The organism is Streptomyces sp. NPDC005866 (genome assembly GCF_040629895.1).
In the GTDB taxonomy this organism is placed as follows: domain Bacteria; phylum Actinomycetota; class Actinomycetes; order Streptomycetales; family Streptomycetaceae; genus Streptomyces.
In genome coordinates this window covers 1-102,882 of record NZ_JBEXWP010000033.1, presented here as the reverse complement: position 1 = coordinate 102,882, position 102,882 = coordinate 1, and the positions used below count along the sequence as shown (strand labels likewise).

The following is a 102,882-nucleotide window of genomic DNA, read 5'->3' as shown; positions in this document are numbered from 1 at the left end:
CCTCGGCGAGCAGCTTGCCCGGGTGCCGCGAGGCCACCGCGCCGAACTTGTCGAACGTGGCGAAGAAGTGGTCCGCTACTCGGACTTGATCGCCGCCAGCATGTTCAGCCGCGCCGCGCGCCGGGCCGGCCACAGGGCCGCCAGGACGCCGACCCCGCCGGCCAGCAGCAGGAAGAACGCCATCCTGGCCCACGGCAGGACCAGTTCGTACGTCGGCATCTGAGAGCCCACCAGCCGGCCGGCCGCCCAGCCGAAGAACACGCCCAGGCCGAGGCCGAGCACCCCGCCGAAGAGCGAGATGACCAGGGACTCCAGACGGACCATCCGCTTGACCGCCTTGCGGTCCAGGCCGATCGCGCGGAGCATGCCGATCTCCTGCTGCCGTTCGAACACCGACATGGCCAGGGTGTTGACGACACCGAGGACCGCGACGATCACCGCCATCGCGAGCAGGCCGTAGACCATGTTCAGGATCAGCGTGAACGCCTGTGCGATGGAGTCGGAGAGGTCCTGCTTGTCCTGGACCTTGATCGCCGGGTTGGAGCCGAGGACCTTCTCCAGCTTGTCCTTGGCCGCGACCGACGCGCCGTCCGCGGTCTTGACCATGACCTGCATGTCGGCGGGGTCGGTCTCGTGCGGGGTGAGGGTGGCGTTGTCGAGCATGATCCCGCGGATCATCTCGTTGCCCTGGTAGACCCCGGCGACCGTCAGCTTCTGCGCCTTGCCGTCCGCGTAGTGGACGGTGAAGCCCGAACCCGCCTTCCAGCCGTGCGACTTGGCCGTGTCGTCGTCCACGACCGCGTCCGGGCCGCCGACCTTGAACGAGCCGCTGTCGACCGTGAGGTCGGTCAGCTGGCCGATCGCCGAGCCGTCGACGCCGGTGATGACCTCGGTGTCGCCGTCGATCCGGGAGACCGCGTTGCGCAGCGGGCTGCTGGCGGTCACCCCGTCGGCGGTCGCGAGCTTCTTCGCCACGTCGGGGGAGAGCGGGTTGCCGTTGGCCATCGAGACGACGTAGTCCGCGCGGATCGCCGCGCTCGCCATCTTGTCGATCGACTTCTGCAGGCTGCCCGCCATCACCGTCATGCCGGTGATCAGGGTCAGGCCGATCATCAGCGCCGAGGCGGTGGCGGCGGTACGGCGCGGGTTGCGCACCGAGTTCTGCCGGGCGAGCTTCCCGGAGACGCCGAACCCGCGCAGCAGCGGGGCGGCGGCCGCGATCAGCGGACGGGACAGCAGCGGGGTCAGGACGAACACGCCGATGATGAGGAGTACGGCGCCCAGGCCCATCGGCGCCTGGCCGTCGGAGCCCTTCATCGTCGTCGCCGCCAGGATCACCGCCACGCCCGCCGCCGAGAACAGGGCACCGATCGTGTTGCGCAGCACCAGCGACTTGGTGGTCGGGGCCGAGTGGAGCGCGCTCATCGCGGCGACCGGCGGGATCTTCGCGGCCCGGCGGCCGGGCAGCCAGGCGGCCAGCATGGTGATGACGACGCCGACGGCGAGCGCGGCGGCCACCGTGCCGGGGCTGACGACCAGCGGGCCGTCCGGGACGCTCGCGCCGAACGAGCCCAGCAGCACCCGCAGTCCGGCGCCGATACCGATGCCGGCGACCAGACCGGCGACACCGGCCACCGCGCCGACCACCAACGCCTCGATCAGCACCGAGCGGGTCACCTGGCGGCGGGAGGCGCCCACCGCGCGCAGCAGCGCCAGCTCCTTGGTGCGCTGGGCGACCAGCATGGTGAAGGTGTTGGCGATGATGAAGGTGCCCACGAACAGGGCGATGCCGGCGAAGACCAGCAGGCCCTGACGCAGTCCGCTCATGCCGTCGGCGATGGCCTTCGCCTGGTCGTCGGCGAGCTTCTGGCCGGTGGTGGTCTCCACGAGCTTCTTCGGCAGCGCCCGGTCCAGCTGGGACTTGAGGGCGGCCTGACCGGCGCCGGACTTCGCGGTCACGTCGATCTCGTCGTACGTGCCCTTCTTGCCGAACAGCTGCTGTGCGGTCGCCGTGTCGAACAGGGCGAGGCTGCCGCCGGCCGCGACATTGCCGTCGTCCGTGGTGAAGATTCCGGCGACGGTCGGCGTGAGGACGGGGCCGTCGACCGAGATGCGCACGGTGTCGCCGACCTTGTAGCCGGCCCGCTCGGCGGTCTTGGAGTCGATCAGCACCTCGTTCGCGCCGCTCGGCGCGTGGCCGCCGACCAGCGGGTAGCGGGCGTCCTTGGTGCCCCAGTAGTTGCCGCCCTCGGACTGCCAGCCGCCGCCGATCAGCTTGCCGTCCTTGTCGGCGATCGCGGTGAAGCCGGAGACGACGCCCGTGGCGGAGGCGGCCCCGGGGACCTTCGCCGCCTTGTCGAGCAGGGCCTGGGTCAGGTCGGGCGTCTTGCCGACCTTGTCGCCCTTGGAATCCTGGTACTTGGCCTGGATGGCCACGTCGACGCCGGCGAAGCCCTTGGCGGAGCTGTTCTGGTAGGCGTCCGAGATGGTGTTGGTGAAGACGAGGGTGCCGGAGACGAACGCGACGCCGAGCATCACGGCGAGCACGGTCATCAGCAGCCGGGCCTTGTGCGCGAGTACGTTGCGCAGGGCGGTGCGGAACATCAGCTGGTGCGGCCCTTCGCGTCGAACTGCTTCATGAAGTCGAGGACGCCGTCGGCCGTGGGCCGGTACATCTCGTCGACGATCCGGCCGTCGGCGAGGAACACCACCCGGTCGGCGTAGGCCGCGGCGACCGGGTCGTGGGTCACCATGACCACCGTCTGGCCCAGTTCGCGCACCGAGTTGCGCAGGAAGCCCAGCACCTCGGCGCCGGAGCGGGAGTCCAGGTTCCCGGTCGGCTCGTCACCGAAGATGATGTCCGGCCGGGAGGCGAGCGCGCGGGCGACGGCGACACGCTGCTGCTGGCCGCCGGAGAGCTGCGAGGGCCGGTGGCTCAGCCGGTCCTTCAGCCCGACCATCCCGATGACGCTGTCGAGCCACTGCTTGTCCGGTTTCCGCCCCGCGATGTCCATCGGGAGGGTGATGTTCTCCAGGGCCGTCAGCGTCGGCAGCAGGTTGAACGCCTGGAAGATGAACCCGATCTTGTCCCGGCGCAGCTTGGTCAGCTGCTTGTCCTTCAGGGATCCCAGTTCGGTGTCGCCGATCCGCACCGAACCGGAGGAGAAGCTGTCGAGGCCGGCCACACAGTGCATCAGCGTGGACTTGCCGGAGCCGGACGGCCCCATGATCGCGGTGAACTCGGCCTGCCGGAACTCGACGGTGACGCGGTCCAGGGCGACCACCTGGGTCTCGCCCTGGCCATAGATCTTGGACAGCTCCGTGGCGCGAGCGGCCACGGAGGTGGTCCGCCGGTCGGCGATGGGTGTGGTGGGCACGGAAGGGCGCTCCTGTCGGGACGACGGCTTTCATGGGGACGTCACCATCGTCCCGGCCGTACGGGCCCGTGTAGTCAGCCGCAGTTCTGGTTCCGGGGGGCGACCAAGGGGGGACCGGAGAGCGCGGTGTCATACCTGGGGATGACGGCGGACCCTTAGGCCGACCGGATCGCCGGCCCCGGAGCCGGTCGCTCCCACCCGTCGAGAACAGGTGGAGCCACCTTGTTCGGACGGTGAAATTCCGTCATTCCCCGTACGCGTGCCCCCACCGCGCGTAACGCTATTGGCAAGTGCGGATGGCTCGTTCCGGCGGCTGATGCACCCTCAGACGTCAATAAAATAAGACAACATCGGGTCGTCCGCCCGCTGTTCGGGGGACGCCTCCCGATAGGCTCAGAATCTCGTAGCGGAGCCCATGGCCTGCCCGGATGGTGGAATGCAGACACGGCGAGCTTAAACCTCGCTGCCCCTCGCGGGCGTACCGGTTCAAGTCCGGTTCCGGGCACTTCCCGCGCCCTCTCGTGGGCGGCTTCGGCTCGCCCCTCGGAGCGACGGCTCATCCCTCACGGACCGTCAGGACCGCTCCGTCGACCTCGACGCGGCGGCCCGTGCGCATCCCGTTGCGGCGCAGAGCGTGCGGGCATTCCTCGAAGAGGGCGAGTTCGCCGGCGTCCAGGATGGCGGCCGGCGGGTCCAGGAGTTCGGTGACCGACGCGTCGGTGAGGACCTCGGGCACTTCCCCGGAGAGCAGGACCACGGGCACCGTCGGCTCGACGAGCTGACCTGCTCCACCCTGCCGGCCGCCGACCCGCGCACGCGGGCCGACGGGTGCGCCGCCGAGGTCGGCACCGTCCTGCACGGCGCGGTCGCCAACGCCCCGAAGGGCGACCAGCGGACCGGCGCCACCCTGCACCGCCACCTGGACGGCCGGCGGGGCCCGATGACCCCGGCCCCGCCGACCCCCGCACCGGCCGCCCGGCCCGCGCCACCGCCTTCTGCGGGCCGGGCGGCCGGCCGCGCGCGCCGAGGGACCCCGGGTAGGGCCATTGACAGGGGGTAAGCCCGGACGGAGACTCGGGAAATCAGGTGAAGGAAGTTTCACCATGCGAACCCCGTAGTCTCCGAACCGGGCAACGGCGCCCCGTCCATGGAAGGAACGACCGATGCGCACCACCGTCGGCATCATCGGAGCCGGACCCGCCGGGCTCCTGCTCGCCCGGCTGCTGCACAACGCCGGCATCGACTCGGTCGTCCTGGAGAGCCGCGACCGGTCCTACGTCGAGCACCGCCAGCGCGCCGGGATCCTGGAGCAGGGCACGGTGGACGTGCTGCGCGCGGCCGGCGCCGGGGAGCGCATGGACCGCGAGGGCCTGCGTCACGACGGCATCGAGCTGCGGTTCGCGAAACAGCGCCACCGCGTGGACTTCCCCGGGCTCACCGGCGGGCGGTCCGTGACGGTCTACGCCCAGACCGAGGTCTGCAAGGACCTCATCGCCCTCCAGCTCAAGGAGGGCGGCCCGCTGCTCTTCGAAGCGGAGGCGCTGGCGGTGGAGGGCGCCGAGAGCGAGCGGCCGCGGGTGCGGTTCCGGCACCAGGGGCGGGAGGACGTGCTGGAGTGCCAGTACGTCGTCGGCTGCGACGGCTTCTGGGGGGTGGCCCGCACCGCGTTCCCCGAGTCCCTCTCCCGGGTCTTCGAGCGCACGTACCCCTACGCGTGGCTGGGCATCCTCGCCGATGTCGCCCCCTCCCACGACGAGCTGGTCTACGCCCGCCACGAGCGCGGCTTCGCCCTCCTGTCGATGCGCTCCCTGTCCGTCTCCCGCCTCTACCTCCAGGTGCCGGCCGGCACCGACGCCGAGGAGTGGAGCGACGACGCCATCTGGGACGAACTGGAGCGGCGCTTCGAGACCGGCGACGACTGGCGGCTGGAGCGCGGGCCGATCACCCAGAAGTCGGTCACACCCATGCGGTCGTACGTCCATGAGCCCATGCGGCACGGCCGGGTCTTCCTCGCCGGGGACGCCGCCCACATCGTGCCGCCGACCGGCGCCAAGGGGCTGAACCTCGCCGTCGGTGACGTCGTCACCCTCGCCCGCGCCCTCGGCCACGACAAGGAGACCGGCTCGCCCGAGCTCCTCGAGACCTACTCGGCGACCTGTCTGCGCCGCGTCTGGCAGGCCGAGCGGTTCTCGTACGACATGACGACCCTGCTCCACCGCGGCCCCGAGGACACCCCCTTCGACGCCCGGCTCCAGTTGGCCCGGCTCGGCCGGCTCGCCTCCTGCCGGGCGGCCGAGACCGACCTGGCGGAGGCGTACACGGGCTTCCCCCTGGACGCCTGAGGCATCTCCGGCCGGTTCCGGTCATGTAGCGGCTTGGTCATGGAATGAAGCCCTCCATGGCCGGGAATCAGGGGTCCGCGTAGCGTGTTGCGCAGCACGGTGGGGGAAAGATCCTCCCCAGGTACTAGGGTCAGTCTTTTGCCAATCCATTACCCTTGATGCCAAGGCCACGCAGGGTGGCCATGGAGGAGTGAAATGAGGAGCAGTAACCCGGTCTTCTCGCGACGGGGGTTCAGCCGCGACAACGGCTACGCGGGCTTCAACACCGCGCCGCAGGCCGGGTACGCACAGGGCACCCCCTACGCCGGTGGCAACCCGTACGCCCAGGGCGGCACCCCGTACGCGCAGAACCCGTACGCGCACAACCCCTACGCCCAGCAGGACGTCCAGCAGGGCGCCCCGCCGCAGGCCCCGGCCTCCACCGGCCGGATGACGATGGACGACGTCGTCATGCGCTCGGGCATGACGCTCGGCACGGTCCTCGTCGGCGCGGTCCTCGCCTGGGCACTGCTGCCGGTCTCGAGCACCAGCTACGGCCTGGCCTTCGGCTCCGCGATCGTCGCGATGGTCCTGGCGCTGATCCAGAGCTTCAAGCGCACCCCGGTGCCCGCGCTGATCCTGGGATACGCCGCCTTCGAGGGCGTCTTCCTCGGCGTGATCAGCGAGATGTACAACAGCCAGTGGAGCGGCGCCCCGTTCCAGGCGGTCCTCGGCACCATGGCGGTCTCGGCCGCGACCCTGCTGGTCTACAAGGCCGGCTGGATCCGCGTCACCGCCCGCTACGCCCGCATCGGCATGGCCATCGCCATCGCCTTCGTGCTGGTGATGGCGGTCAACCTGCTGCTGGTCGCGTTCGGCGTCGCCGGCAACGGCGGGCTGCGCAGCTTCGGTCCGCTCGGTGCGATCGTCGGCATCATCGCGATCCTGCTCGGCGCGTTCTTCCTGACCCTCGACTTCAAGCAGATCGAGGACGGCATCGCGTACGGCGCCCCGAAGAAGGAGGCCTGGCTGGCCGCCTTCGGCCTCACCCTGACGCTGGTGTGGATCTACGTCGAGATGCTGCGCCTGGTGGCGATCTTCAGCAGTAACGACTAGCCGCCGCATACGAGCCGAGAAGGGCCCCGGGGCACCGCCCCGGGGCCCTTGGTCGTGTGTGCGCGCCTAGAGAAGTTTGCGCGCGGCCCTCCTCAGGTCGTACTCATGGATCAACGCCTTCGCGTGGCCGTACGCGAGATTGTGCTCGTGGCGGAGCCAGCTGACCTTCTCCTCGAAGCGGAAGAGGGACGGGCCTTCGGCGACGGTACGCAGCCAGTCGGACACTTCACGACCGGTGCAGTGGGGGATGCGGGCGAGCATGTTGCGATGGGTCTCCTCGGAGAAGACTTGGGACATCGGCGCCTCCGGTGCGCAAAGGGGGGTTGTAGCCGGTCCTTCACGTCACCGTGCCTGAGTGTTGGCGTGTTGGCAACAGTCGGGACAGGACAGCCGATGTCAGGCGTTACGCTCACGGCGTGGTTGATACGACGCCTCTTATCCGTGCCGTGGAGCACTTCGCCGACAAGTTGAGGGCGGCGCCGCAGAGTCGGCTGCAGAGGGGGGCGGCGGCCGAGGCACTGGCGCTGGCCAGGCAGTTGGCCAACTGGGCGCAGACCGTCGAGGAGCCGGGCGGCACGGCCAGGGAGATGCCGGACGCGGGGATGTTCGCCGTGGCCGACCAAATCACCGTGGCCGGGAACGACTTGGCGGTGGTGCTGGAGAGCGACGCCGAGGTGAGGGATGCGGTGCGCTTGGTGGAGGAGGCGCAGAAGAGGGCGGGGGTCTGAGGGCGGTGCGTTGCTGGGTGCGCGGGTGCGTGGGGGTTGCTCGCGCGGGTCCCCGCGCCCCTGAGGGGCGCGGGGCTGTCAATTTGCGGCTCCGCCGCGTGGGCGCGACCGCGACGAGCCACATCGCACCCGCACCCGACGAAGCACCTGTGAATCTCAAAGAGACGCTATGACCCTGTCCGCCAGGATGTAGACGTTCTCCTCGCCGCACGCGAACGTCAGGGTGTACGCACCCGAGATTCCCGAGCCGCCCAGCAGATACGGCGTCTCACCGGCACTCAGGGCGGCAGCCAGTCGTTCCGCCGTCTCCCGGTGCCCCGGCGTCATGCACAGCGTCGTGCCGTCGGCGAAGACGTAGACGTCCAGCGTGCCCAGCGGACCGGGGCGGACGTCGGAGAGTTCGACCTGGGACTCGGCCAGCTCCTCCAGCGTCGCGACCGTGCGCTCATGGTCGTTCACCACCGGCGACTGCACCGGTACGAAGTCCGGGTGGGACGGGTGGCGGCGGCGGGCCGCGGTCAGTTCCGGGGACTCGGAGGAGGTACCCCCGGGGAAGTCGTCGGCCTCCGTCGCCGGCTCGGCGACCGGCTCCAGGCCCACGAAGTCGCTATGCCGGGGCAGGAACGGCTCCCCGTCCGCCAGGCCCAGCAGCGAAGGCGTGTCGGAGGCGTCACGCGCCTCCTGCGCGGCCCAGAAGGCCCGCGCTTCGGCCAGCTCCCGCTCGCGCTCCTCGGCCAGGGCCTCGGCCACGGCGGCCCGTATCCGCTCGGCGTCCGCGTGGCTGCGGGCGGCCGGCAGCAGCGCGCGCATGGCGGCGGCCTGGTTCTCGGCAAGCTGGGTGTGCAGCTCGGCGACCTGACGGCGCAGTTTCAGAACAGTGCGCAGGACAGCGACGCCCACGGCGCCCGTGGCGGCCGTGGTGAGCAGCAAGGCGATTGGCATGGCGCTCACTGACGTACTCCCGGTTCAAAGTCGACCCCCGACTTCCTACATCAGCTTGAAGGGTGGACTATCAAGCTGTCAGTGCGTAACGTCACGAATTGGACAGGACTTTGACCCCCGGGTTTAGTTGTACGGCGGTGTTGACCTGCGGTGATATGCCCGCAGAGCGATATAGGTCACATCCTGGGGGAGATTGGATCACAAATCGGCCCGGTGTTCGGAGTTTTCTCGAACACCGGGCCGTGGCGTCACGGTGGGTCCCGTGACGGTCACTCAGGGATTACGCGGGACCGTACGGTGGCTCAGCTCAGGCGCTCGATGACCATCGCCATGCCTTGGCCGCCGCCGACGCACATCGTCTCCAGGCCGAACTGCTTGTCGTGGAACTGGAGGGAGTTGATCAGCGTGCCGGTGATCCGGGCGCCGGTCATGCCGAAGGGGTGGCCGACGGCGATGGCGCCGCCGTTCACGTTCAGCTTCTCCAGCGGGATGCCCAGGTCGCGGTAGGAGGGGATCACCTGGGCGGCGAACGCCTCGTTGATCTCGACCAGGTCGATGTCGTCGATGGTCAGGCCGGCGCGGCGCAGGGCCTGCTGCGAGGCCTCCACCGGGCCGAGGCCCATGATCTCGGGGGAGAGGCCGGAGACACCGGTCGACACGATCCGGGCGAGCGGGGTGAGGCCGAGCTCGCGGGCCTTGGTGTCGGACATGATGATCACGGCGGCCGCGCCGTCGTTCAGCGGGCAGCAGTTGCCGGCCGTGACCAGGCCGTCGGGGCGGAAGACCGGCTTCAGGCCCGCCACGCCCTCCATGGTGACGCCGGCGCGCGGGCCGTCGTCCTTGCTGACGACCGTGCCGTCGGGGAGGGTCACCGGGGTGATCTCGCGCTCCCAGAAGCCGTTCTTGATGGCTTGCTCGGCGAGGTTCTGGGAGCGGACGCCGAACTCGTCCATCTCCTGGCGGGTGACGCCCTTCCAGCGGGCAAGGTTCTCGGCGGTCTGGCCCATCGCGATGTACGGGTCGGGGACCAGGCCGTCCTCGCGCGGGTCGTGCCAGGCGGAGCCGGTGGACTCGGCGGTGGCCGCGGTACGGGCCTGCGCCTCGGCGAAGACCGGGTTGGTGGTGTCCGGGAGGCCGTCGGAACTGCCCTTGGCGAACCGGGAGACCATCTCGACACCGGCCGAGATGAACACGTCGCCCTCGCCGGCCTTGATCGCGTGCAGCGCCATGCGGCTGGTCTGGAGGGACGAGGAACAGTAACGGGTGATCGTGCAGCCGGGGAGGTGGTCCATGCCCATCTGCACGGCGACGATCCGGCCGAGGTTGTAGCCCTGCTCGCCGCCGGGGAGGCCGCAGCCGAGCATCAGGTCGTCGATGTCCTTCGGGTCCAGGCCGGGGACCTTGGCGAGGGCGGCCTGGATGATCGTCGCGGTGAGGTCGTCGGGGCGCAGGTCCTTCAGGGAGCCCTTGACGGCGCGGCCGATCGGGGAACGGGCGGTCGAGACGATGACGGCTTCGGGCATCTCACGGCTCCATTGGCGTACGGGACGGGCAGGGTAGTTGGGAAGTTACCCGTACGTATGTCATCGGTCACCGGTGCCGGAGTGTGACACTGACCGCAATTTCTAAGCGCTTGCTTGGTCTATTCGGCCGGGCCGGCCCCGAACCTCGTCTCTTCGGAGAGGGGCTCCGGTGAGAGGGCCGGCCCGTCGACGTGGTGACGGCGGCGGCGCTTCAGCAGAGCCCACGGTCCCCGGGGTCCCGTCGGCATGGCCGCCGTGACCTCCGTGCCGGGTTCGGCCGCCGCCTCCGCGGCAGCGCGGGCGACCGGGAGGAATCCCTCGCGGCGGGTGACGTCGGGGCGCTCCTCTTCCGCCGGCCAGAGGCCGAGGGCCGCGCAGACCGTGGGGAGCACCGCCATCGCCGCGGTGGCGTATCCCTCAGCCGAGGGATGGTAGTTGTCGGGGCCGAAGAGCTCGCGGGGGTTCGCGGCGAACTCGGGGCCCAGCAGGTCGCCCAGGGACACCGTGCGGCCGCCCTGCTCCACCGTGCCGATCGTCTGGGCCGCCGCCAGCTGGCGCGACGCCCGCCGGGCCAGCCAGCGCAGCGGCTGTCGTACCGGCTCGATCGTGCCCAGGTCGGGACAGGTGCCGACCACCACCTCCGCGCCCGCCGTGCGCAGCCGGCGGACCGCTGCCGAGAGGTGACGCACCGAGCGCGTCGGCGGCATGCGGCGCGTGACGTCGTTCGCGCCGATCATGATCACGCAGACATCGGGGACGGGCGAGGCCGGGCCCAGGACCAGCGCCACCTGGCGGTCCAGGTCGTCGGACTGGGCGCCGGGGAGGGCCACGTTGCTGAATTCCACCGGGCGTTCCGCGACCGCGGCGAGACCCGACGCCACTAGCGCGCCCGGAGTCTGCGCGGCCCGGTGCACGCCCTGGCCCGCCGCCGTGGAGTCGCCGAGCATCGTCAGGCGCAGCGGAGGCTCACTGGTGCCGTACGCGTCGCCGTAGCGGCCGTCCGCCGTCGGCACCCGGCCGCCGCTGTTGCCGTTGCCCACCCGGGTCCTGGCCATCCGCACCTCGGCCAGCACCAGCCCCACCGCGGCAGCACCGACCAGCCCGATCCCGCCGCCGCCGTACGCCGCACCGGCCGCGATGCGCCGGGCCACCCGCGCCCTCGACATGCTCGTCATACGTCGCCGCCACCTCCTCGTTGCCGTACATCCACTCCTTGCCCCGTACCGGCCGTCCGTCAATCTCAACGGGGAGTGAACCTCCGGAGGAGCCGTAGGCTGGCGACACCACTTGGACCACCTCTTTTGCAATCAACCGGAGACAACGGTGCGATTCCACGACTCGATGATCAGTCTCGTCGGCAACACCCCGCTACTGAGACTCAACAGCGTCACCCAGGGCATCCAGGCCACCGTGCTCGCCAAGGTCGAGTACTTCAACCCTGGCGGTTCCGTGAAGGACCGCATCGCGCTGCGGATGATCGAGGCCGCCGAGAAGAGCGGGGAGCTCCGGCCCGGCGGGACCATTGTCGAGCCGACCAGCGGAAACACCGGCGTGGGGCTGGCGATCGTGGCTCAGCAGAAGGGGTACAAGTGCATCTTCGTGTGCCCCGACAAGGTCAGCACCGACAAGATCAACGTGCTGCGGGCGTACGGGGCCGAGGTGGTCGTCTGCCCCACCGCCGTCGATCCCGAGCACCCGGACTCGTACTACAACGTCTCCGACCGGCTGGTCCGGGAGACCCCCGGCGCCTGGAAGCCGGACCAGTACTCCAACCCGAACAACCCCCTTTCGCACTATCACTCGACCGGCCCCGAGTTGTGGGAGCAGACGGAGGGGAAGATCACTCATTTCGTGGCGGGCGTGGGGACCGGCGGCACCATCTCCGGCACCGGCCGCTATCTGAAGGACGTCAGCGACGGCCGCGTCCAGGTGATCGGCGCCGACCCCGAGGGCTCCGTGTACTCCGGCGGTTCCGGGCGGCCGTACCTCGTCGAGGGCGTCGGTGAGGACTTCTGGCCCACGGCCTACGACCGGACCGTCGCCGACGAGATCGTCGCCGTGTCCGACAAGGACTCCTTCCAGATGACCCGCCGCCTGGCCAAGGAGGAGGGCCTCCTTGTCGGCGGCTCCTGCGGGATGGCCGTTGTGGCCGCGCTGCGGGTGGCCGAGCGGCTCGGCCCGGACGACGTCGTGGTCGTACTGCTGCCGGACAGCGGCCGTGGGTACCTCAGCAAGATCTTCAACGACGAGTGGATGGCCGACTACGGCTTCCTGGAGGACGAGGGCCCCAGCGCCCGCGTCGGCGACGTGCTCAGCGACAAGGCCGGCGGCTCCATCCCCTCCCTCGTCCATATGCACCCGGAGGAGACCGTCGGGCAGGCCATCGAGGTGCTGCGCGAGTACGGCGTCTCCCAGATGCCGGTCGTCAAGCCGGGCGCCGGGCACCCGGACGTGATGGCCGCCGAGGTCGTCGGCTCGGTCGTCGAACGGGAGCTGCTCGACGCGCTGTTCAGCAAGCGGGCCTCCCTGGAGGACCCGCTGGAGAAGCACATGTGCGCGCCGCTGCCGCAGGTCGGTTCCGGCGAGCCGGTCGGCGACCTGATGAAGGTGCTGGGCGCGGCGGACGCGGCGATCGTCCTCGTCGAGGGCAAGCCGAAGGGCGTCGTCAGCCGGCAGGACCTGCTGGCCTTTCTCGCCAAGGGCGGCAAGCAGTAGCGAACGTCCGGTGAACGGGCCGTGACCCCGGGGAACTTACTGTTTCCGGCCCGAGTGGTGGACTTCGCGGAAGTGGTACGAGCGTGTCACGTCCGCGCAGCACACGCTTAACACGGGTCCGGCACATTAGTGGGTGTCGGCAGGGCGGGAGCGGCTCCCCGCCTCGGCCGGCACCGAACGTCCAAGGACCTCCGGAGCGGCTCCCGGACCTCCATGGACGCCCGGACGCGCAAGCCCGGCCCTGACCCGGCTCGCGTCCCTCGCGGGGACCGCCGTCGTCCCGCCCCCCGGTAACGGGGGTGCGGCGGTCCCCGCGCACACTCTTTTTCCGGCTGAAGCGCCGCCGCTCTCGCGGATGTGGTTGCTCGCCTCGTGGTTCCTCAATCAGTGGCCGCGGTCGTGATCGTGGTCCCTTTCAACTTCCCAGCAGCGCAAGCCGCTCCGCAGTCCGGCGACCGGGTGCTGGATGCGCTTCACGCCGTACGCGCACTCCTTGAGGTCGTGGTCCGCCCACAGCCGGCGGAAGTCCGCGCTCCTCAGGGACAGTTCGCCGATCAGCGCGGCCATGCGGGGGTCGTCGGGGTGGTGGCCCGCGTCGACACGCAGGATCGCGACGGTCTGGGCGGCGACGGCAGCCGATCGACGAATGGCAGCGCATCATCGACACCATGTGACCGGTGTGCAGCGGGTGCTGCGGGCCTTACCGGGGATCTGATGGCGGCGGCCGCCCAGGGCCGTAGCGCCGATCTCGTCAACGTGTCGTCCACCGGCGCGCACGCCGTCTTCCCGACCTGCGCGGTGTACAGCGCCACCAAGGCCGCCGGCACCCAGCTCTCGCAGGTGCTGCGCGCCGAGTTCGGGCCGCGCCATGTGCGGGTCACCAATGTGGAGCCGGGGATGACACGGACCGAGCCGGCCGACCACATCGACTCGCACGAGCTGCGGGAGCAGATGGACGGCATGCCGGGTACGACGGGCTGGCCGGCCGCCGAGGACATCGCCGACCTGGTGGGCTATGTGACGAGCCCGCCCCGGCACGTCAACCTGCGGCAGGTCGTGGTGCTGCCGACCCGGCAGGTGTGACCGGTCCGGTCAGTCCTCTCCCCGGTCGCGCCGGCCGAACAGGCCGGGGTTGAGGCGGACGGCCTGGGCCACGTTGACGCCGACGATGCCGACCCAGGTGGCCACCAGCCCCGGCAGGTGCGCGATGCCGCCGCCGATCGCCGACAGCGGGATCGCCAGCACCAGCGACACGATCCCGAAGCCGAACCGCTCGCCCCAGGAGTCGCTGCCCTTGGCACCGCGCGCACCCCGGGCCACCTGCATCTGCTGCTCGGCCAGGGTCCTGCGCAGCCGGCGCTCCACCGCGCCGTCGATACGCCGGTCGATCTTCTCCACGAAGGAGTCGGCCAGCTCCGACTCGTACTCCGGCCCCAGCTCCCTGCGGGCGTGCAGGGTGGCGTCGAGTTCCTTCTTCAGGTCGGTGTCAGGCGCGTCCGTCATGGAGCCCACGGTAGGGAGCCGGGGGCGCTCGCCGCACTGGGGTAAGCCCCCGCATTCCCCGGGGGCCCGCCCTCAGGGCAGCAGCGACACCAGCCCGCTGTCCAGGTCGAACCGGGCCGCCACCACCGACGCCCCCGCGAACGCGGGGTCCGCCCGGATCGCGTCCCGCACCCATGCCGTGTGCGCCCGCATGGTGTGCTCGGCCCAGTCGCCGGGCAGCGTCCTGGTGCGGCGGGCGGCCGGGGTGATCTCCGCGACGAGGAGTTCCAGGTGGCCGGGGACGGGCGCGCCGGTACGCAGATGGCCGAGGGTGGCGGCGACGGCCCCGCAGCGCTCGTGGCCGAGCACCACGACCAGCGGGACGCGCAGCTCCTCCACGCCGTACTGGATCGAACCGAGCACGGCCTCGTCCAGCACCTGCCCGGCCGTCCTTATGCACAGCAGGTCGCCGAGACCCTGGTCGAAGACCAGCTCGGGGACGACCCGGGAGTCGATGCAGCCGAGGACGACGGCGAACGGGTGCTGTCCGCCGGCCGCACGCGCCGGCCGGCGCGTGCGGCCGGCCGCGTACCGCCGGTTGCCGGCGAGGAGTTCGTCCAGCGCGGCGGTGGCGGTGGCGGGAGCGGGGGAGTGCGGTCGGCCGGTGCCGGCCGTCGCCGGGGTGGGGACGACGGCCAGCGCGCCGGCGGCGGTGGCGGTGGCGGTCAGAAAGGCCCTGCGGTTCGAGGCCATGACGCTTCCTCAGAGTGAACAGAGTTCAGGGGTCGTGCTGTTGACACCTCCTCACCGTAAGCACACATCTGATCACTCACCGTGCCTGTTTAAGGACATTTGGTACTTCCGTCATCAGGTCATCGATCTTGCGATACACCTTCGTGATCAGGACAGCCCGTGCTGCGCGGCGTACGCGTCCGCCACGTCTTGCGGGTCCTTCTTGTCGTTGTCCACCCGGCTGTTGAGCTGGGTGAGCTGTTCGGTGGTGAGGAGGTTGCCGAGCCGGGCGAGGGCCTTGCGGACGGTGGAGTCGGCCTTGCGGTCGGCGATCAGCGGGACGATGTGCTGGCTGGGGATCAGGTTCTTCGGGTCGCTCAGCACCACCCAGTCGTCGGCCGCGATGTCGGTGTCGGTGGTGAAGAGGTTCGCCACGTCCACGTCGCCCTTCTTCAGCGCGCCCTTGACCAGCGGCCCGTCCGAGTCCAGCGACTTGAACTCCTTGAACTCGACGCCGTACACGTCCCGCAGTCCGATCGCGCCCACCCGCCGTTTCTTCACCTCGGGCGCGGCGCCGATGACCAGCCTGCCGTTCTGCTTGGCCAGGTCGGCGAGGGAGGTCAGGCCGTACTTCCGCGCCGTCGCCCGGGTGACGACGAAGCAGTCGGAGTCGGCCGCCTGCCCGTACGGCAGCACCTGGAGGCCGCTGGGCAGGGCGATCGCCAGCGCGTTCTGCATGGTGCCCGGATCCGCCGAGGTGTCCTTCGGTTCCAGGTAGTTGAGGAGGGCACCCTGGTACTCGGGCAGCAGGTCGATGTCGCCGGCCTTGAGCGCGGGGATCACGATCTCCCGGGTGCCGAGGTTCGGGCGGACCGTCACCTTCACGCCGGCGGCCTTGAGGGCGGCCGCGTAAAGGTAGCCGAGCACCTGGTTCTCGGTGAAGTTGGAGGTGCCGATGGTGATCCCGCCCTTGCTGGAGCCGCCGCCGGCGGCCGAACCGCTCTGCTCGTTCAGCGAGGTGATGCCGCTGGAGCAGGCGGAGAGGGCGGGGACGGAGGCCGCCGCGAGGAGGCCGCCGAGGACAGTACGTCGGTTCATCGAGGGGTCCCTAGGCAGTGCGGGTGGGAGTCCCCCCGCTCGAGCGAAGGTGAAATTCCCCTTCAGAACACACGCAGGGTGACTGCATGGAAGGGACGTTTCCGCAGCTCAGAGACGCATAGCCGTTATGCAGGTTCATGATCGCAAAGTTGCTGCGGATCGAGGCGTTCCGCTGCGCAGGGTGACCGGGAACCTTTGCTGAATGGTGACTGATCCGGAGACGACCCGAGTCGTCTCCGGGTCACGACCTCCCGTTGAAGAGCTGGCTGAGGCGGCGATCAGCGACCCGAGCGCGCAGCTCCGTCGGCCACGTCTTCATCGCCTCCCGGTCCTGATCACTCAGGCCGTCCGGATGCTGGGCGATCGACTCGCCCAGCCGTCGGTTCGAGCCCGTCAGTCGTCGGCGCCGCCACCGCTCGGCGGCCTCTTCATCGCTGAGTGCCGACGTGTCACCTCCCGCATGATCGCGTTCTTGCCTGTGCGCCGTCCTGCGGTTCGCCGGGCCCTGCATGTCGGTGACGTCGCGCGCCTGCGCCGCCCTGCGGAGCTCGCCGATCAGCCGCTGGATCTCTACTCGCGCCCCCGGCTGTCCGGGATCGGCGCGGAGTTCACGAAGCCGCCGCTTGATCGCCTTCGGATCGGTCGTCTTCGGGTCCGTCTTCGTCATCGTCGTCCACCTCCTCAAGGAGATCACCGAACTCGGCTTCGATCAGGTCGAGTTCATGAATGATCAGGGCCGGGTCTTCGTCGTCGGTGTCGGCCGAGGGAGCGGGCATCGGCACCGCCACGTCGGCTTGTGCCGCACTGTCAGCCTCGTGATGAGCATCCGTGCCGGGCAGGAGCACACGGCCGCTCACGACCCGCCTGGGAGGCTCCGGCGGCATGCCGACGTCGTCACCGGCCAGCCGTGCCATCTCGTACTGCGCGTACTGCATCCCGTACTGCTCGATCAGGTGCACGGGCATCGAGCGGTCGCCTTCGAGCGCACGGGCGGCGGCCGTGACGGACGCGACGATCACGGCCAGCATGCCCGAGGCGTTCTCGTCGAGCTGCGCCGTGATCTCCAGTTCGCTCTTCACGGGCGCGTCGGCGCCGCGCAGCTTGCGGCGCGACTCGTTGATCCGGCGGTCCGTCTCGATCGCCTTGAGCCGGTCGGCCGTCGACTTCGCGGTGTAGATCTCCCGCCAGGCGACCCGGTGGAGTGCTTCGAGCTCCGCCTCCCGGTGATCGGCGTACTCCTCGGCGACGGGACCGATGTGCGCGGCGACCTCGTCGGCGATGATCTCGTGCACGCGCGTCGGGCTCAGACCGACTTCGGCCGCGATCGCGCGTTCGGTCATGCCTGCGATCTTGAGCCGGTAGATCTTCGCGTCGCGCTCTGCGAGCGCCGCCGGGTTCGGGCGCTGCTGGGGAGGTGCGGCCATGATCATGCTCGCCCTTCTGTGCTCGGTCTTAATGATCTTGCTCCGCATGCGCGGAGCGATCTTGGTCAGTCGTCGGCGTTCCAGGACGCTGGCGCTCGTTCGGGTCCGGCGGTGAACTTGTCGCCCTGCCGGGTGATCCACCGCCGCATCACGGCCTCGTGGAGTGCCGCCTCGAACAGACGGCGGTGCAGAGGGAGAAGAGCCTCCGTCAGCTCTTCTCGTGACATCGGCTTCGCGCGGGCCGCCTTGTGCAGCGTGATGGCGAGAGCGGTGCCCGCGATCGGGTCGCGGAAGACAACCAGATAGTCCTCGATCCCGCCGTACTTGCCGACCGGCATGGTGAACGGCGCCGCTTCCCCGTTCTCCACCACGGGCGAGAGATGCGTCCCTCCGTCGGCTGTCTCGGTCTCCTTCCATGCGATCACGGCCGCTGCACTCTCGTCGGCGGTGTCCCGGTCCTCGTCGACGCTGACGAGAAACCAGCCTGGCTGTGCGGGAATGATCATGATTCCTTCTCTCTTATTGATCTTGTTCGTGTGGTGCTTCGAGGGCGGTTTGATCTTCTGATCCACCGCCCCACCCGCGTACAGGTGATTCAGGCGTCTGACCTGGTACTTCGGGTGCTGGTGGCGGGGTGGTGGTGGTGGTGCACCACTACGTGTTGCACCACCACCACTCACCCACCGCCCACCGGTGATTCAAACCACCGGTGAATCACCCTGAATCACTTGAATCACCCGCCTTCGAGCAGTCGGCCGGACGACCGCAGGGAGGGTCACAGACGAAGTGCCGGATCATCCGGTTGGGGCCGTGGGCGGTGTGGACCTCTCCGCTGCTCACAAGATCTTCGAGAGCTTTCCGGATCTTGTTGTCGGGCACCTCGGGAAGGCCCGCCAGGATCTTGTTCACGCCGAGTCCCGGGTTGCTCTTGATGAAGTCCCTGACCGGGTCGCGACCGGCGGTGACCCGGTGAAGCGCACGGCTCCCGCCGACGAGGGTGAGCGTCCGGGTCTCCGCACTGAACTCCAGCCGGGATTCCGGGACATGGACGTCACGCCCGTACGCAGAGAAGAACCGGGGGCCCTCCTCGATCTCGCGATCACGGCTGTCGCGGTCATACGTGATCCGCCATTCGGCGTCCGGCCAGTCCCGGAGCTGTGACGCTCCGCGCGGTCGCTCCGGGCCGTGCCCCATGTGGACGGCCAGCGCCGTGTTCGGCACGTCGGCCTCGCGGATCAGCGCGTTCACGGCTTGCAGGAAGACGTTCACGTCCTCGGGGCTCTCGCTCATGCCCAGCGCACCGAGGAACGGCCCGAGGCAGTCGAGCACGAGGTAGGACACCCCGCCGGGAAGATCCCGGAGCTGACTCACCCACCAGGCCCGGCAGGCGGGATCCATGATGTTGAACGACGCTGCCTGCCCCCTGAGCGGCCAGAGGCTGACCCGGTCGATGCGCTTGATCCCGAGATCCCGGTACCAGCGCTGGAGCTGGTCCTCGGACATCTCGTTGTCGATCACGACGATGGTGCCGGGCACGTCTGCGACCGCGTGGCAGCCCAGGAAGCCGTTCCCGAGGGCCGGGTCGAAGGGCTCTTCCCCGGCGTCCGCCAGTGACCGCACGAGGTTGCCGACGAAGGTCGTCTTGCCCGCCTTGCGTGCGGCGGCCAGGACAATCTTCCCGCCGGTCGGCTGGAGACCGGCTACGCGCTCGTGTGCGTCGTTCTCCGGGCGTGCCAGCAGGTCGGTGAGGGATACGACCTGCGGGAGGTCCGGCGCCGTCTGAGCGGCCTCGTGCGCGGCCAGGATGCGACGAGCCTGCCCGTCGGCCCACCGCCGGGCCAGCGCCGCATTCAGCGCCTGCCGGGCGAGCGCGTACATACTGCCCTTCACATCAGGCATGTCCGAGATCTCGGCCTGGTACCTGACGAGCAGCGCGTCGAACTCCTTCCGGGCCTCGGTCTCAGCGACCGGCGGCGTCGTGTCCGGCACAGCGGGCGCCGTCTTCTCGGCCTTGCCCGAGTTCACCCCCGCTTCGAGAGCAGCTCGGAACCTGGCCTCCTCCTCGGCGGTGGGAGCCACGCTGATCGAATACGGGTCCTCGGAGATCTCCAGCGGGTGGCCGCTCTCGATGTGAGTCGTGAGCGCCATCGCGCCGTAGGCGTGCAGGACGTGAGCGGTGATGCCCGCCTCGGTCAGCGTTGCTTCGAGCGCGCGGGCGCGGGTGCGGCTTCCCTCGTCGCGGTGCTGGAAGATCCCGACCTCACGGCCGCGAAGTGACTCCACGAAGCCGTTGGTCTCCCAGTCGCCGGGGATGACGGCGACGGCCCGCCCGGGGTCGGCGTTCGTCACCGCTTCGAGCTCGTATTCGTCGTGAACCAGCCAGATATCGGTGTTCACGATCTGCCCGGCTCCGTCGGCCGGACCGTTCAGGAAGTCGTCGGCAGCGCTCATGACGCACCCTCCAGCACCTCGGAGAGAATGGCGGTGATCATCGTCTCGGGGGCGACGCCCGCACTCCGGGCGGCCCTTTCGAGGCGCTGCCGGAGCGAGCCACAGATCCAGATCTCGAATTCGCCGCACGGCTGCACGTAGCCGTGGTCTTCGAAGAAGAACGGCCCCGCATTTACCGGTGTCGACTGGACGAAGTCCCATTCACGCGCGGTACCCTGGGAAGTGACGTTGGACGCGTCGTTCTCGGGAGAGCCGCCCTTGCCCAGGGGGCGGCTTTTCTCATGCTCGCTCACTGCGATCCGCCCCCGAACAGCCTGGCGAGCTCCTGCGCTGTCTCCGGCGGAAGCGGTGCGGTCCGGTTCGGGGTGTTGCGGACGATGACGCCCGCGAGCCGGTCGCGCTCTTCGAGTGAGAGGCTCTCGGCTGCCTCTTCGAGCTTCGTGATCAGGCGGCTCGGTGCATCGAGATGGGCGCGGGACTTGGCGGCGCCGTTGGCCAGACGAGCCCGGCCTTCAGGGCTCAGGTTGTACGGGCGACGTGACACAGGAGATCAGCCTTCTCGGGCTCCCCGCACGGTGGCGGGCGTTCTCTCCTGAACGAAGCCCGGCATATCCGATGCCGTCTGACTCAAATGTTAGTTGATAATTCCCGGCTTAGCGATCTCAAAAGATCAGCACTGAGGCCGGCCGTCACATAGTTTCGGCCCTTATCTCAAAGAATCTGAATTCCAGAGAAGCGAAAAGGCCGGGGGAGGTTGCCCGGCCTTTTCTTGGTGAAGATCAGTCACCCGAGTTCAGTGTACGCTCCTTTATAAAGCTCATCTGACGGGCAGTTAGATTTAATCGGGGCGAAGAAATGAATGAATTCATCACCGTCTATCAGGCGGCCTGGGCGCTGGGTGTCTCGAAGCCGACCGCGTACGGGCTGATACGAACCGGCACGCTCACCGCGTCCGCCGGGCCGCGCGGTCAGCTCGTGTCCCGCAGCGAGGTGCTCACCGTCGCGACGGCGCGCCGGGTGGAGGCCGTCCGCAGGCACCGCGACCTCACCGCCTTCGCCCGCTCGATCAGGGCGACGATCCAGCCGCCGGAGCCCGAGCCGGTCGTTCTCAGCGACGGCCGCGAGTGGCGCGACCCGGAGGACATGGCCCGGTACCTGACCACCCCGAGCGGCCGTGACGTCCTGTACCGGCTCGACCCGGACGCGGTCGCCGTCTTCGGACCGGCCGTCATCCACACGCTCGCGGATCTCAAGTCGCTGAAGGCCGCAGGGGCTTGCCCCTGGTGCTGGGCCCGTGATCTCGCGGCCGTGCGCGGCGGCGTCAGCCCGTCCGACAACGAGGCAACGCGCGTCCTGCTCGGTGAGCCCTGCTCGAAGGACCGCGCCGAGTGGAGCGGGAACCGTGATCAGATCCGGAAGCTGTGGACCGACGCGAAGGCCGACGATCTCAAGCGCCGCGACGCTGCCGCGAAGGACGCCCGGCGGCGGGAAGTCGAGGCTGCCCGCGCCGACGCCGACCGGGCGACTGCTCGACTGTCGCAGGCGATCACAGCCGGGGGTTTCAACCCCACGGCGGAGAGCACGCGCTTCCGGCGGCAGGCGAAGATCGAGCGGGAGCGCGGCCGGGAAGATCTCGCCCGGCATCTGGAGTCCCGCGCAGCGAAGTTCGAGCGGAGCGAGTCATGACCCCGGAGGAAGCCCTCGCCGCGCAGGCACGCGCCGGACTGATGGAACTCGCCGACCTGCACGCGCGGGCCGTGGCCGAGTACGTCTCCACGGTGAAGGAGCTGCACGGCATCGATCTCGCCGTGCCCTCGATGCTCATGGACTACGGCCGCGACGAGTGGCGCAGGATGATCACCCGGGCAGAGCACATGGTCGAGGCGGACAAGATTCTCCAGGGTGCCGAGTGGACCGCCGGTCACACCGTCGGCGATCACATCCGGCACATCCGCGAGTGGGACGACGGCGAAGAGATCACCAACCGGGTCGCCTTCCATCTCGCCGCCGCGCGGGGGTGGTGAGCATGAGGGTCTATCAGCGATCACGAGACGTAAGGTCCGACCGGAAGCAGCCGCTCGCCGCGAGGGTCGCGAAGTACCTGCGCGACCGCCGGGGTTCCGGCCTGGCGACCGGCGCGACGGTGGACATGATCGGCACCGCCCTCCGGGTGACCGACCGGCGGGCCATTCGCGAGGCCCTCGAACTGCTTGTGGCGAAGGGCCTCGCGAGCGTCGACCACGGCCCGCAGGGGCTCGCCGACCAGAGGCGGCCCGACACGTGGTCGTGGAAGTCATGAACGGCAGCCTCCGGCACGGCAACGCCGATCACATGCTGCACCAGACCCACCGCGCCCGGCTGCTCGCGCTGATCGCAGCGCAGCCCGGCCGGACACTCGAAGAGCACGAGACGTCGGCCGAGAAGGTGACTGATCGTCTCCTGATCCGGAACGGCCTGCCGACGCTGCTGAGCGGACGTCAGATCAGGCGCGACGAGGACGGCCGTCTCTGGCCGCTCGCATAGCTATGCGAGCACGCAGGGCCACGACCGGCAGATCTACCCGCACGTAGGGCGACGGAAGCCACCAGCGCTCGCCTGGCGGCCCCCCAGGGGCTCCCCGGTACTGGGGTGCTCCGAACGCCTGGGAGCCGTTTCCGCAGACCAGAGCTTGATCGTTACCAGCCGGCGAACGATCTTCGCCAGCCGACTGCATGACTGCATAGACAGCGGCGGACCCGCCGGATGAGAGCCGACGGGCCGCCTAGGAAATCGATCACGAAGGGATCGACTCCATGATCGGCACCATAGCGTTTCTGCTCGCGCTGGCCGCCCTCTTCGGCGGATGGCTCTACCTCCGCATGAAGTGGCGGATCTTCGTCAAGGAGCGTCAGTCCCGGCGGGCGATCATCGGGCACGCCAGGGCGAAGGCGAAGGACGAGAACGCCCGGACGATCTCCCAGCGGCTTCACGATCACCTGCCGGACCGGATCGTCCTCCGTCTGATGAGGCACCGCCCGCAGCGGCGCGGACGCCGGATCCGGATCGCCCGGCGCGGACTGTTCGTCGGCCGCGCAGTCCGGATCAATCCGGATCAGCACATCCTCGCCGTCGGCATGACCGGATCCGGGAAGTCGAGCACGATCCGGGTGCTCGCCGACTGGGCGAAGCGACGCCCCGACTGGGTGATCGAGATCTGGGACGGCAAGTTCGGCGCGACCGGCGCCCCGTACCTGGCGCACGCCCGGGTGTACGAGTCGCTGCCCGAGATCGAAGAGCGTCTCGCCGACCTTGTCGGCAGGGAGTTCCCGGCCCGCGCAAAGATGTCCGACCGGCCGCACCGCGCGATCGTGATCGACGAGTCCCGGATCTTCAACGAGCTGTCGGCGACCGGCATGCGGCACCTGATCACCGTCGTCCAGGAGGGGCGGGAACTCGGCGTCCACGTCTGGGCGGGGCTCCAGGACCCGAAGACGTCCAGCGTCCCCAGCGAGGTGCGTGATCAGTTCACCTGCCGACTGGTGCACATGCTCCAGACGGCGGAGGCCAACCAGGTCGCGCTCAAGGAGCTCGCCACCGCCGGGTACAGCGCCCACAAGCTCGACCGCGCCGGGCAGATGCTTGTGCACGAGAAGGGGCGCCAGCACCCGGCACGGCCCCTGTTCGCGCTGTGGCTGTCCCCGGCCGCGCTCGCGGCGACGCCGGGGCGTGTGTGCCTGACCAAGGTCCCCGCACGGCCGGGCGTTGCCGTTGCCCGGATCGGCTCCACGTCTTCTACCAGGGGGAACAGGCACGCAACGGCAACGGCAACACCCCCCGTCGACGACTTCGCGGAGGCGATCGAGCGCGCCCTCCTGGGCGGGGCTGCGGGCCCCCGGGCGCTGGCCCGCAGTCTCGACCGCAACCCCGGGAGCGTGCTGCGCAAGCTGACCCGGATGACCGAACAGGGCGTGATCACACGCACGCCTGAAGGCACGTACGCGATCACCGACGCACCGAAGGAGCAGGACCGATGAGGATCAAGACCGTCCGCACGACGGTGCCCACCGAAGTCACCCGGGACGGCGAGACGTTCACGGTCAACAAGCGCGTGGACCGTCAGGTGATCTCCGTGTTCGACGTGCACCGCGCCGTCCGGCGGGCGGTCACGGCCGCGACCGTGCTCGTGGTCGGCATCGCCCTGGTGTGGTCCGTGACGAGCATCGGCGCCCTGCTGGGGCTCGCCGCGCCGGTCTGGGTCGCCTACCTCGCGGCAGGTGCGTTCGATCTCTCCTGGGCGGTCATGATGGCCGCCGAGTGGACCATGCAGTACGACGACCGGGCGAAGATCCCCCGCACCGCCGGGTGGATCGCGCTGGCCGTCTCGATGACGGCGATCGCTACCGAGGGGCGGCTTCACGCCGGGCTCTGGATCGGGATCATCGGTGCCCTGATCAGCCTGCTCGCGAAGGGGCTGTGGACGGTCATGATGATGATCACGGCCCGCCCGCTGTCGGACGAGAGCTACCAGATCGTCCAGCAGAAGCGGAGCCGTGCGGGCGAAGAGCTCGCGCTCACTCAGGTCGACCGCGAGCTGATCCGGATCCGGCAGGAGACCGCCGCGCTGAGGGAATCCGGATCGCTCACGGCCGTCGCCTGGGACGCGGAGGGGATCACCCGCAAGGCGCTGGCCGAGACCCTCGCCGACGCGATCGACGAGGGGGCGGAATCCGGATCCGGATCACAGCGGCCGGATCGCTTCGCGCCGCAGGCGGATCAGTCCGGATCCGGATCCCGGGCGGATCCGGTCCGGTCCGTCGATCCGGATCGCTCCGCGCCGCAGGCGGATCGCTCCGCCCCGGCCGTCGAGCACTTCGTGCCGCGATCCGGATCGATCAAGGAGCTCGTGCAGAGCGTCATGGCGGACGGGATCACCGACCCGGCGGCCGTCGTCGACGAAGTCCGGGCCGACCGGCCGGACGCGAACCCGGAGACGATCAAGCGCATGGTCCGGCTGCACCGCGTCAACGGGAGCTCGTGAGCGCTCGTCTGGCGGCCTGTCAGCCGCCGGGCAGTGACTCGTGCCGGGAACCCACCCAGGGGCCGGGAGACATAGATCTCCCGGCCCCTCGGGCGTGCTGCGCCGACTGCGCGGGCTCCTCGAAGATGAGCGCATGACGACCGCTCGCGCCCTCACCGTCCGCCAGCCCTGGGCGGCGTTGATCGCCGCCGGACTGAAGCCGGTTGAGAACCGGTCATGGGCACTGCCCGCCTCCTTCGCTGGCCCGCTGCTGATCCACGCCGGGACGAAGAACGACGCCGACGGCTGGCGGGCACCCGGCGTCCGCGAAGCGCTCGAAGGCTGGCCGGTCACGTACGGCGCGATCGTCGCCGTCGTCGACAGGGTGACGTGCCACCTGGGCGAGGGGTGCTGTGCCGACCGGTGGGGCGAGCACGGCGCCTTTCACTGGGTGCTCGAAGACGTCCGGAGGCTCCCTGAGCCGATCAGGGCGACGGGACGACTGAGCCTCTGGCGGCCGGAGCCGGAAGCCGTGGTTGCGGCTCTGGCGGCTCCGCAGGGTGCCGGGCGATAACTCGTACCGGGGAGCGGGGGCGGTGCCGCCAGGCGCCAACGTGGCAGCGCCTCGCATGCATTGGGCGAGGGACGTCAGCCCCGGGTGCGATGCCACAAGGGAGATAGTTCCTCCGGTCGGAGGAACGGCCGGCACTAGATGCAGGGTCAGTCCCGAACCGGTTCGGGTCTAGGCGGGAGCGTGCTGCGCGAGCAGATCACGGACCTGGGGCACCTCGTCGAAGTCGGCCAGCCGGGCGAGCACGACGCGCCCCCGCTCGGAGGTGCGATCAGAGGCGACGTCCGCTGAGAGCTCGAACATGCGGGACGCCGTGTCGGCGGCCTCCTCGGGCTCGTTCGCGTCGGCGTAGGCCACGGCCAGCCACGAGAGGTACAGCGCCAACTCCCTTGCGTGGGTCGCGTCGTAGCGCTCCAGCACGCGGGACAGCAGGGGCACGGCCCGCAGCGGGCGCCGGAGCTCGGTGAAGACACGGGCGTCCATCACTTCGAGCTCCTCGCGGCTGACCCAGTACGCCCAGACGGGAGCCTCGCGGCCGTCTGCGGCGGTGAGCGCCTCGTGTGCTTCCCCCAGGGCGGTGATCGCGTCCTGTGCGTGGGCACGGCCCGCCTTGGCGTTCGCCCAGGCGACGCGATCGAAGAACAGCGCCCGCGTCGCCGGAGGCGCGTCCGGCCCGGCCTCGGTGAGTGCAGCCTTCGCGAGATCGAGCCCTTCCAACTCCCGTCCCGTGTTGCTGAGCTGATAGGCCAGCGACCCGGCGAGGTTCGCGACCAGGGTCGGATCACCGCCCTGCCGGGCGGCCGAGATCCCCAGCCGGTAGGCGTGCTCGGCTTCGTCGTGACGTCCGGCGTCGGAAGCGATCCACCCGGCGATCTGGGAGAGCTCCCCGATCTGCACGAGCAGACCCCGGCCGGTGGCGTCGTCGTACGACGCCTCGCGGTAGAGCGTGACCGCCTTCGTGAGCTCCCTGAAGGCGGGCGCGATCAGGTCGCCCCCGGCGAGGAGATCATCAGCCAGCCGCAGGCCGTGGACACGGCCCGCGAGCGAGGCGACCTGAGAGCTCCCGATCCGGCGGCCGTGAGCGTCCGTCAGGGGCGTGAGGGGATCACCGTCCGGCAGGAGGTCGGCGAGGGTCGCGAACGCGCCCGAGAGCTGGCCCCCGGCCTCGCCCCGGGCATAGGCGGCGGCACGCTCCAAGTCGTCGAGCGGGACACCGAGCACGGCCGACAGGGCTGCCAGCCAGGCGTCAGGGACGCGGCGCCCCTGCTCCCATCGGCCGACTTCGTTGCGGGTGACCGAGGCGACTCCCGAGAGGGCGCACAGCCGTGCGGCGAGCTCGCGCTGAGACAGGCCCGCGTCACGGCGCAGCCTGGCGAGATACGCGCCGAACGCCCGGCGCCGTCCGCTGATTGCTTCGCTGCCACTGCCTTGAGTTGCTGGCCCCCTCATGTGCTCATTCTGGCCCCCCTGCTGGCCCCCTGCCGGGCTCCTGCACAGATCCGCTCCGAAGGGTGTGCTGTGAGCGCAAGGACCCCGGCGAGGTGGTGAGACCTCCCGGGGCGTGGCCGACGCTTCGAGGGAGCGACGACATGGCAACTTCTACCACTGGCCAACCGGCCGAGACAGAGCAGGTTGAGGCACTCCCGCTGGACATCCCCACCATGCGCGCCACTGCGCGCCGGTTGCTGGCAGCGGACGCCGGAGAGCCCGCCGCCGACGAGGTGCCGGTACTGCTCAGCACCCTGCGCGGACACCTCGAACTGATCGTCCCGGTAGTGGAGCGGTGCGCCGCGTTCAAGCCGGACGACGACCAGCGATGGATGGCCCCGGTGAACTGCGCGATCATCGCCGCCGCCGACACGCGCCGGGCGATGAGTGCGGAGATCCACCCCGGCGCGGATGCGGCGGTGAGGCATGCGCGTCGTCTCGCCCGGCGCCTGAACGCGATGTGTGATCACTTCGAGACGCTGATCAGTGATCCTATCGGGCCGGACGATGGGTCGTCCCGATAGGGTCGCCTGCGCAGCACGAAGCCCCGGCCGCTTTCCTCGGCCGGGGCTTCGCTGTGTGTGCGGGTGCGTCAGTCGCGGGTGATGCTCGTGACCGTCAGCTCTGACTCTTGATCGGCCAGCCACTTCGTCACGCGCTGGTGTGCGCGCTGCTCGGACGGGGCCGTGACCTTGACCGTCTTCCCGTTGCTGAGGGTCGCGGTGAAGCTGATCATCCTCTGCGGCTGGTAGCGCATGATCACACCTCCGCCGGAGTCTCGGTCACGGCCCACTTGATCCTGTCGGCCGCGCAGCGGATGCGGTCGCTGGCCGACTCGGTGCCCCCGGCGCGGTTGATGCGCACCTCGCCCAGGGCGTCAGGGGCGAGCAGCAGGGCGGCGATCTTGCGCCGGACGTCGGCAGGCTTGGCCTTCCAGCGAGCGGCGACGTCGGGGCCGTAGTCGAAGAGCCCGGCCAGCTCGGACGGGCGCGGGGTCAGTTCGGTCTCGCGGGCTTCGAGTGCGGTGATCTCGCCCTCCAGCTTGTCGATCTTCTTCGCGATCATGCGCAGTTCAGCGGGCGTCTCGGGGTCCTCGTCCTCGAATGCCGCCAACTGCGCCCCCTTGACTGCGAGTTGGGCGCGCACCGCGTCGAGTTCGCCGCTGTCGCCGGGCGTGATCGCCTCGTACACCTCGGGGCGTGCCAGGTAGGTGGTGATCTCCGCGTTGAGGACGTCGTCCACGGGCGCCTTGGCGATCGAGACACAGCCCTTCAGGCGGCAGATGTACCGGGACTCGCGACTGTTCTCCGAGACGCGGAGCGGGCCGCCGCATTCCCCGCAGCGGATCGTCTGCGTGAAGGCGTGCTGGCCGGTGCCGGGGCGAGAGCTCACGCTCTTGCGGCTCCCGTCGGCGAGGATCACGCCGACCTCTGCGAAGAGCGCGACGAACTGGTCAGGCGTCATCGGGCTGTTCGTGAAGTCTGCGATCACGGGCCAGGACGCGGGCAGTTCGGTGATCACGTCGCCGACCTTGTGGATGCGGATGGCGACGTACGCCTTGCGGGTGCAGATCGAGCGCAGGTGCTGAGCGCTGTGCGTGCCGCCGGACTTGTTGAGGATGCCGCGCTCTGCCCAGTCGCGGGCGATCGACAGGAAGGAGTGACCGGCCTTGACGCGCTGGAAGAGTTCGATCACCAGCGGTGCCGTCTCGGGGTCCGGCTGCTGGCCGACCGGCCGCATGGCGGTCCTGCCGTTGACCTTCGTCATCGCGTACTCACGCTTGTAGCCGAAGGGGATCTGGCCTTGCGGCTTCGCGCCGCTGTCGTGGTTGAGGTTCGCGTTCAACGCCCTGATCACCCGCTTACTGGTCTCGGCTGAGGCCCTCATCGCCTTCACGGCCTCGTCGATGAGGTCTGCGTAGTCTCGCGGGTCGCGAGGGTCGAAGAGCGGGTTGCGGTGCTGGGTCGTGATGAAGATCTTCACGCCCCGGTCCCGGCACGCGTCGGCAACCTTGATCCACTCGCGCGGCTGGCGAGAGGCGCGGCTGTTCTCCCACATCACGAGCACGTCGGCGCCGAAGTCGCCCGACTCCAGGTCGGCGATGAGCTGGCCGAACCCGTCCCTGATCTTTTTCTTCGCGTAGTCGCTGGCACTGCCGACGTCCCGGTACGAGTCGCCGACGAGCGCGATGCCGTGGCGGGCGGTGGCTTCGGCGTTCTCGTCGTGCTGCTCTTCGTTCGAGCGCTCCTCACCGCTGTGGTCCTGCGACACACGCAGGATCTCGCGGCCGGTCAGCGTGTCGGTCATCGTCGTCATGATCAGTCCCTCCCCTGTCGAACTCACTCACTGCGAGTGTGCAGGAGGCGTGTTCTAAAGGGGAATTTCACGAAGCCGAGAGTGGGGGAGGAAGAGGAAGCGCTGGAGGCTGCTGAGGAGCAGGTCCAGGACGATGGCGACGACCGCGACCAGTACCGCGCCGCCGAGCACCTGGACGAGGTCGCGCTGGGCGAGTCCGTCGAAGACGTAGCGGCCGAGGCCGCCGAAGGAGACGTATGCGGCGATGGTCGCGGTGGCCACGACCTGGATGAGCGCCAGCCGCAGGCCCGTCATGATCAGGGGGAGCGCCAGCGGCAACTCGACCTGGAACAGCACCTGGTGGCCGCGCATGCCCTGGCCGCGGGCCGCGTCGCGGACGTCCGGGTCGACGGCCGTCATCCCGGCGTAGGTATTGGTGACGATCGCCGGGACCGCGAGGGCGACCAGCGCCACGTACACCGGCAGCATCGACAGACCGCCGGCCAGGAAGACCAGGACGACCAGGCCGACGGTGGGCAGCGCGCGGCCGAAGGACGCCAGGTTGATGGCGACGAACGCGCCCTTGCCGGTGTGGCCGATCAGCAGACCGATCGGGAGGCCGATCGCGGCGGCGATCAGGGTCGCCAGGAGCGAGTACTGGAGGTGCTCGGCGAGCCGGTGGGCGATACCGTCCGGGCCGGCCCACTGGGCTCCGCTGGTCAGCCAGGTGCCGAGGTTCTTGAACAGTTCGTACATCTCAGGCTCGCCTCCTGCGCCACGGGGTGAGGACGTACTGGAGGGCCACCAGCAGGGCGTCGGCGACCACAGCGAGCAGGATCGTGAGCACCACGCCCACGATCACCGGGGTCGGGAAGTCGCGCTGGAAGCCGTCGGTGAAGAGCTGGCCGAGGCCGCCGTCGCCGATGTAGGTGGCGACACTCACCAGCGAGATGGACATGACCGTGGCGATGCGGACGCCCGCCATGATCACGGGGAGGGCCAGCGGGAACTCGACCGTGAGGAGCGTGCGCAGCGGGCGGGTGCCCATCGCCTTGGCCGCCTCCTTGGTCTTCGCGGGGACCGAGTCCAGTCCCTCGACCGTGTTCCGCAGCAGCACGACGAGCGTGTAGACGGTCAGGCCGATGACCGTGGTGGTGCGGGTCAGGCCGCTGATCGGCAGCAGCAGGACGAAGATCGCGATCGACGGGATGGTGAAGAGCACGTTCGAGACGCCGAGCAGGAAGCCGCGCAGCGGGCGGACCCGGTGGGCGAGCACGGCGAGCGGGAGCGAGATCAGCAGCCCGAAGAGGACGGCGGTCGTCGCGGCCTGCAGGTGGGAGAGGGTGAGGCTGATGAGGTCGTCGGTGTGGTCGGCTGTCCACGACCAGTCGATGCTCATGCGGCCACCACCCGGGCCTCGGTGTGGGCCTGGCCGGCGTGCGCGTGGATGTCGTCGCGGGACGAGACGCCGGTGAGGACTCCTTGGGAGTCGACCCGGGCTATCAGCCCGCTCGGCGAGGCGATCGACTCGTTGAGGGCCGCCAGCAGGGAGTCGTCGTCCTTGAGCGGCCGCAGGGGGAGTTCGGCGTCCTTCGACGCCCAGTGCAGGGGCCTGTCCGCCGCGTCGCGTACGAGGGTCCAGGCTCCGCCCTCCGGGGGCGGCCCCTGCGGGACCTCGGCGAGGGTCTTCAGCGAGAGCAGCTTCAGCCCGCGCTCGGCGCCCAGGAAGTCGGCCACGAAGTCGTCGGCCGGACGGGCCAGGAGCTCTGCGGGCGGGGCGCACTGGACGAGATGGCCGCCGGTGCGGAAGACGGCGATACGGTCGCCGAGCCGGACCGCCTCGTCGATGTCGTGCGTGACGAAGACGATCGTCTTGCTCAACTCCTTCTGGAGTCTGAGCAGTTCGTCCTGGAGCTGGGCGCGGACGACCGGGTCGACCGCGCCGAACGGTTCGTCCATCAGCAGCACCGGCGGGTCGGCGGCGAGCGCGCGGGCCACGCCGACGCGCTGCTGCTGGCCGCCGGAGAGCTGGTGCGGGTAGCGCTTGCCGGAGTCGGCGGCGAGGCCCACGGTCTGAAGGAGTTCGGCGGCGCGGGCGCGGGCCTTCTTCCGGTTCCAGCCGAGCAGCAGCGGGACGGTGGCGATGTTGTCCAGCACCGTGCGGTGCGGGAAGAGTCCGGACTGCTGGATGACGTACCCGATGGAACGGCGCAGCTCGGCGGCGTCCTGCTCGAGGACGTCCTTGCCGCCGACCTTGATGGTGCCGGAGGTCGGGTCGACCATCCGGTTGATCATCCGCAGGGTGGTGGTCTTGCCGCAGCCGGAGGAGCCGACCAGGACGGTCACCCCGCCCTCCGGCATCCGCAGGGAGAGATCATGGACTGCTGTCGTGCCGTTGGGGAAGCGCTTGTGGACCGCGTCGAACTGGATCATGAGATGTCCCTTGCCCGGCTGTATAACGTCATGCAGAGTTCTTGGTAGGTGAATAGCTTGTCAACGGTCTGGCGTTAATCCGAGGTAACGGAGACCGCAACGCAAGATCGGGTGTCCCGATTGAGGGGAGTTTGCGCGTGTTGTCGTCTCGTATCGTGGACACACTCGGAATGACACATTCCGGCCTGGTGATCCTCGACGGCGTCGGAATGGGCGTCGAGGATGTCGTTCACCTCGCCGACGGCACCGCCAGGCCGGTCCCCGGCACGGACGCCATGCGGCGCGCGGAGGAGTCCTGGAACGCCGCCCGGCAGATCGCCGCGACCGGCCGCGTCTACGGCCGTTCGACCGGCGTCGGCGCCAACCGGAACGAGGACGTGCCCACCGAGGCGGCCGCCGGACACGGGCTGCGGCTGCTGCGCAGCCACGCCGGGGCGATCGGCGAGGAACTGCCCGCCCGGCAGGTGCGCGCGATGCTCGCGGTACGGGCGAACCAGCTGCTGGCGGGCGGCGCCGGACTGCGGCCCAGTGTGATCACCGCGCTGTGCGGGGCACTGGAGACGGGCGCCCATCCGGTCGTCAACGAGTTCGGCTCGGTCGGCACCGGCGACATCGCCGCGCTCGCGCAGATGGGGCTGGCGCTGGCCGGGGAACACCCCTGGCGGGGCGACAAGGCTCCGGATCCCCAGCCCCTCGACAACAACGACGCCCTCGCCCTGATCAGCAGCAACGCCCTCACCCTCGGTCAGTCGGCGCTCGCCCTGCACGAGTTGCGCGGGCTGATCGAGGCCACCCAGGTCGTGGCGGCCCTGTCGCTGCTCGCCGTCGACGGCTCGCACGAGGCCTACGCGGCCCCGGTGCACGCGGCCCGCCCGCACCGGGGCAGTGTCGAAGTCGCCCGCCGGATGCGGGAGCTGATCGGCGCCGCCGACCGGCCGACCCCGCCGCTCGGCCGTATCCAGGACCCGTACGGCTTCCGCTGCCTGCCGCAGATCCACGGCCCCGCGCTCGACGCCGCCGACGCGCTGGAGCAGGTTCTGGCCGTCGAGATCAACGCGGCCGCCGAGAACCCCCTCATCTCAGCCGAGGACCTCGCCGCCTACCACCACGGCGGCTTCTACCAGGCCCAACTCGCCCTTGCCCTCGACCACTTCAGGCTCGCCGTCACCCAGGTCGCCCGGCTGTCCACCTCCCGGCTGTCCTCCCTCAACGAGCCCGCCTTCACCCGGCTGCGGCCCTTCCTCGCCGACCAGGAGCCCGCCTCCTCCGGCGTGATGATCCTGGAGTACGCCGCCGGCGCCGCCCTGGGCGATCTGCGCGCGTTCTCCGCGCCCGCCTCCCTCGGGCACGCTGTACTCTCCCGAGGCGTCGAGGAGCAGGCCAGTTTCGCCTCGCTAGCCGCCCGTCAAACGCTGCGCGCCTGCCGTGCGTACCGTCTGGTGGCCGGCTGCGAACTCGTCGCCGCCGTACGGGCTTTGCGTCAGCGCGGGCTTCGGCCCGAACCCGGGCTCGGGGCCGGCAGGGCGCTGGAGTTCGCGGAGGCGGCGCTGGAGGCGGAGGCGGCCGACCGGCCGCTCACGGACGACGTCACGGCGGCGGCCGGGCTGCTCGACAGGTTCACGGACATCTGGAGGGGGAGCACGTCATGAACGTGACCGACAGCCCTGCGACTCGGTTGCAGGCGCTCTTCGAGGGGCACCGGCTCACACCGACCCAGCGGCGCATCGCGCACAGCATGGTGCGGCGCGCCGCCGACGTGCCCTTCCTGTCCAGCGTGGAGCTGGCCGAACTGGCCGGGGTCAGCCAGCCCTCCGTGACACGGTTCGCGGTCGCCCTCGGCTTCGACGGCTACCCGGCGCTGCGCAAGCACCTGCGCGAGGTGGTGCCCGCCGAACAGGCGGTCGGCAACGGGTCGTACAACGAGTACCAGCAGGCCGTCGAGGCCGAGATCGAGAACCTGCGGCACCTCGCCGAGGTGCTCGCCGACCCCCGCCCGGTGCAGCAGGCCGGCCGGGTGCTGGCCGCCTCCCGGCCGCTGCCGGTGCTCGGGCTGCGTGCCGCCGCCTCGCAGGCGTACGGCTTCGCCTACTTCGCCGCCAAGGTCCACCCGGACGTCCGGCTGCTCAACGAGGGCGGCACGATGATCCACGACCGCATCGACGCGGCCGTACGGGCGGGTGCCTCGGCGCTGCTGTGCTTCGCGCTGCCCCGGCACCCGCGCGAGGTCGTGGACACCCTGGGGTATGCGAAGGAGGCCGGGCTGACCGTCGTGACCGTCGCCGACTCCGCCTTCGCGCCCGTGGCCAAGGTCTCCGACCTGCTGCTGCCCGCCGCCGTCGGCACCGGGCTCGCCTTCGACACGGCGTGCGCGCCGATGCTGCTCGGGCGGGTGCTGCTGGAGGCGATGGCCGACGACCTGCCGGACGCGCAGGCCCGCCTGGAGGAGTTCGACGCCCGGGCGGCGGCCAGGGGGCTGTTCGTCGAATAGCCGGCTTTAAGACTCGTCTCACGTTCTCTGGTTAGCGTCCCGCCCTACGGACTGACTGGGCCGAGACCGGCGAGGAGGCTGCGGACAATGGCGCGTGCGGGACGAGGGGCACGAGGAGCACAGGGCTTGGCCCGGGTGGCCGTGGTCGTACGGGCCGGGGCCGCGCCGCTGTGGTGGTTCGGGGTGTTCGCGGCCGGGATCGGCGTGTGGCCCGAGGGGATCACCGGGCGCCGGATCGGCGTCATGGCCGGGGCCGCGCTGTTCATCGTCGGCGCCGCCGTCGTGGCACTCACCCGCCGCAAGCGCTACACAGCACTGCTGCGCGGTGCCGCCCGGGCCGGCAAGCACGATGTGCTCCAGGACCGGGCCGTGACCGTGCGGAACTGGCGCCGGGGGCACCGCTGGTGGCTGCTGCTGGCCTTCGCCGTCGCGCTCGGCAGCGCCTTCGCGGTGCCGGCGGCGGGCGGCATGCTGCTCGCCGGGACCGGCACCGGGCTGCGGCTGAAGGCGGCCTGGCTGGGCCGCCGGGAGAAGGCCGGCGAGCAGCTGGTGTGGGTGCGCGTCGACTGGCTCGACCAGCGCGGTGGCCGTCCGGTGGGCAAGGCCGTCAAGGCGTATCGCGCTACCGGTGTCGCGGCGGGCGACGCGGCCCCGGGCGGAGCGCGCCGCCGCACCGCCGCGCTGGTCTGAGGCTCGCTCAGACCTCCAAATTCTCCTCGATCTTCTTCAGCTGGTGCCGGGCCATCGCCAGGTTGGACCGGGAGATGTCAAGGACCAGGTAGAGGAAGAGGCCGTTGCCGCCCTGGCCCTTGAGCAGCCGGATCAGGTGGTACTGGTTCGAGAGCGTGATCAGGATGTCCTCGATCTCGCCCTTGAGCCCCAGGTGCTCCATGGTGCGCATCTTGGCGCGGATCACGTCCGTGTTGCCGGCGGCGGCCACGTTGAGGTCGAAGGTCTTGCTGCCGCCCATCGTGCCCAGCGCCATCCCGCTGGTGTAGTCGACGAGTGCGACGCCGGTGGCGCCCTCGATGGAGGTGAGGGCCTCTTTCAGCGCGGTTTCGGTGTTGGCCATGGTGGTTCTTCCTCTCAACTGTTCAACTGTCGGTTGCGGTGCGCGCGTCGGTGGTGGTGCCGGCGCGTGGCGTGCGCGTGGTTCTGGTCCGTGGGGCTGCTGTGGTGCGGGCCGGGCGCAGGGCCTTGGCGGCGGCCTCGGCGGCGTCGACGAGCTCTCCGATCCGGGCGGCGGCCCGGCGGCCCTCCAGGTGGAGCCGGCCGACGTTCACCCGGTCCTGGGCGAGCAGCGTGAGTACGGCGCTGCGGCCGGCCGCGTAGGTGGCGACACAGCCGTCCTCGCCGCGCACCAGCAGTTCCCTGAGCTCGCCCTTGCCGGTGGCGTCGGAAACCCGGACGGCGACGCCGAGTTCGGCCGCGGTGAGGGCGGCGAGGCCCTCCGGGTCGACGCCCGGGCAGTCGTGGGCGACGACCAGGCCGTCGACGCCGGCCGCGAGGGCACCGGTGAGCTGGGGCATCCGGGTGCGTAGCCGGCGCAGTTCGTCGAGGACGGCCTCTCTGCCGGAGCTGCCGGGTTCTGCCGCCATCAGCTGTCTCCTCTCGGCGGTGCGGTGCCGTTCAAAGGGCCTCCAGCGCATCCCTGAGCCTCTTCAGCAGCGCGATGTCGGGGTCGGTGACCGGTGGGAGCCGGGGTGCGGCGGCCGTCGTGTTTCCCGGGGCGAGGAGCCCGGCCGCCGCCAGCCGCCGTATGTCCACCAGCGTGTGGAATGCAGGCCGGCCCAGCTCCCGGGCGATCTCCGGGGCCGTGCGGACGCCGTCCACCCGGTCCAGGACCGCCCGCTGGCGTGGGGTGACCGGCGGTGGCGCGACCGGGTCGGCGCGGACCAGCGGGGCGCCGTCGATCGCCGGGTCGGGCCAGATCCGGTGCAGCAGCTCGCGGCGGCGCAGGGTCTCGCGCTCTACGGCGGTGACGGGGACGGCGGGCAGGGGGCCGACGGCGGCCGTGGCGCCGTAGCGGAAGCGGCCCGGGGTGCTGCTGGGGGCGAGCGCGAAGTACCCGGCGTCGTACAGCGCGCCGAGGCGGCACAGTTCCAGAGCACCCTTCGGCAGCAGGCCGGCGTCGAGCAGCCGGTGCGCGGCGGCGGGTATGTCGTCGGTCCAGGGCCAGACCGCCGCGTCGAGCGTGCCGTGGGCCGTGAGGAGCACGTCGAGGCCGGGTGCCAGCGGGCTCTCGGCGTGCACCACGCGGCCCTCGGCCAGGTGCAGGGTGCCGTGCTCGCGGACCAGGACACCGGTGGCCCGCTCCTCGGCGAGGCGTATCAGCATCGGCGAGAGCACGCCGGGCGCCCGGTCGTGTACGGCCGCACGGTCCCGTACCGGCAGCGGCGGAGGTGTTCTGACCACGGTCATCCCAGCACCAGCCGCTCGGCCATCTCGCCGAGCCGGATCCGGGCGAGGGCGAGATTGCCGTCCTCGCGGGCCAGCCACAGATGCAGGAACACGGTGGCGTCGAAGGACGTGACCACGAACCGCAGCAGGTGGTAGCTGTCCCGATTGGTGACGATCAGATCCTCCACCGCAGGGCCCACCTCGGTGTCGTCCTCCGTGCTGAACGCCCCGTGCTCGGCGGCCAGCCGGGCCAGTTCGGCGGCCTCCGCCGCGGTGGTCTCGTGGTCACCGCCGGGCGCCTCTCCGACCGTGCCCAGGGCCAGCCCGCTGGTCCAGTCGACCAACGCGGCGCCCCGGGCACCGGGCAGTCGCATCGCTTCCAGTAAGCACTCGTCGATTCCGGGCACCGTGGCTCCCCTCCGCCGCCTGGGACTCCGGTTGAGTGACGCCGACACTACGCAACGTGTGCGGGAGGAGTGATGCGTTTGGCATTTTCCAGTGGAACATGCGTCCGGCAGACTAGTGTTGGTCAACTGGCCTGCTTTTCAGGCCAGTTGATCCTTGTGTCCCAGGTGTCTCAACGGCTCCCGGTCGCGTGCAGGGTGGTGAGCGCGTCGACGTGCGCCCCACCGGATTCGGCCACGATCTCCGCGACCGTCTGCGGCTCCCGCACGACGGCGAACGCCACGCCTCCCTCGCCGTCCGGCGCGAAGCCGTAGACCCCGGGCCGGGCGAGGGAGTTGTAGGAGTAGTGGCTGCCGAAGTAGTACGCCCCGGTGTCCAGGGCCGCCGCGAGGTCCCCCTGCTCCAGCAACGGCAGCGACCGCCCCTCGGCGAGCAGGTCACCCGCGAAACAGGCCGGCCCCGCCACGTCCTGCACCACCGCCGGCCCCTCCTTCGGCCGCCCCTTGTCGTCGTACGCGGCGATCCTGAGCGGCCACGCCCCCGGCACGTACACCGTCCGCGGCGCCACCTGCACGCCTGCGTGCGTCACCGCGATCCGCCGCCCGCCGGAGCTCTTGGCGTACTCCACCCGGGCCACCACCGTGCCGTTCCGCGCCAGCAGCGACCGCCCGAACTCCGTCACCAGCCCGTACCGCCCGTCGAACAGCCCCGGCACCTCCTCCGCGAGCAACCGCGCGTACTGCGTGTACGTCGGCTCCGTCACCTCCGAAGCGAAGTTGACCGACAGCCCGCCGCCGATGTCCAGGGTGTCGATCTGCCGCCGCCCGAGGCGCGCGTTGATCTCCTCGGCCAGCGCATACGTCTCCGCCACACCCCGCGCCAGCAACGGCAGCGAGATCCCCTGCGACCCGGTGTGCGCGTGCAGCCGCGTCAGCCACGGCCGCTCCGCGAACGCCCGTACGACCCACTCCCGCGCCCCCTCGTCCCGCAGCCCCACCCCGAACTTCGAGGTCGCCGTCGCGGTGGAGGTGGCGCCGATGGTCCCGGCACCGATCTGCGGGTTCACCCGGATCCCGAGCGGCGAGCGGGTGCGGCCGCCGGCGGGTACCAGGGCGTCGATCCTGGCCAGTTCCTGCGGGTTGTCCGCGTTCACGGCGACGCCCAGTGCCAGCGCCTCGCGCAGCTCCGCCTCGGTCTTCGCGGGCGCGTCGAACACCGTCCCCTCCACCGGCACCCCGGCCGCCCGCGCCAGCGCCAGCTCGCCCGCACTGGCCACCTCGGCGCCGATGCCCTCGCCGGCCAGCAGCCGCACCACCGGCACCAGCGGGTTCGCCTTCACCGCGAAGGCGTGCAGTATCGCGGTGCCGGGCGCCGCGACCGCCTCGAACGCCTGGCGCAGCGCGGCCGCCGAGGCACGGATGCCGGTCACGTCCAGCAGGCCTACGATCGGCGCGTCGGGCCCCAGCAGCCCCTGCTCCACCGCCGCCCGCACGGCGTCGTCCCGCCGCACCACCCGCTCACCGTCATCCTCGCAACCGCCCTTGCTCGCTGCGCTGCTCGTTTCGTTGTCCGCCACGACGTCCCCCGAGATGTCGTCGTCCGCACCGTTAAGGCCCATAAGTCCAGCCAAACATCCGGACGGCGGCCGCGCTGGCGGACCGACGTATTGACTAGGTCTATTCAGCCAGCCAGGATGTGAATAACCGAATAACCGCAGGATCACTTCACTGGCCGTCATTCGCTAGGAGGCAGACCATGTCAGGACCCCGCCCCGTACGAGCTCCGCGCGGTACGGAACTGAGCGCCCTGGGATGGCAGCAGGAAGCCGCCCTGCGGATGCTGCAGAACAACCTCGACCCCGAGGTCGCCGAGCACCCCGACAAGCTCGTCGTCTACGGCGGCACCGGCAAGGCCGCCCGTGACTGGCGCTCCTTCGACGCGATGGTCCGCACGCTGCGGACCCTCAAGCAGGACGAGACCATGCTGGTCCAGTCCGGCCGCCCGGTCGGCGTGATGCAGACCCACGAATGGGCCCCGCGCGTCCTCATCGCCAACTCCAACCTGGTCGGCGACTGGGCCAACTGGGAGGAGTTCCGCCGCCTGGAGGCCCTCGGTCTGACCATGTACGGCCAGATGACCGCCGGCTCCTGGATCTACATCGGCACCCAGGGCATCCTCCAGGGCACCTACGAGACCTTCGCCGCCGTCGCCGCGAAGAAGTTCAACGACACCCTCGCCGGGACCATCACCCTCACCGCCGGTCTCGGCGGCATGGGCGGCGCCCAGCCCCTCGCCGTCACCATGAACGACGGCGTCGCCATCTGCGTCGACTGCGACCCGCGCGCCATCGAGCGCCGCATCGAGCACCGCTACCTCGACGTGAAGGCCGACTCGCTCGACCACGCGCTCCAGCTGGCGACCGAGGCCCGCGACGCCCGCCGCCCGCTGTCCATCGGCGTCCTCGGCAACGCGGCCGAGCTGGTGCCGCAGCTGCTCGCGATGGACGCGCCCATCGACATCGTCACCGACCAGACGTCGGCGCACGACCCGCTGGCGTACCTGCCGGTGGGCGTCGCCTTCGACGACATGGCGTCCTACGCGGCGAAGGACCCGGCGGGCTTCACGACCCGCGCCCGTGAGTCGATGGCGAAGCATGTCGAGGCGATGGTCGGCTTCATGGACGCCGGCGCCGAGGTCTTCGACTACGGCAACTCGATCCGCGGCGAGGCGAAACTGGCGGGCTATGAGCGGGCGTTCGCGTTCCCCGGCTTCGTCCCGGCGTACATCCGCCCGCTGTTCTGCGAGGGCAAGGGCCCCTTCCGGTGGGCGGCCCTGTCCGGTGAGGCCTCCGACATCGCGAAGACCGACAAGGCGATCCTGGAGCTGTTCCCGGAGAACGAGTCCCTCGCCCGCTGGATCAAGCTGGCCGGTGAGCGGGTCCACTTCCAGGGTCTGCCCGCGCGTATCTGCTGGCTCGGCTACGGCGAGCGGGACAAGGCCGGCGAGCGGTTCAACGACATGGTGGCGAGCGGCGAGCTGGCGGCGCCGCTGGCGATCGGCCGCGACCATCTCGACTGCGGCTCCGTGGCCTCCCCCTACCGTGAGACGGAGGCCATGCTGGACGGGTCCGACGCGATCGCCGACTGGCCGCTGCTGAACGCCATGGTGAACGTGGCGTCGGGTGCGTCCTGGGTCTCCATCCACCACGGCGGCGGGGTGGGCATGGGGCGGTCCATCCACGCGGGGCAGGTGACGGTGGCCGACGGCACCAAGCTCTCCGGGGAGAAGATCCGCCGGGTGCTGACGAACGACCCCGGGATGGGTGTCATCCGGCATGTCGACGCGGGGTACGACATCGCGGAGTCGGTGGCCGACGAGCGGGACGTGCGGGTGCCCATGCGTGAGGGTGACGACGCGTGAGCCAGCCGGCTGTTGAGCCGGGCGGCAGCTCCTTCCACTCCATGTGGCGTGAGCTGCTCCCCGTCGGCCGGCATCCCGGCTCCCACGGTTACCGGCGCTTCGCCTGGACCGGCGCCGACGCCGAGTGCCGGGACTGGTTCCGGGAGCAGGCCGAGGCGCGTGGGCTGGCGTACGAGGTCGACCGGAACGGGAACCAGTGGGCCTGGCTCGGGGATCCCGCCGCCGGGGACGCCGTCGTCACCGGGTCGCATCTGGACTCCGTGCCGGACGGCGGGGCCTTCGACGGGCCCCTGGGCGTCGTGTCCTCCTTCGCCGCGCTCGACGAACTCCGCGGGAGGGGAGCGGAGTTCACCAAGCCCCTCGCCATCGTCAACTTCGGTGACGAGGAGGGCGCCCGGTTCGGGCTCGCCTGTGTCGGGTCACGGCTCGCCGCGGGGCAGCTGACCGTCGAGCAGGCGCACCGGCTGACGGACGGGGACGGGATCACGCTGCCGCGGGCCATGGAGGCCGCCGGCTACGACCCCGACGCCATAGGCGCCGACCCCGAGCGGCTCGCCCGCATCGGTGCCTTCGTCGAGCTCCATGTCGAACAGGGGCGGGCGCTGGACCTGTCCGGCGACCGGGTCGGCATCGCCAGTGCCATCTGGCCGCACGGACGCTGGCGGTTCGACTTCCGCGGCGAGGCCAACCACGCCGGCACGACCCGGCTGGCCGACCGTCGCGACCCCATGCTGTCGTACGCCGAGACCGTGCTCGCCGCCCGCCGTGAGGCCGAACTCGCCCGTGCCGTCGCCACCTTCGGGAAGATCGCCGTCGAGCCGAACGGCGTCAACGCCATCCCCTCCCTGGTACGCGGCTGGCTCGACTCGCGCGCCGCCGACCAGGCCACCCTCGACACCGTCGTCGGCGGCGTCGAGAAGGCGGCCCGGGAGTACGCCGAGGCGCACGGCATCGCTCTCGACGTGGTCCGGGAGTCCTTCACGCCGGTCGTCGAGTTCGATCACGCCCTGCGGGACGAACTCGGGCGCATCCTCGGCCGGGACACCGGTCTCACCGCGCCCATCCTGGGTACCGGCGCGGGACACGACGCCGGGATCCTCTCCGGAAGCGTTCCGACCGCCATGCTGTTCGTACGCAACCCCACCGGCGTCTCGCACTCCCCGGCCGAGTTCGCGGCCGAGGACGACTGCGTGGCCGGGGTGAGCGCGCTCGCCGACGTACTGGAAGGGCTGGCCTGCGAGTGACGACACGGAAGACGTACTGGCTGGAATACGCCTGGCTGGACCCACATGTGGAGCCGGGTGTGGCCGTGGAGATGGCGGACGGGCGGATCACCGCCGTCCGCACGGACACCCCCACCCCGCCGCCGGGGGCCGAGATCCTGCGCGGTCTCACCCTTCCCGGCCTGGCGAACGCCCACTCGCACGCCTTCCACCGCGCCCTGCGCGGCACGGTCCAGGTCGGCTCCGGGACCTTCTGGACCTGGCGCGAGTTCATGTACTCCTTCGCCGACCGGCTGACCCCGGAGAACTACCACGCGCTCGCCCGCGCGGTGTACGCCGAGATGGCCCTGGCGGGCGTCGCCTGCGTCGGCGAGTTCCACTACGTCCACCACGCCCCCGGCGGCACCCCCTACGCCGACCCCAACGCCATGGGAGAGGCGCTGATCGCGGCCGCCGCCGACGCCGGTATCCGGATCACCCTCCTCGACACCGCCTATCTCTCCTCCGGCTTCGGCGAGCCGCCCAACGCCCAACAGCTGCGCTTCTCCGACGGCAGCGCGGAGGCCTGGGCCGAACGCTGTTCAGTTCTCAAGGAACGGGATCACGCGCGGATCGGGGCGGCCATCCACTCCGTACGGGCCGTGCCCGCCGATCAGATGGCGACCGTGGCCCGCTGGGCCGAGGAGCGGCGGGCCCCGCTCCATGTGCACCTGTCCGAGCAGACGGCGGAGAACGACGCCTGCCTGGCCGCCCACGGCTGCACACCCACCCGCCTGCTGGCCGACCACGGTGTCCTCGGGCGGCGCACGACCGGCGTGCACAACACCCACCTCACCGACGAGGACATCGAGCTGATCGGGGAGAGCGGGACCGGCACCTGTATGTGCCCGACGACCGAACGGGACCTGGCGGACGGGATCGGCCCCGCCGCCGACCTCCAGGGGCAGGGCTCGCCGCTCTCCCTCGGCTCCGACAGCCACGCCTTCATCGACCTGCTCGAAGAGGCGCGCGCGATGGAGCTGGACGAGCGGCTGCGCACCCGCACCCGGGGCCACTGGACGGCCGCCGCCCTGCTGCGCGCCGCCTCCGTCGACGGCCATGCCGCCCTCGGCTGGGACCACGCCGGCACCATCGAGCCCGGCATGCTCGCCGACCTGACGACGATCGCGCTCGACTCGGTCAGAACGGCGGGGACGCTGCCGCGACTCGGCGCCGAGACGGCCGTATTCGCCGCGACGGCTGCGGACGTACGGCACACGGTCGTCGCGGGCCGTCATGTCGTACGCGACGGTGCGCACACGCTCGTCCCCGATGTGCCGCAAGCCCTCGATCGGGCCGTGGCAGCCCTTCGCGCCTGACGACCCCCCACGAGGACACCATGAGCAGCAGCACCGCCATCACCAACATCGCCACACTGGTCACCAACGACCCCTCCCTCGGTGACGGCTCCCCTCTCGGTCTGATCCAGGACGCGGCCGTCGTCATCGACGGCGACCGTGTCGCGTGGACCGGTGAATCCAGCAAAGCACTCGCCACTGACAACCGGGTCGACGCGGGCGGCCGGGCGGTGCTGCCGGGGTTCGTGGACTCCCACTCCCACCTGGTCTTCGCGGGCGACCGCACCCAGGAGTTCAACGCCCGTATGTCCGGCCGGTCGTACACCGCGGGCGGCATCCGCACCACCGTCGCCGCCACCCGCGCCGCGACCGACGCGGAACTGGAGGCGAACCTCACGCACTACCTCGACGAGGCCCTCCGCCAGGGCACCACCACCTTCGAGACGAAGTCGGGGTACGGCCTGACGGTCGAGGACGAGGCGCGGGCCCTGCGCATCGCCGCCGCCCACACCGACGAGGTGACGTACCTCGGCGCCCACATCGTCTCCCCGGACTACGCAGACGACCCCGCCGCCTATGTCGCCCTGGTCACCGGCGAGATGCTCGACGCCTGTGCCCCGTACGCCCGTTGGGTCGACGTCTTCTGCGAGAAGGGCGCCTTCGACGGCGACCAGGCCCGCGCGATCCTCACGGCGGGCAAGGCCAAGGGCCTGACCCCGCGCATCCACGCCAACCAGCTCTCCTACGGTCCCGGCGTCCAACTGGCCGTCGAACTCGACGCGGCGAGCGCCGACCACTGCACCCACCTCACGGACGCGGACGTGGACGCTCTCGCGAACAGCCGGACGGTCGCCACGCTCCTCCCGGGCGCCGAGTTCTCCACCCGTGCCGCATGGCCGGACGCCCGCCGCCTCCTCGACGCGGGCGTGACCGTGGCCCTCTCCACGGACTGCAACCCGGGCTCCTCCTTCACTTCCTCCGTCCCCTTCTGCGTCGCCCTGGCCGTCCGGGACATGCGCATGACCCCCGACGAGGCGGTGTGGTCGGCGACGGCGGGCGGCGCGGCGGCGCTCAGAAGGGGCGACATCGGCCTGCTCACACCGGGTGCGTATGCCGACCTGACCCTGCTGGACGCCCCCAGCCATGTCCATCTGGCCTACCGGCCGGGGGTTCCGCTGGTCGCCGGGGTGTGGCGCAGGGGCGTCCGGGCCCTCGGCTGAGTCAGCCGGCCCCCGCCCGCCAGCGCCGGGCCGTGCCGTCGTTCACCGGGTCCAGGGAGAGCTGGTCGTCGCCGTTCGGGGTGAGGGCCGTCCCGGTGGCGACGGCCGGGCGGTTCTCCAGGAGGAGGGTGGGGTCCAGGGCGGCGGAGCGTTCGTCGTGCGACCACCCGGCGGCCAGGCGCACGGTCAGCAGGAGCAGATGGTGGCGGAGGGGGAGGCCGGCTCGGCGCCGCGTGCGATGTCACGGGCCGCGGTGGTGAAGGTCTGCGCGGTGAGCCGACGGGCCGCCGCGTCGCCGGTCGTGCAGAGCCGGGCGTAGCCGAGGACCGCGGGGTGGTGGCGGGCGCGTAGTTCCTGGAGGGCCGGGTACACGGTGGGCGGGCGCGCGCAGGAGTTCGGTGAGGCGAGCGTCCGAGGGCGGGTTGTCCTGGACCATGGTGCACCCCTTCGCGCCGGCCTCCCGTATGCCCGTCCTTGCTGACGTACCGGCCAGTTTGGGGTGTGGGTGGGGCGTGAGGGAGGCCTTTGGCGAAGAAGCGGCCGCGGGAGCTCTCCTGCGGGGGAGCGGGCCGTGTTCAGCAGGCGGCTGCCGAACACGGCCGTCGCTCCTGTCACTCCTCCAGCGTCAGCGCCTTCCGCAGCTTCACCAGCGTCCGGGACAGCAGCCGGGACACGTGCATCTGCGAGATGCCCAGTTCCTCGCCGATCTCCGACTGGGTCATGCCGGCGACGAAGCGCAGGGAGAGGATCTTCCGGTCCCTGGACGGGAGTTCGGCGATCAGCGGCTTCAGGGACTCGATGTACTCGATGCCCTCGAGGCCGTGGTCCTCGTAGCCGATGCGGTCCGCCAGGGCGCCTTCGGACTCGTCCTCGTCCGGCTGTGCGTCCAGGGAGGAGGCGGTGTAGGCGTTGGAGGCGGCCATGCCCTCGACGACCTCGTCGTTCGAGAGGCCGAGGCGTTCCGCGAGTTCCGCGACCGTGGGGGCGCGGTCAAGCTTCTGGGCCAGTTCGTCGCCCGCCTTGGCGAGGTCCAGACGGAGTTCCTGCAGGCGGCGCGGGACGCGTACCGACCACGACGTGTCGCGGAAGAAACGCTTGATCTCGCCGATGATTGTTGGCATCGCGAATGTGGGGAACTCGACACCGCGGGACAACTCGAAGCGGTCGATCGCCTTGATCAGGCCGATGGTGCCGACCTGGATGATGTCCTCCATCGGCTCGCTGCGGGAGCGGAAACGGGAGGCGGCGAACTTGACGAGCGCGAGGTTCAGTTCGACGAGCGTGTTGCGTACGTACGAATACGTGTGGGTGCCTTCCTCCAGCGACTCCAGTCGCTCGAAGAGGGTCTTGGACAGGGCTCGCGCGTCGACCGCGTCGACTTCGTCGTACGGGGGGATCTCGGGCAGATCGAGCCCCGCGATGAATCCCTCGATGGCATCCAGTTGTTCCGGTGGGGGTGTCGACGTCGTCGTCCGGGTATGCGAGGCGTCGAGCCGGGGTGACATGGTGTCCTCCATCGTTCTCGGCATAAGGGCTGCCGAAGCCGTGCGTGCACTGCGGTGTGCGGCGCCTCCAAAGCCGGCCGTGTCGGTTACGTGTCCCTACTAGCCCTACCCGGTTATCCAAGCCACTCGCAAGTCCGTTCTATTACCATTTGTCCTATTCTGAGAGGTTGTTCGGGTGTCGGAGTGCGTGGAGAAGGCGTAATGTTCGAGGGCGTCGACACGGCGTTCGGCGGACATCGGTGGGCATCGTCAGACATCGGTCAGACGGTGGCAAAAGCGGTCACGACCTCGGGAGAGACACGGCAATGGACCACGGGACGGTCGGCAGCGCACAGTCGGGCCGGCTGCTGGTGGAAGTTCGGGAAGAGGGCTCCAGCGCCGTCGTGATTCCGGCGGGTGAGCTCGATCACCACACCGCCGATCTGCTGCGCGAGCCGCTCGATGATCTTCTCGACAAGGGGTTCTCACGCCTTGTCGTCGACTGCTCACGCCTTGAGTTCTGCGACTCCACCGGGCTGAACGTGCTGCTCGGCGCCCGGCTTCGGGCCGAGGCCGCCGGAGGCGGGGTGCATCTCGCGGGGATGCTGCCCGTCGTCGCCCGGGTGTTCGAGATCACGGGAGCCGAGGCGGTCTTCACCGTCCATGACTCCGTCGAGGCGGCCCTGTCCGAGGAAGCCGGCGACGCCGACGAAGCCGGCGGCGAGGGCTGAGCCCTCGCCGGTGTTCGGAACCGGGGGGTGTCCCGGCGGATCGCCCGGGCAGGAGAGATTCTGGATCTGTCGCTGACCGATCCGGCCTCAGGCCGGGTAGGTCATGCCGACAGGCCCGTACGAACCGCAGCAAGTGAACTTTTGAATCATGAACCGGTGAAACGGTGAGGTGAAGCGCTGATGAGCACCACCCGGCCTTACCCGCCGGGCGACCGCGGCCCGGAGCCCAGCGGCGTTTCCGGGGTGTCCGAGGCGGCGGCGTCCGACGCTCCGTCCGCCTCGTCGGGGGGTCGTCAGGTCCGCAGGCTGCGCCTCGACGGGGAGAGCGGGGTCGTACCGCTCGCCCGCGACTTCACCCGCCAGGCGCTGTACGCGTGGGGCTGGCTGCCGGCCCCGTCCGCCGACCGCAGAGCCGCAGCCGAGGACGTGCTGCTCGTGGTCTCCGAGCTCGTCACCAACGCGTGCCTGCATGCCGAGGGGCCGGACGAGCTGTTCCTCGCCTGCGACAACAAGGTGATCCGGGTGGAGGTGTCCGACCGGGGGGCCGGGCAGCCGTCGCCGCGGACTCCGCACCGGGCGGGCCGGCCGGGGGGGCACGGGATGTTCATCGTGCAACGGCTGTGTCTTGACTGGGGGGTCCTACGGGCGGCCGGGGCGGCCGGGAAGACCGTCTGGGCGGAGTTGGGAGCGCCGGCGTAAGGGGGCGACGCCCGGTGCCGGCTCCCGGATGCGGGCCGGCGAGGGCTTGCCGCGCCCACGCTGCGGCAGCCGCATATCCCATACAGCCCCGCATATCCAATACAGCTCCGTGCCTCTGAGGGGCGCTTCAACTCACAGGCCGCTCAGGCATCCCCACACTTCCGCCACGCCCCTTTCTCTTCCCTCCTCATGAGCCCCGGCGTACCTTGACGGCCGAATCTGATACCTCGTCAGTTGCGAATGGGGTGGACCGACCGTGTCGCCGTACCAGAAACGCACCGCCGTGCTCGCGTCCGCCGCCGCCCTGGCCGGCTCGGCCGTGCTGCTCGACGCACGAGGGCCACCCCGTTCCGAAGAACGCGGTGGCCCTCTGTCGGCAGACGACGCTCAGTGCACGTCTCCCATAAGCTCCCGGACCTTCTTCCGGTACATCCACACAGCCGCACCGGCGAGAACCGCCAGCACCGCCTGCAACGCCACGATGCCCGTCTTGTTCAGGTCGACCCCGGCGATGGACAGCAGACCGGTCGTGGCGTCACCCGCGGTGACCGCCAGGAACCACACACCCATCATCTGGGACGCGTACTTCGCCGGAGCCATCTTGGTCGTCACGGACAGACCCACCGGAGACAGCAACAGCTCGCCCACGGTCTGCACGAAGTAGATGCCGACCAGCCACATCGCCGCGGCCTTGTGACCGCCCTCGGCGATCGACAGCGGCGCGAGGAACAGGAAGAACGACGCACCGATCAGCACCAGACCACCGGCGAACTTCACGGCCGTGCTCGGCTCCTTGCCTCGCCGGGCCGTCGCCAGCCACGCCCAGGCGAAGACCGGCGCGAGCGCCATGATCATGACCGGGTTGACGGACTGGTACCAGGAGACCGGGAACTCCCAGCCGAAGACGGTGTTCTTCGCGGAGGCATCCGCGAACAGGGAGACGGTGGAGCCACCCTGGTCGTAGATCATCCAGAACACGGCGGCGGCCACGAAGAACCAGATGTACGCGCTCATCTTGGACTGATCGGCGCGGTCCAGGTCCTTGTCGCGCTTTATGCGCGCGATGACGACGATAGGGATCAGCAGACCGGCGATCGTGATCGGGACCAGCAGCCAGTTCAGCGTGTAGACACCGGAGACACCCACGATGAGGTAGAAGACCACGGCGACGGCGGCCCACAGACCGGCCTTCGTCAGCGTCGCCTTCTTCTGCGCGGCGGACAGCGGCGTCGGGACGATGTCCGAGCGCGAGCTCAGGTGGCGCGTGCCGAGCAGGAACTGGGCGAGGCCCAGCGCCATGCCCAGCGCGGCCAGCGCGAAGCCGAGGTGCCAGTTGTAGTTCTCGCCGACCGTGCCGATGACCAGCGGCGCGGCGAAGGCGCCCAGGTTGATACCGATGTAGAAGAGCGTGAAGCCACCGTCACGGCGCGGGTCGTCCGGACCGCCGTACAGGTGACCGACCATCGTGGAGATGTTGGCCTTCAGCAGACCGGAGCCGATCGCGACCAGACCGAGGCCGGCGAAGAACGTACCGGCGCTGGGCAGCGCCAGCGTCAGGTGGCCGAGCATGATGATCACGCCGGCGACGGCGACCGTTTTGCGGGGGCCGAGGACACGGTCGGCGAACCAGCCGCCCGGCAGGGCGAGCAGGTACACGAGCGACAGGTACACCGAGTAGATGGCCGTCGCCGTGGCCGCGCTCATGTGCAGGCCGCCGGGAGCGACCAGATACAGCGGGAGCAGGGCCTTCATGCCGTAGTAGGAGAATCGCTCCCACATCTCGGTCATGAAGAGAGTGGCCAGTCCGCGGGGGTGGCCGAAGAAGGTCTTCTCGGAACCGGGGGTGCCCGGTCGAACCGAGTCCTTCGTCAGGCTGGACGCCATTGGTCGTTCCTTGCTGTCGGGACGCGCGGTGGGGCTCTGCGCGCCCGTGGGGGGAGCGGCCGGCACCGGCGGGTCGCACCGTCCACCCCACGCCCAGGGGGAGTCCACCCCGGATCACGGAGCGGCGGACGGCGACCACCGGGATCCACGCCCCGTGACGCTGCGTCGCGTCCGGAGCCCGGCCAGAGGTCATTCCTTTCAAGGCCGGCCGGGGCCGACCCGCACACAAAAGAGACCTTCAGCGTCAAGAAGCCCGCCGAAGGTCCCCTGGTGTACTACAGGCGTTCACGTCACTCTACGTCATGACACTGGCGGATATGGAAGGACTTGAGACAGGGATCACAGGTGTCGAGGGAACCGTGCGCCCGCTTTCGAAGGTCCCCCTACCGTCTCACCTCTCGCCCATAGGTTCGTACCACTGTGCCCCGAGGTAAGAATCCCGCGTGCCGATCACACCCCGGCACAGCGCGTAGTCGGACTACCATCACCTCATGACCCGTGTACTGCTCGCCGAGGACGACGCGTCCATCTCGGAGCCGCTGGCCCGCGCCCTGCGCCGGGAAGGTTACGAGGTCGAGGTGCGCGAGGACGGACCCACCGCGCTCGACGCCGGAATGCAGGGCGGCATCGACCTGGTCGTGCTGGACCTCGGGCTGCCCGGCATGGACGGCCTGGAGGTCGCGCGCCGGCTGCGTGCCGAGGGCCACGCCGTACCGATCCTCATCCTGACCGCACGCGCCGACGAGGTGGACACCGTCGTCGGCCTGGACGCGGGCGCCGACGACTACGTCACCAAGCCGTTCCGCCTCGCGGAACTGCTCGCCCGGGTGCGGGCGCTGCTCCGCCGTGGCGCCGCGGAGCCCGCGCAGCCGCCGGCCACGCACGGTGTGCGGATCGACGTCGAGTCGCACCGGGCGTGGATGGGGGACGAGGAGCTCCAGCTCACCGCGAAGGAGTTCGACCTGCTGCGGGTGCTGGTGCGGGACGCGGGGCGGGTCGTCACGCGTGACCAGCTGATGCGGGAGGTCTGGGACACCACGTGGTGGTCGTCGACCAAGACGCTCGACATGCATATCTCGTGGCTGCGGAAGAAGCTCGGCGACGATGCGGCGAACCCTCGGTACATCGCTACCGTGCGTGGTGTCGGGTTCCGGTTCGAGAAGAGCTGAGTGCGGATCGCGGTGGGTGGTGTGTGCGAGTGTGCGACTGGCCGCCGTACGTGGCAGGCCGCGCCCACGCGGCCGAGCCGCACATGTCAGCGTCCCGCGCCCCTGAAGGGGCGCTGACGTGCGTCGTCGTCTGATCCAGTCCACCCTCGCCGTCGTTCTCGTCGTCATCGCCGTCTTCGGCGTGTCCCTCGTGATCGTCGAATCGCGGACCATCAGCAACAGCGCCCAGGAACGTGTCGACTCCGAAGCGCTCCGGCTGGCCAGCATCGTCGACAGCCGCATCCTCGGGGACGAGGACATCACCGCGGGGATACTGCGCAACCAGGTCGGCAGGGACCAGTACGCCGTCATCCGGATCCCGGGCAAGGCGCCGATCGAGCTCGGGGTCAAGCCCGAGGGCGATGTCATCCACAACACCGTCGACGGCGAGGAAGGCGAGACGGTCACCGTCCAGGAGCCGCGGTCGACGGTGACCCGGGAGGTCGGCCGGACGCTGCTGATCATCGGGGCGGTCGCGCTGCTCGCCGTGATCGCCGCCATCCTGCTGGCCATCCGGCAGGCCAACCGGCTCGCCTCCCCGCTCACCGACCTCGCCGAGACCGCCGAACGGCTGGGCTCCGGCGACCCGCGCCCCCGGCACAAGCGGTACGGGGTCCCGGAGCTGGACCGGGTCGCCGACGTGCTCGACTCCTCCGCCGAGCGAATCGGGCGGATGCTCACCGCCGAGCGGCGGCTGGCCGCCGACGCCTCCCACCAGCTGCGCACTCCGCTGACCGCGCTGTCCATGCGGCTTGAGGAAATCACCCTCACCGACGACCCGGACACCGTGAAGGAGGAGGCGAACGTGGCGTTGACGCAGGTGGAGCGGCTGACGGACGTCGTCGAGCGGCTGCTGACCAACTCCCGCGACCCGCGCACCGGCTCCGCCGTCACCTTCGACCTCGACGAGGTCATCCAGCAGCAGCTCGCCGAGTGGCGGCCCGCCTACCGCAGCGCGGGCCGGGCCATCGTCAGCTCCGGCAAACGCCATCTGCGGGCCGTGGGCACGCCGGGCGCGGTCGCGCAGGTGCTGGCCGCGCTGATCGAGAACTCGCTGATGCACGGCGGCGGCACGGTCGCCCTGCGCACCCGGGTCACCGGCAACCAGGCCGTGGTGGAGGTGACGGACGAGGGGGCCGGAGTGCCCGCCGACCTCGGCAACCGCATCTTCGAGCGGACGATCAGCGGCCGCAACTCCACCGGGATCGGGCTGGCCGTCGCCCGTGACCTGGCGGAGGCCGACGGCGGCCGCCTGGAACTGCTCCAGGCCCAGCCGCCGGTGTTCGGTCTGTTCCTGTCCCGCACCCCGCCGCCGGCACACAATCTGGACGACGGCCACCCGATGGTCCGCTAGGAGACCCACTGCTTGGGCCGGCGCTGAGGCTTGCCGGGCTCGGCGGCCTCCTCCAGGATCGCCTCCGCTTTCGCGACCGTCTCGCGGGCCGGCAGCGCCTTGAACACCCAGCTGCGGTACGACCAGAAGCGGAACAGCGTCGCCACGCCGATGCCGACGAACTTAAAGACGTTGCTCTGCAGCGGGCTGTCCCAGCCGAAGCCGTAGGTCGCCAGATACAGCACACCGTTCTCGATCACCAGGCCGACCGCGCTGAACAGCAGGAACAGGGTGAGTTCCTTGGTGCGGCCGCTCTTGTCACGGTCCCGGTACGTCCAGTAGCGGAAGCCGATGTAGTTGAAGACGATTGCGACGACGGTCGCTATGACGCTCGCCCGCACCACCGGCAGGTCGGTGACGTGCCGGACCAGGTTGAAGACGCCGAGGTTGACGAGGATCCCGGCACCGCCGACGGCGCCGAATTTGGCGACCTCGCGTACGAGCCGTTGCAGCCCCGAGGAACTAGGTTCCATGGTTGTGCGGGCTCCCGTCCGTAGGTATTGGCGACTCAGCCATGCTAACGACCCAGTATGTCCCACGCCTGTGGATGACGACACAGGTCGGAAACGGCTTGCAAAGAGCAGGGGAAAAGCGGGGCAAGAGCCGGCCAAGGGACAGGTAAGAGCCCTGGTCGCGACCGCGGAAACCGGCCACCGTGACGCTGCGGATACCCTGGGGGCGTGACGTTCCCGGTAGTCGGCATGGTCGGCGGGGGCCAGCTCGCGCGTATGACGCACGAAGCGGGCATCCCGCTGGGCATCAGGTTCAAGCTCCTCAGTGACACCCCTCAGGATTCCGCGGCCCAGGTGGTGAGCGATGTCGTCATCGGCGACTACCGCGACCTGGAGACGCTGCGTGCGTTCGCGCGCGGCTGCGATGTGATCACCTTCGATCACGAGCATGTGCCGACCGAGCACCTCAGGGCCCTGGAGGCGGACGGCATCCCCGTGCGCCCCGGTCCCGACGCGCTGGTGCACGCCCAGGACAAGGGCGTGATGCGGGCGAGGCTCGACGCGATCGGCATCCCGTGCCCGCGCCACCGGATCGTGGCCGACCAGGAGGACGTGGTCCGGTTCGCGGCCGAGGGCGACGGCTTCCCCGTCGTGCTGAAGACCGTGCGCGGCGGCTACGACGGCAAGGGCGTGTGGGTCGTGGAGACCGCCGAGGAGGCCACCGACCCCTTCCGAGCCGGCGTGCCCGTCCTCGCCGAGGAGAAGGTCGACTACGTCCGCGAGCTCGCCGCCAACGTCGTACGCTCCCCGCACGGCCAGGCCGTCGCCTACCCGGTGGTCGAGTCCCGGCAGGTGAACGGCGTCTGCGACACGGTCATCGCGCCCGCCCCCGACCTGGACGCGGCCCTCGCCCTGCGGGCCGAGGAGATGGCCCTGCGGATCGCCAAGGAACTGGGCGTGGTCGGCCACCTGGCCGTCGAGCTGTTCCAGACCCGCGACGGCCGCATCCTCGTCAACGAACTGGCGATGCGCCCGCACAACTCGGGTCACTGGAGCCAGGACGGCGCGATCACCTCGCAGTTCGCCAACCACGTCCGCGCCATCCTCGACCTGCCCCTCGGCGACCCGCGCCCGCGCGCGAAGTGGACGGTCATGGTTAACGTCCTCGGCGGCGACTACCCCGACATGTACTCCGCGTACCTGCACTGCATGGCCCGTGACCCCCAACTGAAGATCCACATGTACGGCAAGGACGTGAAGCCCGGCCGCAAGGTGGGCCACGTCAACACCTACGGCGACGACCTGGACGACGTTCTCGAACGCGCACGTCACGCTGCCGGCTACCTGAGAGGCACGATCACCGAATGAGCCCCGTTGTTGGCATCGTGATGGGTTCGGACTCCGACTGGCCCGTCATGGAGGCCGCCGCCAAGGCCCTCGACGAGTTCGAGATCGGCTACGAGGTCGACGTCGTCTCCGCGCACCGCATGCCGCGCGAGATGGTGACGTACGGCGAGCAGGCGGCGGAGCGCGGTCTGAAGGTGATCATCGCGGGTGCGGGCGGTGCCGCCCACCTGCCCGGCATGCTCGCCTCCGTCACCCCTCTCCCGGTCATCGGCGTCCCGGTCCCGCTGAAGTACCTCGACGGCATGGACAGCCTCCTGTCGATCGTGCAGATGCCGGCGGGCGTCCCGGTCGCCACGGTCTCGGTCGCCGGCGCCCGTAACGCGGGCCTGCTGGCCGCCCGCATCCTGGCCACGCACGACGAGGACCTCCTCGCCCGGATGCGCGACTTCCAGCAGGACCTCAACGACCAGGCGGCCGAGAAGGGCAAGCGGCTGCGGGCAAAGGTCGAGGGCGGCTCCGACGGCTTCGGCTTCGGCAAGTAGAGGACCGGGAAGCAATACGCAATGATCTCTCTCGACGAAGCCCGGTCCCTGCTGCGCGAGTTCCCGGTCGTCGACGGCCACAACGACCTGCCCTACGCACTGCGTGAGCAGGTCCGCTACGACCTCGACGCCCGTGACATCGCCGGCCACCAGAACGCGCATCTGCACACCGACATCCCGCGTCTGCGCGAGGGCGGGGTGGGCGCGCAGTTCTGGTCGGTGTACGTCCGCTCGGACCTGCCGGGCGCGGTCCCGGCGACCCTCGAACAGATCGACTGTGTACGGCAGTTGATCGACCGTTACCCGGCCGACCTGCGGGCCGCGCTGACCGCCGCCGACATGGAGGCGGCCCGCGCCGAGGGCCGTATCGCCTCCCTCATGGGCGCGGAGGGCGGTCACTCCATCGACAACTCCCTGGGCACGTTGCGTGGCCTGTACGCCCTCGGTGTGCGCTACATGACGCTCACCCACAACGACAACAACGACTGGGCGGACTCGGCGACGGACGAGCCGAACGTCGGCGGCCTGTCCCGCTTCGGCCGCGAGGTCGTCCGGGAGATGAACCGCCTGGGCATGCTGGTGGACCTCTCCCATGTGGCCGATACGACCATGCGCGCCGCGCTCGACACCAGCACCGCCCCGGTGGTCTTCTCCCACTCCTCCTCCCGGGCCGTCTGCGACCACCCCCGCAACATCCCGGACGACATCCTCGAACGCCTCCCCGCCAACGGCGGTGTCGCGATGGTGACGTTCGTACCGAAGTTCGTGCTCCAGGCGGCGGTCGACTGGACGACGGCGGCCGACGACAACATGCGCGCGCACGGCTTCCACCACCTCGGCACCACCGAGGAGGCGATGAAGGTCCACCAGGCCTTCGAGGAGAGCCACCCCCGCCCGATCGCGACGGCCGCCACGGTCGCCGACCACCTCGACCACATGCGCGAGGCCGCCGGCATCGACCACATCGGCATCGGCGGCGACTACGACGGCACGCCCTTCACCCCCGACGGCCTCGGCGACGTCTCCGGCTACCCCAACCTGATCGCCGAGCTCCTCGACCGCGGCTGGTCCAAGCCGGACCTGGCCAAGCTCACCTGGCAGAACGCGGTCCGTGTGCTGGGCGCGGCGGAGGACGTGGCGCGGGACCTTCAGGCCACGCGCGGCCCGTCGCACGCGACCATCTCCGAGCTGGACGGCTGATCGGCGAGGGCGGGGTAGTCGGTGTAACCGTCGGGCCCGCCCACGTACATGAGATGCCGGTCCCGGACCGGGTGGAGGGGCGCGCCCAGTCGTAGCCGGGTGATCCGGAGGCGGCCGTCGACCGGGTCGTACGGATCCAGAGCTGTTCGCCGCCGGGCTGCACAGCGCGCGGATCAGGGAGCTGCTGCCCTGTATGCGGGAGGCGGGACGGCGGGCCGTCGGACGTCGCCACCCCCAGGCTGGTCGCCGACCTCACCGCCGAGCGCACCGGATCGACCGCATGAACGCCGATCTGGTGCGGTCCAGGCACATGCTGGACGAGGTCATCCGGGTGGCGAAGCCGAACTGAGCGGCCCCGGGTCCGGGCGGCCGTACCCCCGAACGCCCCATCCACCAGGAACCCTCCCGGGCGGGCGTGCGACGGTGGGCTACAGCCCCATCACGACGTAGCTCACGACGACGTACGGAGCCCGCCATGGCCGACCTCCAGGACGACATCCCCGCCACGACCGAGGTCGGCGAGGACGACGGCCTCCCGGACGACCCGTTCCCGTTGGTGTCCGGCGCCGAGTTCCTGGGGCAGGCCCATGCCCTGCTGGCCGCGCATCCGGTCGCGGACGGCTACAGCGGGCTGCCGCGGGCGCTGGGGCCGTTGCCCTGGTACGACCTGGAGCTGGGCGAGGCGGCCGTGGACACGGACGTGCCCCGGCTGCGCGAGGGGCATGTGGCCGCGCTGTTCTGGTCGCTGCACCTGCCGGAGGAGAAGCGGGGCGACCGGGCCGTGGGGGCCACACTGGAACAGCTGGACCTGGTGCGCCGGGTGGTCGAGACGCACCCGGAGGGGCTCCGGCTGGTGCGCACCGCCGGGCAGGTCATCGATGCCCGCAACTGCGGCCGCGTCGCCGTGGTGCTCGGCCCCGCCTCCGCCGCCGCCGTCGACGGCTCCCTCGGGATCCTGCGCGTCCTGAACTCCCTCGGTCTGCGCGTGCTCTCCCTGGCCGGCGCCGACTGGGCGGACCAGGAGGGGCTGACCCGGTTCGGCGAGGAAATGATCCGCGAGATGAACCGGCTCGGCGTGCTCGCCGACCTGTCCGGCGCCCCGGAGGCCGTCCTCGCCCGGGTGATCGCCCTCTCCAAGACGCCGGTCCTGTGCACCCGCTCCGCCGCCGCGGCCGTACGCCCGCACCCCGCCAACCTCTCCGACGCACTCCTCGCGCAGCTGGGCGAGCACCGGGGCCTGTGCATGGTGCCGCTGACCGCCGAGCAGACCGGGCCGGCCGTCCCGGACGTCGCCGACCACCTCGACCACGTCCGCATCGTCGCCGGCCCCGAGTGCCTCGCCCTGTCCGGCAGCTACGACTCGGGCGCCGCCCACCCCCGCGACCTCGCCGACACCTCCCGCTACCCGCACCTGATCGCCGAACTGCTGCGACGAGGCTGGTCCGAGACCGAGCTGTCCCTGCTGACCTGGGGAAACGTCCAGCGAGTCCTCCGCAGCGCCGACTTCACCGCCCGCGCAGCCCAACGCCGCCGCGAGCCCGCCCCGGCAAGGCCGGCCGACCCGGAGGGCTGAGCCCGTCCCGGCCGGCCGGCGCGGGGCGTCCGGTCAGGGGATCCGGCACAGGCAGAAGGGATGCCCGGCCGGATCGGCGTACACCTGGAAGTCCTTCTTCTCCCGGTCCTCCAGATCCAGCGGCCGCGCCCCCAGCGCCAGCACCCTCTCGTGCGCCGCGTCGACCTCCTCCCAGGTCGTCCCCGCGTCGAAGTCGAGATGGAACTGCTGGGAGTTGCGGTCGGCCCGCGGCCACTCGGGCGGTGTGTACTCCTCCGCCCGCTGGAAGCCCAGCCGCGGTCCGCCCGGTACCAGCAGCACGACCCACTCGTCGTCCTCGGCCACCGGGGTACCCCCGGCGACGGCGGCGTAGAAGGCGGCCAGCGCGTGCGGGTCGGGGCAGTCGATCACTACGTTGCGCAGACGGGCGACGATCGCCATGGGTCCTCCCTTGGTCAGCAGGCGCAGAGACAGAACGGGTGCCCCGCCGGGTCGGCGTACACCCGGAAGCTGCGCGCCCTGTCCGCCGCGTCCAGCGGCTTGGCGCCCAACTCCAGCACCCCCTTCTCGGCCGCGTCCAGATCGTCCACCACCAGATCCAGGTGGAACTGCTGCGAGTCGTCGGGCGCGGGCCACGTCGGCGGCACGAAACCGGCCGCCTTCTGGAAGGCCAGCGCCTGCCCGCCGGGCACCCGCAGATCCACCCACTCCCCGTCCCCCTCGACGCTGCCGCCCAGCACCCCGGCGTAGAAACCGGCGAGCGCGGACGGGTCGGGGCAGTCCAGGACGACGACACCGAGTTTGGCGAGAGCCATGACTTCCTCCTCGAAGTCGGAGCTACGTGTTACCTGTAGGTCCGAGTAACCAGTCACCGTTACCGCATGCTCCCGCAGTGGGAGTAACCTCGCAAGCGAATTCGGGAGGTAGCTTGCAGAGATGAGTGAGAGATCGCCCGCGCCGGGCGCCCTGGCCCTGGTCGAGGCCCTGGTGAACACGCTGGACCTCGAGTCCGGCGCCGACGCGCTCGACACGCTGGACGGCAGGGCACGCCTCGGCGTCGCGGAGGCCGAACTCCCGCCCGCCCGCGTCCTGCGCGAGTCGCTGCGCGCCACGCTCCTCGCCCACGCCGGCCACCCCCCGCACCGCGAGGTGACCCCCCTGGGAGAGTTGCTGGCCGGCGCCCCCCTCTACGTCGCTGTGGACCCGGCCGACGGCTCGGCAAGCCTCGCCCCCACCGCCGAGGGCCCGCTCCTGTCCCGTGTCGCGGCAGCGGTCGCCGGCGCTCTGGTCGAGGGCACCTGGACGCGTCTCAAGGCCTGCGAGGCCGACACCTGTCACTGGGCGTACTACGACCGCAGCCCGGCCGGACGCGGCCGCTGGTGCTCGATGCAGGTGTGCGGGGCGCGCGCGAAGATGCGCCGGTACCGGGCCAAGGACCGGTAAGGCGCAGGCAGTTCACCGGCCGCGCATGGGCCGCGTGGTGCAGAATGCGACAAGGCACCGGTTCGGCCGACTGAGCCTCGGCCGAACCGGTGTCGCCCGAACGCCCCGAGAATTATGCGGTGGGGCGCCCCATGGCGCGGTACGTCCACCCCGCCCGCCGCCAGGCCTCCGGCTCCAGAGCGTTACGCCCGTCCAGGATCACCTTCGCCGAGGCCGCCTCACCCAGCGCCGCCGGATCCAGCTCCCGGAACTCCCGCCACTCCGTCAGATGCAGCACGACATGCGCCCCCCGCACGGCGTCCAGCGCGGCCTCCGCGTAGCCCAGCGTCGGGAACAGCCGCCGGGCGTTCTCCATCCCCTTCGGGTCGTACACCGTCACCTGCCCGCCCTGCAGATGGATCTGCCCGGCGACGTTCAGCGCCGGCGAGTCCCGTACGTCGTCCGAGTCCGGCTTGAACGTCGCGCCGAGCACCGCGACCCGCTTCCCGAGGAACGACCCGCCACCCAGCGCCTCCCGGGCCATCTCGACCATCTGCCCCCGGCGCCGCATGTTGATGGAGTCGATCTCGCGCAGGAAGGTCAGCGCCTGGTCGGCGCCCAGCTCACCCGCGCGGGCCATGAACGCCCGGATGTCCTTCGGCAGGCAGCCGCCGCCGAACCCGATCCCGGCGCGCAGGAACTTCTTCCCGATCCGGTCGTCGTGCCCGATCGCCTCGGCCAGCTTGGCCACGTCACCGCCCGCCGCCTCGCACACCTCCGCCATCGCGTTGATGAAGGAGATCTTCGTGGCCAGGAAGGAGTTCGCGGACGTCTTCACCAGCTCGGCCGTCGGGAAGTCGGTCACCACGAACGGCGTGCCCTCGCCCACCGGCGTCGCGTACACCTCGCGCAGCAGCTTCTCGGCCCGCTCGCCGCCCACCCCGACCACGATCCGGTCGGGGTGCAGGGTGTCCTGGACGGCGAAGCCCTCCCGCAGGAACTCCGGGTTCCAGGCCAGCTCGGCCTCGGCACCGGCGGGCGCGTTCTCGGCGAGGTAGGCGGCCAGCCGCTCCGCCGAACCGACCGGCACGGTCGACTTGCCGACGACGAGCGCGGGCCCGGTGAGGTGCGGGGCCAGCGACGCGATCGCGGAGTCCACGTACGACATGTCACACGCGTACTCGCCATGCTTCTGGGGGGTGTTCACACAGACGAAGTGGACGTCCCCGAAGGCGCCCACCTCGGCCCAGTCGGTGGTGAAGCGCAGCCGCCCGGAGGAACCCTCGAAGCCCGCCACGTGCCTGCGCAGCAACTCGTCGAGCCCCGGCTCGTACATCGGGGTCTCGCCCCGCTCCAGCATGGCGATCTTCTCGGGTACGACGTCGAGGCCGAGCACCTCGAAGCCCAACTCCGCCATGGCCGCGGCATGCGTGGCGCCGAGATAACCGGTGCCGATCACAGTGATCTTGAGGCTCATGGATGCTCCAGCTCGGGGACGTTGGTGCTGCTGCGGGGCCGAGCATAACCGGGCCCTCTTGCGGGCAACTTTCCCGCTGTCGCGTACCTCACGTCACCGTTCCGTGGGCTGCGCCCTAAACTTTGAGTTACTTAACAGTAATTAGCGTCAGCACCACTGCGTCTGGAGTGAGAGACCTTGGCCGGATCGGCTGACTTCGACCTGTACCGCCCGTCCGATGAGCACGACATGCTCCGTGACGTCGTCCGCGCGCTGGTCGAGGCGAAGATCGCCCCGTACGCGGCCGCGGTGGACGAGGAGGCCCGCTTCCCGCAGGAGGCACTCGACGCCCTGGTCGCGGGCGACCTGCACGCCGTGCACGTCCCCGAGGAGTACGGCGGTGCCGGCGCCGACGCGCTCGCCACGGTCATCGTGATCGAGGAGGTGGCCCGCGCCTGTGTCTCCTCCTCCCTCATCCCCGCCGTGAACAAGCTGGGTTCGCTCCCGGTGATCCTGTCCGGCTCCGAGGACCTGAAGAAGAAGTACCTGGCGCCGCTGGCCAAGGGCGACGCGATGTTCTCGTACTGCCTCTCCGAGCCGGACGCGGGCTCCGACGCGGTCGGCATGAAGACCAAGGCGGTCCGCGACGGCGACCACTACGTCCTCAACGGCGTCAAGCGCTGGATCACCAACGCGGGCGTGAGCGAGTACTACACGGTGATGGCGGTCACCGACCCCGAGAAGCGCTCGAAGGGCATCTCCGCCTTCGTCGTCGAGAAGTCCGACGAGGGCGTCTCCTTCGGGGCCCCGGAGAAGAAGCTCGGCATCAAGGGCTCCCCGACCCGTGAGGTCTACTTCGACAACGTCCGCATCCCCGCCGACCGCATGATCGGCGCGGAGGGCACCGGCTTCGCGACGGCGATGAAGACCCTCGACCACACCCGCATCACCATCGCGGCCCAGGCCCTCGGTGTCGCCCAGGGCGCGCTGGACTACGCCAAGGGGTACGTCCAGGAACGCAAGCAGTTCGGCAAGCCGATCGGCGACTTCCAGGGCATCCAGTTCATGCTCGCCGACATGGCCATGAAGATCGCCGCCGCCCGCGCCCTCACCTACCAGGCCGCGGCCGCCTCCGAGCGCGGCGACGCGGACCTGACCTTCCAGGGCGCGGCGGCGAAGTGCTTCGCCTCCGACGTGGCGATGGAGGTCACCACGGACGCCGTCCAGCTGCTCGGCGGCTACGGCTACACCCGCGACTACCCGGTCGAGCGCATGATGCGCGACGCCAAGATCACCCAGATTTATGAGGGCACGAACCAAGTTCAGCGGATCGTGATGGCGCGGAACCTGCCGTAACCACCCACTGGGGAGGCCCGGCCCGAACTGGAGAACAGGCCCGGGGCTTCTTCACGTACTCGTCAGTACGCAGGATGTCGAATGGCGGTACCGGCCGGTCGGGCTTAAGAACAGAAGCACGTGGGGCCCACCCCGGGCCCCTCTCCCTCCCCTGGAGGAGCCATGACCCAGACCGGACCCATGACGGCCATGTCCCGGCAGATGCAGGAGTGCGTCAACATGTGCACGGCCACCCACACGATGTGCGAGGAGACGATGAGCTCCTGCATGTCCATGGACGGTGGCCAGGCCCACATGAGGATCATGCGCGCGCTGATGGACTGCTCCGAGACGACCCGGATGTGCGCCGACATGATGATGCGGCGCTCGCCCCTGTCGGCCGAGATGTGCGCGATGTGCGCCAAGGCCTGCGACATGTGCGCCGAGGCGTGTATGTCCATGCCGGACGACCCGCAGATGAAGCGCTGCGCGGAAGCGTGTCGCCGCTGCGCCGAGATGTGCCGCTCGATGGCGGGCGCGTCCATGTGACACCCCGCTGACCCGTTTCAAGGGCACCCCGCCGGGGTGCCCTTGATCCACACCCCGGCGTGCTTGCCCCGTGACGGACACCTTCGACACCGCCGAGCGGGCCATGTGCGTGGGCCGCGCGGCGGCCCAGGCACATGGCCCGCTCGGCGGTGCGCCCACCCCGTGGAACCACTGCTGGACACAGCGGGCGTGTCCGAGGGGACCCGGACGTCGGGCTGGTGGTGACCTCGCAGGACGCGGAGACGGTCGTTCGGATCCGACGGGATTACGGGCGGCTCGCCGCCGAGTACGGCGACAGGGAAGGGCGCCTGACCCTTCCCCATGTGGCCCTGCTCGCCGCCGGAACGGCCTAGTTGCCGCTGACGGTGACCTTCTGGTCGTTTTTCAGCTCGTCCACCAGGGTCTTGACCTTCGCCTTGTCCCAGACGAGGTTGCCGCCCGAGGAGCCGGAGACCGGCATGTTCATCGAGGTGCCGTTGCCGCCGTTGACGTCCTTCATCGCGAAGAACATCGAGCCCAGGTTCCACAGGCTCATGTCCTTGTCGACGGTGAGGGAGTCCAGGCCCGCGCCGAGGGTGGGGTAGAGCTTGAAGGGGTTGAGGATCGTCGAGGGGGTGGCCACCTGGTGGGCCAGCGCCGCCAGGAACTTCTGCTGGTTCTTGGTGCGCTGCAGGTCGGACGTGGCGAAGGCGTGCCGGGTGCGGACGAAGGCGAGGGCCTGCTCGCCGTTCATGGTCTGCTTGCCCGCCTTGAAGTCGGCGCCCGAGTACTTGTCCTTGAAGCCCTGGTCGATGTTGATCGTGACCCCGCCGACCGCGTCCACGATGTTCGCGAAGCCGGCGAAGCCGATCTCCACGTAGTGGTCTATGTGCAGCCCGGTGTTGAACTCGACCGTGCGCACGAGGAGGGTCGGGCCGTCCTCGGCGTAGGCCGCGTTGAGCTTCGTGTGCCGGCCGGTGCCCTGGTAGACCTTGCCGGACGCGGACCCCTGGTACGACGGGATCTCCACGTCCGAGTCACGGGGGAGGGAGATCAGCGTGTCGCCGTTGCCGCCGACGTGCAGGATCATCATCGAGTCCGTGCGCTGGCCCTGGGCCGACCCCGTGTGCAGCGCCTTCTTCGCCGCGTCCGACATGCCCTTGCGGCTGTCGGAACCGACGATCAGGTAGTTGGTGCCCTGGCCGGCCGCGGGACGATCGATGACCTTCGACAGGTCCACGTCCCGGTGCAGCTTGGAGTCGGCCCAGAAGTAGGTCGCGACGGATGTGACGATGAGCACGCTCACGATCGTGAGCGCCGTCCACTTGATCCGTCTGCGCCAGTTGGGAGCCGGGCGCGGTCCGCGCTCACGGGTGCCGCCGGGTCCCCCGCCGCCGTAGACCTGGCCGGTGTTGTAGCCGTTGTCGTACCCGTTGTCGTATCCGTCGCCGTAGCCATTGCCGTACGCCGGCTGCTGCGGGACGCCGGCGTAGCCGCCGCCACCCTGCTGCGGGCCGCCGTACGGCGGCGCCGACGGATCCCCGCGTCGTACCTGGCGCATCACGCGGGCGCCCTCAGGCTGCGCGTTTGCGCTACCGCGTCCGTATCGGTCGCGGCGGTTGTCGTTCGACCGTCCCTCGGGCCATTCGTTCATGCGCCCCAGTGTGCAGGCAGCGGCTGTACCTCTTACAAGGGGCGTCGGGAAATCAGGGCACCGCTGTTGCGAACCCGACACAAATTCCGCGATTGTCACTTCGGCATAAGGTAGGGGCCATGACAGACCAGGCCCCCGAGGCGGAATCCGACATTCCCGGCAAGCCGACGTCCGCTTCCCGGACCACCCTGAGTCACATCATGACCCACGCCGACACCAACCTCCTCGGCACGGTGCACGGCGGTGTGATCATGAAGCTTGTGGACGACGCGGCGGGCGCGGTCGCCGGCCGCCACTCGGGAGGCCCCGCCGTCACCGCGTCCATGGACGAGATGGCGTTCCTGGAGCCGGTGCGCGTCGGCGACCTGGTCCACGTCAAGGCGCAGGTCAACTGGACCGGCCGGACGTCCATGGAGGTGGGCGTGCGGGTCCTCGCCGAACGCTGGAACGAATCGGCCCCCGCCACCCAGGTCGGCTCGGCCTACCTGGTCTTCGCGGCGGTCGACGCCGACGGCAAGCCGCGCCGGGTGCCGCCGGTGATACCGGAGACCGACAAGGACCGCCGGCGCTACCAGGAGGCCCAGATCCGGCGGACGCACCGGCTGGCGCGCCGCCGGGAGATCAGGGAGTTGCGGGAGCGCGGTGTCGCCGGGGGCCGCGAGGAATAAGGAGGGGGTGCGGCGCTCGGCCGTGGGTCGGCTGGGGCGCCGTCGTCGCTGGTCGCGCGGTTCCCCGCGCCCCTGAGAGGGGCGCCAAGGCCGGCGCCCCGTCAGCACACCGTCTCATCGCCCCGGACCACAGCGGCCGCCCCCTGCGGCGCCGGGTCTTCGGCCCGTACCTTCTGCACATTCGAGGGGCCCTTCAAGTCCGCCCCTGCGGTCACCCGCAGCACCGGGCCCATCCCCTTCACCGCCCGCAGTTCGCTCCCCGGCAGGGCCGCCGCCAGCGACCGGGCCGAGCGGTCCCACCGTGGGTCGAAGGAGATCACCGTCCGCTTCACGTCGTGCCGGGCGGCGGTCACCGGCTGGTGGTTCGTCGCGAACCCCGCCGCGGCCAGCGCCGCGTCCATCCGCCGCGCGAGCCCCTCCGTACCCGTGCCGTTCTCCACCTGCACACGGATCCGTTCCGGCGCCACCTCCACGGTCACCGGCACCGGCCCGGGCGGCCGCTGGGCCGCCGGCGGCGCCAGCGGCTTGTCGTCGCGCAGGGACCGGAACAACTGGTCCGACTTGGCCCGGTCCCACTTCAGCGTCGAGCCGATGTCCTTCACGGCGTACCCCAGTTGCCCGATGGGGACGGTGGTGAACTCGGACGAGGACGGGGTGAAGTTCCGCATCGCCCGGCCGAGGTCCAGCAACTCGTCCGTGCCGAAGCCCATGTCGGCCCGCACGGAGCCCAGCACCGCCCGTGTCACGTCCCGGAACCTGATCGGGTTGAGCAGCACGCGCGACGACGACGCCCGCTCGATGAGCGAGGCCAGGAACCGCTGCTGCCGTTTCATCCGGCCGAGGTCGCTCGCCCCGTCGACGTGCCGGGAGCGGACGTACTGCAGGGCCCTGCCGCCGTTCAGTTTGTGAGTCCCGGGGGAGAGGTCGAGGCCGGTGTAGGAGTCCTTCAGGGGCTGGGCCGTGCAGATACGGACCCCGCCGAGCACGTCGACGGTCCGCATGAACGTGACGAAGTCCACTTCCAGATAGTGGTCGATCTTCAGATGGGTCATGTTCTCGACCGTGCGGACGGTCAACTGCGGGCCGCCCTCCGCGTAGGCCGCGTTCAGCTTGATGGGGTGGGCACTGTGCGACCGGCCCGTCGTCTCGTCGGTGTGCGACGGGACCTCGGCGTACGAGTCGCGCGGCAGGCTGACGACCGTCGCCCGCTCCCGGTCCGACGAGATGTGCACGATCATGATCGTGTCCGTGCAGTGACAGGGTGCCCCGCCCAGCCGGTACTTGCGCCGCTCCTGCTCCGTGATCTTGTCGCGGCCGTCGGTGCCGACCAGCAGGACGTTCATGCCGTGGCCCGCCTGGGGCCGGTTCTTCATGTCCTTGAACGGGTCGACCCGCGCGATGTCCGCGTCGAGACCGGCCATCACCGAGTGCCCGATCCCGGCCGACGCCAGCACCACCACCGAGAGTGTGGTCAGCGCCCGCATGGCCCAGCGCGGCCGCCGGGGCCTCACGGGTCGTACCGGCGGCCGCGGGGCCTGACGGGTGGGCTGTGGTCGTCGCTGCGGCCGGGCGGGCCGGGCAGGGGACCGGGGCGGGCTGGCGGCCAAAGGACACCTCCGGACGAGGCCGTACGTGGGATCCGTGAGCACCGTAGGCCGATACGACCTTCAGCCTGCGGCTTGGCCCCGGCGGCGCGCACCGGTGTCCCCCGTTCGCGGTAACGTGAGCCCCCTATGAACGCCAAGCCCGACGTGCGGCAACCCGCAGTTTCTGTGATCATGCCCGTCCTCAACGAGGAGCGGCATCTGCGCGGGGCCGTCCAAGCGATCCTCGCGCAGGAGTACGCCGGCGAGCTGGAGGTCGTCATCGCCCTCGGTCCGTCCACGGACCGCACGGACGAGATCGCCGCCCGGCTCGTGGCCGAGGACCCCCGCGTGCACACCGTCCCGAACCCGACCGGCCGCACCCCGGCCGCGCTGAACGCCGCGATCAAGGCCTCCCGGTATCCGATCGTGGTGCGCGTCGACGGCCACGGCATGCTCTCGCCGAACTACATCGCCACCGCCGTACGGCTGCTGGCGGAGACCGGCGCGCAGAACGTCGGCGGCATCATGCACGCGGAGGGCGAGAACGCCTGGGAGCACGCGGTCGCGGCGGCCATGACCTCGAAGATAGGCGTAGGCAACGCCGCCTTCCACACGGGTGGTGAGGCCGGTCCCGCCGAGACCGTCTACCTCGGTGTCTTCCGCCGTGAGGCGCTGGAGCAACAGGGCGGATACAACGAGGAGTTCATCCGCGCCCAGGACTGGGAGCTGAACTTCCGGATCCGGGAGGCCGGCGGCCTGATCTGGTTCTCGCCGGAGCTGAAGGTGTCGTACCGGCCGCGGCCGTCGGTGAAGGCCCTCGCCAAGCAGTACAAGGACTACGGCCGTTGGCGGCACGTCGTCGCCCGCTACCACGAGGGCTCCATCAACCTGCGCTACCTCGCCCCGCCGACCGCGGTGTGCGCGATAGCGGCCGGGATCGTCGTCGGCGCCCTGGTCACCCCGTTCGGGTTCGTGATCCCCGTCGGCTATCTCGCGGCGATCGCCGCCGGGTCCGTCCCGGCCGGCAAGGGGCTGCCGCTCAGGGCGCGGCTCCAGATCCCGCTCGCCCTCGCCACCATGCACATGTCGTGGGGCTGGGGCTTCCTGACCAGCCCCCAGTCCCTGGCGAAGCGGGTCATCGCGTCCCGCCGCCCGGCGGTGCTCAGCCCCGCGTCCGACTGAGTACCGCCCGGTGCGGGTTCACCAGGTGTAGTCCGGGTCGACGTGCATGCACGCCGTGGTGTCCGAGGCGTTCAGTGCGCTCGCCGACTCCGGGGTGGTGTCGTCGTCGGCGGTGTACTTCGTACCCGAGCGCCAGTCGGCGCCCACCACCAGCGTGACCCCGTCGACGCCCGTCGACTTCTTCACCTTCGGATCCGATCAGCAGGATGTTCAGCGGGGTCTGCCCGGCCGAGTTGGCCCGGGAGGCGGCCGCGCGGTCCTTGGAGTCCCCGATGTTCAGGGACTGCTTCTTGATCTTGCCGTCGAGGTGCTCGTAGTAGAGGTATCCGGCGGTGCCGGCGCCTGCTGTCGCGAGGGTCAGGACCGAGGCCGACCAGCGCAGCACCCGGCGGCTACGCCGCTTTGCGGTCACCGTCCGTCCCGCCTCCGCGCCGTCCGCCGCCGTGCCGGCCGCCACCGCCCTGGGGGGTCGGGGTCATGGTGTCCTCGGCCACGGCCACGTCGGACACCTCCCCCCCCCGCACATTGCCGCGCACCGACTGCCCGCCCTCCCGCTCGCACCTGCCGCCACACCCGACTCCCGGGCACCTGGGCACGGCGGCAGTGTCATGCAGTCGTTCAGGAGTTGCCTGTGCTTACCTGTGCGGACCTGTGTGTGAAGAGACCGTGCCGCCTGTCATGACCTTGTATGCGGCTACCACCGGTAGGGCGCGTACACGTCCATGCACTGCTTGGTGTCCGAGCCGTTGATGGCGTCGGAGTTGTCGGGCAGCTCACCGGCCTTCGGCGCGGACTGCTTGGGATACGTCGTCCCGTCACGCCAGTCGGCGCCGACGACGAGTGTGACCCCCGACACATCGGTGGTCTGCTTCACCTGACCGACCGGGATCCCCAGCGCCCTGGCGACCGCCTGGGCGTCACCCCGCATGTCCGCGCTCGGATACTCCACGACCGTCTTCTCCACGGACTCGGCGGCCGTCGAGGTGTCCGCCGCCGCCCTGGTGTAGCCCTTGGCGGCGAGTTCCGTGGCCACCGTCCCGGCCCGGCCGGATACCGCGGCCTCGGTGGAGGTGCCGGTGGCGTTCCGCACCAGCACCCCGAGCCGGTCGGCGGAGACGGACGGCTCCTTGGTCGCCGCGGCGGTCTCCGTGCTCTTCTTCTTCGAGCCGGAGCTCCCCGTGTCCTTGCCGTTCTTGTCGAGGGCCACGTCGTCGCGGAGCATCTGCCACACCTTCTCGGCGCTGCTGCCGTCCGGCACGACGTGGTCGGCGTTCTGCGGGTCCCGGACGTTCGGCATGGTCACGCTGGTGATGCGGTTGGTCGGCACCGACTTCAACTGCATGGCCAGGTCGTACAGGTTCTTGACCGTGACGATCTCCTCGGACACCGAGAGGGAGTGGGTGGCCGCGTCGGCGAGGTTCATCAGCCGTGGGGTGTCGGTGAAGACGTTCTCCCCCTTCAGCGTCCGGATCATCGAGTTGAGGTACATGTGCTGGGCCCGGGCCCGCATCAGGTCGCTGCCCCAGGCGTGCCGGGTGCGCAGCCACTGCAGGGCCTGCTTGCCCTGCAACTTGTGGGTGCCGGCGGACAGCTTGAGCCCGGAGCCGCCGCGCACCGCCGTCGTCGGGTGGTCCCACACGTTCTGCTTGACACACACCTCCACCCCGCCGATCGCGTCGGCCATCTTCACCACACCGGCGAAGTCGATCGTCATCCAGTGGTCGATGTAGACCCCGGTGAGGTTCTCCCAGGTGGCCAGCGTGCAGCCGGCGCCGCCGCGGGCCAGCGACTCGTTGATGATGGTGTTGGTCGCCTGGTACACCCTGCCGGTGTCCGGGTCCCTGCACTGGGGGATGTCGACGCGGGTGTCCCGGGGGATGCTCACCATCGCCGCGCTCTTGCGGTCCGCGGACAGGTGGATGAGCATCTGGACGTCGCCGAGCGGCGGGTTGCCGACGCTGTCCTTGCTGCCGCCGAGCTTCACGTTCTGGGCGGAGTTACGGCTGTCGGAGCCGACCAGCAGGATGTTCATCGGCGTCTGCCCGGCCGCATTCGGCGCGGTCCTGCGTGCCTTGGAGTCGCCGCTGCTGCGCTGGCCCTTGTGGATGTTGCCGTTGAGGTGCTGGTAGTAGAGATAACCGGCACCGGCCGTACCGAGGATCACCGCCGACAGCACGGTCGCCGACCAGCGCACCATGCGCCGTCCGCGCCCCCGCCGTCCTCCGTTCGAGCCGGCCGACCCGTTCGAGCCGTTCGAGTCGCCCTTGCGACGCCGGCCGCCGGCGCCTCCTGGCGCCTTGGATGCCTTCGGTACGAGGGACCTCGTGTCCCCGGCCGCAGGCACTTCCCCCCGCACATCGCTCCGCGTCAACTCCCTGCCCTCCCCACCCTGCGCCCCAGGCGCACCGGCCCGCCGCCGACGCCCCCCGTCGAACGCTCCACGGACCACACGGGTCCGTCCCGCGCCCGGTTAGACGCGTGACGGACCCATAGGGTTACCTGCTTATTCGCTGTGACTTGGTGTCGACCGGGGGCAACTCCCCGCTACCGTGCGCCGTTTGCCGCTACTTGGCGCAGGTCACCTTGTCCGCGGTGGTCTTGCTGTCCACGTCAGGCGCCTTTGTCGGTGTGGTGAGGGACACCCCAGGACCCTGGTAGTCCTTGCCCAGCGTCAGGGTCATCGCGGGCAGCCCCTGGGAGTTGGTGACGCTCTTGCCCGGCTTCAGCGCCGAACCGGACAGCCCCATGAGGCCGGCCAGTTCGCGTGCCTGGGCGGCCTGGTCGGGCGCGTACTCCAGCGTGGTCCTGCCGGGCGCGGCGTCCGCGTTGCCGGCGTTCTCCGACTTGAGGACGCCCTCCTCGTTCTGCAGCCAGCTGAGGGTCTCCTGGGCGCTGCCGCCCGGCGCTCCGCCGTTGAGGATCCGCACCCGCACCTCGGAGGCGTCGGACTTGGTGCCCTTCAGCCGGGCGGCCGCCGCGTCCTTGCTGGCCTGCGCCTGCTTCTTCTTGACGTCGGTGAAGGAGACGTCGCCCTTGATCGCCTGAAAGACCGCCGGGGCCTTCGACTTGTTGACCACGACGGTGACCGGGACCTTCTCGGCCGGGTTGTCGACGACCGGCACGGTGGTGAAGGTCAGGTTCTTCGGGTTGAGCTTGCCGAGCTCCAGACCGAGGTCCTTCAGCTTGCCGATGTTGTCCAGCTGGGAGTCGACGGTCAGCGCCTTGGTGCCGACATCGGCCAGCTTCAGCAGCTTGGTCGGGCTGGTGAGCGTCGAGTTGGAGCTGAGCTTGCGCATCAGCGCGCTGAGGAACTGCTGCTGAAGCTGGATCCGGCTGAGGTCACCGCCGAAGCCGACCGAGTGCCGGGTGCGCACGAAGGCCAGCGCGGTCTCGCCGGAGATGTTGTGGGTGCCCTTGGACAGCTTCAGATGCGACTGCTTGTCGTCGATGTCCTTGGCGAGGCAGACCTCGACCCCGCCGACCGCGTCGGTGAGTGTCTTGACCGCGTTGAAGTCCGCCACCATGAAGTTGTCCGGCTTGATCCCGGTCAGCTCTGTCACCGTGCGCACGGTGCAGCTGGCGGTACGGCCGTCCTGCCCGAGGCTGGTGTTGAAGCGGACGCCGGTGGTGCCCGGGATGACCTTGGTGGTGCCGTCGGTCTGCTGGGTCGGGCAGTCCGGGACGTCCACGATCAGGTCGCGCGGGATGCTCAGCGCGGTCGCGTTGGAGCGGTCCTTGGAGATGTGCAGCAGGATGTTGGTGTCGGCATGCCCGACGCTGCCCGCGTCGCCGTACCCCTCGTTGCCCGCGCCGGTGCGCTTGTCGGTGCCGATCACCAGCAGGTTGATCGCCTTGTCCTTGCTGAAGCCACCGGTACTAGCGCCGTCGTCGGAGACGGACGTGATGTTGTCGTTGAGGTGCTTCAGGTACAGATAGCCCGCGGCCGAGACGGCGATCAGGACGAAGGCCATCGACCCGCCGGTCCACAGCAGTGCCTTCTTGGCCTTCGACTTCTTCACCGGCCGCCGTGAGCGCCGCCCCGCCGGCGGCTCGGGCTCGCTCCGTCGTCTGCGCTGCCCCGGAACGCTCCGGCCCGCCGGCTCCCGCCTCCGGGGCGCGTCGGTGCGCGACGACGTCGGCCTGCGCGGTCCTGGCACCGACGACTGCGGTGCGGATGGCATCAGTCGCAGTTCGTATTCGCCGGTGTTCGGATTGAGCACCCACTGGTCTGCGGGATCGATGTTGTCCGCCCGCCCACGGCCTTGCGCGTCCACGGTTGTCCGAATCCTCCGTCGGGGCCACGCGGCGCCTTCCCCCCACCAAGGCGCTCGGTCACGGTTAACGGTGCACGACCCCAGGACAGACCTCGCGGCCGGGTGCACCGGAGCGCTCACACTATCCGCCCAGTTCAGCGTCAAGTGACGCCAGTGACAAATTCGTCCTCCCTACAACCGGGCAATCCATCTCATTTAACTGACAATGAACGGCAGGCAAGTTCGCCGCCTTGGCTGGTGCCTTACGCGCAACTGTCCTCGGCGGCGGTGTTCCCACGAAACGTGGGTGCCGGTGACTTTCCGGTAGAGGGAACGTGCTTCTGGCCCGAACGCGCGCTGTCCTTGGCCACCGGCACCGGTTCGTCGGCCCGCAGCAGCGCGAAAAGCGCGTCCGCCCTGTCCTCCACGAGCTGGTCACGATTGGAGTCGTACACATACGGCTCCCTCGGGACGGTGAGGAACTGTACATGTTCGGTGGGGATGTCCCGCAGCCCGCGTACGAGCTGGTACAAACCCCGCAGGCTGGCCAGCTCGGGATCGGTGGTGAGCGCGGAGGTCGCCGCGTCCAGCAGCGGATAGAGCTTCGCCGGGTTCAGCAGTACGTCACTGCCCCGCACCTTGTCGACGAGCGCCCCCAGGAACCGCTGCTGCCGTTCCATCCGCTCGGTGTCGCTGCCGTTCCCGAGTGACTTGCGCGCCCGTACGTACCCCAGCGCCTGCTCCCCGTCGAGGGTGACCCGGCCGGCGGGCAGCCGCAGCTTGGCGGCCTTGTCGTCGATGGGTTCCTTCAGGCAGATCTGCACCCCGTCGATCGAGTCGACCATGTCCTTGAACCCGCTGAAGTCGACGACGACGTGATGGTCGATCCGGATGTCCGTGAGCTTCTCGACGGTACGGACGGTGCAGGCCGAACCCCCGACGTCGAAGGCCGAGTTGAACAGCGTGAAGGAGGGCTCGCTGCGGCTGCCGTCGCCCCGCAGGCAGCCGGGCACGTGCACCATCAGATCCCGGGGCAGGGACACGGCGGTGGCACTGCGCCGGTCGGTGGCGAGATGCAGCAGGATCGTGGTGTCGGACCGTTCGGTTCCCGAGTCCTTGCCGTAGCGGCGGTTCACGTCGCCCGCGCGGGTGTCCGACCCGATGAGGAGGATGTTCTGGGCGCCCCGCACCAGCGCGGTGGGGCGCTCCCGCTCGTACCGGGACAGCTCGGCGGCAGCCGCTTCGTCGGGGGTGATGTTGTCACTGAGCCGGGCGTAGAGCACCCAGCCGCAGGCAAGGGTGCCGGCGGCCAGAAACCCGGCGACGAGCGCCGTACCCCGCATCCAACGCCGCCGCCGACGCCGGGCAACGCCGTCCCCGGTCGCGGTGGCCCCTCCGACGTCGGTCACTACTCAAGAGTGCCCAGGGCGGCCCCCGAAGGCGTCGGCAACTACTCCACAAGGGTGAAGGGAGCGGGTCAGGGGCGCGGGTCTGTGGCGGTGCGAAGCTGCGCCGCCCGGGTGCGAACGACCCCCGCCGGCCCAGGGCCGGCGGACGGCCTCACCGAACCGTCGCGGTGACCCGCTCACTCTCGATCCGCCTGGCGATCCCTTCCTCGCCCAGTTCCTCCAGATGCCGGCACAGCACCACCGACCCCCCGACCGCGAGCGGCGCGTACAACCCCGCGCTCAGCCCCGCCCAGGTGTCGTACCCGAGCCCCGACAGCAGCCGGGACCCCGGCCCCGTCAGATCCAACCCCGGCGCGTCCCCGAGCGCCCGCTCCACCACCTCGGCGCCGCTCATCTCCGCCCCCGCGACGATCAGCGCGGGCTCCTCCGGGTCGACGGGAGCGAACGGGGCGAACCGGTCCCCCTGGCTGGGCACCTCCACCGCGTAGTCGGCGAACCCGTCCGGCGGCTGCGGAAAACGCCCGCCCAACGGCCGGAGCGCCAGCGCGACCCGCTCACCCCGGCACGCCCGGGCCGCCTCCAGCGAGTCCGGACCGCTGACGACGATGTCCGCCACCGCCGGATCCCCGGCCACGTCCGCGATCACCCCGACCGACGAACAGGCCAGCAGCCACACCGCGGTCTGCCAGTGCGCGGGCAGCGACAGGGCCACCCGGTCACCCGGCTCCGCGCCGAGGTCGCCCTGCAGCAGATTGGCCGTCTTGGCCACCCAATTGGCGAAGGTGGCCACGGACAGTTCGACGCGTTCGCCCGTGGCGTCGTCGTAGAAGGTCACCAGGGGGCGTCCGGGATCCGCGGCGAGCGCGGAACGCAGCAGGTCGGCAGGGGTGCGATCGGTGGCGTTCACCCGGGCAAGCGTACGCGGCGCCCGGCGCCCCCACCGGCCGGCGGGGCCACCGGTTCGGCGCAATCGCTCCCGACGGACAGTCAGTTCCGCAATGGACATATATGTCTGACTATGTTCAAGATCAGGGGCATGCGTGGATTCCTGACTTCCTCGATCGGCGTCACCTGCGCGGCGGCCCTCGCCCTCCCCGCGGCCGCGCTGAACATGCCGTCCGCGGCCGCCGCACCGGCGGAACGGGCCACGGCGACCACCGGCCGTCCCGCCGAGGCCGCGGCCCTCCCCGGCAGCACCCAGTCGCTGTCCCTCGCCCCCCGCACCCGCGAGCGCGTCCTCGGCCAGGCCCCCGAACAGGGCCTGTACCGAGGCGACCTGGAGCACTTCTCGCTCGTCGGCGTCAGCTGGGACAACCCCCGAACCGAACTGCACGGCCTGGTCCAGGTCCGTACCCGCTCCGCCGCCACCGGCCACTGGTCCGGCTGGCAGGACATCGAGACGCACAACGCCGACGGCGCCGACCCCGACACCGCGGAGGCGGCCTCGGCCCATGTGCACGGCGCCACCGCGCCCCTGTGGGTGGGCGACTCGGACGGTGTCGACGTACGCGTGCGTGCCGAGCTCGACGACGATCCCGGCCCGCGCGGCAGCACCCCCACCGGCCGGCACGACCTGCTCCCCGCCGGCCTGCGCCTCGAACTCGTCGACCCCGGCGACGAGGCCCCGCCCCAGGGCCCGCCGGCCGACGTCCCCCGCACCGGCACCGAGGGCGACGCGGCGGCGGCCGTCAACACCGACCTCGCGCCCTTCGGCGCCACCGAGATCCCGGCGCTGAACCGGCAGGACACCGAAGACGAACTGCAGCAGCTCACCGGTGTCACCGACGTCCCGCGCGCGAAGCCGTACATCGGACCGCGCCCGAGGATCGTCACGCGCCGCGGCTGGGGCGCCGACGAGTCACTGCGCGAGAAGGGGTTCGTCTACACGGGGAAGGTCAAGGCGGCCTTCGTCCACCACACCGCCTCCGGCAACGGCTACAAGTGCTCCCAGGCCCCGTCCGTCGTCCGCAGTATCTACCGCTACCACGTGGTGAGCATGGGCTGGCGGGACATCGGCTACAACTTCCTCGTCGACAAGTGCGGAACCATCTACGAAGGCCGCGCCGGGGGAGTGGCGAAGGCCGTCAAGGGCGCCCACACCCTGGGGTTCAACAACAACAGCATGGGGATCGCGGTGATCGGCTCATACGGCTCGTCCAAGCCGTCCGCCGCCGCCGTGACGGCCATCGCCAAGCTCACCGCGTGGAAGCTCGGCCTCTTCGGAGCCAATCCAAAGGGAATGACATATCTGAAGTCCGGAGGTGGCAATCTCTACCCAAAGGGGAAGAACGTACGACTGAACGTGATCTCCGGCCATAGGGACGGGTTCGCCACCGAGTGTCCAGGCAAGAAGCTGTACGCCAAACTCGGCTCGGCCCGGACCAACTCCGCGCACCTTCAAGGACGCTGAGCACGGGGCCCGCGTTCAACGCCGTCGGGCAGTCGGGGGAAACCGCACACCCATGCCGCGTGGCACCACGCGGCCGCCGAAGGCGCCGTCGCACGGTCTGCATACACTGGCCGGCCGACAGAGAGTTCGGCCGGTCCCGGCAGGAAGCAGAGACGACAGGTGACAGAAGCGATCCTCCTGGTCGGCGGCAAAGGCACCCGGCTGCGCCCGCTCACGGTCCACACGCCCAAGCCGATGGTCCCGGCGGCGGGCGTGCCGTTCCTGACGCACCAGCTGGCCAGAGCCAGAGCGGCGGGCGTGGAACACATCGTCCTCGCGACGAGCTATCTGGCGGAGGTCTTCGAGCCGTACTTCGGCGACGGCGCGGCACTCGGCCTGCACATCGAGTACGTCACCGAGGAGGAACCGCTCGGCACGGGCGGCGCGATCCGCAACGTGGCCTCCCGTCTGCACTCGGGCCCCGACGACCCGGTGCTCATCTTCAACGGTGACATCCTCACGGGCCTGGACATCCGCGCCCTGGTGGCCGCGCACGAGTCGGCGTCCGCCGACGTCTCGCTCCACCTCACCAAGGTCGCGGACCCGCGCGCGTACGGCCTCGTCCCCACCGACGAGACGGGCCGCGTCCTGGCCTTCCTGGAGAAGCCGCAGACCCCCGAGGAGATCGTCACCGACCAGATCAACGCCGGGGCGTACGTCTTCCGCCGCTCGGTCATCGACACCATCCCGCAGGGCCGCCCGGTGTCGGTGGAGCGGGAGACCTTCCCGGAGCTCCTGTCGGCCGGCGCCCACCTCCAGGGCATGGTGGACTCCACCTACTGGCTGGACCTCGGCACGCCCGCGGCCTTCGTCCGAGGCTCCGCCGACCTGGTCCTCGGCCGCGCCCCCTCCCCGGCCGTCCCCGGCCGCTGCGGCGACCGCCTGATCCTTCCCACGGCACGGGTCGCGGCGGACGCGAAGCTGACGGGCGGCACGGTGGTGGGCGAGGGCGCGTTCGTGGCAGAGGGCGCGCGGGTCTTCGGCTCGACGATCCTTCCGGGCGCCGTGATCGAACCCGGCGCGGTCATCACCGACTCCCTGATCGGCAACCGCGCCCGCGTCGGCGAACGCGCGGTCCTCACGGGCACGGTGATCGGCGACGGAGCGACCGTCGGCGCCGACAACGAACTGAGGGAGGGCGTGCGGGTGTGGTGCGACGCGATGATCCCGGCGGGGGCGGTGCGGTTCTCCTCGGACCGGTAGGGGTGGCATGAGGTAGCTGTCCGGCCGAGGGCGCGGGGGCTGGTCGCGTTCACGCGGCGGAAGCCGCACATCGATACAGCCCCGCGCCCCCGAAGGGGCGCTTCAGCGCGGGTGCCGCTGTTGCGCCGGCCGACGGGGCGCGCACGTCACAACCGGCCGATGTCCCCCCGCGGCATCCGCGGCGCCCGCCGCTTCGGCACCTGCCCACTCAACAGGATCAACCGAGCCGCCCGATGCCGCTGCCCCGCGTACGGTTCGAGCAACCGCAGCATCATCTCGTCGTCGGCATGCCGGTCCCCGGCCAGCACCCACCCCACGATCCCCGGCAGATGCAGGTCCCCGACCGTCACCGCATCCGCCGCCCCATGACTGCGCTGCACGGTCTCCGCGGACGTCCAGGGCCCCACCCCCGGCACCACCTCCAACCGCGCCTGCGCGGCCTCGGCCACCATCCCCACGGCCTGCTCCAGCCGCGCGGCGACCCGCACCGCCCGCAGAATCGTCGAGGCCCGCTTGTCGTCCACGCCGGCCTTGTGCCACTCCCAGGAGGGAATCAACGCCCAGGTCCGAGGCGCCGGCATCACCCACATCGGCCGCTCGCCCACCCCCGCGGGTCCGGGCGCCCGCTCCCCGAACCGCCGCACCAGCAACCGCCAGGCCCGGTACGCCTCGTCGGTCGTGACCTTCTGCTCCAGGACCGACGGAATCAACGACTCCAGCACCAGCCCGGTCCGCGTCAGCCGCAACCCCGGCCGCCGGTGCCGGGCGGCGGCGAGGACCCGGTGCCGTGGCACGAAGAGGGCGGGCTCGTCGGCGGAACCGAGCATCTCCGGCAACTGCTCCAGCAGCCACTCGGCGCCGGGCCCCCAGGCCTCCCCGCGCACCTCACCGCCGTACGCGCGCACCCGAAGAGTGCCGGGCCCGGCGGGGGTGAGACTGGCCCGCCACACGGACCCGTCGGAGGTGGCCCGAAAGGTGGGATCCCCGGCCCCTCGCCGTAGCGGCCCCAGCACGAGCCCCAGATCAAGGTCCCCGTCGGGCTTCCAGACCCGCACCCGTCCGGGCGCGGTGGCCTGCCGAGGCACTCCGACAGCGGGTACGACGACGTGTCCACCCCGCACGGTCGTACGAGTGGGCCGCGGAGCGAACCGACCAGCCACGAAAGATCCCCGATGTAAGAAATGCCTGCTGTGGACTATGAGCCTAGGTGCAACGCGTCCCGGCAGGGGCGCAGAGAATCACCGCACCTCGACAAAGCCCCCGACCTCCCTCTCGGGCCTCTTCCGCGGCTCCTCCGCCGCCTTCCCGACAGCCACCGCTCCCATCGGATCCCACCCCTCCGGCAGCCCCAACACCTCCCGCACCACATCCCGGCAGAACATCGTCGACGAGACCCACGCCGACCCCAGTTGCTCCCCGGCCAGCGCGACCAGGAAGTTCTGCACCCCGGCACCGGCCGCGACCACGAACATCTCCCGCTCGGCCGCGTCCCGCCGCGGATCCCCGTACGTGTGCGCGCCGTCCATCACCAGACAGGGCACCACCAGATACGGCGCGTTCCGCAGTACGTCCCCCCGCCGGACCCGCTTGGCGATGGACTCCTCCGACTTGCCGTCCTTCCTCAGGTCGGCGATCCACGCGTCCCGCATCGCGTCCAGCAACCGCACGCGCGCATCCTCCGACTCCAGCAGCACGAACCGCCACGGCGTCGTGTGGTGCGGCGCCGGCGCCGTCACGGCCGCCGCGACCGCCCGCCGTACCGCCCCGGGGTCGACGGGCTCGTCGGTGAACGCCCGCACCGTCCGCCGGAGCGTCACCGCTTCCCGGATCGCCTCGGACGTGCCGAGCCGGAACATGTCACTGGCCGCGTCCCGGATCAGTGCCCGCGCGCCCTCGCTCTCGTCCTGCTCCCCGGCCTCCTCGGTCACGATGTGCGCGAGCCCGCGCACCACGGCCACCGGCAGACCCGTCGCCTTGCCCTTCACCAGGTCACCGGCGGCGGCCAGTTCGTCGGCCGTGGCGACGACCGTCGCGACCAGCGGATTGCCGTACGTGTCCACGCCCCCGCGCAGATCGTCCAGCACCTGCACTCCGGCGGCGCCGATGGTCACGTCCGTGAGCCCGGCGCGCCAGGGGCGCCCGGAGGTGTCGGTGACGACGACCCCGACGTTGACGCCGAGGGCGTCGCGCAGCCCCGCGCGGATCGCGCGGGCGGACGCGTCGGCGTCCTCGGGCAGCAACAGCACGGTCCCGGACGGGGTGTTGGAGGCGTCCACCCCCGCCGCCGCCATGACCAGCCCCTGCCGGTTCTCCACGATCCGCAGGGGCCCGCGCCGGGCCACCACCCGCACGGTCTCGGCGTCGATCGCGGCTTCCCGGTCGGTCGCCTCGACGAGCCGTCCCTCGGCCTTGGAGACGATCTTCGACGTGACGATCACCACGTCCCCGTCGGACAGCCCCGGCCCGGCCGCGGCGATCAGTTTGGCCAGGTCGTCGCCCTGCTGGACCTCGGGGATACCGGCAAGGGCCCACACCCGGTACTCGGGCACCGCGTCCTCGGTCGCGTCGCTGGTGTTGTCGGTCGCGTCGGTCATGCCCCTCGCACCTCCTCGGCGAGTGCCAGCGCTTCCCGCGCCATCTGCGCGGCCGCGTCCAGGTCCGTCATCATCAGCGGCACCGCCCGGCAGCGGATGCCGGCCGCCTCGACGCCCGCCACGCTGCCCGCGTCCACGGTGTCGACGAGCCAGCCGTCCAGCAGCCCCGAGCCGTAGTGCTCGGCGACCGCCGCCGCCGTGGACTCCACGCCCACCGCCGCGAGCACCTTGTCGGCCATCCCGCGCACCGGCGCGTCCCCGACGATGGGGGAGAGACCCACCACCGGCACCCCGGCGTTGGCGATCGCCTCCCGGATACCGGGCACCGCGAGGATCGTGCCGACGGAGACCACCGGGTTGGACGGCGGGAAGAGGATCACGTCCGCTTCGGAGATGGCTTCCAGGACGCCGGGCGCCGGCCTGGACTGCTCGGCGCCGACCGGCACCACCGCCTGGGCGGGCACCGACGCCCGCAGCCGTACCCAGTACTCCTGGAAGTGCACCGCCTTGCGCTCGCCGTCGACCTCGACGGCCACATGGGTCTCGACCCGGTCGTCGGTCATCGGGATGAGCCGCACACCCGGCTTCCAGCGGTCGCACAGCGCCTCGGTCACCGCGCTCAGCGGGTAGCCCGCGCCCAGCATCTGCGTGCGCACGATGTGCGTCGCGAAGTCCCGGTCGCCCAGTCCGAACCAGTCGGGACCCACGCCGTAGGCCGCGAGCTCCTCCTTGAGGTGGAAGGTCTCGTCGGCCCGCCCCCAGCCCTGCTCCTCGTTGATACCGCCACCGAGCGTGTACATCACCGTGTCGAGGTCCGGGCAGACCTTCAGCCCGAAGAGGTGGATGTCGTCCGCGGTGTTGCCGATGACGGTCACGTCGGCGTCCGGCACGGCCTGCTTCAGACCGCGCAGGAACCGGGCACCGCCGATACCGCCTGCCAGAACCACAATGCGCATGCGCCAAGTCTTGCAGGCGGGTCCGACAACGCGTCACGCAGTCACGGGACGCGCCTCGCAGCTCTGGGCCGTGTGCATCGGCATCTCGGTGAGGCCCGGGTAGTACACGTGCAGGCTCACCGCCGGCTCCAGCGCGTCGTTCACCACCTGGTGCACGTACCCCGGCGCGAAGACCCGTTGTGCGCCGGCGGACAGCGCGCGCGTGCCACGCGCGGTGTGCTCGGTGAGCGTGCCCTCCAGGACGGTCAGCACACCGGAGGAACGGCCGTGGTCGTGCGGTCCGCTGCCCTGACCGGGCACCCAGGACAGCAGCCACACCTCGTAGCCGGGCCCGGTGCGCAGCCGGTGGTACCAGCGCGTGGTGGCGTCGTACCGCACGAGGTGCTGCCACTGCGCGCGGTCGGTGGCGACCGCGCGGGCCAGACCGGCGAACTCGGCCACGGTGGCCGGGTGCTCGCGCGGGGGCTGCAGCAGATGGGGGACCTCGAGGATGTCGCCGGCGATCTGCAGGTCGTTGTCGCTGTTCATGGGTGCGGTGGTTCCTCAGTGAGAAGGTCAGAGGGGAACGAAAAGCGAAAACCGAGTCCTGGGACCCGGTCTGCGGCTGGAGCGGTCGGATACCGCGACGGCTCAACAGCTGGAACAGCAACAGCTACAGCGAGCCCGGGCAGCACCGTGGGACCCGGCGGTGCGGGTCGAGGTGAATGCCAAGTTCGCGAGCATGCCCATTAGGACATCGGTTCACACCGGCAGTGTCAACTCGGCGCCCGGTATGTGGGACATGTTTCACCTCATCCGGTTCATCTGTCTGCCGAAAGGTTTGTTCAGCAGGCACCCGGGACACATGGCGCACAACCGGGCGCGCGAGCCACTGCGGAACGCGATCGAACATCTGGGCGTCCTTCTTCGTACAAGCCCTGTATGGGGGGAGGCCCTCGTGGGCCTCTCATCTGCATGTCAAGGTTTATGGCGATTTGAACACTTTCCGCATGGCCTTGGTTCCGCAGAGTGAATAACGGGCTCAATAGCAGATCTCGGCTTGACTCGCCCGGAGCAGCACACTTGTAATTTCACTCGTGTCGTTCAGCCGAAATCGGTAACGGCCACGCACGGGGACGTGAAAGACAGACGAGGGGCGCACATGACCGAGCTGGTGCAGCAACTGCTGGTCGACGACGCGGACGAGGAACTCGGCTGGCAGGAGCGCGCGCTGTGCGCCCAGACCGACCCCGAGTCCTTCTTTCCCGAGAAGGGCGGCTCCACCAGAGAGGCCAAGAAGGTCTGCCTCGCCTGTGAGGTGCGCTCCGAGTGCCTTGAGTACGCCCTCGCCAACGACGAGCGCTTCGGTATCTGGGGCGGACTCTCCGAGCGGGAGCGCCGCCGCCTCAAGAAGGCCGCCGTCTGAGACAAGGCCGCCGGATGAAACAAGGCCGTCGTCCAAGACAAGGCCGGCAGATGAACCGGGCGTCCACACTACGCACACAACTGATCTGCGCGAACGGCCCGTCACTGGTGGGTTATCCACAGGGGGCGGGCCGTCGACATGCCCAGCCGATAGTGTGGGCGCTCGTCCGAGACGCCTCGCCGCCACCAGCGGGCGCAGGAGTCCACCGCAGTCCATCGAACCGGGGCCCGTACCTCGATGTCCGTGCACAGCCACCCGGCAGCCCAGGCAACGGCTGCCACACCAGAGTTCCCGCGTCATGTGGTGACCGCGGTCCTCGTCTCCCACGACGGCGCCCGCTGGCTGCCCGACGCGCTCGCCGGGCTGCTCGGCCAGGAGCGCCCCGCCCAGTACGCGGTGGCGGCCGACACCGGCAGCGCGGACGACTCCGCCCGGCTGCTCAGCGAATCCCTCGGCGACGCCAACGTCCTGCACCTCGCCCGCCGCACCGGCTTCGGCCAGGCCGTCGAGGAGGCGAGCCGCACCGCGCCCGTCCTCACCCCGGACCACCTGCCGTACCTGAAGCGGCCCAGCGGCTGGGACCCGGTCACCCGCCAATGGCGCGACGACGCCTACGACATGCCCGAGCTGCCGTACGGCGAACCCGTCCAGTGGCTGTGGCTGCTGCACGACGACTGCGCCCCGGAGCCCGACGCCCTGGCCCAGCTGCTCCGGGTCGTCGACAGCGAGATGGAGCTCGGCCGCGACGACGTGGCGGTCGTCGGCCCCAAGCTGCGCGGCTGGTACGACCGCCGGCAGCTGCTGGAGGTCGGCGTCACCATCGCCAACTCCGGACGCCGCTGGACCGGCCTGGACCGCCGTGAGCAGGACCAGGGACAGCACGACCACGTCCGGCCCGTGCTCTCCGTGTCCACCGCCGGCATGCTGATCCGCCGCGATGTCTTCGAGGCGCTCGGCGGCTTCGACCGCCGGCTGCCCCTGATGCGCGACGACGTGGACCTGTGCTGGCGCGTGCACAACGCCGGCCACCGCGTCCTGGTCGCCCCGGAGGCCGTCGTACGGCACGCCGAGGCCGCCTCCCGCGAGCGCCGCACCGTCGACTGCGCCGGCCGCACCACCGCCTCCCCGCACAAGGTCGACAAGGCCGGCGCCGTCTACACCCTGCTCGTCAACACCCGTACGGGCGTCCTGCCCTGGATCCTGCTGCGCCTGGTCCTCGGCACGCTGCTGCGCACGGTCACCAATCTCGTCGGCAAGGTCCCCGGACAGGCACTCGACGAGATCCGCGGACTGCTGGGCATCCTGCTGCGCCCCGAGCGGATCATCGCCGGGCGGCGCAGGCGCGGCCCCTCCCAGCTCGACAAGGGCGAGCTGCGACCGCTGTTCCCACCGTCCGGCGCGACCGTGCGGGCCACCGTCGAGCAGGCCGCGGGCAACCTCTTCGGCGCCGACGAGGAGCTCTCCGCGGCCGGCCGGCACGGCAGCGCGGTCGAGTCCGGGCCCGGCGGCGACGACGCCGACTTCCTGGAGATCGAGCAGTTCGCCCGTCTCAAGCGCATCGCCCGCAAACCGGGTCCGGTGCTCTTCCTGGTGCTGCTGCTGTTCTCGCTGATCGCCTGCCGCGCGCTGCTCGGCGGCGGCGCGCTGGCGGGCGGCGCCCTGCTGCCCGCACCCGGCACCTCGGGCGAGCTGTGGTCCCGCTACCTGGACGCCTGGCACGCGGTCGGCGCCGGCGGCTCCCCGGCCGCCCCGCCTTATCTCGCGGTCGTCGCCTCGCTGGCCGCCCTGCTGTTCGGCTCGACCGGGCTCGCGGTGACCGTGCTGCTGGTCTGCTCGGTGCCGCTGGCCGGGTTCACCGCCTACTTCGCCTCCCGGCCGCTGGTCACCTCGCGCCTGCTGCGCGCCTGGGCGGCCGTCGTCTACGCCTTCCTGCCCGCCGCCACCGGCGCCCTCGCGGGCGGCCGCATCGGCACCGCCGTCCTCGCCATCCTGCTGCCGCTGATCGCGCGCGCGGGCATCGCGGCCAGCGGACTCGCCAATGCCTCCGGGGCGCGCGGCAGTTGGCGGGCCACCTGGGCGTATGCACTGCTGCTGACGATCACCACCGCGTTCACGCCGATCGTCTGGCCGATCGCCCTGGTCCTCGGCGTCGTCGTGCTCGCCGTGCGCCGCTCCGACCTGGTCGCGTCCGGCCCGCGGCTGCTGGCCCAGCTGGGCACCCCGCTGCTGGTCCTCGCCCCCTGGTCGCTGACCCTGCTGCCGTTCGGCTTCTTCAAGGAGGCCGGGCTGGAGTACGGCGCCTCGGCCGCCTCCGCCCTGGACCTGCTCGGCGCCAGCCCGGGCGGCCCCGGCACGGTCGACGGGCTGATGCTCATCGGTATCGTCCTGGCCGCGCTGGCCGCCCTGCTGCGCTCCCAGCGCCAGTCGGCCGTCCGCGCCGCCTGGGCGGTCGCCCTGGTCGGCCTGGTCTTCGCGGCCCTGTCCAACAAGTCCGCCTGGGCGGGCCCGGCGACCCTCGTCTACGGCATCGCGATCGTGTCCGCCGCGGCGCTCGGCGCCGAGGGGGCACGCGCGCGTGTCGCCGAGCAGAGCTTCGGCTGGCGGCAGCCGGTGGCGGCCCTGATCGCCTTCGCCTCCGCCGCGGGCCCGTTGCTCGTCGCCGCCGGCTGGATGATCGCGGGCGCCGACGGCCCGGTCGAACGGCGCGACGCCGCCCAGGTGCCCGCCTTCGTCGCCGAGGACAGCACCACCACCGACCAGGTGCGCACCCTCGTCCTCGACAGCGACAGCGCCGCGCGCGTGAACTACATGCTGGTGCGCGGCTCCGGCGCCCGCATGGGAGACGCCGAGGTGACCGCCGCCGACGGCGAGAACGCCGAGCTCGACAAGGTCGTCGCCAACCTGGTCGCCGGCTCCGGCGCCGACCAGGCCGACCAGCTCGGCGGGTTCGCGGTGCGCTACGTCCTCGTCCACAAGGGCGCGCCGCGCGACGTCACACGCGTGCTGGACGCCACGCCCGGCCTGTCCCGGCTCAGCCAGCAGAACGGCGGCGCCCTGTGGCGCGTCGACCGGCAGGTCTCCCGGGCGACCATCGTCTCCGCGAACGGCTCGGGCACGCCCGACTCCGTGCCCGCGGGGCCCGTCGACATCCACACCACCGTCCCGACCGGCGCCGACGGCCGTATCCTGCGCCTGGCCGACTCGGCCGCGCCCGGCTGGACGGCCACCCTGGACGGCAAGCCGCTGACCCGCACCACGGTCGACGGCTGGGCCCAGGGCTTCGAACTCCCCTCCTCCGGCGGGAAGCTGGACGTCACCTACGACACCCCGTTCACGCACACCGTCTGGCTGTTGCTCCAGGGCGCGCTCGCCGTCGTCCTGGTCGTCCTGGCCCTGCCCGGCCGCCGCCGCGACGTCGACGACGACCTCCCCGAGGAGCAGCCGATCCCCGCCCAGGCCGTCGAGGGCGAGGGCCGCCGCGCCCGCCGCCTGCGCGCCCAGGCGGAGTCCGAGGAGGGGACGACTGCGCAGGACGGCGGCGACTACTCGGGCGCCGCGGAGGAGCGGCCCCCGGTCTCGGTCCCGCAGCAGCCGTCCTACGACGAATGGGATCCGGCCTCCTATCCGGCGGGCGACGGCCACAACACCGGCTACGCCGGCCAGTACCAGGACACCGGCCAGTACCAGACGGGCGGCTACGACCAGCAGACCTACGACCCGTACCAGACGGGCCAGTACGACCCGTACGCCTACGGCGGGCAGCACGGGCAGGCGGCGTACGACCCGACGTACCAGCAGGGCTACGACCCCGCCTATGACCCGGCCGCCCAGCACCACCAGGGCACCGGCGGCGAGCACCACGACGGGAGCCAGCAGTGAACCGCACCACCCTGTCCCTGTTCGCCGGTACGGCCGCCCTCGCGGCGGTCACCGGGTTCGCCGCGCTCAACGCGCCGGCCACGTCGCCCGCGCACACCGCCCAGGCGGCCGCCCAGTTGCCCGTGGAGCGCACCACCCTGCTGTGCCCGGCGCCGAGCCTGTCCGACATAGCCGACACCTCGTACACCTCGTTCGCGCCCGTCACCAAGGGCACCACGAGCGACGGCAAGGCCGGACTCCAGGCGGCCACCGAGCAGTCGGCGAACGGGACGGGCGGCAAGAAGAAGGCGTCCAAGCCCGTCCTCACCCCGAAGGCGCCCGGCACCCCGGCCACCGGGGACATCTCCGGCGCCGACGGTCCCGCCTATGTCGGCACCGCCGAGGGCAAGTACGCCCCCGGCTGGACCGTCCAGGAGACCACCGCGGTCGCCGCGGGTACCGGGCGCGGCCTTCAGGGGGTCAACTGCACGCCGGCCGACACCGACTTCTGGTTCCCCGGCGCCGGCACCGCGTCCGGCCGCACCGACTACGTGCACCTCACCAACCCCGACGACAGCGCGGCCGTGGTCGACATCGAGCTGTACGGCAAGGACGGCCAGCTCAAGTCCTCGGTGGGGGAGGGCATCACGGTCGCGCCGCACGCCAGCGAGCCGGTCCTGCTGTCCACGCTCACCGACGAGAAGCAGACCGACCTGACCGTGCATGTGAACGTGCGCAGCGGGCGGGTCGGCGCGAGTGTGCAGGCCCTGGACGACAGGACCGGCGGTGACTGGCTGGCCGCCTCCGCCGACCCGTCGGGCAGCCTGGTACTGCCGGGCATCCCCAAGGACGCCACGGACGTCCGGCTGATCGCCTTCACCACCGGAAACACCGACGCCGACCTGAAGGTGCGCCTCGCCTCCCCGGCCGGCCTGATCACCCCGGCGGGCAACGAGACGCTGCATGTGAAGGCGGGCATGACGACCGCGACCGACCTCGGCGACGTCACGCGCGGCGAGGCGGGTTCGCTGGTCCTCACACCCACCGACCAGTCCGTACCGGTGGTGGCCGCGCTGCGCGTCACCCGCGGCAAGAGCGGCAAGCAGGAGACCGCGTACATCCCGGCGACCGCGCCGGTCGGCACGCGGGCGACGTCCGCCGACAACAGCGGCAAGGGCACCACCCTGTCCCTGACCGCTCCCACCGGCACCGCCCAGGTCAAGGTCACGGCGTCGGCGGGCAGCGGCGGCGGTACGGCGGTGTCCAAGACGTTCACGATCAAGTCCGGCACCACCCAGGACGTCGACGCACCGGTCCCGTCCGGCCTGAAGGGCACCTACGCCCTGACCGTGGAGCCGATCTCAGGCGGCCCGGTCTACGGCGCCCGCACCCTGGCGGCCACCGAGGGCGGCGTCCCGGGCTTCACCATCCAGACCCTCCCCGACGACCGCGGCACGGTGGCCGTACCGGAGGCGGACCAGGATGTGTCGGTGCTGCAGCAGTAGACCGCGCCGGAAGGGCCTCTGCTCACTCCTCGCCGTAGCGGGGGTCCACCGTCTCCGGGGTGAGCCCGAGCAGTTCGGCGACCTGCTCCACGACGACCTCGTGCACCAGCGCGGCCCGCTCGTCGCGCCCCTTGGTGCGGATCTCGACCGGCCGCCGGTACACGACCACGCGCGCCCGGCGTCCCTCGCGCGCGGGGATGATCCCGCCCAGCGGCACCGCCTCGTCGCTCCAGCTCTCGCCGTGCCGGTCCTGGAGCCGGGGCACTTCCAGCACCAGGAAGTCGATGTCGTCGAGCTGTGGCCAGCGCCGCTCCAGGCGCTCCACGGAGTCCTGCACCAGGTCTGCGAACACGTCGGCGCGGCTTGCGGCCAGCGGCACCTGAGGTGGCGCGATCGGCCCGCGCATGCCCCGACCGTGGCGATCGCGTCGACGAGGCCCGGGGCCGGCGGCACGGGGCGGTACACGGTTGTCCATCACTGGTGAAGCGTAGTCCTCGCGGGCTCCGGGCGCGCCGCCCCGCGCATCGACACCGGCCCGGAGCGACATGTCGGAGGATGACCATTCCAGCCAAGGTTGGGCTCGTTTCCGTATCTCTACAAGACCGGCGAGCTCAAGGCAATTGACGGTGTTTGTGCCGGCTCATGACCGGATGCGGTGCAGACCCGGATCCTGGACTGTGCCGTCCACGCAGGTCAGTGGGGCGTGTCCGGAGGGGTGTGTGGGGCGTTTCACAACACGACACGGTGGAGTGACCTGGGGGAGAGTCGTCGCGGCCCGCTCAAGAGTGCGGTACCGTCCAACGTCGTGAGCCCTGTACGTCGCTGTTCGCGAACCGCCTGCGGCCGACCCGCCGTCGCGACGCTGACGTACGTCTACGCCGACTCGACCGCGGTCCTCGGCCCGCTCGCGACCTACGCCGAACCCCACTGCTACGACCTGTGCGCCGAGCACTCCGAGCGCCTCACCGCCCCGCGCGGCTGGGAGGTCGTCCGGCTCATCGACGGCTCCGCCCCGGCCCGTCCCAGCGGGGACGACCTGGAAGCCCTTGCCAACGCGGTGCGCGAGGCCGCCCGCCCCCGGGAGCGGGCGGCCGAGGCGGGTGGCGGCGGACGTGGCGCGGACCCGATGGAGGTCGCGCGGCGCGGCCATCTGCGGGTGCTGCGGTCACCGGACAACTGAGTCCCTCCGCAGCGGTCGCCCGGGGTCTCTTCCGGCTCCGTCCCGTTGCGTTCTCCCCCTCCGTCTCGTTGGGTTCTCCACCTCCGTCGTGTTCGGTGATGCACACCCATTGACGTGTCGTTGTCGCGGACACGACCATTCCGGATGACCGGCGGGAAATCGATTTCCGCATGCCGGAATCAGGGGAGGCGTCCGTGTACGTTCAGGAACTGGAACCCGTCGCCCACTCCCTGGGCCTGTCCGCCCTGGTGGCCGCCCTGCCCCTGGTGATCGTTCTGATCCTGCTCGGCGGTGTCCGTACGAAAGCCCACCTCGCGGGCCTGACGGGGCTTCTGGCGGCCGTACTTGTCGCCCGCCTCGCCTACGGCATGCCGCTCGGCCAGACGCTCTCCAGCGCCGCCCAGGGCGCCGCGTTCGGTCTGTTCCCCATCCTGTGGATCGTCGTCAACGCCCTGTGGGTGTACCGGATGACGGTCCGCACCCGTCACTTCGACATCCTGCGCCGCTCGTTCGGGCGACTCTCCGACGACCCGCGCATCCAGGCCCTGGTGATCGCCTTCTGCTTCGGCGCCCTCCTGGAGGCGCTGGCCGGATTCGGCGCCCCGGTCGCGATCTGCTCGGTCATGCTCGTCGCCCTCGGCTTCGACCCGGCGCGCGCGGCCGTGGTCTCCCTGGTCGCCAACACCGCCCCGGTCGCCTTCGGCGCGATGGGCACGCCCGTGGTCACGCTCGCCCAAGTCACCGGACTCCCACTGGACTCGGTGGCCTCCGTGGTGGGCCGTCAGACCCCGTTGCTGGCCCTGGTGGTGCCCCTGGTGCTGGTCGGCCTCGTCGACGGCACGCGCGGGCTGCGCGAAACCTGGGTGCCCGCCCTGGCGTGCGGAACCGCCTTCGCCGTAGCCCAGTTCGCCGCCTCCAACTACCTGTCCGCCCAACTCGCCGACATCTGCGCCGCCCTGGCCGGCGCGGCCGCCCTGATCGCCGTACCGCACACGCGCGTGCCCGCCACCGAGGAGGTCCGCGCGGCCGTGCTCACGGGCGCCCGCAGCGCGGACCTCGGCGAACCCGACGCGCGCCCCGAAGTCCTGCGCGCCTACGCCCCGTACGCCCTCATCATCGTCGTCTTCTCCGTCGCCCAGATCCCGCCCGTCAAGGACTGGCTCGCCCAGGCGACCCAGGTCTACGACTGGCCCTTCCTGGACGTCGTCAACCCGAAGGGCGCACCGGTCGGCGGAAATCTCTTCACCTGGCCGGTGGTCTCCACGGGCGGCACGCTCGTGCTGATCGCCGGCATCGCCACGGCGGCCGTCCTGCGCGTGCACGCGCGCGTGGCGGTCGCGGAGTGGGTGGCGACGGTAAGGGAGTTGAGGTTCGCGATCCTGACCGTGACGTCCGTCCTCGCCCTGGCCTACGTCATGAACCTCTCCGGACAGGCGGCCACCATCGGCCAGTTCGTGGCAGCGGCCGGTGCGGGCCTCGCCTTTCTGTCCCCGGTCCTCGGCTGGTTCGGCGTCGCGGTCTCCGGCTCCGACACCTCGGCCAACGCGCTCTTCGGCGCCCTCCAGGTGAGCGCCGCACACGAGTCGGGACTCTCGCCGGAACTCCTGGCGGCCGCCAACAGCTCCGGCGGCGTGCTCGGCAAGATGATCTCCCCGCAGAACCTCACGATCGCCTGCGCGGCGGTCGGCCTGGCGGGCCGCGAGGGGGACCTGCTGCGCAGGGTGCTGCCGTGGAGCCTCGGGCTGCTGCTGGTGATGTGCCTGATCGTGGTGGGCCAGAGCACGCCGGTGCTGGGGTGGATGCTGCCGTGACTGACGGCGCGGACGGAATGCGCGGCATCGACTGCGGGTGCCTGCCTGCGCGTGCCTGACTGCGCGGCACCGACTGCGCGTGACTGACCGCGCGGGTCTGACCGCGTCTGAGCACGGCAGATCGCTTGGGATCGCCGCAGATCACGGCGGAGAGTCCGCCGGGAGTCCGCCGGGAGCTCTCCGGGAGTCCGCTGGGAACCCGCCAGTGGATCCGCTGAGGGCTCCCGCGTCCGCCCCTTACCTCGGGCAGGTAGTTTGGGGCGACCGACAGGACTTCAGGAGGGTTGGCCCGTGGCTGCTGATCTGGCGCAGATCGTGAAGGCGTACGACGTGCGCGGGGTGGTTCCGGACCAGTGGGACGAGGCGATCGCCGAACTGTTCGGCGCCGCGTTCGCACAGGTGACCGCTGCCGCCGCGATCGCCGTCGGGCATGACATGCGGCCCTCCTCGCCCGGTCTGTCCCGCGCCTTCGCGCGCGGTGCGGCGGCCCGTGGCGTCGACGTCACCGAGATCGGCCTGTGCTCGACCGACCAGCTGTACTACGCCTCGGGCGCACTCGGCCTGCCCGGCGCGATGTTCACGGCCTCGCACAACCCGGCGCAGTACAACGGCATCAAGATGTGCCGCGCGGGAGCGGCGCCGGTCGGCGAGGACACGGGCCTTGCGGAGATCCGGGCCCTGACAGAGGGCTGGTTGGCGGAGGGCGCGCCCGGTCCGGCCGCCACGCCGGGAACCATCACCTCCCGCGACACGTTGACGGACTACGCGGCCCATCTGCTCTCGCTCGTGGACCTGACCTCCATCCGCCCCCTGAAGGTCGTGGTCGACGCGGGCAACGGCATGGGCGGCCACACCGTCCCGACCGTCTTCGAGGGCCTGCCCCTGACCCTCGTCCCGATGTACTTCGAGCTGGACGGCACCTTCCCCAACCACGAGGCCAACCCGCTGGACCCGGCCAACCTCGTGGACCTGCAGCAGCGCGTCCGCGAGGAGGGGGCCGACCTCGGGCTCGCGTTCGACGGCGACGCGGACCGCTGCTTCGTCGTCGACGAACACGGCGACCCGGTCTCCCCGTCGGCGATCACCGCACTCGTCGCGGCGCGCGAACTCGCTCGCAACGGCGGCAAGGGCACGATCATCCACAACCTGATCACGTCATGGACCGTCCCCGAGGTGGTCCGGGAGAACGGCGGCACCCCGGTCCGCACCCGCGTCGGCCACTCGTTCATCAAGGGCGAGATGGCGAAGTCCGGCGCGATCTTCGGCGGCGAGCACTCGGCCCACTACTACTTCAAGGACTTCTGGAACGCGGACACGGGCATGCTGGCCGCCCTGCACGTCCTCGCGGCCCTCGGCGGCCAGACGGGCCCCCTGTCCTCCCTGGTGGCCCAGTACGACCGCTACACCGGCTCCGGAGAGATCAACTCCACGGTCGCCGACCAGAAGGCCAGCCTCGCGGACATCCGCGCGGTCTACGGAGACCGCGAGGACATCACCCTGGACGACCTGGACGGACTGACCGTCACCGCCGCCGACTGGTGGTTCAACGTCCGTCCGTCCAACACGGAACCACTGCTGCGCCTGAACACGGAGGCGAGGGACGAGGCGACCATGACGAAGGTACGCGACGAGGTACTGGCGATCATCAGGGGCTGAGGTCGGCCCCGCCCGTCCCGGCGGCGGTAATCTGACCGCACGCGAACATCCCACCCCCTGAAGGGAAACCCCATGCCGCTCGAAGCCGGTCTTCTGGAGATCCTCGCCTGCCCGGCCTGCCACGCCCCCCTCAAGGAGCAGGACACCGAGCTGATCTGCACCGGCCAGGACTGCGGCCTGGCGTACCCCGTCCGCGACGGCATCCCCGTCCTCCTCGTCGACGAGGCCCGCCGAGCCGGCTAAGCACCACGACCACAACCTCAGCCACAACCGCAAGGCACCAGGACCCCGGCAACCGGAGGCCGCTCCCATGCTCGACGAATCGCTGCTCGACACCCCGGAGAGCCTCGCCGCGGCCGACCGCCGAGGGCTGCTGCGCGGCGCGGCCGAGGCCGGCGCCCGCGTCCGTACCGCGGCCCGGCACGCCGTCGAGGCGGGTGTCCAGGAGCTGAAGCCGGACGGCCGCCCACGCGCCGTCCTGATCGCGGGCCCCGGCGTCGCCGCCACCCACGCCGCCGACCTCCTGGGCTCGCTGGCCGGCCCCGGCAGCCCCGTCATCCGGCTCGCCCCCGCCGGCGTCGCCCCGGCCGCCGGCGCCCTGCGCTGGGAACTCCCCGGCTGGGCCGGCCCCGTCGACCTGCTGCTGATCGCCACCCCGGACGGCACCGAACCCAGCCTCTCCCTCCTCGCCGACCAGGCCTACCGGCGCGGCTGCTCGGTCGCCGCCGTGGCCCCCGCCCAGACCCCGCTCGCCGAGGCGGTGACAGGCGCCCACGGCCTGTTCGTACCGATGGCCACGGCACCGTACGACCACGGCGAGCCGCTCGCCGGCTCCTCCCCGGGCGTCCTGTGGGCGCTGCTCACCCCGCTGCTCGTCCTCCTCGACCGCATCGGCCTGGTCACCGCCCCGCCGGAGGACCTGGACAAGGTCGCCGACCGCCTCGACCGCATCGCCGAGCGCTGCGGCCCGGCCATCGTGACCTACAGCAACCCCGCCAAGACCCTCGCCTCGGAACTCGCCGACGCGCTTCCGGTGGTCTGGACGGAGGGCGTCTCGGCCGGCCCCGCGGGCCGCCGCTTCGCCGCCGCCCTCGCCGAACTGGCCGGCCGTCCCGCCCTGGTCGCCGAACTCCCCGAGGCCCTGGCGGCCCACCACGCCCTGCTCGCAGGCCCGCTCGCCGCCAGCGCCGACCCGGACGACTTCTTCCGCGACCGCGTGGAGGAGGCCCCCGCGCTGCACGCGCACGTGGTGCTGCTGCGCGACCGCCCCCTCGGCGGGCTCACCGCCGCCCCCGCAGCCCGCGATCTCGCGCTCAGCCACGACACCCCGATCAGCGAGCTGGAGCCCGAGGCGGGCGACGAGCTGGAGAGCCTGGCGGAACTGATCGCCGTCACGGATTTCGCCGCCGTTTACCTCGCGCTCGCTTCGGGGGCCTGAGGTGGACACCGACACCGGGCCCGCCGTACGAAGGACGACCTGAGGGCCGTACCGAAGGCGAACCGGTGGGGGACACGCGGTGAACACGGCCGCCGTACACCGCCGTGCGGCGCGCCCTGCGTCCCCGCGCAACCCTGTTCGCCCCCGTACGCAGAGAGAACCGGCAGAGAGAAGTCATGGACCGCCTCGACAACACCATCCGCCCCTACGCCTGGGGTTCCCCGACCGCCATCCCGAAGCTGCTCGGGGTCGAGCCGAGCGGCGAGCCGCAGGCGGAGATGTGGATGGGCGCACACCCGGGCGCCCCCTCGCGCACCGTGCGCGGCACGCTCGTCGAGGTCATCGACGCCAACCCGAAGGCCGAGCTGGGTGAGCCGGCCGTGGCCAAGTTCGGCCCGCGCCTGCCCTTCCTGCTCAAGATCCTCGCCGCCGGCGCCCCGCTCTCCCTCCAGGTGCACCCCAACCTGGAGCAGGCCAGGGAGGGTTACGAGGACGAGGAGCGGCGCGGTATCCCCGTGGACGCCCCGCACCGCAACTACAAGGACGCCAACCACAAGCCCGAACTGATCTGCGCGCTCACCCAGTTCGACGGCCTGTGCGGCTTCCGCACCCCGCTGCAGGCGGCCGAACTCCTCGAAGCCCTCGGCGTCGACTCCCTCAAGCCGTATGCCGACCTGCTGCGCGCCCAGCCGGAGGAGGAGGCGCTGCGCGAGGTCCTCACCGCGATCCTCACAGCCGACCGCGAGGAGATGGCGCACACGGTCGCCGAGGCCGCGGCCGCCTGCACCCGACTCGGCGGCGACCACGCGCCCTACGCCGACATCGCCGACCACTACCCGGGCGACCCCGGCGTGATCGCCGCGATGCTCCTCAACCACGTCCGGCTCCAGCCCGGCGAGGCCCTCTTCCTCGGCGCCGGCATCCCGCACGCCTACCTCAACGGCCTGGGCGTCGAAATCATGGCCAACTCCGACAACGTGCTGCGCTGCGGCCTGACTCCCAAGCACGTCGACGTCCCCGAACTCCTGCGCGTCGTCCGCTTCGAGGCGGGTGACGCGGGCGTGCTGCGCCCCGAGGCCGCCCCGGACGGCGAGGAGGTCTACGAGACGCCGATCGACGAGTTCCGGCTCTCCCGGTACGTCCTGCCCGAGGGCACCACCGCCCACGACCTCACCCTGCCGACCCCGCAGATCCTGCTCTGCACGGCCGGTGCGGTCCGGGCGGACGAGCACGAGCTGACCCCCGGCCGGTCGGTGTTCGTCCCCGCGGGCGAAAAGGCCGAGGTCTCGGGCGCGGGCACGGTCTTCCGTGCGACGGTGATCGTCTGAAGGACCGGTGTTTCCCGTTGAGTCGGATTGTCATACCGGGGTTGTGGATACCTGATGAGCCACTCCCATGCAGGACTGCAAGAATGACCCACGGGCAAAGCACGGGCAAAGACGAGCACCGGCAAAGACCACGACCGGCGCAGACGAGCACCGGCGAGGACAAGCACGCCCGGACGGCGTAGACGGACGACGGCGAGAAGGGACAACGCGGACACATGAGCGCGTCAGGCGGCAACAGGGCGATCGTGGCGGCACTCGGCGCCAACCTCGCGATCGCGGCATCGAAGTTCGTGGCCTTCGCGTTCAGCGGCTCCTCGTCGATGCTCGCCGAGGGCGTCCACTCGGTCGCCGACTCCGGCAACCAGTTCCTGCTGCTCATCGGCGGCAAGAAGGCCCAGCGCGAGGCGACCCCGCAACACCCCTTCGGCTTCGGCCGCGAGCGGTACATCTACGCCTTCCTCGTCTCGATCGTCCTCTTCTCGGTCGGCGGCATGTTCGCCATCTACGAGGGCTACGAGAAGATCAGCCACCCGCACGAGGTCGAGCACTGGTACTGGCCGGTGGGCGTCCTCGCCTTCGCGATCATCGCCGAGGGCTTCTCCTTCCGCACGGCCATCAAGGAGTCCAACGAGCTGCGGGGCAAGCTGTCCTGGGCGCAGTTCATCCGCCGCGCCAAGGCCCCCGAGCTGCCGGTCGTCCTCCTTGAGGACTTCGGCGCCCTCATCGGCCTGGTCCTCGCCCTCTGCGGCGTCGGCCTCGCTCTGCTCACCGGGGACGGCGTCTGGGACGGCATCGGCACGGTCTGCATCGGTGTCCTGCTGGTCGTGATCGCCCTCGTCCTCGCCGCCGAGACCAAGTCCCTCCTCCTCGGCGAGGCCGCGGGCGTCGAAGAGGTCAAGAAGATCGAGGCCGCGATCGTCGACGGCGACACGGTCACCGGCATCATCCACATGCGCACGCTCCACCTCGGCCCCGAGGAGCTGCTCGTCGCCGCCAAGATCGCCGTCCAGCACGACGACACGGCCGCCGAGGTCGCCAAGGCCATCAACGCCGCCGAGGCCCGCATCCGCGCCGCGGTCCCCATCGCCCGCGTGATCTACCTCGAACCCGACATCTACAGCGAGGCCGAGGCCGCCAAGGGCCCCGACCCGCAAGCCACTCCCGGCGGCCCGACCCCGCCCCCCGCCGGCCACTGAGCCGCACCCCGACCGACCGGGACAGGCCCGCTCCTCCGACGGGGGAGCGGGCCTGTCGCGGTTGGGTCTCCGGGTCGCGGGTTGGTGCCGGTCGCGGTTGGGTGTCGGTCGCGTTCGGTGTCCGCGGCGGTTGGGCGTCCGTGGCTGTTGGGTGCCCGTCCCCTTGGACGCCTGTCGTGGTCGGAGGTCCGGCGTGGTGGATTTCCGCCGCCGTAGGGAGACCCGCCGCGCCCGAGCCCCTCCGGGCTCAGCTCGTGCCCGCCTCCGGCCCCCGGCCTCCGGCCCCCGGCGTCCGGCCCCGGCCCCCGGCGTCCGGCCCCGGCCTCCGGCCCCGGCCCCGGCCTCCGGCCCCGGCCCCCGGCGTCCGGCCCCGGCCCCCGGCGTCCGGCCCCGGCCCCCGGCGTCCGGCCCCGGCCCACGGCGTCCGGCCTCCGGCCCCGGCCCCCGGCCTCATGCCCCGGCCCACGGCCTCCGGCCCAGCGCACGCCCGAACCCGAACACGGGCCCGTCTTCCCTCGCCTTCCCCCGCCGGGGAGCGGGTCCGCCGTCATCCGTTCACCCGACCTCGCTCAGCACGCCCAGCACCGCCCGCTCGTCCGGTGCCGTCAGCAGCCGGTCCCGGAACCCGGCGTCCATCAACTTCCGTGACAGCAGGGCGAGTATCCGCAGATGCTCGTCGCCCGCGGCCGCCTCCGGTACGGCGATCATGAAGACCAGCCGCGCCTTCGTACCGTCCAGCGAGCCCCAGTCGACGCCCTCGGCCGACCGCGCGAACCCGACGACGGGCGCGGTCACCGCGTCCGTCTTGGCGTGCGGGACCGCGATCTCCTCGCCGAGCCCGGTCGTCCCCTGCTCCTCGCGCCGCAGTGCGGTAGCCACCAGCTCCTCGACGTCCGCGACCCGGCCACTGTGCGCCAGCAACCCGGCCATCTCCCGGATCGCGTCCTCCTTGCCGTTGGCGTCCAGCCGGACCTTGACGGTCCGTTCGGTCAGATACCCGGAGAGAACCTCGGCCGAGTCGCGTTCCGTCGATCCCGCCCCCGGCCGGCCGATCGCGCTCGTCGCCTCCGGCAGCTGAGCCGTGCCGTCTGCCGCCGTCTCCGTCCCTGCCGTCTCCGTCTCCGTCCCCGTCCCTGCCGTCCTCGCCGTCCGATCGGCCGCACCGACCGCCGCCGGAACCGCAGCGCCACCGGCCACCGCCCCGACCAGCACGGACTCGGGTACCTCGACCGGCTCGCCCGCGCCCCCCGCCGGCTCGCCACCCTTCTTCCGCACGCTCAGATCGACCAGCGCCACGGTCGTCACCGCCGTCACCACCGCCCCGATGGCGACGGCCACGAAGAACATCGGTACGCCACTCACCGCGCCCAGCACCGCCACGATCGGCCCGCCGTGCGGTACCGCGTCCTTCACCCCGGCCAGCCCGGCGATCGCACCGGCCACCGCGCCACCCAGCATGTTGGCCGGGATGACCTGCGCGGGCCGCGCCGCGGCGAACGGGATCGCGCCCTCCGAGATACCGAAGCAGCCCATGAACAGGGAGGCCAGCCCGGTCTCCCGCTCCTGCTCGTCGTACAACCGCCTCCGGACCAACGTGGCCAGCCCCTGGCCCAGCGGCATGACCGGGATCGCGGCCGCGCACATGCCCATCACCGTCTGGTTGCCGGTCGCGATCAGCCCGGCGCCGAAGAGGAACGCCGTCTTGTTGACCGGCCCGCCCATGTCGAACGCGATCATCAGGCCCAGGATCGCGCCCAGCAGGATCGCGCTCGTGCCCGTCATCCCGCTCAGCCAGCTGGTCAGATGCTCGAAGACCCAGGCGATCGGCTTCCCGATCACATAGATGAAGAACAGCCCGAGCGCCGTCGTCGCCACGATCGGGATCACGATGATCGGCATGATCGGCTGGACGAACTTCGGGACCCTGACCTTCTTGATCCACAGCACCAGATATCCGGCCAGGAACCCGGTCACGATCGCCCCGATGAACCCCGCGCCCGCCTTCGAGTCGTACAGCGCCCCGGTGTTGGCGATCCAACCGCCGATCATGCCCGGCACCAGCGCGGGCCGGTCTCCGATGGCGTACGCGATGTACCCGGACAGGATCGGCACCATCAGCGTGAAGCCGATGACACCGATGTTGTTCACGTCCATCCAGAAGGAGTCCTTCGGGATGACGAGCCCGCCCGAGGGGTCGGGGCTGCCGCCCAGCGAGAGCGAGATCGCGATCAGCAACCCGCCGACCACGACGAACGGAATCATGTAACTGACGCCGTTCATCAGCGCCTTGTAGGCGACGCTCCGCTCCTTGCCGCCGCCCCCTGCCGGCGACCCGGCCGTGCCCCCGGGCTCGTGCACGGGCGCCGACCGCACCTGCTCGATCAGCCGCTCGGGATGGTGGATGCCCTCGGCCACCCCGACCTTGAGCACCCGCTTCCCCACGAAGCGGCTCAGGTCCACGTCCTTGTCGGCGGCGACGATGACACCGTCCGCGCTGCTGACATCGTTGTCATTCAACGCATTCTCGACCCCGATGGAACCCTGCGTCTCCACCTTCATCTCGACACCGCGGCTCTGGGCGGCCTGTGTGAGCTTCTCGGCGGCCATGTAGGTGTGCGCGATACCCGTCGGGCATGCGGTCACCGCCAGCAGCTTCAACTTCTTCGGCTCGTCACCGTGGCTGCCCGTGGGGGGAGGGCCGGCCGGACTGGTCACATCGATCTCCTAACGCCTTCGTCACACGAAACGCCGTCCCGGACACTCCGCGCGACGATCGGAACTCCCGATCTCCCTGCATCCTGCAACACCGCCGCCCCTGGCTCAAACGTGCGAAAGTCCTGGTTGATCCCTTTCTAGTGGCTCCTGTTCACCCCTTCACGGAGACGCTCGTCACCCCTTCACATTCCACCCCGCCTGCCTCGCTCCCCTCCTCGAACGGCGTGAACTGTTCTGAGGCGGACTGGGGGCGCCCCGCCCCACCGGTGTAGCTTGGGACGGAGCCAGACGTCGCTGCTGATGGCGGTCGGGCGGTCCCACGCGGGCCGGCCGAGGGAGAGAGGGCCTCCGACGGACTGCGCTGCGCGTACGTGGGCATCCCTGTGTCCTCTTCTCGGGCACCTCTGTGTCCGCCGCCGCGCAGACCAGCCGTACCCACCCTCGACCCGATACCGAGGAGCAGCTCGTATGACGACTGTCGACAACCGACAGGACTTCAAGGTCGCCGACCTCTCCCTGGCCGAGTTCGGCCGCAAGGAGATCACCCTCGCCGAGCACGAGATGCCCGGCCTGATGGCGATCCGTAAGGAGTACGCCGACGCGCAGCCGCTGGCCGGCGCCCGCGTCACCGGCTCCCTGCACATGACCGTGCAGACGGCCGTCCTGATCGAGACCCTGGTCGCCCTGGGCGCGCGGGTCCGCTGGGCGTCCTGCAACATCTTCTCCACCCAGGACCACGCGGCCGCCGCCATCGCCGTCGGCCCGAACGGCACGCCCGACAACCCGCAGGGCATCCCGGTCTTCGCCTGGAAGGGCGAGACCCTGGAGGAGTACTGGTGGTGCACGGAGCAGGCGCTGACCTGGCCGGACAGCCCCACCGGCGGCCCCAACATGATCCTCGACGACGGCGGTGACGCCACCCTCCTCGTCCACAAGGGCGTCGAGTACGAGAAGGACGGCAAGGTCCCCGGCCTGGAGACCGCCGAGTCCGACGAGCACCGCGTCATCCTCGAACTCCTGCACCGCACCATCACGGACGGCTCGCAGAAGTGGACCCAGCTGGCGTCCGAGATCCGCGGCGTGACCGAGGAGACCACGACCGGCGTCCACCGCCTGTACGAGATGCAGCGCGACGGCGTCCTCCTGTTCCCGGCGATCAACGTCAATGACGCCGTCACCAAGTCGAAGTTCGACAACAAGTACGGTTGCCGCCACTCCCTGATCGACGGCATCAACCGCGCCACCGACGTCCTGATCGGCGGCAAGACCGCGGTCGTCTGCGGCTACGGCGACGTGGGCAAGGGCTGCGCGGAGTCCCTGCGCGGACAGGGCGCCCGCGTGATCATCACCGAAATCGACCCGATCTGCGCCCTCCAGGCCGCGATGGACGGCTACCAGGTCACGACCCTCGAAGAGGTCGTCGACAAGGCCGACATCTTCATCACCACGACCGGCAACAAGGACATCATCATGGCCTCGGACATGGCCAAGATGAAGCACCAGGCCATCGTGGGCAACATCGGCCACTTCGACAACGAGATCGACATGGCCGGCCTCGCCAAGATCCCCGGCATCGTCAAGGACGAGGTCAAGCCGCAGGTCCACACCTGGAAGTTCCCCGACGGCAAGGTGATCATCGTCCTCTCCGAGGGCCGCCTGCTGAACCTGGGCAACGCCACCGGCCACCCGTCGTTCGTGATGTCCAACTCCTTCGCGGACCAGACCCTGGCCCAGATCGAGCTGTTCACCAAGCCCGACGAGTACCCGGTCGGCGTCTACACGCTGCCCAAGCACCTCGACGAGAAGGTCGCCCGCCTGCACCTGGACGCGCTCGGCGTGAAGCTCACGACGCTGCGCCCCGAGCAGGCCGCGTACATCGGCGTGAACGTCGAGGGCCCGTACAAGTCGGACCACTACCGCTACTGAGGTACCGCAGCGGTGAGATACCGCTGCTGAGTCCGCGGCCCGTCCCCGGGAAGCACGCCAGTGCACTGACGCGCTCTCCCGGAGGCAGGCGCTCCGGTCCACCGAGGCAGGCCCCCGCACCCCCGTGTCGGGGGCCTGCCCCTTTGGCCCCGGCCCACCCTCGCGGCCGTACCGCAGGACCGAGACCGCTGACCGAGCACCGGACCAGCTGCCCGCTAAGATCCAGGACCCCCATGCCCCGCGGCCGTTATTCGCTCCACGATCCGCACGATCACACCCCCCTCGGCGAAGAACACTTCCAGTGCGCCCCCGGCCCCTCCGGCTGGCGCTATGTCTCCCAAGTGACCACCCCCTCCGGTGACCACCGCGGCTCGGTCGACCTCGCCCTCGACGACCTCGGCCGCCCCATCCGCCTCGAACTCCACGCCAGGGGTTGGCGGGTGCGCGGCGCCGCCCTCGACGGCGTCACCTGGGTCCGTACGGACCCCACCGGCGCTCATGCCACCGAAGGCCATGTGCGCGCCCACGCCTTCACCGGCACGTCCCCTGCGTTTCTGGTCGCCACCGCCCGTCTCCTGCGCCTCACCCCTTCCGCCGCCGCGACCCGCGTACGCCTCGTGGCCTTCACGGACCCGGTCCTCGCCCCGCGCACCGTGGACCAGTCCTGGGCCTTGGTGAAAAGCGAAGCACACGCCACTGACAACGGCCCCCTGACCGTGGACGAATACCAGGTCACAGCCCTGGACACGGGGGAGCAGCACACCGTGCACCTCGCCGGTGACGTGGTCCTGGCGGCATCCGGAATCGAGCTCGAGGACCTGCGGTCGCCGCCGTCCGTCTTCGACGACTGACCGTGCCGGCCGGAAGCTCGGGCCTAGGCCGGCGGTACGAATCCGGTGGAAGGCCGTCCGGCCGCTGGAGGCGTGGCCGATGCGGGAGCCGGGGGCTGCTCCACCGGCGGGGGATACGTCACGGCCGGTGCCGGCACCGGCACCGGGTGCCCGGACCGGTACGGAGGCGGCGGAGGCGCGGGCGCCTGAGGCACCGGAGGGTTGTAGTCATGGGGCGCACCCGGCACCGAGGGGCCGTAACCATAGGGCACACCCGGAACACCAGGCGTCGGCGGGGCGTACGCGTCCGACGCGCCGGACTCCGAGGGGGCATGGCCGACGAAGGCCCGCCGAGCCTCGCGCGCCTGCCGCTCCTGCACCACCGCCGCCAGATACGCCGCCGGAGGAATGCCCTGCGGCGCCGGAGTTCCCGTCCGGGCCGCGAGGTCGGCCGCAAGCTGCTCGGCCATCGCCCACGAGACGTGCGGGTCGAGCTGTTGCATCCGCGTCAGGTACTGCCGGACGGCAAGCCACAGCCCGTCCGGCACGGCCGACAGGTCCAGCTCCGTGAAACGTCCCGCCAGCCAGGGCGGGGGCGGTGGAATGAAGCGGGTCTGCCCGACAGGCACCCGTTCACGCACGACCAGGGTCCCCGCGAACACATCGCCCAGCCGCCGCCCACGCGCCGAGACCAGCGACGCGATACAGGCGACGACTCCGAACGTCACCAGAATCTCGACCACGCCGAGAGCCCCACGCACCAGCGCGTGCCGGAACCGGATGGGCCCGCCGTCATCGCGAACGACGCGCAAGCCGCACGCCATCTTCCCGAGCGAGCGCCCATGACTCAGTGTCTCCACCGCTATCGGCCCGCCCACCAGCAACAACAGGAAGGCGGCGATCGACAGCGCGAGCCGTGCGGCCTCGTCCAGTGAGGCCGTGGCCGCGACCAGACCTATGGACACACCGATGTAGACGGTCATGGCCACGACCAGGTCAAGCAGCACGGCCAGCGCCCTGCTGGGCACCCTCGCAGGACGCAGTTCGAGCGCCACCGCCTCACCCGTCACCAGCTCACTCACGCCCGGCCACCTTCCCCTGGTCTGCCCCGTACAGCGCAAGTCTGCCAAGCTGAGAGCGCATCGCGCCGCAGTACGACAAGCTGACAGCTACGACAGGCAGTCGACGAACAGCCGAGGAGCAGGCAGACCCGATGGACCTCGACGTCTTCGTCTCCGCACACCGAGCCGAATGGGACCGTCTCGACGCGCTCCTCCGGCGCCAGCGGCGCCTCAACGGAGCCGAAGCCGACGAACTCGTCGCCCTCTACCAGCGCACCGCCACGCACCTCTCCTTGATCCAGTCCAGCGCACCCGACCCACAGCTCGTCGGTCGCCTCAGCCAACTCGTGGCACGCGCGCGTAGTGCTGTGGCAGGGACCCGCCGCGCGTCCTGGCGCGATGTCGCGCGCTTTCTGGGGCAGGGATTTCCGGCCGCTGTCTACCGATCCCGTCACTGGTGGGTCCCCACCGCGCTCATATCAACCGCCGTCGCGATCCTCCTGGGCTGGTGGATCGGCAGCCACCCGGATGTGCAGTCGGCCATCGCCGCCCCCAGCCAACTGCGCGAGCTGACCCGCCCCGGTGGCGAGTACGAGACCTACTACTCCAGCCATCCCGCGGCTTCGTTCGCCGCCCAGGTGTGGACGAACAACGCCAGGGCCGCCGCGATGTGCCTGGTCCTGGGCGTCTTCCTAGGCCTCCCGGTCCTCTACATCCTCTTGGAGAACATGCTCAACCTGGGCGTCGGCTTGGGCCTGATGTCCTCGGCCGGCCGTCTCGACGCCTTCCTGGGCCTGGTGCTCCCGCACGGGCTGCTCGAGCTCACCGCGGTCTTCGTCGCAGCGGGTACCGGACTTCGCCTCGGCTGGACCCTCATAGACCCGGGCCCGCGCAGCCGCCGTACCGCTCTGGCCGAAGAGGGCCGCGCCGCCGTGGGCATGGCGATCGGGCTGGCCCTGGTCCTGTTCGTCTCCGGCGCCATCGAAGGCTTCGTCACCCCGTCCGGCCTGCCGACCTGGGCCCGCATCGCCATCGGAGTCGTCGCTGAGCTGGCCTTCCTCGCCTACGTCTTCGTCCTCGGCGGTCGTGCCGCACGCGCTGGCGAGACGGGAGACCTCGAGGAGACCGAGCGCAGCGCGTTCGTCCCAACGGCCGCCTGATGTGCGGAGACCTCTCGTGAGCTGCTAGTCTCCTCTTCGCCCCGGAAGACCCATTGACATGGGTCCGGCGGGGAGGTAGATTCAAACAGTTGCCTAGAACTGGACAGGTTCAGGGCTGATCGCTAGAATCGATCTGCTTCATAACGGAGAGTCCTCTCCCAACATCGAAGCCACTTCCGATTTACCCAGGAATGAATGGCCGGTCAGACCGGCCGAAAACTTCTGATAAAGTCGGACGCGCCGAAAGGAAGCCGGAAGGCAACCGAAAAGGCAAAGGCCCTCCAACGGCCACCGGAAATGAATTCCGACCGGGAACGGAACGGAAAACGGATCTGGTAAGGTTGGAAACACCGAAGGGAAGCCCGGAGGAAAGCCCGAGAGGGTGAGTACAAAGGAAGCGTCCGTTCCTTGAGAACTCAACAGCGTGCCAAAAGTCAACGC

General features: G+C 70.7%; 96 protein-coding genes, 1 tRNA gene and 5 pseudogenes. 51 read left to right on the top strand and 51 right to left on the bottom strand.

The annotated features are described in order from the left end of the window. Window positions 1–75: 75 nt before the first annotated feature. The gene (locus ABZ396_RS35890; protein WP_358927059.1) at window positions 76–2,604 is read right to left on the bottom strand and encodes an FtsX-like permease family protein; all 2,529 of its coding nucleotides are present in this window, start codon (window positions 2,602–2,604) and stop codon (window positions 76–78) included. Then, window positions 2,604–3,377: an ABC transporter ATP-binding protein gene (locus ABZ396_RS35885; protein ID WP_358927058.1), complete on the bottom strand. Its 774-nt coding sequence runs from the start codon at window positions 3,375–3,377 to the stop codon at window positions 2,604–2,606. Before ABZ396_RS35885 ends, ABZ396_RS35890 begins: the two co-directional genes overlap by 1 nt. Before the next feature lie 422 nt (window positions 3,378–3,799). Between ABZ396_RS35885 and ABZ396_RS35880 the strand changes: the two genes are divergently transcribed. Continuing rightward, window positions 3,800–3,882: transfer RNA gene (locus ABZ396_RS35880), tRNA-Leu, on the top strand. Between the two features lie 51 nt (window positions 3,883–3,933). On the opposite strand, the gene ABZ396_RS35875 is transcribed toward ABZ396_RS35880, so the two are convergent. Then, window positions 3,934–4,296 (bottom strand): hypothetical protein, encoded by a 363-nt coding sequence (locus ABZ396_RS35875; protein WP_358927057.1) that lies wholly within the window; start codon window positions 4,294–4,296, stop codon window positions 3,934–3,936. A gap of 244 nt (window positions 4,297–4,540) precedes the next feature. Between ABZ396_RS35875 and ABZ396_RS35870 the strand changes: the two genes are divergently transcribed. Both ABZ396_RS35870 and ABZ396_RS35865 read left to right on the top strand, forming a co-directional pair. Further along, window positions 4,541–5,719, top strand: a complete 1,179-nt coding sequence (locus ABZ396_RS35870; protein WP_359186740.1) for a 4-hydroxybenzoate 3-monooxygenase — start codon at window positions 4,541–4,543, stop codon at window positions 5,717–5,719. A 195-nt stretch (window positions 5,720–5,914) separates the two neighbouring features. Beyond that, window positions 5,915–6,814, top strand: coding sequence for a Bax inhibitor-1/YccA family protein (locus tag ABZ396_RS35865; protein WP_358926999.1), 900 nt, complete (start codon window positions 5,915–5,917; stop codon window positions 6,812–6,814). A gap of 66 nt (window positions 6,815–6,880) precedes the next feature. Here the strand turns inward: ABZ396_RS35865 and ABZ396_RS35860 are convergent, their stop codons facing one another. Next, window positions 6,881–7,111 (bottom strand): DUF4287 domain-containing protein, encoded by a 231-nt coding sequence (locus ABZ396_RS35860; protein ID WP_351706537.1) that lies wholly within the window; start codon window positions 7,109–7,111, stop codon window positions 6,881–6,883. A gap of 119 nt (window positions 7,112–7,230) precedes the next feature. On the opposite strand from ABZ396_RS35860, the gene ABZ396_RS35855 reads away from it, so the two are divergent. Then, complete coding sequence (locus ABZ396_RS35855) at window positions 7,231–7,542, top strand: hypothetical protein (RefSeq protein WP_358927000.1); 312 nt, start codon at window positions 7,231–7,233, stop codon at window positions 7,540–7,542. A gap of 156 nt (window positions 7,543–7,698) precedes the next feature. Here ABZ396_RS35855 and ABZ396_RS35850 read toward each other — a convergent pair whose 3' ends face one another. The 3 genes from ABZ396_RS35850 to ABZ396_RS35840 form a co-directional block, all read right to left on the bottom strand. Further along, complete coding sequence (locus ABZ396_RS35850; RefSeq protein ID WP_358927001.1) at window positions 7,699–8,493, bottom strand: hypothetical protein; 795 nt, start codon at window positions 8,491–8,493, stop codon at window positions 7,699–7,701. Window positions 8,494–8,786: 293 nt separating this feature from the next. Then, entirely contained in the window at window positions 8,787–10,007 is a 1,221-nt protein-coding gene (locus ABZ396_RS35845) for an acetyl-CoA C-acetyltransferase (protein ID WP_358927002.1), read from the bottom strand. 119 nt (window positions 10,008–10,126) lie between these two features. Further along, window positions 10,127–11,182: an SGNH/GDSL hydrolase family protein gene (locus tag ABZ396_RS35840; RefSeq protein ID WP_358927003.1), complete on the bottom strand. Its 1,056-nt coding sequence runs from the start codon at window positions 11,180–11,182 to the stop codon at window positions 10,127–10,129. 148 nt (window positions 11,183–11,330) lie between these two features. Between ABZ396_RS35840 and ABZ396_RS35835 the strand changes: the two genes are divergently transcribed. Then, window positions 11,331–12,722, top strand: a complete 1,392-nt coding sequence (locus ABZ396_RS35835) for a cystathionine beta-synthase (protein ID WP_358927004.1) — start codon at window positions 11,331–11,333, stop codon at window positions 12,720–12,722. A 447-nt stretch (window positions 12,723–13,169) separates the two neighbouring features. Here the strand turns inward: ABZ396_RS35835 and ABZ396_RS35830 are convergent. Further along, window positions 13,170–13,355: pseudogene (locus ABZ396_RS35830) on the bottom strand (transcriptional regulator); the annotation flags it as partial. A gap of 5 nt (window positions 13,356–13,360) precedes the next feature. Here ABZ396_RS35830 and ABZ396_RS35825 point away from each other — a divergent pair. After that, window positions 13,361–13,805 (top strand): annotated as a pseudogene (locus tag ABZ396_RS35825) (SDR family NAD(P)-dependent oxidoreductase); the annotation flags it as partial. A gap of 9 nt (window positions 13,806–13,814) precedes the next feature. Here ABZ396_RS35825 and ABZ396_RS35820 read toward each other — a convergent pair. The 9 genes from ABZ396_RS35820 to ABZ396_RS35780 all read right to left on the bottom strand — a co-directional run bounded on the left by ABZ396_RS35820 (window position 13,815) and on the right by ABZ396_RS35780 (window position 20,453). Further along, a complete protein-coding gene (locus ABZ396_RS35820; protein WP_358927005.1) occupies window positions 13,815–14,225 on the bottom strand; it encodes a hypothetical protein in 411 nt (136 codons plus the stop codon). Between the two features lie 72 nt (window positions 14,226–14,297). Beyond that, the gene (locus ABZ396_RS35815; protein ID WP_359186736.1) at window positions 14,298–14,957 is read right to left on the bottom strand and encodes a carbonic anhydrase; all 660 of its coding nucleotides are present in this window, start codon (window positions 14,955–14,957) and stop codon (window positions 14,298–14,300) included. 147 nt (window positions 14,958–15,104) lie between these two features. Beyond that, the gene (locus ABZ396_RS35810; RefSeq protein WP_358921340.1) at window positions 15,105–16,034 is read right to left on the bottom strand and encodes an ABC transporter substrate-binding protein; all 930 of its coding nucleotides are present in this window, start codon (window positions 16,032–16,034) and stop codon (window positions 15,105–15,107) included. Between the two features lie 241 nt (window positions 16,035–16,275). Continuing rightward, window positions 16,276–16,701, bottom strand: a complete 426-nt coding sequence (locus tag ABZ396_RS35805) for a hypothetical protein (protein WP_358921338.1) — start codon at window positions 16,699–16,701, stop codon at window positions 16,276–16,278. Next, window positions 16,643–17,458, bottom strand: coding sequence for a hypothetical protein (locus ABZ396_RS35800; RefSeq protein WP_358921337.1), 816 nt, complete (start codon window positions 17,456–17,458; stop codon window positions 16,643–16,645). The genes ABZ396_RS35805 and ABZ396_RS35800 overlap by 59 nt, the downstream gene beginning before the upstream one ends. Window positions 17,459–17,523: 65 nt before the next feature. Next, the gene (locus ABZ396_RS35795; protein WP_358921335.1) at window positions 17,524–17,964 is read right to left on the bottom strand and encodes a hypothetical protein; all 441 of its coding nucleotides are present in this window, start codon (window positions 17,962–17,964) and stop codon (window positions 17,524–17,526) included. Window positions 17,965–18,172: 208 nt separating this feature from the next. Further along, entirely contained in the window at window positions 18,173–19,909 is a 1,737-nt protein-coding gene (locus ABZ396_RS35790) for an AAA family ATPase (RefSeq protein WP_358921333.1), read from the bottom strand. Continuing rightward, window positions 19,906–20,202 (bottom strand): hypothetical protein, encoded by a 297-nt coding sequence (locus ABZ396_RS35785; RefSeq protein WP_358921331.1) that lies wholly within the window; start codon window positions 20,200–20,202, stop codon window positions 19,906–19,908. Before ABZ396_RS35785 ends, ABZ396_RS35790 begins: the two co-directional genes overlap by 4 nt. After that, entirely contained in the window at window positions 20,199–20,453 is a 255-nt protein-coding gene (locus tag ABZ396_RS35780; RefSeq protein WP_358921330.1) for a hypothetical protein, read from the bottom strand. The genes ABZ396_RS35785 and ABZ396_RS35780 overlap by 4 nt, the downstream gene beginning before the upstream one ends. A gap of 311 nt (window positions 20,454–20,764) precedes the next feature. Between ABZ396_RS35780 and ABZ396_RS35775 the strand changes: the two genes are divergently transcribed. The 7 genes from ABZ396_RS35775 to ABZ396_RS35745 all read left to right on the top strand — a co-directional run bounded on the left by ABZ396_RS35775 (window position 20,765) and on the right by ABZ396_RS35745 (window position 25,479). Then, window positions 20,765–21,595, top strand: coding sequence for a hypothetical protein (locus ABZ396_RS35775; RefSeq protein WP_358921328.1), 831 nt, complete (start codon window positions 20,765–20,767; stop codon window positions 21,593–21,595). Next, on the top strand, window positions 21,592–21,933 hold the full coding sequence (locus ABZ396_RS35770) for a hypothetical protein (protein WP_358921327.1): 342 nt from the start codon (window positions 21,592–21,594) through the stop codon (window positions 21,931–21,933). Before ABZ396_RS35775 ends, ABZ396_RS35770 begins: the two co-directional genes overlap by 4 nt. Window positions 21,934–21,935: 2 nt before the next feature. Next, window positions 21,936–22,208, top strand: a complete 273-nt coding sequence (locus ABZ396_RS35765; protein ID WP_358921325.1) for a hypothetical protein — start codon at window positions 21,936–21,938, stop codon at window positions 22,206–22,208. Beyond that, window positions 22,205–22,432, top strand: coding sequence for a hypothetical protein (locus tag ABZ396_RS35760; RefSeq protein WP_358921323.1), 228 nt, complete (start codon window positions 22,205–22,207; stop codon window positions 22,430–22,432). Before ABZ396_RS35765 ends, ABZ396_RS35760 begins: the two co-directional genes overlap by 4 nt. Before the next feature lie 269 nt (window positions 22,433–22,701). Continuing rightward, on the top strand, window positions 22,702–23,922 hold the full coding sequence (locus tag ABZ396_RS35755) for a type IV secretory system conjugative DNA transfer family protein (protein WP_358921321.1): 1,221 nt from the start codon (window positions 22,702–22,704) through the stop codon (window positions 23,920–23,922). After that, window positions 23,919–24,926, top strand: a complete 1,008-nt coding sequence (locus tag ABZ396_RS35750; RefSeq protein WP_358921319.1) for a hypothetical protein — start codon at window positions 23,919–23,921, stop codon at window positions 24,924–24,926. Before ABZ396_RS35755 ends, ABZ396_RS35750 begins: the two co-directional genes overlap by 4 nt. A gap of 133 nt (window positions 24,927–25,059) precedes the next feature. Continuing rightward, window positions 25,060–25,479 carry a hypothetical protein gene (locus tag ABZ396_RS35745; RefSeq protein WP_358921317.1) on the top strand — a complete coding sequence of 140 codons (420 nt, stop codon included), beginning with the start codon at window positions 25,060–25,062 and terminating at the stop codon, window positions 25,477–25,479. Between the two features lie 168 nt (window positions 25,480–25,647). On the opposite strand, the gene ABZ396_RS35740 is transcribed toward ABZ396_RS35745, so the two are convergent. Continuing rightward, a complete protein-coding gene (locus tag ABZ396_RS35740) occupies window positions 25,648–26,925 on the bottom strand; it encodes a helix-turn-helix transcriptional regulator (protein WP_358921315.1) in 1,278 nt (425 codons plus the stop codon). 140 nt (window positions 26,926–27,065) lie between these two features. Here ABZ396_RS35740 and ABZ396_RS35735 point away from each other — a divergent pair, with 140 nt between their 5' ends. Then, window positions 27,066–27,488: a DUF6415 family natural product biosynthesis protein gene (locus ABZ396_RS35735; protein ID WP_358921314.1), complete on the top strand. Its 423-nt coding sequence runs from the start codon at window positions 27,066–27,068 to the stop codon at window positions 27,486–27,488. A 68-nt stretch (window positions 27,489–27,556) separates the two neighbouring features. On the opposite strand, the gene ABZ396_RS35730 is transcribed toward ABZ396_RS35735, so the two are convergent. From ABZ396_RS35730 to ABZ396_RS35710, 5 genes are read right to left on the bottom strand one after another with little or no spacing between them, the layout of a single operon-like run. Beyond that, the gene (locus tag ABZ396_RS35730) at window positions 27,557–27,721 is read right to left on the bottom strand and encodes a hypothetical protein (protein ID WP_358921313.1); all 165 of its coding nucleotides are present in this window, start codon (window positions 27,719–27,721) and stop codon (window positions 27,557–27,559) included. 2 nt (window positions 27,722–27,723) lie between these two features. Beyond that, window positions 27,724–29,280, bottom strand: a complete 1,557-nt coding sequence (locus ABZ396_RS35725) for a recombinase family protein (RefSeq protein WP_358921311.1) — start codon at window positions 29,278–29,280, stop codon at window positions 27,724–27,726. A 54-nt stretch (window positions 29,281–29,334) separates the two neighbouring features. Continuing rightward, window positions 29,335–30,015 carry an ABC transporter permease gene (locus tag ABZ396_RS35720; RefSeq protein ID WP_358921309.1) on the bottom strand — a complete coding sequence of 227 codons (681 nt, stop codon included), beginning with the start codon at window positions 30,013–30,015 and terminating at the stop codon, window positions 29,335–29,337. Window position 30,016: 1 nt separating this feature from the next. Then, window positions 30,017–30,658, bottom strand: a complete 642-nt coding sequence (locus ABZ396_RS35715) for an ABC transporter permease (RefSeq protein ID WP_358921307.1) — start codon at window positions 30,656–30,658, stop codon at window positions 30,017–30,019. Beyond that, a complete protein-coding gene (locus ABZ396_RS35710) occupies window positions 30,655–31,692 on the bottom strand; it encodes an ABC transporter ATP-binding protein (RefSeq protein ID WP_358921305.1) in 1,038 nt (345 codons plus the stop codon). The genes ABZ396_RS35715 and ABZ396_RS35710 overlap by 4 nt, the downstream gene beginning before the upstream one ends. Window positions 31,693–31,862: 170 nt before the next feature. Here ABZ396_RS35710 and ABZ396_RS35705 point away from each other — a divergent pair, with 170 nt between their 5' ends. The 3 genes from ABZ396_RS35705 (at window position 31,863) to ABZ396_RS35695 (ending at window position 34,870) form a co-directional block, all read left to right on the top strand. Further along, entirely contained in the window at window positions 31,863–33,341 is a 1,479-nt protein-coding gene (locus tag ABZ396_RS35705; RefSeq protein ID WP_358921304.1) for an aromatic amino acid ammonia-lyase, read from the top strand. Next, the gene (locus ABZ396_RS35700) at window positions 33,338–34,180 is read left to right on the top strand and encodes a MurR/RpiR family transcriptional regulator (RefSeq protein WP_358921302.1); all 843 of its coding nucleotides are present in this window, start codon (window positions 33,338–33,340) and stop codon (window positions 34,178–34,180) included. The genes ABZ396_RS35705 and ABZ396_RS35700 overlap by 4 nt, the downstream gene beginning before the upstream one ends. An 87-nt stretch (window positions 34,181–34,267) precedes the next feature. After that, complete coding sequence (locus ABZ396_RS35695; protein ID WP_358921300.1) at window positions 34,268–34,870, top strand: hypothetical protein; 603 nt, start codon at window positions 34,268–34,270, stop codon at window positions 34,868–34,870. Window positions 34,871–34,877: 7 nt separating this feature from the next. On the opposite strand, the gene ABZ396_RS35690 is transcribed toward ABZ396_RS35695, so the two are convergent. The 5 genes from ABZ396_RS35690 to ABZ396_RS35670 form a co-directional block, all read right to left on the bottom strand. After that, complete coding sequence (locus ABZ396_RS35690; protein ID WP_358921298.1) at window positions 34,878–35,252, bottom strand: hypothetical protein; 375 nt, start codon at window positions 35,250–35,252, stop codon at window positions 34,878–34,880. A 22-nt stretch (window positions 35,253–35,274) separates the two neighbouring features. Beyond that, window positions 35,275–35,778: a roadblock/LC7 domain-containing protein gene (locus ABZ396_RS35685; RefSeq protein ID WP_358921296.1), complete on the bottom strand. Its 504-nt coding sequence runs from the start codon at window positions 35,776–35,778 to the stop codon at window positions 35,275–35,277. A gap of 31 nt (window positions 35,779–35,809) precedes the next feature. Then, a complete protein-coding gene (locus ABZ396_RS35680) occupies window positions 35,810–36,601 on the bottom strand; it encodes a transcriptional regulator (RefSeq protein ID WP_358921294.1) in 792 nt (263 codons plus the stop codon). Continuing rightward, window positions 36,598–36,987, bottom strand: a complete 390-nt coding sequence (locus tag ABZ396_RS35675) for a hypothetical protein (protein WP_358921293.1) — start codon at window positions 36,985–36,987, stop codon at window positions 36,598–36,600. The genes ABZ396_RS35680 and ABZ396_RS35675 overlap by 4 nt, the downstream gene beginning before the upstream one ends. Window positions 36,988–37,157: 170 nt before the next feature. Further along, complete coding sequence (locus tag ABZ396_RS35670; RefSeq protein WP_358921291.1) at window positions 37,158–38,603, bottom strand: diaminopimelate decarboxylase; 1,446 nt, start codon at window positions 38,601–38,603, stop codon at window positions 37,158–37,160. A 137-nt stretch (window positions 38,604–38,740) separates the two neighbouring features. Between ABZ396_RS35670 and hutU the strand changes: the two genes are divergently transcribed. The 4 genes from hutU to hutI are packed head-to-tail and all read left to right on the top strand — an operon-like array spanning window position 38,741 to window position 44,185. After that, complete coding sequence (hutU, locus tag ABZ396_RS35665; RefSeq protein ID WP_358921290.1) at window positions 38,741–40,405, top strand: urocanate hydratase; 1,665 nt, start codon at window positions 38,741–38,743, stop codon at window positions 40,403–40,405. A gap of 41 nt (window positions 40,406–40,446) precedes the next feature. Beyond that, complete coding sequence (locus tag ABZ396_RS35660) at window positions 40,447–41,649, top strand: allantoate amidohydrolase (RefSeq protein WP_358921350.1); 1,203 nt, start codon at window positions 40,447–40,449, stop codon at window positions 41,647–41,649. Then, on the top strand, window positions 41,640–42,986 hold the full coding sequence (locus ABZ396_RS35655; protein WP_358921348.1) for a formimidoylglutamate deiminase: 1,347 nt from the start codon (window positions 41,640–41,642) through the stop codon (window positions 42,984–42,986). Before ABZ396_RS35660 ends, ABZ396_RS35655 begins: the two co-directional genes overlap by 10 nt. Before the next feature lie 20 nt (window positions 42,987–43,006). After that, window positions 43,007–44,185 carry an imidazolonepropionase gene (hutI, locus tag ABZ396_RS35650; RefSeq protein WP_359186724.1) on the top strand — a complete coding sequence of 393 codons (1,179 nt, stop codon included), beginning with the start codon at window positions 43,007–43,009 and terminating at the stop codon, window positions 44,183–44,185. 118 nt (window positions 44,186–44,303) lie between these two features. Here the strand turns inward: hutI and ABZ396_RS35645 are convergent. Together ABZ396_RS35645 and ABZ396_RS35640 are read right to left on the bottom strand one after the other, a co-directional pair. Next, a pseudogene (locus ABZ396_RS35645) lies at window positions 44,304–44,621 on the bottom strand (ricin-type beta-trefoil lectin domain protein); the annotation flags it as partial. A gap of 175 nt (window positions 44,622–44,796) precedes the next feature. Continuing rightward, a complete protein-coding gene (locus ABZ396_RS35640; protein ID WP_358921347.1) occupies window positions 44,797–45,690 on the bottom strand; it encodes an RNA polymerase sigma factor SigF in 894 nt (297 codons plus the stop codon). Between the two features lie 305 nt (window positions 45,691–45,995). Here ABZ396_RS35640 and ABZ396_RS35635 point away from each other — a divergent pair, with 305 nt between their 5' ends. Together ABZ396_RS35635 and ABZ396_RS35630 are read left to right on the top strand one after the other, a co-directional pair. After that, a complete protein-coding gene (locus tag ABZ396_RS35635) occupies window positions 45,996–46,400 on the top strand; it encodes an STAS domain-containing protein (protein WP_358921287.1) in 405 nt (134 codons plus the stop codon). A 180-nt stretch (window positions 46,401–46,580) separates the two neighbouring features. Next, a complete protein-coding gene (locus tag ABZ396_RS35630; protein ID WP_358921285.1) occupies window positions 46,581–47,099 on the top strand; it encodes an ATP-binding protein in 519 nt (172 codons plus the stop codon). A 387-nt stretch (window positions 47,100–47,486) separates the two neighbouring features. Here the strand turns inward: ABZ396_RS35630 and ABZ396_RS35625 are convergent, their stop codons facing one another. Beyond that, the gene (locus tag ABZ396_RS35625; RefSeq protein ID WP_358921283.1) at window positions 47,487–48,983 is read right to left on the bottom strand and encodes an oligopeptide:H+ symporter; all 1,497 of its coding nucleotides are present in this window, start codon (window positions 48,981–48,983) and stop codon (window positions 47,487–47,489) included. 491 nt (window positions 48,984–49,474) lie between these two features. Between ABZ396_RS35625 and ABZ396_RS35620 the strand changes: the two genes are divergently transcribed. Beyond that, entirely contained in the window at window positions 49,475–50,152 is a 678-nt protein-coding gene (locus tag ABZ396_RS35620; RefSeq protein WP_007382513.1) for a response regulator transcription factor, read from the top strand. A 118-nt stretch (window positions 50,153–50,270) separates the two neighbouring features. Continuing rightward, the gene (locus ABZ396_RS35615) at window positions 50,271–51,545 is read left to right on the top strand and encodes an ATP-binding protein (RefSeq protein ID WP_358921281.1); all 1,275 of its coding nucleotides are present in this window, start codon (window positions 50,271–50,273) and stop codon (window positions 51,543–51,545) included. On the opposite strand, the gene ABZ396_RS35610 is transcribed toward ABZ396_RS35615, so the two are convergent. Next, window positions 51,542–52,057: a GtrA family protein gene (locus ABZ396_RS35610; protein ID WP_358921279.1), complete on the bottom strand. Its 516-nt coding sequence runs from the start codon at window positions 52,055–52,057 to the stop codon at window positions 51,542–51,544. The genes ABZ396_RS35615 and ABZ396_RS35610 overlap by 4 nt on opposite strands. A gap of 207 nt (window positions 52,058–52,264) precedes the next feature. Here ABZ396_RS35610 and ABZ396_RS35605 point away from each other — a divergent pair, with 207 nt between their 5' ends. From ABZ396_RS35605 to ABZ396_RS35595, 3 genes are read left to right on the top strand one after another with little or no spacing between them, the layout of a single operon-like run. Beyond that, window positions 52,265–53,404, top strand: a complete 1,140-nt coding sequence (locus ABZ396_RS35605; protein WP_358921277.1) for a 5-(carboxyamino)imidazole ribonucleotide synthase — start codon at window positions 52,265–52,267, stop codon at window positions 53,402–53,404. After that, on the top strand, window positions 53,401–53,925 hold the full coding sequence (gene purE / locus ABZ396_RS35600) for a 5-(carboxyamino)imidazole ribonucleotide mutase (protein ID WP_358921275.1): 525 nt from the start codon (window positions 53,401–53,403) through the stop codon (window positions 53,923–53,925). The genes ABZ396_RS35605 and purE overlap by 4 nt, the downstream gene beginning before the upstream one ends. Window positions 53,926–53,946: 21 nt before the next feature. Then, window positions 53,947–55,125: a dipeptidase gene (locus ABZ396_RS35595; protein WP_358921273.1), complete on the top strand. Its 1,179-nt coding sequence runs from the start codon at window positions 53,947–53,949 to the stop codon at window positions 55,123–55,125. Here ABZ396_RS35595 and ABZ396_RS35590 read toward each other — a convergent pair. Continuing rightward, window positions 55,074–55,229 (bottom strand): annotated as a pseudogene (locus tag ABZ396_RS35590) (alkene reductase); the annotation flags it as partial. The gene ABZ396_RS35595 and the pseudogene ABZ396_RS35590 sit on opposite strands and share 52 nt — an antisense overlap. On the opposite strand from ABZ396_RS35590, the pseudogene ABZ396_RS35585 reads away from it, so the two are divergent. Both ABZ396_RS35585 and ABZ396_RS35580 read left to right on the top strand, forming a co-directional pair. Next, window positions 55,230–55,474 (top strand): annotated as a pseudogene (locus ABZ396_RS35585) (MerR family transcriptional regulator); the annotation flags it as partial. 126 nt (window positions 55,475–55,600) lie between these two features. Continuing rightward, window positions 55,601–56,698, top strand: coding sequence for a dipeptidase (locus ABZ396_RS35580; protein ID WP_358921271.1), 1,098 nt, complete (start codon window positions 55,601–55,603; stop codon window positions 56,696–56,698). A gap of 33 nt (window positions 56,699–56,731) precedes the next feature. Here ABZ396_RS35580 and ABZ396_RS35575 read toward each other — a convergent pair whose 3' ends face one another. Continuing rightward, the gene (locus tag ABZ396_RS35575; protein ID WP_358921269.1) at window positions 56,732–57,118 is read right to left on the bottom strand and encodes a VOC family protein; all 387 of its coding nucleotides are present in this window, start codon (window positions 57,116–57,118) and stop codon (window positions 56,732–56,734) included. Window positions 57,119–57,132: 14 nt separating this feature from the next. Continuing rightward, window positions 57,133–57,492: a VOC family protein gene (locus tag ABZ396_RS35570; protein WP_358921267.1), complete on the bottom strand. Its 360-nt coding sequence runs from the start codon at window positions 57,490–57,492 to the stop codon at window positions 57,133–57,135. A gap of 121 nt (window positions 57,493–57,613) precedes the next feature. On the opposite strand from ABZ396_RS35570, the gene ABZ396_RS35565 reads away from it, so the two are divergent. Then, on the top strand, window positions 57,614–58,120 hold the full coding sequence (locus ABZ396_RS35565) for a CGNR zinc finger domain-containing protein (RefSeq protein WP_358921265.1): 507 nt from the start codon (window positions 57,614–57,616) through the stop codon (window positions 58,118–58,120). Between the two features lie 112 nt (window positions 58,121–58,232). Here ABZ396_RS35565 and ABZ396_RS35560 read toward each other — a convergent pair whose 3' ends face one another. Beyond that, on the bottom strand, window positions 58,233–59,576 hold the full coding sequence (locus tag ABZ396_RS35560) for a UDP-glucose/GDP-mannose dehydrogenase family protein (protein WP_358921264.1): 1,344 nt from the start codon (window positions 59,574–59,576) through the stop codon (window positions 58,233–58,235). 177 nt (window positions 59,577–59,753) lie between these two features. Here ABZ396_RS35560 and ABZ396_RS35555 point away from each other — a divergent pair, with 177 nt between their 5' ends. The 3 genes from ABZ396_RS35555 to ABZ396_RS35545 all read left to right on the top strand — a co-directional run bounded on the left by ABZ396_RS35555 (window position 59,754) and on the right by ABZ396_RS35545 (window position 61,792). After that, complete coding sequence (locus ABZ396_RS35555) at window positions 59,754–60,911, top strand: acyl-CoA dehydrogenase family protein (protein WP_358921262.1); 1,158 nt, start codon at window positions 59,754–59,756, stop codon at window positions 60,909–60,911. A 162-nt stretch (window positions 60,912–61,073) separates the two neighbouring features. Beyond that, window positions 61,074–61,439: a four-helix bundle copper-binding protein gene (locus tag ABZ396_RS35550; protein ID WP_358921260.1), complete on the top strand. Its 366-nt coding sequence runs from the start codon at window positions 61,074–61,076 to the stop codon at window positions 61,437–61,439. Between the two features lie 218 nt (window positions 61,440–61,657). Further along, window positions 61,658–61,792, top strand: a complete 135-nt coding sequence (locus ABZ396_RS35545) for a hypothetical protein (RefSeq protein ID WP_358921258.1) — start codon at window positions 61,658–61,660, stop codon at window positions 61,790–61,792. Here the strand turns inward: ABZ396_RS35545 and ABZ396_RS35540 are convergent. Continuing rightward, window positions 61,789–63,072 (bottom strand): LCP family protein, encoded by a 1,284-nt coding sequence (locus ABZ396_RS35540; RefSeq protein ID WP_358921256.1) that lies wholly within the window; start codon window positions 63,070–63,072, stop codon window positions 61,789–61,791. The genes ABZ396_RS35545 and ABZ396_RS35540 overlap by 4 nt on opposite strands. Before the next feature lie 119 nt (window positions 63,073–63,191). Between ABZ396_RS35540 and ABZ396_RS35535 the strand changes: the two genes are divergently transcribed. Further along, the gene (locus ABZ396_RS35535) at window positions 63,192–63,740 is read left to right on the top strand and encodes an acyl-CoA thioesterase (RefSeq protein ID WP_358921255.1); all 549 of its coding nucleotides are present in this window, start codon (window positions 63,192–63,194) and stop codon (window positions 63,738–63,740) included. 101 nt (window positions 63,741–63,841) lie between these two features. Here ABZ396_RS35535 and ABZ396_RS35530 read toward each other — a convergent pair whose 3' ends face one another. After that, window positions 63,842–65,224, bottom strand: a complete 1,383-nt coding sequence (locus tag ABZ396_RS35530) for an LCP family protein (protein WP_358921345.1) — start codon at window positions 65,222–65,224, stop codon at window positions 63,842–63,844. Window positions 65,225–65,473: 249 nt separating this feature from the next. Here ABZ396_RS35530 and ABZ396_RS35525 point away from each other — a divergent pair, with 249 nt between their 5' ends. After that, the gene (locus ABZ396_RS35525; RefSeq protein ID WP_358921253.1) at window positions 65,474–66,508 is read left to right on the top strand and encodes a glycosyltransferase family 2 protein; all 1,035 of its coding nucleotides are present in this window, start codon (window positions 65,474–65,476) and stop codon (window positions 66,506–66,508) included. A gap of 18 nt (window positions 66,509–66,526) precedes the next feature. Here the strand turns inward: ABZ396_RS35525 and ABZ396_RS35520 are convergent, their stop codons facing one another. The 5 genes from ABZ396_RS35520 to ABZ396_RS35500 form a co-directional block, all read right to left on the bottom strand. Further along, the gene (locus ABZ396_RS35520) at window positions 66,527–66,694 is read right to left on the bottom strand and encodes a hypothetical protein (RefSeq protein WP_358921251.1); all 168 of its coding nucleotides are present in this window, start codon (window positions 66,692–66,694) and stop codon (window positions 66,527–66,529) included. Between the two features lie 508 nt (window positions 66,695–67,202). After that, window positions 67,203–68,705, bottom strand: a complete 1,503-nt coding sequence (locus ABZ396_RS35515) for an LCP family protein (RefSeq protein ID WP_358921249.1) — start codon at window positions 68,703–68,705, stop codon at window positions 67,203–67,205. A gap of 367 nt (window positions 68,706–69,072) precedes the next feature. Continuing rightward, entirely contained in the window at window positions 69,073–70,782 is a 1,710-nt protein-coding gene (locus ABZ396_RS35510; protein WP_358921247.1) for an LCP family protein, read from the bottom strand. Window positions 70,783–71,024: 242 nt separating this feature from the next. Then, complete coding sequence (locus ABZ396_RS35505) at window positions 71,025–72,104, bottom strand: LCP family protein (RefSeq protein ID WP_358921344.1); 1,080 nt, start codon at window positions 72,102–72,104, stop codon at window positions 71,025–71,027. Window positions 72,105–72,321: 217 nt separating this feature from the next. Further along, entirely contained in the window at window positions 72,322–73,077 is a 756-nt protein-coding gene (locus tag ABZ396_RS35500) for a TIGR03089 family protein (protein WP_358921245.1), read from the bottom strand. A 111-nt stretch (window positions 73,078–73,188) separates the two neighbouring features. Here ABZ396_RS35500 and ABZ396_RS35495 point away from each other — a divergent pair, with 111 nt between their 5' ends. Further along, window positions 73,189–74,580: an N-acetylmuramoyl-L-alanine amidase gene (locus ABZ396_RS35495; protein WP_358921243.1), complete on the top strand. Its 1,392-nt coding sequence runs from the start codon at window positions 73,189–73,191 to the stop codon at window positions 74,578–74,580. Between the two features lie 159 nt (window positions 74,581–74,739). Next, complete coding sequence (locus tag ABZ396_RS35490; RefSeq protein WP_358921241.1) at window positions 74,740–75,822, top strand: NDP-sugar synthase; 1,083 nt, start codon at window positions 74,740–74,742, stop codon at window positions 75,820–75,822. 146 nt (window positions 75,823–75,968) lie between these two features. Here the strand turns inward: ABZ396_RS35490 and ABZ396_RS35485 are convergent, their stop codons facing one another. From ABZ396_RS35485 to ABZ396_RS35470, 4 genes are all read right to left on the bottom strand, one after another. Then, window positions 75,969–76,982: a DNA-3-methyladenine glycosylase 2 family protein gene (locus tag ABZ396_RS35485; RefSeq protein ID WP_358921239.1), complete on the bottom strand. Its 1,014-nt coding sequence runs from the start codon at window positions 76,980–76,982 to the stop codon at window positions 75,969–75,971. Window positions 76,983–77,060: 78 nt separating this feature from the next. Then, window positions 77,061–78,416 (bottom strand): coenzyme F420-0:L-glutamate ligase, encoded by a 1,356-nt coding sequence (locus tag ABZ396_RS35480; protein ID WP_358921237.1) that lies wholly within the window; start codon window positions 78,414–78,416, stop codon window positions 77,061–77,063. Next, entirely contained in the window at window positions 78,413–79,372 is a 960-nt protein-coding gene (gene cofD, locus ABZ396_RS35475) for a 2-phospho-L-lactate transferase (RefSeq protein WP_358921236.1), read from the bottom strand. The genes ABZ396_RS35480 and cofD overlap by 4 nt, the downstream gene beginning before the upstream one ends. A 33-nt stretch (window positions 79,373–79,405) precedes the next feature. Next, a complete protein-coding gene (locus tag ABZ396_RS35470; protein WP_358921234.1) occupies window positions 79,406–79,900 on the bottom strand; it encodes a cysteine dioxygenase family protein in 495 nt (164 codons plus the stop codon). Between the two features lie 613 nt (window positions 79,901–80,513). Between ABZ396_RS35470 and ABZ396_RS35465 the strand changes: the two genes are divergently transcribed. The 3 genes from ABZ396_RS35465 (at window position 80,514) to ABZ396_RS35455 (ending at window position 86,140) form a co-directional block, all read left to right on the top strand. Next, complete coding sequence (locus ABZ396_RS35465) at window positions 80,514–80,777, top strand: WhiB family transcriptional regulator (RefSeq protein ID WP_003975777.1); 264 nt, start codon at window positions 80,514–80,516, stop codon at window positions 80,775–80,777. A 237-nt stretch (window positions 80,778–81,014) separates the two neighbouring features. Further along, window positions 81,015–84,656 carry a glycosyltransferase gene (locus ABZ396_RS35460; protein WP_358921232.1) on the top strand — a complete coding sequence of 1,214 codons (3,642 nt, stop codon included), beginning with the start codon at window positions 81,015–81,017 and terminating at the stop codon, window positions 84,654–84,656. Continuing rightward, window positions 84,653–86,140: a DUF5719 family protein gene (locus tag ABZ396_RS35455; RefSeq protein WP_358921230.1), complete on the top strand. Its 1,488-nt coding sequence runs from the start codon at window positions 84,653–84,655 to the stop codon at window positions 86,138–86,140. The genes ABZ396_RS35460 and ABZ396_RS35455 overlap by 4 nt, the downstream gene beginning before the upstream one ends. Before the next feature lie 22 nt (window positions 86,141–86,162). Here ABZ396_RS35455 and ABZ396_RS35450 read toward each other — a convergent pair whose 3' ends face one another. Beyond that, complete coding sequence (locus ABZ396_RS35450) at window positions 86,163–86,615, bottom strand: metallopeptidase family protein (protein ID WP_358921228.1); 453 nt, start codon at window positions 86,613–86,615, stop codon at window positions 86,163–86,165. A 330-nt stretch (window positions 86,616–86,945) separates the two neighbouring features. On the opposite strand from ABZ396_RS35450, the gene ABZ396_RS35445 reads away from it, so the two are divergent. From ABZ396_RS35445 to ABZ396_RS35415, 7 genes are all read left to right on the top strand, one after another. After that, window positions 86,946–87,320, top strand: coding sequence for a DUF3499 domain-containing protein (locus ABZ396_RS35445; RefSeq protein ID WP_358921226.1), 375 nt, complete (start codon window positions 86,946–86,948; stop codon window positions 87,318–87,320). Window positions 87,321–87,514: 194 nt separating this feature from the next. Continuing rightward, on the top strand, window positions 87,515–89,131 hold the full coding sequence (locus ABZ396_RS35440; protein ID WP_358921224.1) for an L-lactate permease: 1,617 nt from the start codon (window positions 87,515–87,517) through the stop codon (window positions 89,129–89,131). 291 nt (window positions 89,132–89,422) lie between these two features. Next, a complete protein-coding gene (locus tag ABZ396_RS35435) occupies window positions 89,423–90,787 on the top strand; it encodes a phosphomannomutase/phosphoglucomutase (protein WP_358921223.1) in 1,365 nt (454 codons plus the stop codon). 72 nt (window positions 90,788–90,859) lie between these two features. After that, the gene (locus ABZ396_RS35430) at window positions 90,860–91,030 is read left to right on the top strand and encodes a Trm112 family protein (RefSeq protein ID WP_358921222.1); all 171 of its coding nucleotides are present in this window, start codon (window positions 90,860–90,862) and stop codon (window positions 91,028–91,030) included. A gap of 67 nt (window positions 91,031–91,097) precedes the next feature. Continuing rightward, the gene (locus tag ABZ396_RS35425) at window positions 91,098–92,225 is read left to right on the top strand and encodes an SIS domain-containing protein (protein ID WP_358921220.1); all 1,128 of its coding nucleotides are present in this window, start codon (window positions 91,098–91,100) and stop codon (window positions 92,223–92,225) included. A 176-nt stretch (window positions 92,226–92,401) separates the two neighbouring features. Next, a complete protein-coding gene (gene manA / locus ABZ396_RS35420) occupies window positions 92,402–93,553 on the top strand; it encodes a mannose-6-phosphate isomerase, class I (RefSeq protein WP_358921218.1) in 1,152 nt (383 codons plus the stop codon). A 215-nt stretch (window positions 93,554–93,768) separates the two neighbouring features. Continuing rightward, a complete protein-coding gene (locus ABZ396_RS35415) occupies window positions 93,769–94,749 on the top strand; it encodes a cation diffusion facilitator family transporter (RefSeq protein WP_358921216.1) in 981 nt (326 codons plus the stop codon). Window positions 94,750–95,304: 555 nt separating this feature from the next. Here ABZ396_RS35415 and ABZ396_RS35410 read toward each other — a convergent pair. Then, on the bottom strand, window positions 95,305–97,464 hold the full coding sequence (locus ABZ396_RS35410; protein ID WP_358921214.1) for a PTS fructose transporter subunit IIABC: 2,160 nt from the start codon (window positions 97,462–97,464) through the stop codon (window positions 95,305–95,307). A gap of 468 nt (window positions 97,465–97,932) precedes the next feature. Between ABZ396_RS35410 and ahcY the strand changes: the two genes are divergently transcribed. Both ahcY and ABZ396_RS35400 read left to right on the top strand, forming a co-directional pair. Continuing rightward, on the top strand, window positions 97,933–99,390 hold the full coding sequence (ahcY, locus tag ABZ396_RS35405) for an adenosylhomocysteinase (protein ID WP_358921212.1): 1,458 nt from the start codon (window positions 97,933–97,935) through the stop codon (window positions 99,388–99,390). Window positions 99,391–99,623: 233 nt separating this feature from the next. Then, the gene (locus tag ABZ396_RS35400; RefSeq protein ID WP_358921211.1) at window positions 99,624–100,241 is read left to right on the top strand and encodes a hypothetical protein; all 618 of its coding nucleotides are present in this window, start codon (window positions 99,624–99,626) and stop codon (window positions 100,239–100,241) included. Between the two features lie 23 nt (window positions 100,242–100,264). On the opposite strand, the gene ABZ396_RS35395 is transcribed toward ABZ396_RS35400, so the two are convergent. Next, window positions 100,265–101,302: an RDD family protein gene (locus tag ABZ396_RS35395; protein ID WP_358921209.1), complete on the bottom strand. Its 1,038-nt coding sequence runs from the start codon at window positions 101,300–101,302 to the stop codon at window positions 100,265–100,267. Between the two features lie 131 nt (window positions 101,303–101,433). Between ABZ396_RS35395 and ABZ396_RS35390 the strand changes: the two genes are divergently transcribed. Continuing rightward, the gene (locus tag ABZ396_RS35390) at window positions 101,434–102,441 is read left to right on the top strand and encodes a stage II sporulation protein M (protein ID WP_358921207.1); all 1,008 of its coding nucleotides are present in this window, start codon (window positions 101,434–101,436) and stop codon (window positions 102,439–102,441) included. A gap of 138 nt (window positions 102,442–102,579) precedes the next feature. Here ABZ396_RS35390 and ABZ396_RS35385 read toward each other — a convergent pair. Beyond that, window positions 102,580–102,882, bottom strand: a 303-nt coding sequence (locus ABZ396_RS35385; RefSeq protein ID WP_359186709.1) for a hypothetical protein, incomplete at its 5' end; no start/stop codon positions are given.

Excerpts from the sequence above, each read along its gene's own strand:
- ABZ396_RS35890 (WP_358927059.1), bottom strand. The coding sequence starts at position 2,604 with ATGTTCCGCACCGCCCTGCGCAACGTACTCGCGCACAAGGCCCGGCTG.
- ABZ396_RS35870 (WP_359186740.1), top strand. The coding sequence starts at position 4,541 with ATGCGCACCACCGTCGGCATCATCGGAGCCGGACCCGCCGGGCTCCTG.
- ABZ396_RS35865 (WP_358926999.1), top strand. The coding sequence starts at position 5,915 with ATGAGGAGCAGTAACCCGGTCTTCTCGCGACGGGGGTTCAGCCGCGAC.
- ABZ396_RS35860 (WP_351706537.1), bottom strand. The coding sequence starts at position 7,111 with ATGTCCCAAGTCTTCTCCGAGGAGACCCATCGCAACATGCTCGCCCGC.
- ABZ396_RS35845 (WP_358927002.1), bottom strand. The coding sequence starts at position 10,007 with ATGCCCGAAGCCGTCATCGTCTCGACCGCCCGTTCCCCGATCGGCCGC.
- ABZ396_RS35840 (WP_358927003.1), bottom strand. The coding sequence starts at position 11,182 with ATGACGAGCATGTCGAGGGCGCGGGTGGCCCGGCGCATCGCGGCCGGT.
- ABZ396_RS35820 (WP_358927005.1), bottom strand. The coding sequence starts at position 14,225 with ATGACGGACGCGCCTGACACCGACCTGAAGAAGGAACTCGACGCCACC.
- ABZ396_RS35815 (WP_359186736.1), bottom strand. The coding sequence starts at position 14,957 with ATGGCCTCGAACCGCAGGGCCTTTCTGACCGCCACCGCCACCGCCGCC.
- ABZ396_RS35810 (WP_358921340.1), bottom strand. The coding sequence starts at position 16,034 with ATGAACCGACGTACTGTCCTCGGCGGCCTCCTCGCGGCGGCCTCCGTC.
- ABZ396_RS35805 (WP_358921338.1), bottom strand. The coding sequence starts at position 16,701 with ATGACGAAGACGGACCCGAAGACGACCGATCCGAAGGCGATCAAGCGG.
- ABZ396_RS35800 (WP_358921337.1), bottom strand. The coding sequence starts at position 17,458 with ATGGCCGCACCTCCCCAGCAGCGCCCGAACCCGGCGGCGCTCGCAGAG.
- ABZ396_RS35795 (WP_358921335.1), bottom strand. The coding sequence starts at position 17,964 with ATGATCATTCCCGCACAGCCAGGCTGGTTTCTCGTCAGCGTCGACGAG.
- ABZ396_RS35790 (WP_358921333.1), bottom strand. The coding sequence starts at position 19,909 with ATGAGCGCTGCCGACGACTTCCTGAACGGTCCGGCCGACGGAGCCGGG.
- ABZ396_RS35775 (WP_358921328.1), top strand. The coding sequence starts at position 20,765 with ATGAATGAATTCATCACCGTCTATCAGGCGGCCTGGGCGCTGGGTGTC.
- ABZ396_RS35770 (WP_358921327.1), top strand. The coding sequence starts at position 21,592 with ATGACCCCGGAGGAAGCCCTCGCCGCGCAGGCACGCGCCGGACTGATG.
- ABZ396_RS35765 (WP_358921325.1), top strand. The coding sequence starts at position 21,936 with ATGAGGGTCTATCAGCGATCACGAGACGTAAGGTCCGACCGGAAGCAG.
- ABZ396_RS35760 (WP_358921323.1), top strand. The coding sequence starts at position 22,205 with ATGAACGGCAGCCTCCGGCACGGCAACGCCGATCACATGCTGCACCAG.
- ABZ396_RS35755 (WP_358921321.1), top strand. The coding sequence starts at position 22,702 with ATGATCGGCACCATAGCGTTTCTGCTCGCGCTGGCCGCCCTCTTCGGC.
- ABZ396_RS35750 (WP_358921319.1), top strand. The coding sequence starts at position 23,919 with ATGAGGATCAAGACCGTCCGCACGACGGTGCCCACCGAAGTCACCCGG.
- ABZ396_RS35745 (WP_358921317.1), top strand. The coding sequence starts at position 25,060 with ATGACGACCGCTCGCGCCCTCACCGTCCGCCAGCCCTGGGCGGCGTTG.
- ABZ396_RS35740 (WP_358921315.1), bottom strand. The coding sequence starts at position 26,925 with ATGAGGGGGCCAGCAACTCAAGGCAGTGGCAGCGAAGCAATCAGCGGA.
- ABZ396_RS35735 (WP_358921314.1), top strand. The coding sequence starts at position 27,066 with ATGGCAACTTCTACCACTGGCCAACCGGCCGAGACAGAGCAGGTTGAG.
- ABZ396_RS35730 (WP_358921313.1), bottom strand. The coding sequence starts at position 27,721 with ATGCGCTACCAGCCGCAGAGGATGATCAGCTTCACCGCGACCCTCAGC.
- ABZ396_RS35725 (WP_358921311.1), bottom strand. The coding sequence starts at position 29,280 with ATGACGACGATGACCGACACGCTGACCGGCCGCGAGATCCTGCGTGTG.
- ABZ396_RS35720 (WP_358921309.1), bottom strand. The coding sequence starts at position 30,015 with ATGTACGAACTGTTCAAGAACCTCGGCACCTGGCTGACCAGCGGAGCC.
- ABZ396_RS35715 (WP_358921307.1), bottom strand. The coding sequence starts at position 30,658 with ATGAGCATCGACTGGTCGTGGACAGCCGACCACACCGACGACCTCATC.
- ABZ396_RS35710 (WP_358921305.1), bottom strand. The coding sequence starts at position 31,692 with ATGATCCAGTTCGACGCGGTCCACAAGCGCTTCCCCAACGGCACGACA.
- ABZ396_RS35705 (WP_358921304.1), top strand. The coding sequence starts at position 31,863 with ATGACACATTCCGGCCTGGTGATCCTCGACGGCGTCGGAATGGGCGTC.
- ABZ396_RS35700 (WP_358921302.1), top strand. The coding sequence starts at position 33,338 with ATGAACGTGACCGACAGCCCTGCGACTCGGTTGCAGGCGCTCTTCGAG.
- ABZ396_RS35695 (WP_358921300.1), top strand. The coding sequence starts at position 34,268 with ATGGCGCGTGCGGGACGAGGGGCACGAGGAGCACAGGGCTTGGCCCGG.
- ABZ396_RS35690 (WP_358921298.1), bottom strand. The coding sequence starts at position 35,252 with ATGGCCAACACCGAAACCGCGCTGAAAGAGGCCCTCACCTCCATCGAG.
- ABZ396_RS35685 (WP_358921296.1), bottom strand. The coding sequence starts at position 35,778 with ATGGCGGCAGAACCCGGCAGCTCCGGCAGAGAGGCCGTCCTCGACGAA.
- ABZ396_RS35680 (WP_358921294.1), bottom strand. The coding sequence starts at position 36,601 with ATGACCGTGGTCAGAACACCTCCGCCGCTGCCGGTACGGGACCGTGCG.
- ABZ396_RS35670 (WP_358921291.1), bottom strand. The coding sequence starts at position 38,603 with ATGGGCCTTAACGGTGCGGACGACGACATCTCGGGGGACGTCGTGGCG.
- hutU (WP_358921290.1), top strand. The coding sequence starts at position 38,741 with ATGTCAGGACCCCGCCCCGTACGAGCTCCGCGCGGTACGGAACTGAGC.
- ABZ396_RS35660 (WP_358921350.1), top strand. The coding sequence starts at position 40,447 with ATGTGGCGTGAGCTGCTCCCCGTCGGCCGGCATCCCGGCTCCCACGGT.
- hutI (WP_359186724.1), top strand. The coding sequence starts at position 43,007 with ATGAGCAGCAGCACCGCCATCACCAACATCGCCACACTGGTCACCAAC.
- ABZ396_RS35640 (WP_358921347.1), bottom strand. The coding sequence starts at position 45,690 with ATGTCACCCCGGCTCGACGCCTCGCATACCCGGACGACGACGTCGACA.
- ABZ396_RS35635 (WP_358921287.1), top strand. The coding sequence starts at position 45,996 with ATGGACCACGGGACGGTCGGCAGCGCACAGTCGGGCCGGCTGCTGGTG.
- ABZ396_RS35630 (WP_358921285.1), top strand. The coding sequence starts at position 46,581 with ATGAGCACCACCCGGCCTTACCCGCCGGGCGACCGCGGCCCGGAGCCC.
- ABZ396_RS35625 (WP_358921283.1), bottom strand. The coding sequence starts at position 48,983 with ATGGCGTCCAGCCTGACGAAGGACTCGGTTCGACCGGGCACCCCCGGT.
- ABZ396_RS35620 (WP_007382513.1), top strand. The coding sequence starts at position 49,475 with ATGACCCGTGTACTGCTCGCCGAGGACGACGCGTCCATCTCGGAGCCG.
- ABZ396_RS35610 (WP_358921279.1), bottom strand. The coding sequence starts at position 52,057 with ATGGAACCTAGTTCCTCGGGGCTGCAACGGCTCGTACGCGAGGTCGCC.
- purE (WP_358921275.1), top strand. The coding sequence starts at position 53,401 with ATGAGCCCCGTTGTTGGCATCGTGATGGGTTCGGACTCCGACTGGCCC.
- ABZ396_RS35595 (WP_358921273.1), top strand. The coding sequence starts at position 53,947 with ATGATCTCTCTCGACGAAGCCCGGTCCCTGCTGCGCGAGTTCCCGGTC.
- ABZ396_RS35580 (WP_358921271.1), top strand. The coding sequence starts at position 55,601 with ATGGCCGACCTCCAGGACGACATCCCCGCCACGACCGAGGTCGGCGAG.
- ABZ396_RS35575 (WP_358921269.1), bottom strand. The coding sequence starts at position 57,118 with ATGGCGATCGTCGCCCGTCTGCGCAACGTAGTGATCGACTGCCCCGAC.
- ABZ396_RS35570 (WP_358921267.1), bottom strand. The coding sequence starts at position 57,492 with ATGGCTCTCGCCAAACTCGGTGTCGTCGTCCTGGACTGCCCCGACCCG.
- ABZ396_RS35565 (WP_358921265.1), top strand. The coding sequence starts at position 57,614 with ATGAGTGAGAGATCGCCCGCGCCGGGCGCCCTGGCCCTGGTCGAGGCC.
- ABZ396_RS35560 (WP_358921264.1), bottom strand. The coding sequence starts at position 59,576 with ATGAGCCTCAAGATCACTGTGATCGGCACCGGTTATCTCGGCGCCACG.
- ABZ396_RS35550 (WP_358921260.1), top strand. The coding sequence starts at position 61,074 with ATGACCCAGACCGGACCCATGACGGCCATGTCCCGGCAGATGCAGGAG.
- ABZ396_RS35540 (WP_358921256.1), bottom strand. The coding sequence starts at position 63,072 with ATGAACGAATGGCCCGAGGGACGGTCGAACGACAACCGCCGCGACCGA.
- ABZ396_RS35535 (WP_358921255.1), top strand. The coding sequence starts at position 63,192 with ATGACAGACCAGGCCCCCGAGGCGGAATCCGACATTCCCGGCAAGCCG.
- ABZ396_RS35530 (WP_358921345.1), bottom strand. The coding sequence starts at position 65,224 with ATGCGGGCGCTGACCACACTCTCGGTGGTGGTGCTGGCGTCGGCCGGG.
- ABZ396_RS35525 (WP_358921253.1), top strand. The coding sequence starts at position 65,474 with ATGAACGCCAAGCCCGACGTGCGGCAACCCGCAGTTTCTGTGATCATG.
- ABZ396_RS35515 (WP_358921249.1), bottom strand. The coding sequence starts at position 68,705 with ATGGTGCGCTGGTCGGCGACCGTGCTGTCGGCGGTGATCCTCGGTACG.
- ABZ396_RS35505 (WP_358921344.1), bottom strand. The coding sequence starts at position 72,104 with ATGCGGGGTACGGCGCTCGTCGCCGGGTTTCTGGCCGCCGGCACCCTT.
- ABZ396_RS35495 (WP_358921243.1), top strand. The coding sequence starts at position 73,189 with ATGTTCAAGATCAGGGGCATGCGTGGATTCCTGACTTCCTCGATCGGC.
- ABZ396_RS35480 (WP_358921237.1), bottom strand. The coding sequence starts at position 78,416 with ATGACCGACGCGACCGACAACACCAGCGACGCGACCGAGGACGCGGTG.
- cofD (WP_358921236.1), bottom strand. The coding sequence starts at position 79,372 with ATGCGCATTGTGGTTCTGGCAGGCGGTATCGGCGGTGCCCGGTTCCTG.
- ABZ396_RS35470 (WP_358921234.1), bottom strand. The coding sequence starts at position 79,900 with ATGAACAGCGACAACGACCTGCAGATCGCCGGCGACATCCTCGAGGTC.
- ABZ396_RS35465 (WP_003975777.1), top strand. The coding sequence starts at position 80,514 with ATGACCGAGCTGGTGCAGCAACTGCTGGTCGACGACGCGGACGAGGAA.
- ABZ396_RS35460 (WP_358921232.1), top strand. The coding sequence starts at position 81,015 with ATGTCCGTGCACAGCCACCCGGCAGCCCAGGCAACGGCTGCCACACCA.
- ABZ396_RS35450 (WP_358921228.1), bottom strand. The coding sequence starts at position 86,615 with ATGGACAACCGTGTACCGCCCCGTGCCGCCGGCCCCGGGCCTCGTCGA.
- ABZ396_RS35430 (WP_358921222.1), top strand. The coding sequence starts at position 90,860 with ATGCCGCTCGAAGCCGGTCTTCTGGAGATCCTCGCCTGCCCGGCCTGC.
- ABZ396_RS35425 (WP_358921220.1), top strand. The coding sequence starts at position 91,098 with ATGCTCGACGAATCGCTGCTCGACACCCCGGAGAGCCTCGCCGCGGCC.
- manA (WP_358921218.1), top strand. The coding sequence starts at position 92,402 with ATGGACCGCCTCGACAACACCATCCGCCCCTACGCCTGGGGTTCCCCG.
- ABZ396_RS35415 (WP_358921216.1), top strand. The coding sequence starts at position 93,769 with ATGAGCGCGTCAGGCGGCAACAGGGCGATCGTGGCGGCACTCGGCGCC.
- ahcY (WP_358921212.1), top strand. The coding sequence starts at position 97,933 with ATGACGACTGTCGACAACCGACAGGACTTCAAGGTCGCCGACCTCTCC.
- ABZ396_RS35400 (WP_358921211.1), top strand. The coding sequence starts at position 99,624 with ATGCCCCGCGGCCGTTATTCGCTCCACGATCCGCACGATCACACCCCC.
- ABZ396_RS35390 (WP_358921207.1), top strand. The coding sequence starts at position 101,434 with ATGGACCTCGACGTCTTCGTCTCCGCACACCGAGCCGAATGGGACCGT.